The sequence below is a fragment of the Streptomyces sp. NPDC057623 genome (genome assembly GCF_042800355.1).
In the GTDB taxonomy this organism is placed as follows: Bacteria; Actinomycetota; Actinomycetes; order Streptomycetales; family Streptomycetaceae; genus Streptomyces.
Genome location: NZ_JBHVGZ010000010.1, coordinates 1 through 111,818, shown reverse-complemented (window position 1 = coordinate 111,818; position 111,818 = coordinate 1). Strand labels below are relative to the sequence as shown.

General features: G+C 72.4%; 98 protein-coding genes and 6 pseudogenes. 53 read left to right on the top strand and 51 right to left on the bottom strand.

Translation table 11 applies throughout. The annotated features are described in order from the left end of the window. Positions 1–47: 47 nt before the first annotated feature. Positions 48–428 (bottom strand): winged helix-turn-helix transcriptional regulator, encoded by a 381-nt coding sequence (locus ACFU95_RS13615; protein WP_383826318.1) that lies wholly within the window; start codon positions 426–428, stop codon positions 48–50. A 144-nt stretch (positions 429–572) separates the two neighbouring features. Here ACFU95_RS13615 and ACFU95_RS13610 point away from each other — a divergent pair, with 144 nt between their 5' ends. Both ACFU95_RS13610 and ACFU95_RS13605 read left to right on the top strand, forming a co-directional pair. Next, on the top strand, positions 573–980 hold the full coding sequence (locus tag ACFU95_RS13610) for a RidA family protein (RefSeq protein WP_383826315.1): 408 nt from the start codon (positions 573–575) through the stop codon (positions 978–980). Between the two features lie 152 nt (positions 981–1,132). Then, positions 1,133–2,251, top strand: a complete 1,119-nt coding sequence (locus tag ACFU95_RS13605; protein WP_383826313.1) for an XdhC family protein — start codon at positions 1,133–1,135, stop codon at positions 2,249–2,251. 25 nt (positions 2,252–2,276) lie between these two features. Here ACFU95_RS13605 and ACFU95_RS13600 read toward each other — a convergent pair. Further along, positions 2,277–2,774 (bottom strand): annotated as a pseudogene (locus tag ACFU95_RS13600) (metallophosphoesterase family protein); the annotation flags it as partial. A 184-nt stretch (positions 2,775–2,958) separates the two neighbouring features. Between ACFU95_RS13600 and ACFU95_RS13595 the strand changes: the two are divergent. Then, complete coding sequence (locus ACFU95_RS13595) at positions 2,959–4,899, top strand: glycosyltransferase (protein ID WP_383826310.1); 1,941 nt, start codon at positions 2,959–2,961, stop codon at positions 4,897–4,899. Between the two features lie 4 nt (positions 4,900–4,903). Continuing rightward, positions 4,904–5,515, top strand: coding sequence for a dTDP-4-dehydrorhamnose 3,5-epimerase (gene rfbC / locus ACFU95_RS13590; protein ID WP_383826308.1), 612 nt, complete (start codon positions 4,904–4,906; stop codon positions 5,513–5,515). Between the two features lie 22 nt (positions 5,516–5,537). On the opposite strand, the gene ACFU95_RS13585 is transcribed toward rfbC, so the two are convergent. The 5 genes from ACFU95_RS13585 to ACFU95_RS13565 all read right to left on the bottom strand — a co-directional run bounded on the left by ACFU95_RS13585 (position 5,538) and on the right by ACFU95_RS13565 (position 11,816). Then, positions 5,538–6,344 carry a class I SAM-dependent methyltransferase gene (locus ACFU95_RS13585; RefSeq protein ID WP_383826305.1) on the bottom strand — a complete coding sequence of 269 codons (807 nt, stop codon included), beginning with the start codon at positions 6,342–6,344 and terminating at the stop codon, positions 5,538–5,540. Next, positions 6,331–7,212 (bottom strand): dTDP-4-dehydrorhamnose reductase, encoded by an 882-nt coding sequence (gene rfbD / locus ACFU95_RS13580; RefSeq protein WP_383826302.1) that lies wholly within the window; start codon positions 7,210–7,212, stop codon positions 6,331–6,333. The genes ACFU95_RS13585 and rfbD overlap by 14 nt, the downstream gene beginning before the upstream one ends. Then, the gene (gene rfbB, locus ACFU95_RS13575; RefSeq protein ID WP_383826300.1) at positions 7,209–8,198 is read right to left on the bottom strand and encodes a dTDP-glucose 4,6-dehydratase; all 990 of its coding nucleotides are present in this window, start codon (positions 8,196–8,198) and stop codon (positions 7,209–7,211) included. Before rfbB ends, rfbD begins: the two co-directional genes overlap by 4 nt. Further along, on the bottom strand, positions 8,195–9,262 hold the full coding sequence (locus ACFU95_RS13570) for a glucose-1-phosphate thymidylyltransferase (protein ID WP_383826298.1): 1,068 nt from the start codon (positions 9,260–9,262) through the stop codon (positions 8,195–8,197). Before ACFU95_RS13570 ends, rfbB begins: the two co-directional genes overlap by 4 nt. Positions 9,263–9,356: 94 nt before the next feature. Then, positions 9,357–11,816: a SpoIIE family protein phosphatase gene (locus ACFU95_RS13565; RefSeq protein ID WP_383826295.1), complete on the bottom strand. Its 2,460-nt coding sequence runs from the start codon at positions 11,814–11,816 to the stop codon at positions 9,357–9,359. A 187-nt stretch (positions 11,817–12,003) separates the two neighbouring features. Here ACFU95_RS13565 and lanKC point away from each other — a divergent pair, with 187 nt between their 5' ends. From lanKC to ACFU95_RS13545, 4 genes are all read left to right on the top strand, one after another. After that, positions 12,004–14,688: a class III lanthionine synthetase LanKC gene (gene lanKC, locus ACFU95_RS13560; RefSeq protein ID WP_383826293.1), complete on the top strand. Its 2,685-nt coding sequence runs from the start codon at positions 12,004–12,006 to the stop codon at positions 14,686–14,688. Between the two features lie 47 nt (positions 14,689–14,735). Then, positions 14,736–14,846 (top strand): SapB/AmfS family lanthipeptide, encoded by a 111-nt coding sequence (locus ACFU95_RS13555; RefSeq protein ID WP_048578973.1) that lies wholly within the window; start codon positions 14,736–14,738, stop codon positions 14,844–14,846. A 97-nt stretch (positions 14,847–14,943) separates the two neighbouring features. Then, complete coding sequence (locus tag ACFU95_RS13550; protein ID WP_383826288.1) at positions 14,944–16,677, top strand: ABC transporter ATP-binding protein; 1,734 nt, start codon at positions 14,944–14,946, stop codon at positions 16,675–16,677. Then, positions 16,674–18,629 (top strand): ATP-binding cassette domain-containing protein, encoded by a 1,956-nt coding sequence (locus tag ACFU95_RS13545; RefSeq protein ID WP_383826285.1) that lies wholly within the window; start codon positions 16,674–16,676, stop codon positions 18,627–18,629. The genes ACFU95_RS13550 and ACFU95_RS13545 overlap by 4 nt, the downstream gene beginning before the upstream one ends. Here ACFU95_RS13545 and ACFU95_RS13540 read toward each other — a convergent pair. Further along, positions 18,552–19,112, bottom strand: a pseudogene (locus tag ACFU95_RS13540) (LuxR C-terminal-related transcriptional regulator); the annotation flags it as partial. The gene ACFU95_RS13545 and the pseudogene ACFU95_RS13540 overlap by 78 nt on opposite strands. Before the next feature lie 278 nt (positions 19,113–19,390). On the opposite strand from ACFU95_RS13540, the gene ACFU95_RS13535 reads away from it, so the two are divergent. Continuing rightward, entirely contained in the window at positions 19,391–21,541 is a 2,151-nt protein-coding gene (locus ACFU95_RS13535) for a SpoIIE family protein phosphatase (RefSeq protein ID WP_383826283.1), read from the top strand. A 97-nt stretch (positions 21,542–21,638) separates the two neighbouring features. On the opposite strand, the gene ACFU95_RS13530 is transcribed toward ACFU95_RS13535, so the two are convergent. Beyond that, complete coding sequence (locus tag ACFU95_RS13530) at positions 21,639–23,024, bottom strand: S1 family peptidase (protein ID WP_383826280.1); 1,386 nt, start codon at positions 23,022–23,024, stop codon at positions 21,639–21,641. 188 nt (positions 23,025–23,212) lie between these two features. Here ACFU95_RS13530 and ACFU95_RS13525 point away from each other — a divergent pair, with 188 nt between their 5' ends. The 5 genes from ACFU95_RS13525 (at position 23,213) to ACFU95_RS13505 (ending at position 30,305) form a co-directional block, all read left to right on the top strand. Continuing rightward, entirely contained in the window at positions 23,213–23,626 is a 414-nt protein-coding gene (locus ACFU95_RS13525) for a PaaI family thioesterase (protein WP_383826277.1), read from the top strand. A gap of 476 nt (positions 23,627–24,102) precedes the next feature. Beyond that, a complete protein-coding gene (locus ACFU95_RS13520; RefSeq protein ID WP_030052098.1) occupies positions 24,103–24,318 on the top strand; it encodes a hypothetical protein in 216 nt (71 codons plus the stop codon). A 140-nt stretch (positions 24,319–24,458) separates the two neighbouring features. Beyond that, a complete protein-coding gene (locus tag ACFU95_RS13515) occupies positions 24,459–25,265 on the top strand; it encodes an HlyD family efflux transporter periplasmic adaptor subunit (RefSeq protein ID WP_383826274.1) in 807 nt (268 codons plus the stop codon). Then, a complete protein-coding gene (locus ACFU95_RS13510) occupies positions 25,262–27,487 on the top strand; it encodes an NHLP family bacteriocin export ABC transporter peptidase/permease/ATPase subunit (RefSeq protein ID WP_383826272.1) in 2,226 nt (741 codons plus the stop codon). The genes ACFU95_RS13515 and ACFU95_RS13510 overlap by 4 nt, the downstream gene beginning before the upstream one ends. A gap of 1 nt (position 27,488) precedes the next feature. Further along, positions 27,489–30,305 (top strand): NHLP bacteriocin export ABC transporter permease/ATPase subunit, encoded by a 2,817-nt coding sequence (locus ACFU95_RS13505; RefSeq protein ID WP_383826269.1) that lies wholly within the window; start codon positions 27,489–27,491, stop codon positions 30,303–30,305. A gap of 4 nt (positions 30,306–30,309) precedes the next feature. On the opposite strand, the gene ACFU95_RS13500 is transcribed toward ACFU95_RS13505, so the two are convergent. Both ACFU95_RS13500 and ACFU95_RS13495 read right to left on the bottom strand, forming a co-directional pair. After that, positions 30,310–30,840 carry an SRPBCC family protein gene (locus ACFU95_RS13500; RefSeq protein WP_383826267.1) on the bottom strand — a complete coding sequence of 177 codons (531 nt, stop codon included), beginning with the start codon at positions 30,838–30,840 and terminating at the stop codon, positions 30,310–30,312. Positions 30,841–30,845: 5 nt separating this feature from the next. Then, complete coding sequence (locus ACFU95_RS13495) at positions 30,846–31,187, bottom strand: ArsR/SmtB family transcription factor (RefSeq protein ID WP_383826264.1); 342 nt, start codon at positions 31,185–31,187, stop codon at positions 30,846–30,848. Positions 31,188–31,353: 166 nt separating this feature from the next. On the opposite strand from ACFU95_RS13495, the gene ACFU95_RS13490 reads away from it, so the two are divergent. The 6 genes from ACFU95_RS13490 to ACFU95_RS13465 all read left to right on the top strand — a co-directional run bounded on the left by ACFU95_RS13490 (position 31,354) and on the right by ACFU95_RS13465 (position 36,598). After that, the gene (locus ACFU95_RS13490; RefSeq protein WP_383826261.1) at positions 31,354–32,859 is read left to right on the top strand and encodes an MFS transporter; all 1,506 of its coding nucleotides are present in this window, start codon (positions 31,354–31,356) and stop codon (positions 32,857–32,859) included. A gap of 159 nt (positions 32,860–33,018) precedes the next feature. After that, a complete protein-coding gene (locus tag ACFU95_RS13485; RefSeq protein WP_383826258.1) occupies positions 33,019–34,026 on the top strand; it encodes a Ppx/GppA family phosphatase in 1,008 nt (335 codons plus the stop codon). A gap of 117 nt (positions 34,027–34,143) precedes the next feature. Next, positions 34,144–35,175, top strand: a complete 1,032-nt coding sequence (locus ACFU95_RS13480; RefSeq protein WP_383826255.1) for an iron-containing redox enzyme family protein — start codon at positions 34,144–34,146, stop codon at positions 35,173–35,175. Positions 35,176–35,196: 21 nt separating this feature from the next. Next, the gene (locus ACFU95_RS13475; RefSeq protein ID WP_383826252.1) at positions 35,197–35,850 is read left to right on the top strand and encodes a HemK2/MTQ2 family protein methyltransferase; all 654 of its coding nucleotides are present in this window, start codon (positions 35,197–35,199) and stop codon (positions 35,848–35,850) included. Continuing rightward, entirely contained in the window at positions 35,831–36,037 is a 207-nt protein-coding gene (locus tag ACFU95_RS13470) for a CDGSH iron-sulfur domain-containing protein (protein WP_383826250.1), read from the top strand. Before ACFU95_RS13475 ends, ACFU95_RS13470 begins: the two co-directional genes overlap by 20 nt. 147 nt (positions 36,038–36,184) lie before the next feature. Next, positions 36,185–36,598, top strand: coding sequence for an STAS domain-containing protein (locus tag ACFU95_RS13465; protein ID WP_383826247.1), 414 nt, complete (start codon positions 36,185–36,187; stop codon positions 36,596–36,598). Positions 36,599–36,814: 216 nt separating this feature from the next. Here ACFU95_RS13465 and ACFU95_RS13460 read toward each other — a convergent pair whose 3' ends face one another. Continuing rightward, the gene (locus ACFU95_RS13460; protein ID WP_383826245.1) at positions 36,815–37,249 is read right to left on the bottom strand and encodes a protease inhibitor; all 435 of its coding nucleotides are present in this window, start codon (positions 37,247–37,249) and stop codon (positions 36,815–36,817) included. A gap of 325 nt (positions 37,250–37,574) precedes the next feature. Here ACFU95_RS13460 and ACFU95_RS13455 point away from each other — a divergent pair, with 325 nt between their 5' ends. From ACFU95_RS13455 to ACFU95_RS13440, 4 genes are all read left to right on the top strand, one after another. Then, entirely contained in the window at positions 37,575–38,126 is a 552-nt protein-coding gene (locus tag ACFU95_RS13455) for a hypothetical protein (protein ID WP_383826242.1), read from the top strand. Between the two features lie 195 nt (positions 38,127–38,321). Continuing rightward, positions 38,322–39,923, top strand: a complete 1,602-nt coding sequence (locus ACFU95_RS13450) for a purine-cytosine permease family protein (protein ID WP_383826240.1) — start codon at positions 38,322–38,324, stop codon at positions 39,921–39,923. Between the two features lie 129 nt (positions 39,924–40,052). Next, positions 40,053–41,222 (top strand): lactate 2-monooxygenase, encoded by a 1,170-nt coding sequence (locus ACFU95_RS13445; protein WP_383826237.1) that lies wholly within the window; start codon positions 40,053–40,055, stop codon positions 41,220–41,222. Beyond that, complete coding sequence (locus ACFU95_RS13440) at positions 41,219–42,271, top strand: 2-hydroxyacid dehydrogenase (RefSeq protein WP_383826234.1); 1,053 nt, start codon at positions 41,219–41,221, stop codon at positions 42,269–42,271. Before ACFU95_RS13445 ends, ACFU95_RS13440 begins: the two co-directional genes overlap by 4 nt. Positions 42,272–42,279: 8 nt before the next feature. Here ACFU95_RS13440 and ACFU95_RS13435 read toward each other — a convergent pair whose 3' ends face one another. The 3 genes from ACFU95_RS13435 to ACFU95_RS13425 all read right to left on the bottom strand — a co-directional run bounded on the left by ACFU95_RS13435 (position 42,280) and on the right by ACFU95_RS13425 (position 45,063). Beyond that, complete coding sequence (locus ACFU95_RS13435; RefSeq protein ID WP_383826231.1) at positions 42,280–43,908, bottom strand: RICIN domain-containing protein; 1,629 nt, start codon at positions 43,906–43,908, stop codon at positions 42,280–42,282. Positions 43,909–44,436: 528 nt separating this feature from the next. Continuing rightward, complete coding sequence (locus ACFU95_RS13430) at positions 44,437–44,814, bottom strand: toxin Doc (RefSeq protein ID WP_383826228.1); 378 nt, start codon at positions 44,812–44,814, stop codon at positions 44,437–44,439. Between the two features lie 3 nt (positions 44,815–44,817). Further along, positions 44,818–45,063, bottom strand: coding sequence for a hypothetical protein (locus ACFU95_RS13425; RefSeq protein WP_048578995.1), 246 nt, complete (start codon positions 45,061–45,063; stop codon positions 44,818–44,820). Between the two features lie 219 nt (positions 45,064–45,282). Between ACFU95_RS13425 and sigJ the strand changes: the two genes are divergently transcribed. Both sigJ and ACFU95_RS13415 read left to right on the top strand, forming a co-directional pair. Further along, positions 45,283–46,209 carry an RNA polymerase sigma factor SigJ gene (sigJ, locus tag ACFU95_RS13420; RefSeq protein ID WP_383826226.1) on the top strand — a complete coding sequence of 309 codons (927 nt, stop codon included), beginning with the start codon at positions 45,283–45,285 and terminating at the stop codon, positions 46,207–46,209. After that, positions 46,206–47,726 carry a cytochrome bc complex cytochrome b subunit gene (locus ACFU95_RS13415; protein WP_383826223.1) on the top strand — a complete coding sequence of 507 codons (1,521 nt, stop codon included), beginning with the start codon at positions 46,206–46,208 and terminating at the stop codon, positions 47,724–47,726. Before sigJ ends, ACFU95_RS13415 begins: the two co-directional genes overlap by 4 nt. Here the strand turns inward: ACFU95_RS13415 and ACFU95_RS13410 are convergent. Further along, positions 47,671–49,905 (bottom strand): glycoside hydrolase family 9 protein, encoded by a 2,235-nt coding sequence (locus ACFU95_RS13410; RefSeq protein WP_383826221.1) that lies wholly within the window; start codon positions 49,903–49,905, stop codon positions 47,671–47,673. The genes ACFU95_RS13415 and ACFU95_RS13410 overlap by 56 nt on opposite strands. Before the next feature lie 233 nt (positions 49,906–50,138). Continuing rightward, a complete protein-coding gene (locus ACFU95_RS13405; RefSeq protein WP_383826218.1) occupies positions 50,139–53,246 on the bottom strand; it encodes a glycoside hydrolase family 2 TIM barrel-domain containing protein in 3,108 nt (1,035 codons plus the stop codon). 190 nt (positions 53,247–53,436) lie between these two features. Here ACFU95_RS13405 and ACFU95_RS13400 point away from each other — a divergent pair, with 190 nt between their 5' ends. Both ACFU95_RS13400 and ACFU95_RS13395 read left to right on the top strand, forming a co-directional pair. After that, entirely contained in the window at positions 53,437–55,815 is a 2,379-nt protein-coding gene (locus ACFU95_RS13400) for a SpoIIE family protein phosphatase (protein ID WP_383826215.1), read from the top strand. 34 nt (positions 55,816–55,849) lie between these two features. Next, entirely contained in the window at positions 55,850–56,470 is a 621-nt protein-coding gene (locus ACFU95_RS13395) for a DUF4232 domain-containing protein (protein WP_383826212.1), read from the top strand. A 9-nt stretch (positions 56,471–56,479) separates the two neighbouring features. On the opposite strand, the gene ACFU95_RS13390 is transcribed toward ACFU95_RS13395, so the two are convergent. Then, positions 56,480–58,618 (bottom strand): ricin-type beta-trefoil lectin domain protein, encoded by a 2,139-nt coding sequence (locus tag ACFU95_RS13390; RefSeq protein ID WP_383826209.1) that lies wholly within the window; start codon positions 58,616–58,618, stop codon positions 56,480–56,482. A gap of 346 nt (positions 58,619–58,964) precedes the next feature. Continuing rightward, complete coding sequence (locus ACFU95_RS13385; RefSeq protein ID WP_383826207.1) at positions 58,965–59,885, bottom strand: helix-turn-helix domain-containing protein; 921 nt, start codon at positions 59,883–59,885, stop codon at positions 58,965–58,967. A 90-nt stretch (positions 59,886–59,975) separates the two neighbouring features. Between ACFU95_RS13385 and ACFU95_RS13380 the strand changes: the two genes are divergently transcribed. Continuing rightward, a complete protein-coding gene (locus ACFU95_RS13380; protein ID WP_383826548.1) occupies positions 59,976–60,782 on the top strand; it encodes a phytanoyl-CoA dioxygenase family protein in 807 nt (268 codons plus the stop codon). Positions 60,783–60,834: 52 nt separating this feature from the next. Here the strand turns inward: ACFU95_RS13380 and ACFU95_RS13375 are convergent, their stop codons facing one another. From ACFU95_RS13375 to ACFU95_RS13365, 3 genes are all read right to left on the bottom strand, one after another. Then, positions 60,835–61,803, bottom strand: a complete 969-nt coding sequence (locus ACFU95_RS13375) for an aldo/keto reductase (RefSeq protein WP_383826204.1) — start codon at positions 61,801–61,803, stop codon at positions 60,835–60,837. A gap of 73 nt (positions 61,804–61,876) precedes the next feature. Continuing rightward, the gene (locus ACFU95_RS13370; protein WP_383826201.1) at positions 61,877–62,407 is read right to left on the bottom strand and encodes a flavoprotein; all 531 of its coding nucleotides are present in this window, start codon (positions 62,405–62,407) and stop codon (positions 61,877–61,879) included. A 31-nt stretch (positions 62,408–62,438) separates the two neighbouring features. Further along, entirely contained in the window at positions 62,439–62,897 is a 459-nt protein-coding gene (locus tag ACFU95_RS13365; protein WP_383826199.1) for a DUF1348 family protein, read from the bottom strand. Between the two features lie 109 nt (positions 62,898–63,006). Between ACFU95_RS13365 and ACFU95_RS13360 the strand changes: the two genes are divergently transcribed. Then, on the top strand, positions 63,007–63,561 hold the full coding sequence (locus tag ACFU95_RS13360) for a TetR/AcrR family transcriptional regulator (RefSeq protein WP_383826196.1): 555 nt from the start codon (positions 63,007–63,009) through the stop codon (positions 63,559–63,561). 95 nt (positions 63,562–63,656) lie between these two features. Here the strand turns inward: ACFU95_RS13360 and ACFU95_RS13355 are convergent, their stop codons facing one another. After that, a complete protein-coding gene (locus ACFU95_RS13355; protein ID WP_383826545.1) occupies positions 63,657–63,857 on the bottom strand; it encodes a ferredoxin in 201 nt (66 codons plus the stop codon). Positions 63,858–63,899: 42 nt separating this feature from the next. Next, entirely contained in the window at positions 63,900–65,108 is a 1,209-nt protein-coding gene (locus ACFU95_RS13350; RefSeq protein WP_383826193.1) for a cytochrome P450, read from the bottom strand. Positions 65,109–65,416: 308 nt separating this feature from the next. Between ACFU95_RS13350 and ACFU95_RS13345 the strand changes: the two genes are divergently transcribed. Beyond that, entirely contained in the window at positions 65,417–66,046 is a 630-nt protein-coding gene (locus ACFU95_RS13345; protein ID WP_383826190.1) for a LysE family transporter, read from the top strand. Between the two features lie 82 nt (positions 66,047–66,128). Then, positions 66,129–66,578: a nitroreductase family deazaflavin-dependent oxidoreductase gene (locus ACFU95_RS13340; protein ID WP_383826188.1), complete on the top strand. Its 450-nt coding sequence runs from the start codon at positions 66,129–66,131 to the stop codon at positions 66,576–66,578. A gap of 54 nt (positions 66,579–66,632) precedes the next feature. On the opposite strand, the pseudogene ACFU95_RS13335 reads toward ACFU95_RS13340, so the two are convergent. Further along, positions 66,633–67,590, bottom strand: a pseudogene (locus ACFU95_RS13335) (cation diffusion facilitator family transporter). Between the two features lie 212 nt (positions 67,591–67,802). Between ACFU95_RS13335 and ACFU95_RS13330 the strand changes: the two are divergent. Together ACFU95_RS13330 and ACFU95_RS13325 are read left to right on the top strand one after the other, a co-directional pair. Further along, a complete protein-coding gene (locus ACFU95_RS13330; RefSeq protein ID WP_383826185.1) occupies positions 67,803–68,816 on the top strand; it encodes a glutathione S-transferase family protein in 1,014 nt (337 codons plus the stop codon). Between the two features lie 22 nt (positions 68,817–68,838). Then, positions 68,839–69,150 (top strand): DUF4235 domain-containing protein, encoded by a 312-nt coding sequence (locus ACFU95_RS13325; RefSeq protein ID WP_383826183.1) that lies wholly within the window; start codon positions 68,839–68,841, stop codon positions 69,148–69,150. Positions 69,151–69,178: 28 nt separating this feature from the next. Here ACFU95_RS13325 and ACFU95_RS13320 read toward each other — a convergent pair whose 3' ends face one another. The 3 genes from ACFU95_RS13320 to ACFU95_RS13310 form a co-directional block, all read right to left on the bottom strand. Further along, positions 69,179–69,571, bottom strand: coding sequence for a VOC family protein (locus ACFU95_RS13320; protein ID WP_383826182.1), 393 nt, complete (start codon positions 69,569–69,571; stop codon positions 69,179–69,181). Between the two features lie 79 nt (positions 69,572–69,650). Beyond that, positions 69,651–70,115, bottom strand: a complete 465-nt coding sequence (locus tag ACFU95_RS13315) for a pyridoxamine 5'-phosphate oxidase family protein (protein WP_383826179.1) — start codon at positions 70,113–70,115, stop codon at positions 69,651–69,653. Then, entirely contained in the window at positions 70,112–70,903 is a 792-nt protein-coding gene (locus ACFU95_RS13310) for a TetR/AcrR family transcriptional regulator (RefSeq protein ID WP_383826176.1), read from the bottom strand. The genes ACFU95_RS13315 and ACFU95_RS13310 overlap by 4 nt, the downstream gene beginning before the upstream one ends. A 139-nt stretch (positions 70,904–71,042) precedes the next feature. Here ACFU95_RS13310 and ACFU95_RS13305 point away from each other — a divergent pair, with 139 nt between their 5' ends. Then, positions 71,043–72,545, top strand: coding sequence for an APC family permease (locus ACFU95_RS13305; RefSeq protein ID WP_383826173.1), 1,503 nt, complete (start codon positions 71,043–71,045; stop codon positions 72,543–72,545). 21 nt (positions 72,546–72,566) lie between these two features. Further along, a complete protein-coding gene (locus ACFU95_RS13300) occupies positions 72,567–74,201 on the top strand; it encodes an amidohydrolase (protein WP_383826170.1) in 1,635 nt (544 codons plus the stop codon). Between the two features lie 23 nt (positions 74,202–74,224). On the opposite strand, the gene ACFU95_RS13295 is transcribed toward ACFU95_RS13300, so the two are convergent. Further along, positions 74,225–75,193 carry a GlxA family transcriptional regulator gene (locus ACFU95_RS13295; RefSeq protein ID WP_383826167.1) on the bottom strand — a complete coding sequence of 323 codons (969 nt, stop codon included), beginning with the start codon at positions 75,191–75,193 and terminating at the stop codon, positions 74,225–74,227. A 71-nt stretch (positions 75,194–75,264) separates the two neighbouring features. Between ACFU95_RS13295 and ACFU95_RS13290 the strand changes: the two genes are divergently transcribed. Next, entirely contained in the window at positions 75,265–76,215 is a 951-nt protein-coding gene (locus ACFU95_RS13290) for an NADP-dependent oxidoreductase (RefSeq protein WP_383826164.1), read from the top strand. Positions 76,216–76,236: 21 nt separating this feature from the next. On the opposite strand, the gene ACFU95_RS13285 is transcribed toward ACFU95_RS13290, so the two are convergent. Continuing rightward, entirely contained in the window at positions 76,237–77,343 is a 1,107-nt protein-coding gene (locus ACFU95_RS13285; RefSeq protein ID WP_383826162.1) for an NAD(P)-dependent alcohol dehydrogenase, read from the bottom strand. A gap of 25 nt (positions 77,344–77,368) precedes the next feature. Continuing rightward, a complete protein-coding gene (locus ACFU95_RS13280) occupies positions 77,369–78,820 on the bottom strand; it encodes an aldehyde dehydrogenase family protein (protein ID WP_383826160.1) in 1,452 nt (483 codons plus the stop codon). Positions 78,821–78,923: 103 nt separating this feature from the next. Between ACFU95_RS13280 and ACFU95_RS13275 the strand changes: the two genes are divergently transcribed. Then, positions 78,924–79,361 carry a MarR family winged helix-turn-helix transcriptional regulator gene (locus ACFU95_RS13275; RefSeq protein WP_383826157.1) on the top strand — a complete coding sequence of 146 codons (438 nt, stop codon included), beginning with the start codon at positions 78,924–78,926 and terminating at the stop codon, positions 79,359–79,361. A gap of 164 nt (positions 79,362–79,525) precedes the next feature. Beyond that, on the top strand, positions 79,526–79,906 hold the full coding sequence (locus ACFU95_RS13270; RefSeq protein WP_383826154.1) for an anti-sigma factor antagonist: 381 nt from the start codon (positions 79,526–79,528) through the stop codon (positions 79,904–79,906). Positions 79,907–79,939: 33 nt separating this feature from the next. On the opposite strand, the gene ACFU95_RS13265 is transcribed toward ACFU95_RS13270, so the two are convergent. Next, positions 79,940–80,893 (bottom strand): ribose-phosphate diphosphokinase, encoded by a 954-nt coding sequence (locus tag ACFU95_RS13265; protein ID WP_383826152.1) that lies wholly within the window; start codon positions 80,891–80,893, stop codon positions 79,940–79,942. A gap of 179 nt (positions 80,894–81,072) precedes the next feature. Between ACFU95_RS13265 and ACFU95_RS13260 the strand changes: the two genes are divergently transcribed. After that, positions 81,073–81,735, top strand: a complete 663-nt coding sequence (locus tag ACFU95_RS13260; RefSeq protein ID WP_383826150.1) for a DUF4230 domain-containing protein — start codon at positions 81,073–81,075, stop codon at positions 81,733–81,735. Positions 81,736–81,756: 21 nt separating this feature from the next. Here ACFU95_RS13260 and ACFU95_RS13255 read toward each other — a convergent pair whose 3' ends face one another. From ACFU95_RS13255 to ACFU95_RS13230, 6 genes are read right to left on the bottom strand one after another with little or no spacing between them, the layout of a single operon-like run. Next, on the bottom strand, positions 81,757–83,517 hold the full coding sequence (locus tag ACFU95_RS13255) for a complex I subunit 5 family protein (protein ID WP_383826149.1): 1,761 nt from the start codon (positions 83,515–83,517) through the stop codon (positions 81,757–81,759). Beyond that, the gene (locus tag ACFU95_RS13250; RefSeq protein WP_383826146.1) at positions 83,517–83,864 is read right to left on the bottom strand and encodes a sodium:proton antiporter; all 348 of its coding nucleotides are present in this window, start codon (positions 83,862–83,864) and stop codon (positions 83,517–83,519) included. Before ACFU95_RS13250 ends, ACFU95_RS13255 begins: the two co-directional genes overlap by 1 nt. Before the next feature lie 10 nt (positions 83,865–83,874). Continuing rightward, the gene (locus ACFU95_RS13245) at positions 83,875–84,615 is read right to left on the bottom strand and encodes an MnhB domain-containing protein (protein ID WP_383826542.1); all 741 of its coding nucleotides are present in this window, start codon (positions 84,613–84,615) and stop codon (positions 83,875–83,877) included. Further along, positions 84,612–84,863: a Na(+)/H(+) antiporter subunit B gene (locus ACFU95_RS13240; RefSeq protein ID WP_383826144.1), complete on the bottom strand. Its 252-nt coding sequence runs from the start codon at positions 84,861–84,863 to the stop codon at positions 84,612–84,614. Before ACFU95_RS13240 ends, ACFU95_RS13245 begins: the two co-directional genes overlap by 4 nt. After that, positions 84,856–85,308 carry a monovalent cation/H+ antiporter complex subunit F gene (locus tag ACFU95_RS13235; RefSeq protein ID WP_383826142.1) on the bottom strand — a complete coding sequence of 151 codons (453 nt, stop codon included), beginning with the start codon at positions 85,306–85,308 and terminating at the stop codon, positions 84,856–84,858. Before ACFU95_RS13235 ends, ACFU95_RS13240 begins: the two co-directional genes overlap by 8 nt. Beyond that, positions 85,305–85,487, bottom strand: coding sequence for a hypothetical protein (locus ACFU95_RS13230; protein ID WP_383826139.1), 183 nt, complete (start codon positions 85,485–85,487; stop codon positions 85,305–85,307). Before ACFU95_RS13230 ends, ACFU95_RS13235 begins: the two co-directional genes overlap by 4 nt. Before the next feature lie 505 nt (positions 85,488–85,992). On the opposite strand from ACFU95_RS13230, the gene ACFU95_RS13225 reads away from it, so the two are divergent. Next, the gene (locus ACFU95_RS13225; protein ID WP_383826539.1) at positions 85,993–86,454 is read left to right on the top strand and encodes a VanZ family protein; all 462 of its coding nucleotides are present in this window, start codon (positions 85,993–85,995) and stop codon (positions 86,452–86,454) included. Here ACFU95_RS13225 and ACFU95_RS13220 read toward each other — a convergent pair. Next, the gene (locus ACFU95_RS13220) at positions 86,451–87,227 is read right to left on the bottom strand and encodes a sulfite exporter TauE/SafE family protein (protein WP_383826136.1); all 777 of its coding nucleotides are present in this window, start codon (positions 87,225–87,227) and stop codon (positions 86,451–86,453) included. The genes ACFU95_RS13225 and ACFU95_RS13220 overlap by 4 nt on opposite strands. Before the next feature lie 93 nt (positions 87,228–87,320). Between ACFU95_RS13220 and ACFU95_RS13215 the strand changes: the two are divergent. Beyond that, positions 87,321–87,607: pseudogene (locus ACFU95_RS13215) on the top strand (family 16 glycosylhydrolase); the annotation flags it as partial. Positions 87,608–87,693: 86 nt separating this feature from the next. Here the strand turns inward: ACFU95_RS13215 and ACFU95_RS13210 are convergent. Next, positions 87,694–87,930: a hypothetical protein gene (locus ACFU95_RS13210; protein WP_383826134.1), complete on the bottom strand. Its 237-nt coding sequence runs from the start codon at positions 87,928–87,930 to the stop codon at positions 87,694–87,696. A gap of 166 nt (positions 87,931–88,096) precedes the next feature. Between ACFU95_RS13210 and ACFU95_RS13205 the strand changes: the two genes are divergently transcribed. From ACFU95_RS13205 to ACFU95_RS13185, 5 genes and pseudogenes are all read left to right on the top strand, one after another. Further along, positions 88,097–89,143: a PHP domain-containing protein gene (locus ACFU95_RS13205; protein WP_383826131.1), complete on the top strand. Its 1,047-nt coding sequence runs from the start codon at positions 88,097–88,099 to the stop codon at positions 89,141–89,143. A 54-nt stretch (positions 89,144–89,197) separates the two neighbouring features. Then, positions 89,198–89,866 (top strand): HAD family hydrolase, encoded by a 669-nt coding sequence (locus tag ACFU95_RS13200; protein ID WP_383826129.1) that lies wholly within the window; start codon positions 89,198–89,200, stop codon positions 89,864–89,866. 50 nt (positions 89,867–89,916) lie between these two features. Beyond that, a pseudogene (locus ACFU95_RS13195) lies at positions 89,917–91,083 on the top strand (aromatic acid exporter family protein). A 291-nt stretch (positions 91,084–91,374) separates the two neighbouring features. Continuing rightward, positions 91,375–92,337: an SDR family NAD(P)-dependent oxidoreductase gene (locus ACFU95_RS13190; RefSeq protein WP_383826126.1), complete on the top strand. Its 963-nt coding sequence runs from the start codon at positions 91,375–91,377 to the stop codon at positions 92,335–92,337. An 81-nt stretch (positions 92,338–92,418) separates the two neighbouring features. Beyond that, positions 92,419–93,447, top strand: coding sequence for an SDR family oxidoreductase (locus tag ACFU95_RS13185; RefSeq protein ID WP_383826123.1), 1,029 nt, complete (start codon positions 92,419–92,421; stop codon positions 93,445–93,447). Here ACFU95_RS13185 and ACFU95_RS13180 read toward each other — a convergent pair whose 3' ends face one another. The 4 genes from ACFU95_RS13180 to ACFU95_RS13165 form a co-directional block, all read right to left on the bottom strand. Further along, entirely contained in the window at positions 93,448–93,687 is a 240-nt protein-coding gene (locus ACFU95_RS13180; RefSeq protein ID WP_383826121.1) for a hypothetical protein, read from the bottom strand. It lies immediately after the preceding gene. A 67-nt stretch (positions 93,688–93,754) separates the two neighbouring features. Next, entirely contained in the window at positions 93,755–95,044 is a 1,290-nt protein-coding gene (locus ACFU95_RS13175; RefSeq protein WP_383826118.1) for an ROK family protein, read from the bottom strand. A gap of 70 nt (positions 95,045–95,114) precedes the next feature. Then, on the bottom strand, positions 95,115–96,077 hold the full coding sequence (locus ACFU95_RS13170) for a phosphotransferase family protein (RefSeq protein ID WP_383826115.1): 963 nt from the start codon (positions 96,075–96,077) through the stop codon (positions 95,115–95,117). A 34-nt stretch (positions 96,078–96,111) separates the two neighbouring features. Then, positions 96,112–99,288, bottom strand: a complete 3,177-nt coding sequence (locus ACFU95_RS13165; protein ID WP_383826112.1) for a cytochrome P450 — start codon at positions 99,286–99,288, stop codon at positions 96,112–96,114. A gap of 189 nt (positions 99,289–99,477) precedes the next feature. Between ACFU95_RS13165 and ACFU95_RS13160 the strand changes: the two genes are divergently transcribed. Next, complete coding sequence (locus tag ACFU95_RS13160) at positions 99,478–100,074, top strand: PAS domain S-box protein (protein WP_383826536.1); 597 nt, start codon at positions 99,478–99,480, stop codon at positions 100,072–100,074. On the opposite strand, the gene ACFU95_RS13155 is transcribed toward ACFU95_RS13160, so the two are convergent. Then, entirely contained in the window at positions 100,005–100,928 is a 924-nt protein-coding gene (locus ACFU95_RS13155; RefSeq protein ID WP_383826109.1) for a DUF3626 domain-containing protein, read from the bottom strand. The genes ACFU95_RS13160 and ACFU95_RS13155 overlap by 70 nt on opposite strands. A gap of 85 nt (positions 100,929–101,013) precedes the next feature. Here ACFU95_RS13155 and ACFU95_RS13150 point away from each other — a divergent pair, with 85 nt between their 5' ends. After that, a complete protein-coding gene (locus ACFU95_RS13150) occupies positions 101,014–101,508 on the top strand; it encodes an FBP domain-containing protein (RefSeq protein ID WP_383826106.1) in 495 nt (164 codons plus the stop codon). 219 nt (positions 101,509–101,727) lie between these two features. Here ACFU95_RS13150 and ACFU95_RS13145 read toward each other — a convergent pair. Continuing rightward, positions 101,728–101,934 (bottom strand): annotated as a pseudogene (locus tag ACFU95_RS13145) (erythromycin esterase family protein); the annotation flags it as partial. Between the two features lie 476 nt (positions 101,935–102,410). On the opposite strand from ACFU95_RS13145, the gene ACFU95_RS13140 reads away from it, so the two are divergent. The 3 genes from ACFU95_RS13140 (at position 102,411) to ACFU95_RS13130 (ending at position 106,119) form a co-directional block, all read left to right on the top strand. Next, the gene (locus ACFU95_RS13140) at positions 102,411–103,664 is read left to right on the top strand and encodes an aromatic acid exporter family protein (protein ID WP_383826103.1); all 1,254 of its coding nucleotides are present in this window, start codon (positions 102,411–102,413) and stop codon (positions 103,662–103,664) included. A 49-nt stretch (positions 103,665–103,713) separates the two neighbouring features. Continuing rightward, the gene (locus tag ACFU95_RS13135; protein ID WP_383826100.1) at positions 103,714–104,772 is read left to right on the top strand and encodes a hypothetical protein; all 1,059 of its coding nucleotides are present in this window, start codon (positions 103,714–103,716) and stop codon (positions 104,770–104,772) included. 126 nt (positions 104,773–104,898) lie between these two features. After that, positions 104,899–106,119: a lactonase family protein gene (locus tag ACFU95_RS13130; RefSeq protein WP_383826097.1), complete on the top strand. Its 1,221-nt coding sequence runs from the start codon at positions 104,899–104,901 to the stop codon at positions 106,117–106,119. Here the strand turns inward: ACFU95_RS13130 and ACFU95_RS13125 are convergent. Together ACFU95_RS13125 and ACFU95_RS13120 are read right to left on the bottom strand one after the other, a co-directional pair. After that, complete coding sequence (locus ACFU95_RS13125) at positions 106,087–106,812, bottom strand: DUF2470 domain-containing protein (RefSeq protein ID WP_383826094.1); 726 nt, start codon at positions 106,810–106,812, stop codon at positions 106,087–106,089. The two genes, ACFU95_RS13130 and ACFU95_RS13125, sit on opposite strands and share 33 nt — an antisense overlap. Before the next feature lie 95 nt (positions 106,813–106,907). Further along, positions 106,908–107,516 (bottom strand): TetR/AcrR family transcriptional regulator, encoded by a 609-nt coding sequence (locus ACFU95_RS13120; protein ID WP_383826090.1) that lies wholly within the window; start codon positions 107,514–107,516, stop codon positions 106,908–106,910. A 108-nt stretch (positions 107,517–107,624) separates the two neighbouring features. Between ACFU95_RS13120 and ACFU95_RS13115 the strand changes: the two genes are divergently transcribed. Beyond that, on the top strand, positions 107,625–109,154 hold the full coding sequence (locus ACFU95_RS13115; RefSeq protein ID WP_383826088.1) for a cytochrome P450: 1,530 nt from the start codon (positions 107,625–107,627) through the stop codon (positions 109,152–109,154). Here the strand turns inward: ACFU95_RS13115 and ACFU95_RS13110 are convergent. From ACFU95_RS13110 to ACFU95_RS13100, 3 genes are all read right to left on the bottom strand, one after another. Beyond that, positions 109,116–109,946, bottom strand: coding sequence for a pentapeptide repeat-containing protein (locus ACFU95_RS13110; protein ID WP_383826086.1), 831 nt, complete (start codon positions 109,944–109,946; stop codon positions 109,116–109,118). The genes ACFU95_RS13115 and ACFU95_RS13110 overlap by 39 nt on opposite strands. Before the next feature lie 71 nt (positions 109,947–110,017). Continuing rightward, a complete protein-coding gene (locus ACFU95_RS13105) occupies positions 110,018–110,914 on the bottom strand; it encodes a sigma-70 family RNA polymerase sigma factor (protein WP_383826083.1) in 897 nt (298 codons plus the stop codon). Positions 110,915–110,964: 50 nt separating this feature from the next. Beyond that, positions 110,965–111,714, bottom strand: coding sequence for a PIG-L deacetylase family protein (locus tag ACFU95_RS13100; protein WP_383826080.1), 750 nt, complete (start codon positions 111,712–111,714; stop codon positions 110,965–110,967). Between the last annotated feature and the right edge of the window lie 104 nt (positions 111,715–111,818).

Below are 111,818 nucleotides of genomic sequence, written 5' to 3'. Positions count from 1 at the left end.
CTCACGCTTCCGCGTGGCGTCTACTCGGAAGAGGTGACGAGATCCGGTCAGGCGCCGAACCGGCGGCGGGCGACCTCGATGTCGCCGAGGTACCGGTGGGTCCAGTCGCACATGCCGGCGATCGTGACGCGCAGGGCCCGGCCGGGCTCGGTGAGCGTGTACTCGACCCGTGGCGGCACGGTCGGGTGGACCGTCCGCTCGACCAGGCCGTAGCGCTCCAGCATGCGCAGGTTCTGGGTGAGCATCTTGTGGCTGATGCCCTCCACCCCGTTCCGCAACTCGCCGAACCGCAGGGTGCGCTCACCGAGGCACTCGATGATCAGGAGCGCCCACTTGTTCGCGAGGTCGGAGAAGATCTCCCGCGCCAGCGAATCCGCACGGGTCAGGTCGGCGTCTTCGGGCGAGCCCGTGAACTGCTTGGTCACCATCTGGTTCCTCAGTCACCGAAAAGTACGTTCTTCCACGTCAGGGCTCACTCTCCTACGGTGACCGAGTAACCACAAGTGGCGCGAGCGCTCCCCTGGTACGCCGTCGGCGAGCCAGGCGGGGCCTCCTGGAGAGGAGCCGACAGCATGGCCATCACCTTGGTGAACCCCACCGGACTGCCGCAGGTCGACGCCTACCGGCAGGTGTCGGTCGCGACGGGGTCGAAGCTCGTCTTCGTCGCCGGACAGGTCGCCTGGGACGCGGACGGGGTGACGATCGGCGAGGGCGACCTGGCCGCGCAGGTCGAGCGGTGCTACCTCAACGTCGGCACCGCTCTGGCCGAGGTCGGGGCCTCCTTCGACGACGTGGCGAAACTGACGGTGCACGTCGTCGACTGGACCCCCGACAAGATGCCGCGGCTCCTGGAGGGGATCGCCCGCGCGGCGGCGAAGCTGGGGGTGACCGCGGCGCCTCCGGCCACACTGCTGGGGGTCGCGGCACTCGACCTACCCGATCATCTCGTCGAGGTCGAGGCCACCGCCGTGCTCGACTGAACAGGGCGGCAGGGCGGCCGTCGGCGCACATGACGTCCGCCGCCCACAAGGTCGATACTGCTGGAAGCGACCATTCGCCTCGCTTGCCCTGACCCGGCCGACCTCCTGGTCAGAGGCCCATCGGTCGAGATCACGAGGAGGTACCCACGGCCATGCGTGACATCCTCCCGGTGATCGGCCCCTGGCACACGGCCCGGCTGCCGTTCGGTCTCGCCACGGTGGTCGCCACCAGCCGCAGCGCCCCGCGCGAGGCGGGGGCCGCGATGGCGGTGGGCCCGGACGACGAGGTCGTGGGCAGTGTGTCCGGCGGCTGCGTCGAGGGGGCCGTGTTCGAGCTCGCGCGGGAGGTCGTGGCGAGCGGCGAGGCGCGGCTGGAGACCTTCGGGTACAGCGACGAGGACGCGTTCGCGGTCGGGCTCAGCTGCGGTGGCGAGATCACTGTGCTGGTGCGTCCCGTGACGGCCGACTCGGACCCCTCCTTCGGTGCGGTCGCGCAGTCGGTCGCGGCGGGTCGTCCGGTCACCGTGGCGACGGTGACCGACGGGCCCGCACCGCGCGGGGCGACGCTCGCCGTGTGGCCCGACCGGGTGACCGGCACGCTCGGCGCCACCGGCCTGGACGTGGCGGTCACGGCCGACGCACGCGGCGAACTCGCCCTCGGCGCCACGGGGCTGCGGCACTACGGCCCGCACGGCGAACGCCGCGAGGACGCGGTCACCGTCTTCCTGCACTCCTTCGCGCCGCCGCCGCGCATGCTGGTGTTCGGCGCGATCGACTACGCGGCCGCGGTCGCCCGCATCGGCGACTTCCTCGGCTACCGGGTGACGGTGTGCGACGCCCGCCCGGTCTTCGCCACCCCCAAACGCTTTCCGGAGGGCGTCGAGGTCGTCGTGGACTGGCCGCACCGCTACCTGAGTGGCACCGACACCGACGAACGCACCGTGATCTGCGTGCTCACCCACGACCCGAAGTTCGACGTACCCCTCCTCCAGGAGGCACTGCGCCGGCCGGCGGCGTACATCGGGGCGATGGGCAGCCGCCGAACGCACGACGACCGGACGCGGCGGCTGGCCGAAGCAGGGCTCGGCGAGGGCGAGTTGGCCCGGCTGCGCTCCCCGGTCGGGCTCGACCTCGGCGCCCGTACGCCCGAGGAGGTCGCCGTGTCCGTCGCCGCCGAGATCGTCGCCCTGCGCTGGGGCGGCAGCGGCGCCCCGCTGACGGCGACCGCCGGCGCCATCCATCCGCGGCGCGAGGCCGGCACCGAGGGGTAGGGGGCGCCGCGGGCGGCGGCCGTCCGCGCGGAGGCAGCCGGTGCAGTTCCACGTCCGTGAGGCGGCCCTCGGTCACGGTCGCGGTCAGGTAGGTGCAGTGGGGCTGCCGGCGGCGGTCGGTCGGGGACCCGGGGTTGAGCAGGCGCAGGCCGGTGGGGGCCGTGGTGTCCCAGGGGATGTGACTGTGGCCGAAGACCAGCACGTCGAGGTCGGGGAACCGGGCCGCGCAGCGCGCCTCGCGGCCCTGGGCGGGCCCGGTCTCGTGGACCACGCCGAAGCGCAGGCCGCCGAGCCCGACGTACGCCACCTCGGGGAGCCGGGCGCGCAGATCCGGTCCGTCGTTGTTGCCGTAGACGCCGACCAGCCGGGCGCAGCGGCTCTCCAACAGGTCCAGCGTGGCCCCGTCGACCCAGTCCCCGGCGTGGAACACCACGTCGGCGCGCGGGAGTTCGGCGAGCAGTTGCTCGGGCAGCGCTTTGGCGCGTTTGGGCAGGTGGGTGTCGGACATCAGCAGCAGGCGCACGCCGTCAGGCTATCGGCGTGGGTGATCTTCCGGCCGTCTCTCCACGCCCGGCAACGGTCGTTGAGCGGTGGACAAAAGGCGTGACAGGGTTAGGATTTGGCCACGAACGCCGAAATCCGACGCAAACGAGCGACGCAAGCGCCCGCCGCGAACGCCCAGCGACCCCTAGGGGGCTCGGAGACCGATGCCGGTCAAGGTCAGCGTGGTCGTCCCCGTGTACAACCCGGGGGTCTATGTCGAGGACTGCATCGCGTCACTGCTGCGGCAGTCGATGGCCCCGGACGAGTACGAAGTGATCTTCGTCGACGACGGTTCCACCGACGACACGCCGGCCCGGCTCGACGCGCTCGCCGCCGCGGAACCCCGGGTGAGCGTGGTCCACCAGGAGAACTCGGGCTGGTCGGGCAAGCCCCGCAACGTCGGCATCGCCGCCGCCGGGGGCGAGTACGTGATGTTCGTGGACCACGACGACCACCTCGGCGACGAGGCCCTGCAACGGATGTACGACTACGGCGTGGCCAACGGCGCCGATGTCGTGGTCGGCAAGATGGCCGGCAAGGGCCGCGCGGTGCCGGTGGAGCTGTTCCGCCGCGACCACCCCCGCGCCACACTCGCCGACGCGCCACTGATCGACAGCCTCACCCCGCACAAGATGTTCCGCCGCGCCTTCCTCGACGACATCGCTCTGCGGTTCCCCGAGGGCCGACGGCGCCTGGAGGACCACGTCTTCGTCACGGAGGCGTATCTGCGCGCGAGCAACGTCTCGGTGCTCAGCGACTACGTCTGCTACTACCACGTCCGCCGGGACGACGCCTCGAACGCCGGATTCCAGCGCTTCGACCCGGGCGGCTATTTCAAGAACCTCCGGGAGGCCCTGGACATCGTCGAGCGGTACACCGAACCGGGCCCGCAGCGCGACCGGCTCTTCCGGCGCTGGCTGCGGGTGGAGATGGTCGAGCGGATGCGCGGACGGCGGCTCCTCGCCCTCCCGGCGGACTATCGCCGGGAACTGTTCGCGGAGATCCACCAGGTCGTCGTCGAGCGCTTCGGGCCCGGCGTCGCGGCCGGGCTCCAGCCGACTCAGCAGGTCGTCGCCGCACTGATCGCCGCCGACCGGTACGACGACGTCGAGGCCTTCGCCGAGTGGGAGACCACCATCGCCCTCACGGCCGCCCCCGAGCACGTGGCGTGGCGGGACGGCGCGCTGCGGGTCGGTTTCACCGCCGAGTACGCCTCCGCCGGCGAGCCGATGGCCTTCGCCGCGGCCACGGCCCGTACGCCGCCCGACGAACCGCCCGAGGACCTGGCCGCGGCCGTCGCCCGGGTGGCCGCCGACACCGTGGCCCTGTTCGGCCGGGCGACCGCGGACCTGCTGGTGCGCGAGCGCGCCGGCGGAGCCCAGTACTTCCAGCCGGTCGAGTGCACCCGGGAGGAGGTGCCGGCCGGCGACGACGGACGCGTCCGGCTGGTGCTGCGCGCGACCGCCACCGTCGACCCCGCCGCCCTCACCGGGGCCGGCCTGTGGGACGTCGTCGTCCGCGTCAGGCTGGGCGGCTGGACCAAGGAGTGCCGCCTCGGCCCCGCCCCGCGGGCGAACCGCCCCGCCCCGTACGCCGCGGTGTCCGGCGGCCACGTGGTCCTGCCGTACTGGACCTCACCGCACGCCCATCTGGCCCTGGACGTCGACCGCGCGACCCGCCGCGTCGGGCTGGACGCCCTCGCGCCGCACGACGTCACGGCCTCGGGCGACCGGCTGCGCGCGCCGCTCCCCCTGCACGTCCCCGCCGAGGGCGCCGAGGTGTCGCTCCGTCTCACCTCGTCCGGCACCACGCATGACGTGCCGGCCGCCCTGTCCCCGTACGGGTCCGGGGCACTGCTGGAGGCCGTGCTGCCCCTCGGCGCGCTGCGGGGAGCGCTCTGGCGGGTGGCGCTCGGCACGCCGGGGCCGCGTCACCTCGCCCTGCCGTTCGCGCTGCGCGCGGGCGCGGGCGGAGTGCGCGTGGTGCGCGCTCCCCGCCCCAGCCGGCTACGACGGCTGGCCCGCGGGGCGCGGCGCAGGCTCGGCACGGCCCTGGGGCGAACGGCGGCCCGGCTGCGGGCCCGGGCCCGGAGCGGGAGGAGGTGACGGCATGCGCGCGCTCGGCATCGAGGGAGCCTGGGCGCTGGAGCCCGAGGTCTTCCCGGACGACCGGGGCGGTTTCCACGAGTGGTACCGCGGGGCGGCGTTCCGCGAGGCCACCGGCTACGACCTGTCCCTGGCGCAGGCCAACTGCTCGGTCTCGCGCTGGGGAGTACTGCGGGGTGTGCACTTCTCGGACGTGCCGCCAGGGCAGGCCAAGTACCTGACGTGTCTGCGCGGCGCCGTCCTCGACGTGGTGGTCGACCTGCGCGTCGGCTCCCCCGGCTTCGGGCGCTGGGAGGCGCTCCGCCTCGACGACGACAACCGGAACGCGCTGTTCCTCGCGGAGGGCCTCGGGCACGCCTTCATGGCGCTCACCGACGACGCCACCGTGGTCTACCTGTGCTCGACGGGGTACGCCCCCGAGCGCGAGCACGGCGTCCACCCGCTCGACCCCGAGCTGGCCATCGCCTGGCCCGAGGGCGTCCCACCGGTCCTGTCCGCCAAGGACACACATGCGCCGACGCTGGCGGAGGCGCGGGATGCCGGGCTACTGCCGTCGTACGAGACCTGCAAGGCCCACTACGCCCGGCTGCGCACGGGACGTTCGGATCAGGGCTGACGAACGACAACGCGTCGCGGCACTACGAACGGCTGCCGGCCACACCCTCCACCGCCTGCCGCAGTGGCTCCCAACCCCGCGCCCGCCCCAGCCCCAGCGAGCGAGCCCGCCCCAGCCCGCGCCAGAAGCCCGCCCGGAGCAGCACCTCGGGGGCCACCACCCCCGTCCGGTCCAGGATCGCCTCGGGGACCTTCTGCGGATCGGGAACGTCGTACTCGGCGACGATCTCGTCGTACCGGTCCCGCAACACCCTGGTGCGGGGATCGGCCCCGAAGACGACGAGCTGCCCCGTGGGCCGGGTGTCTACGAGCACGGTCACCAGGTCGGGACGATGGCGTCCGAGGATCTCGGCGATCTTGTACACGTCACCGGTCCAGGCACCGGTGTGCCGGTCGCGGGCCGCCTCGTCGGCGTTGCGCGGCAGCATGTCGTCGAAGACGATCACGCTGGTCCAGTCGGAGTGCCGCTCGATGTTCATGAAGTCCCGCAGCGCGTACTCGAACAGGTGCATGCCGTCGATGAACGACAGGTCGAGGACGGGCCGCCGCCAGGAGCCGAGCGGGCTGCGGCCCCGGCGCAGATTGCGCAGCGGGTGGCGGCCGCCCTTGAGATGGACGAGCGGGTTGTCGCGGGCGAAGAAGTCGTCGCTGGTGGCCTTGACCAGGTGGACGTCGCAGCGGATCTCCGTGACGACCTTGAAGGCGGGGTCGACGGCGATGGTGGGGACGCGGGAGAGCCTCAGGCTGCGGCCGTCGTTGACGCCGATCTCCAGGTAGTTGCGGTTGCCGCTGACCTTGTGCAGTTCGCGCAGGAACTCATGGCGTTTCACGCAGTGCCTCCTTGCGGATCCGGGGCAGTGCCTCGTGCAGGGCGGTGCGCCAGTCACGCGGTCGCGGGAGGCCCAGCCGCTGCCGACGGCCGTGCGCGAGGACGCTGTAGGCGGGGCGTGGGGCGGGCCGCGGGAACGCCTCGCCGGTGACGGGGCGCACCCGGTCGGGGTCGGCGCCGAGGTGCGTGAACACCTCGCGGGCCAGGTCGTACCAGCTGGCCTCACCGGCGTTGGTGGCGTGGAAGACGCCGGTGGCGTCGCGCCCGACGCGCGGGCCGAGGTCGGCGATCGTCGCGGCGACGTCGGCGCTCCAGGTGGGCTGGCCGCGCTGGTCGTCGACGACGTCGACGGTGTCCCGGCGGGCCTCCAGCTCGATCATCGTCCGGACGAAACTGCGGCCGTGGACACCGTAGAGCCAGGCGGTGCGCACGACGGCGCTCGCCGCCGGCAGTTCGTCCAGTACGGCCCGCTCACCGGCGAGTTTGGTGCGGCCGTAGGCGGTGCGCGGGGCGGTGGGGTGGTTCTCGGGGTAGGGGGCCCGGGCGTCGCCGGCGAAGACGTAGTCGGTGGAGACCTGGATCAGGCGGGCCTCGTACGCGGCGCAGATGTGGGCCAGCAGGCCCGGCCCGTCGCCGTTGACGCGCAGGGCCCGGCCCTCGTCCTTCTCGGCGTCGTCGACGGCCGTGTACGCGGCGCAGTTGACGACCAGGTCGGGGTGGTAGGCGGCGAAGGCGCGGTCGACGGCGTCGGGACTCGTGACGTCGAGGGCGGTGTGGGCGAGGCCGGCCACCTGCTCGCCGCGCGCGCAGAGTTCCTCGACCATGTCGTGGCCGAGCATGCCGCCCGCCCCGGTGACCAGCCACCTCATGCGTGCTCCCCGTCGACGCGCCGCTTGAGGGGTTCCCACCAGGAGCGGTGGTCGCGGTACCAGGCGACGGTGGCGGCGAGGCCGGACGCGAAGTCGTGGCGGGGCCGGTAGCCGAGTTCGGTGCGGGCCCTCGTCCAGTCGAGGCTGTAGCGCAGGTCGTGGCCCTTGCGGTCCTCGACGTGCCGGACCCTGTCCCAGTCGGCGCCGCATGCCTTCAGCAGCAGGGCGGTGAGGTCCCTGTTGGTCAGCTCGGTGCCGCCGCCGATGTTGTAGACCTGGCCGGGGCGGCCCTGGGTGCGGACGAGGTCGACACCGTGGCAGTGGTCGTCGACGTGCAGCCAGTCGCGGACGTTGAGGCCCTCGCCGTAGAGGGGGACCTGCTCCCGGTCGAGGAGGTTGGTGATGAACAACGGGACGACCTTCTCGGGGAACTGGTGGGGGCCGTAGTTGTTGGAGCAGCGGGTGACGCGGACGTCCAGGCCGTGGGTGCGGTGGTGGGCGAGGGCGAGCAGGTCGGAGGAGGCTTTGGAGGCGGAGTAGGGCGAGCTGGGGCGCAGGGGGTCCTCCTCGGTGGCCGAGCCGGTCTCGACGGAGCCGTAGACCTCGTCCGTCGAGATGTGCACGAAGGGGGCGACGCGGTGGCGCAGGGCCGCGTCGAGCAGGGTCTGGGTGCCGAGCACGTTGGTGAGCACGAAGTCGCCGGCGCCGGTGATCGAACGGTCCACATGGGACTCGGCGGCGAAGTGCACCACCTGGTCGGCCTCGGCCATCAGCTTCTCGACCAGTTCGGCGTCGCGGATGTCGCCCTGCACGAACTCCAGCCGGGGATGGTCGAGTTCGAGGTTGTCGAGGGTGCCGGCGTAGGTGAGCTTGTCCAGCACCGTGACGCGCGGCGCCTCGGGAGCGCCGGGGGCGTCGCGGGCGAGCAGCTTGCGCACGTAGGTCGAGCCGATGAAGCCGGCGGCGCCGGTGACGAGAAGGTTCATGTGTGGATCTGCACCTTGCTGTGGTCTCCGAGGACGAGGCGGTGGGCGCTGGGGACACTGGGCGCGGGCGTGACCTCGACGTGCCGCCCGATGAGCGAGGACTCGATCCGGCCCACCCCGTCGATCGAGGAGTCCCGCAGCACGATGGAGAACTCCAACTCGCTGTCGGTGATACGGCAGTTCTCCGCGATGGAGGTGAAGGGGCCGACGTAGGAGTCCTCGACGAGGGTGCCGGTGCCGACGACGGCGGGGCCGACGATGCGCGAGTTGACGATGCGCGCTCCCTCCTCGACGACCACGCGTCCGACGGTCTGCGAGGCCTCGTCGACGTCGCCGTCGATGCGGCGGGCGAGGCCCTCCAGGACGGTCCGGTTGACCTCCAGCATGTCGGCGACGTTCCCGGTGTCCTTCCAGTAGCCCTTGATGACCGTGCAGCGCACCTCGGCGCGGGCGTCGATCAGGTGCTGGAGGGCGTGGGTGATCTCCAACTCGCCGCGCCAGGACGGCGTGACGGCGCGGACCGCGTCGTGGATCACCGGCGTGAACAGGTAGACGCCGACCAGGGCGAGGTCGCTCTTGGGGTGCTCGGGTTTCTCCTCCAGGCCGATGACCTGGCCCGCGTCGTCGAGTTCGGCGACGCCGAAGGAGCGCGGGTCCTGGACGCGGGTGAGCAGGATCTGGGCGTCGGGGCGGTTGCGGCGGAACTCCTCGACGAGGCCGGCGATTCCGCCGACGATGAAGTTGTCGCCGAGGTACATCACGAAGTCGTCGTCGCCCAGGTAGTCACGGGCGACGAGCACGGCGTGGGCCAGACCCAGCGGGCGTTCCTGGGGTATGTAGGTGATCTCCAGGCCGAACTTGGAACCGTCGCCGACGGCGTCCTGGATCTCCGCCGCGGTGTCCCCGACGATCACTCCGACCTCGGTGATGCCGGCCGCGGCGATGGATTCCAGCCCGTAGAAGAGCACGGCCTTGTTGGCCACCGGGACGAGCTGTTTGGCCGAGGTGTGCGTGATCGGCCTCAAGCGCGTACCGGCGCCGCCGGACAGCACGAGAGCCTTCATCGGTTCACCTTAGCCCCGATTCCGCCGATTTGACGGTTCCGGGACGGCCTCGTTCGTCACGGCCGTGGCGGCGGCCGTCGACCGTTGTCCGGTCTCAGCCGCCGAGCGCGATCTCGCACCACACCTGTTTTCCGCCACTGACCGGGACCGTTCCCCACTCCGCCGCCATGGCCTCGACGAGGAGGATCCCCCGGCCGCCGGTGGCCTCCCAGCCGATGCCGGCCGGCTTGACCGGGGTGCGGGGCGAGGAGTCGGCGACCGCCACGCGCAACCGACGGTTGACGAGGGTGAGGTCGAGGCGGACCCGGCCGTCGGTGTGCACGAGGGCGTTGGTGACGAGTTCGGAGACGACGAGCAGTACGGCGTCCCGGTCCGGCGGCGGCACGCCCCAGGTGCGCAGGGTGCGCCGGGTGAACCGGCGGGCGTGGCCGACGGCCTGGGGGACGCGCCACACCGTCCAGCTCTCCCGGAGCGGGCGTACGGCCATGCCGTCGTAGCGCATCAGCAGCAGGGCGATGTCGTCACTGCGGCGTGCGCCCACGAGCAACGCGTCGGCGACGAGGCCGAGGTGGGCCGGGTCGGAGCGGGTGAGATCGCGGGCGAGCCGGTCCATGCCGGTGTCGATGTCGGCGTCGGCGGACTCGACGAGGCCGTCGGTGGTGAGGGCGACCACGGTGCCGGGGCGGAGCCCGAGCGGGCTCATCGGGAAGTCGGCCTGGCGCAGTACGCCGAGCGGCGGGCCGCCCTCGGCCTCGGCGATCTCGGTGGTTCCGTCCGGGTGCCGCAGCACCGGCGGGAGATGGCCGGCGCGCACGCACCAGGCGGAGCCCTCCTCCAGGTCGACGTCGACGTAGGCGCAGGTGGCGAAGAGGTCGGTCTCCATGTCCATGAGGAGGCGGTTGGCGTGGTGGACCACCACGTCCGGCGGGTGTCCCTCGGCGGCGTAGGCGCGCAGCGCGGTGCGCATCTGGCCCATGAGGGTGGCGGCGGCCGCGCTGTGGCCCTGGACGTCGCCGATGACGAGGGCCACATGGTTGTCGGGCAGCGGGATCACGTCGTACCAGTCGCCGCCGACCTCCAGACCCGCCGTGGTGGGCAGATAGCGTGCGACGGCCTCCGCGCCGGGCAGCCGGGGCAGGCGGCGCGGCAGCAGCTGGCGCTGGAGCATGCCGACGAGTTCGTGCTCGGCGTCGAAGGCGTGGGCGCGTGACAGGGCCTGGCCTGCGAGGCCCGCGGACGCGGTGAGCAGGGCGCGTTCGTCGGGACCGAAGTCGTGCGGGGCGTCCCAGCCGATCAGACAGGCACCGGCCATGCGGCCCCCGGCGGGCAGCGGCAGGACGGCCAGGCCGCCGGGGCCGACGTCGGCGAGGGCCGGTTCCAGCGGGGCGCCCGCGGGCCAGATCTGGGCGCGGCCCTCGCGCAGGGCGGCGGCGAGGGTGGGCATGGCGCGCACGGGCGCGTCGGGCCATTCGGTACGCCACTCCAGGCGCCACAGCTGCGGCCAGGACTCGGGGTCGGGCGGGTCGAGGACGGTGACGACGAGGCGGTCGTTCTCCAGCTCGGCGAGCGCCATGCGGTCGGCGCGCAGCGGCCCCCGCAGGGCGGTGACCACGGCGTGGCTGACGTCGCGGACGGTGCCTGCGGTGGCCAGCGCGGCGGCGAGCCGCTGGACGCGGGCCACGTCGGTGACCTCGGCGCGCAGGGTGGCGGCGTCGGCGACGGTGCCGACGAGGCGGGCGGGCAGGCCCTCGCCGCCGGGCAGGAGGCGGCCGCGCAGCCTGAGCCACCTGGGCGGGCCGGCCGGCCGCACGACCCGGAACTCCAGTTCGCGCTCGCCGAGCGACATGTGACCGGCCTCGACGACGGACATCAGCGACGGCAGGTCCTCCGGGACGGTCAGGCTCAGCAGGGTCTCGACCTTGCCGTCGAACGCGTCCGGGCCGAGGCCGAACAGCGCCAGGATGTCGTCGCCGACCTCGACCCGGCCGGTGTCCATGGCGAGGCTGAACGCGTTCGCCCGCAGCTCGCCCCCTTCGGCCGGGGCGGGCAGGGCGGGGAGGGCCACGGCCTCGGCGACCAGCTCCAGGCACGCGCGATCGTCGGCGTCGAAGCCGCCGGGGCGCTCGCTCACGGCCAGCAGGCAGCCACCGCCGCCCTCGTCGCCGGGGGTGGGCAGGGCCGCCACGAAGAAGTCCCGGGCCGGTGCTCGGCGGGACTCCGCGCCGGCGGCCAGTTCCGCCGGGCCGAGCCACACCGGGTTTCCGGTGCGCAGGGCGCCGGCCGCGGCGGACCGGCCGGCGCGGGGGTAGCTGTCGCGCAGCCCGTAGAGCGTCCTCGGCACACCGGCGGACTCGACCAGGCACAGCAAATCCTCGTCCTCGCCCGGCGCGTACACGGCGGCGAGTGCCGCGCCGCTGAAGACGAGTGCCTGTTCCAGCACCCGGCGCAGTCGCTGCGGCGACTGCGGGTCGGCGAGGACCGTCCTCAGGGCAACTTCGGCACGCAGCCTTCTCGTTCCGCGTTCCGCGGCGCCCTCACCGACCACGTCCGCCATTACAGCGCTTATGAGACACCCGCGCAGCCCCTGTGAGCGTTCCGTGGAGCGAAGGGGCCCGATGCTCGAAACGCACCGAACATGACTTGACGCATGCGTTCCGCACGGTGATCTCGTGACAGCCGTGACTGTCCGTAGCCGCAGCATCGCTGGAAGTCTCGGTGCCGGGCCAGCGGAGGGGGGACGAATGGACAAGCGCTACGAGGTGTACGCGCTCGCCGACCCGCACTTCTACGAGACACCGGACCGGCTGTCCGCCGACCGGCACGGAACCGGGCGGCTGTACGAGGCGGCACGGCGCGAGATCCCCGAGGGCTGGACGTCGGCGCGGATCGGCGACTGGCTGACGCTGACGCCGGTCGGCCCGGACGGCGCCCCCCTGCCGGGCCCGGCCCAGGGCTGGAAGATCCATGCCTCGGCCACCCTGGCGAACGCGGGGAAGATCGCGCGGATCGTGTGGGACTACTGCGTGCCGCGGGGCATCGCGTTCAAGTTCGTTCCCGGCCCGCACCTGCTGCACCTGCGCAACGCCAAGTACGCGGGCCGCGACTCCAGCGGCAAGTTCGTCACCGTCTACCCGGCCGACGAGGAGCAGCTCCACCTGGTGCTGCGCGAGCTGGGCCGGCTGCTGGAAGGGTTCGAGGGGCCGTACATCCTCACCGATCTGCGCTGGGAGGAAGGGCCGCTGTACGTCCGGTACGGCGCGTTCGCCCGCCTCTTCGTCGTCGACGAGCGCGGTTCGCTGGTGCCGGCGGTGCGGGACGGTGCGGGGCAGTTGGTGCCGGACCTGCGGGCGCCGTCCTTCCAGGTGCCCGAGTGGGTGACGCTGCCCGCCTTCCTCGCGCCGCAGCTGGCGGCCCGCAACGCCACGACGGTCGGCGAACTGCCGTACCGCATAGAGAAGGCACTGCACTTCTCCAACGGCGGCGGGGTGTACGCGGGCACCGACACCCGGGACGGCCGCAAGGTCGTCCTGAAGGAGGGCCGGCCGCACGCGGGCCTCGCCGCCGACGGCGCGGACGCCGTGGCCCGGCTGGAGCGGGAGCGGTACGCCCTGGAGCGGCTGGCGGGCACCGGCGTGGTGCCCGAGGTGCGCGACCGGTTCCAGCTCGGCGACCACAGCTTCCTGGTCATGGACTTCGTGGAGGGACGCCCTCTCAACTCCTTCTTCGCCGAACGGCATCCGCTGATCGGCCCGGACCCCGATCCGGGTGCCGTGGCCGACTACACGGCCTGGGCGCTGCGGATCCACCGGGCGGTCGAGCGTGCGGTGGAGGCGGTGCACGCGCGCGGGATCGTCTTCAACGACCTGCACGTCTTCAACGTCATGGTCGCCCCCGACGACGAGTCGGTGGTCCTGCTCGACTTCGAGGCGGCGGCCCCGGTCGGGGAGAACGGCCGTCAGGTCGTCGCCCACCCCGGCTTCCTGGCCCCGGCCGACCGCAGGGGCGCGGACGTGGACCGCTACGCGCTGGCCTGTCTGCGGCTGGCGATGTTCCTGCCCATCACCTCGCTGTTCGTGGTGGACCGCGACAAGGCGGCGCACCTGGCGGACGTGATCGCCGGTCAGTTCCCGGACGTGCCGCGGCGGTTCCTGGACGAGGCGGTCGCCGAGATCTGCCGGGACGTGCCCGGGCCCGGTCCTGACGGGGCGGCGCGTGAAGTGGCTGACGCGGGTGGGACCACGGGGTCCCGCACTTCCACGGCCCGCCCGCTCCCCGCGTCGTTCGTCGAGCCCGGCGACTGGCCCTACAGCCGCGACTCGATGGTCAAGGCGCTGCTCGCCTCGGCCACTCCGGAGCGCGAGGACCGGCTCTTTCCCGGCGACGTCGCGCAGTTCTCCGACGGCGGCGGGCTGGGCCTGGCGCACGGCGCGGCCGGCGTGCTGTACGCCCTCGCCGCGACCGGCGCCGAGCGCTACGACGAGGGCGAGCGCTGGCTGCTCGACCGCACCGGCCCGCCACCGATCGGCTCCCCGCTGGGCCTGTACGACGGACTGGCGGGCGTGGCCCACGTCCTGGACCTGCTCGGGCACCGGCAGCGCGCCCTGGACCTGGTCGACACGATCCTGAACGAGAGGTGGCAGCGCCTCTCCTCCGACCTGCGCGGCGGGCTCGCCGGACTGGGTCTGGTCCTCGGCGCCCTCGCGGACGCCACGGGCGAGCCCGAGCTGCGCGAGCGAGCGGCGCAGGCCGCGGACATCCTCGTACGGCGCCTCGCGGCACCGGCCCCGTCCGGGCCCCGGCCGCGCGCCGGGCTGATGAGGGGAGCGAGCGGTCCGGCGCTGTTCCTGCTGCGCCAGTACGAACGGACCGGCGACCGCGGGCTGCTGGACGCGGCCGGTGCGGCGCTGCGTCAGGACCTGGCGTGCTGCGTCGAGCAGAAGGGCGGCTCGCTGGAGGTCGACGAGGGCTGGCGGACCATGCCGTATCTGGGGGACGGAAGTGTCGGGGTGGGGATGGTCCTCGACGACTACCTCGCGCACGCGAATGACGGCACCGGCGCCTTCGAGCAGGCCCGCTCCGGCATCCTCACCGCCGCCACCTCCCGCTTCTACGCTCAGCCCGGCCTCTTCCAGGGACGTGCCGGGATGATCCTCCACCTCAGCCGCACGACGGCACCGGGCGCGGACGCGGACCGGCTGGCCGGGCAGATCGCCGGGCTCGGCTGGTACGCGATGTCCTACCAGGGCCAACTGGCCTTCCCCGGGCACCAGATGATGCGTCTCTCCATGGACCTGGGCACCGGAACGGCCGGCTGCCTGCTCGCGCTCGGAGCGGCCCTCGCCGCCGACGCGGGCGGCGCGGCCCCGGCCCATCTGCCCTTCCTCCCGCCGCCACCGCGGCCCCGAGAACGCGGCTCCGCAATCTGACGGAGCCGTGGCACAACCCCGTCCCCACGGAATGAGAGGACAACGAGATGGCACTGCTCGACCTGCAGACGATGGAGACCGAGGAGTACACCGGCGGCGGGAGCGTGGCGAGCCTGTTGCTGTGCGCCAGCCAGGCGAGCATCACGCTCTGTCTCTGACAGATCTGATGAGCTCGCGGCCCCGGCCGGTCTCCCTCCCGCACGGGAGGGGCCGCCCGGGGCCCTTGCCCGGACGAGGGAGCGAGGCCGCAGCCGTATGACGACTCCGACTTCTGCCGCCGCCCCGTCCCGGGCGCTGCTGCGTAAGGCCACCCGGCACAGCGGTACCCGTACCGCGGCCCTGTGCCTGGTGAGCACGGCCGCGACCGGGGCCGGGCTGCTGCTGCCCGCCGCGCTCGGCCGCACCCTGGACCTCCTGCTGGCGCGGGCCCCGGCGACGGGCTGGGTGCTGTGCTGCGCCGGGCTCGTCCTGTCGCTCGCCCTGCTCGACGGCTGCCAGAGCGTCCTCGCCGGCACGGTCGACGCCCGGACCACGGCCTGGCTGCGGCGCCGGCTGATCCGGCACGTTCTGGCGGTGGGCCCCGCGGTCACCGCCCGCTTCGGGGCCGGCGACCTGGTCGCGCGGCTCGTCGGCAACGCCGCGCAGGCCGGCACGGCGCCGGGCGCCCGTGCCGCGCTGCTCGCCGCGTTCGCCGGGCCGGTCGGGGGCGTCGTCGCCCTGGCCCTGATCGACGTATGGCTCGCGGTCGTGTTCCTCGCCGGGGCGCCGGTACTGGCCGCCCTGCTACGGGCCTTCGCCCGCGACACCTCCCGGTGCGAGACGCGCTACCAGCAAGAACAGGGCAGGATCGCGGCCGCGCTCGCCGAGGCCGTCGACGGCCACCGCACCATCCGGGCGGCCGGTACGGCGGACCGGGAGACGGCGCGGATCCTGCGGCCGCTGCCCGAACTCTCCCGCGCCGGGCACCGCATGTGGCAGGTGCAGGGCCGGGCCTCGGCCCAGGCGGTCGCCGTGGCCCCGCTGCTCCAGCTGGGCGTCGTCGCCGTCGCGGGTGTCCTGCTCGCCCGACACCGGCTGTCCGTCGGCGAGTTGCTCGCCGCGTCCCGCTACGCGGTGCTGGCGACCGGCGTCGGCATGCTGGTCGCCCACCTCGCGGGCGTGGCCCGGGCCCGGGCGGCGGCGGGACGGCTCGGTGAGGTCGCGGCCGAGCCGGCCCCGGCCCATGGCGGCCGCCGACTTCCGCCGGGCCCCGGCCGGCTGGAGCTGCGCGGCGTGACGGCCCGGCGCGGGGGGCACACCGTGCTGTCCGGGATCGACCTGGTCGTCCCCGGCGGGACCACCCTCGCCGTCGTGGGCCGCTCCGGCGCGGGCAAGTCACTGCTCGCCGCGATCGCCGGGCGGCTGACCGACCCGGACGACGGCGAGGTCCTGCTCGACGGCGTCCCGCTGAGCGAGCTGACCCACGACGACCTGCGCCGGGCGGTCGCCTACGCCTTCGAGCGCCCCGTCCTGCTGGGCGGCACCGTCGAGGAAGCGATCGCGCTCGGTCTGCCGCCCCTCTCCCGCACGCACCTGCGGGAGGCGGCCCGCACCGCCGACGCGGACGATTTCGTGCGCCGTCTGCCGCACGGCTACGCCACCGCCCTGGCCGACGCCCCGCGCTCCGGCGGCGAGTCCCAACGGCTCGGACTGGCCCGGGCGTTCGCCCGGCGCGGCCGCCTGCTGATCCTCGACGACGCGCTGTCCAGCCTCGACACGGTGACCGAGGCCCGCGTCACCGAGGCCCTGGCCGGCGGCGGCTCGTCGGCCACCCGCCTCCTGGTCGCGCACCGGGCGGCCACGGCGGCCCGCGCCGACGCGGTGGCCTGGCTGGACGGCGGGCGGGTGCGGGCGTTGGGGCGGCACGAGGAGCTGTGGGGGACGGCGGCGTACCGGGAGGCGTTCACGGGAACGGCCTCGACGGCCTCGGCGGAAGAGGCGTGCCCATGAGCGGCCGGACCGGCACGACCGGCGGGCTCTACCCGCGCGGGCTGCGCTTCCTGCGGTCCCGGTGGCGGGTTCTGGTGCGGCTCGGCGTCTGGTCCGTGCTGGAGACGGGGCAGAGCTTCCTCATCGGATACGCCCCGGCCCGCGCCCTGGACGACGGGTTCCTCCAGGGCCGGACGGAGGTCGGGCTCGGCTGGCTCGGCGTCGCCGGGCTCGGTGTCGTCCTCGGCGCGTACGGCACGGCCCGGGTGTACGCGGCGGTCGCGGCGCTGGTCGAACCGCTCCGCGACCGGCTCGTGACGCGGGTGGTCGAGCGTGGGGTCCGGGAGGCGGACCGGGGGGCGCTGTCCGGGCTCACCCAGCAGGTGGAGATCGCGCGGGACACCTTCGCGGGGCTGGTGATGGTGTCGCGGTCGTTCGTGTTCACCGCGGTGGGCGCGCTGGTCGGCCTGTTCTCGCTCGCGCCGCTGCTGCTACTCGTCGTGCTGCCTCCCCTGGCCGCGGGGGTGGGCCTGTTCGCGGCGACGCTGCGCCCGCTGGCCCGCCGGCAGGAGGTGTTCCTCACGGCCGACGAGGCCCTGGCCGACCGCCTCGGCGCCGTCTGCCCGGGGCTGCGGGACATCACGGCGTCCGGCGCCGAGGAGCGCACGGCCGCCGCCGCCGGGGACCTGGTGGACGCCGAACTGCGGGCCGCCCGCGCCCTCGCCCGCTTCGGCGTGCTGCGCGTTGCCGCTCTCGCCCTGGGCGGCCGGATCCCGGTCGTGCTGCTCCTCGCCACGGCGCCCTGGCTCCTGCGCCAGGGCGTCACCACCGGCGCCCTCCTCGGCGCCCTGGCCTACGTCACGCAGTCCCTGCTCCCCGCCCTGCACAACCTGGTCCACGGCCTGGGCACCAGCGGTTCCCGCCTGGCGGTGGTGCTACGGCGGCTGGCGCCGGAAGGGGCAGACGGTGATCCGGCAGCGCTTCGAAGGGACACGGGGCAGCCGAGGCACACGCGGCGCCGCCGCGCGGGCGCGACCGGCCACGACGGGCTCGCGGACGATCGACGGCAGGGCGCGGCACTGCCGGCGCAGCGCGGCGCGCTCACCCTCACCTCCGTCACCTTCGCCTACGGCCCCACCGCGGCCCCCGTGATCGAGGACCTCGACCTCACCCTCCCGTCCGGCGCCCACCTGGCCGTCGTCGGACCGAGCGGCATCGGGAAGTCCACCCTGACGGCACTGGTGGCCGGGCTGCTGGAGCCCCGGTCCGGCACGATCCGGGTACACGGAAACGCGGCGCCCACGCCACAGGCGCTCGCGAGCCGGGTCCTCATCCCACAAGAGGCGTACGTGTTCAGCGGCAGCCTCGCCGAGAACCTCGCCCATCTGCGACCGGACCCCGTCCCCGAGGCGGAGTTGCTCGCGGCCGCCGAGGCGGTGGGACTGGCCCCGCTGCTCGAAGCGCTGGGCGGGCCGCGGGGCCGGGTGGACCCCGCGGCGCTGTCCGCGGGCGAGCGGCAGCTGATCGCGCTGACCCGGGCCCACCTTTCGCTCGCGCCGCTCGCGCTGCTCGACGAGGCGACCTGTCACCTCGATCCCGGGGCCGAGGCGCGCGCGGAGCACGCCTTCGCGGCCCGCCCCGGCGGCACCCTGGTCGTCGTCGCCCACCGCATCAGCTCGGCCCGCCGCGCCGACCGGGTGCTGATGCTGGACGGCCGCGCCACGGCGTACGGAACCCATGACGAGCTCGTCCGGTGCTCGGCGCGCTATCGCGCACTCGTCGGCGGCTGGACTCCCCTGCCGCGGAGGCCGTCAGAGCCAGCCCTCGCCCTGGGAGATCCGGATGGCGTCGATGCGGTTGCGGGCCCCGGTCTTGCGGGTGATGGCCGCCATGTAGTTGCGCACGGTCCCGTGGGACAGGTGCAGGCTCCCGGCGATCTCCGCGACGGAGGCTCCCTCCGCCGCGAGGGATAACACGCTGAGCTCCCGCCGGGTCAGCGGCATCTCGGCGGCCTTCAGGAAGGCGAAGCCCAGCGAGTCGTCGACGAAACGTTCCCCCTCGGCGACGCGCCGGATGCCGCGCACCAGACGGTCCGGCGAGCCCTCCTTGTCCACGTAGCCGAGCGCCCCCGCCTCCAGGGCACGCTTCAGCAGCCCCGGCCGGTTCACACTGGCCAGCACCAACAGGTGCGGCGGCGTCCGGCCCGCCTCCCGCACGCGCAGCTCGGCGAGCGGCGGGATGCCGTACGCGTCCGAGCACTCCAGGTCCACCGCGCACACGTCCGGTCGCACGGAGCGCACGCGGGCGGGCGCCCTGCGCCAGGGGGCGTCGTACACCTCCAGGTCGGGTGCTCGGCTCAGCCACTCCGCCAGCACCGATCGCACCAGACACGCGTCGTGCACCACAAGGACCCGGATCACTGCTGCCCCCTCCAGCCCGCCGTTCGCCACGTTCATGGTCTTGAACGCGTGCCCCATTGTTGGCGTCCGTGACCGTCTGCGGGCGCGAAGATCCGGCCATCAGGGTGCGCGGGGGCGCACGCGAGGCGCTTGTACGCCGGGGTCGCGCATCGACTGTGGGGGAATGGGCTCGCGATCGGGGGGTACGCGCGCCGCCCGCACGGCGCGGGCGCGGGCGTGAGGCAGGCCCTGTCCCGGTGCCGCTCGCCGTGCGCGACAGGCCCTCAGGAGGGAGATTTGAAGCCCTGGACCTTGCGCGCGGCCCGGCGGAGGAGGTGGTCGGCTTGTCCGACGGGCAGACGTCCGCGCAGGCGCCGGCCGCCACGCGGACTCGGGTCGGCCGGCCGCTGCTGTCGCTGGCTCTGGCCTCGATGATGGACGAGGTCAACGCGCATTCGGGGGCCGTGTACCTGCTGGCCAACGACGAACCCGTGCTGGAGATGGCGGTCATGGCGGGGCTGCCCCGGGCCTTCGCGGCGCCGTGGGAGCGGGTCGGGCTGAGCGCGCCGATCCCGGTCGCCGAGGCGGTGCGTGAGCGGCGGCTCGTCTGGGTCAGGGGCGAGGAGGACATGGCGGCCCGGTACCCGCGGATCGCCGTCGTCCTGCCCTACCCGTTCGCCCTGGCCGCGCTGCCCGTGGCCACCGAGTCCAACGCCTACGGCGCGATCTTCGTGACCTGGCCCGGCGCACACCCCCCGGAGCTGTCGGACCGGGAGCGGGACCATCTGAGCGCCGCCTGCCGACGGCTCGCGGTACGGCTGGAACGTGCCAGGGAGGAGAGCCGCCCACCGCTGCCGGAGCCGGACCTCATCGCCGGGCCGGCCTTCAGCGGTGCGGCCGGCACGCTCGGCACGGTGGAGGCGGCGCGGATGGTGTCGCGGCTGCCGTACGGGCTGTGCTCGCTCGATCTGCACGGCCGGATCAGCTTCGCCAATCCCGCGGCGGCCGAGCTGCTCGGTGTCCCGGTGACCCGGCTGCTCGGCAACCAGCTGTGGGCGTCGGTGCCCTGGCTCAACGACCCCGTGTACGAGGACCGCTACCGGGCGGCGCTGATGAGCCAGCAGACCACCTCCTTCGTGGCGCTGCGCCCGCCCGGGGACTGGCTGTCGTTCCGGATGTACCCGAGCACGACCGGGCTGAGCGTGCGGATCAGCAGGGCCCGCGCGGTGGCGGAGATGCGGCGCGACGGACCGCAGCCGGGCGACGCTCCGGGCCGGCTGGTGACCATCTCCCAGGTGCTCAGCCTGGCCGGGGCGCTCACCGAGGCGGCGGGTGTGCAGGACGTGGTGCAGCTGGTCGCCGACGAGATCGTCCCGGCCGTCGGCAGCCAGGCGCTGGTCGTCCTGGGATCACGGGCGGGCCGGCTGCACGTGCTCGGGCACCGCGGATACCCGGACCCGCGGATCGTGGAACGGTTCGACGGACTGCCGCTGGCCGAACCGACCCCCGGCGGGCACGTCCTGAGCACGGGGGTGCCCGCGTTCTTCGACTCCCAGCAGCAGCTGGAGCGCCTGTATCCGGCGCGGGGCGCGACTCCCGACGGCTTCGCGGCCTGGGCGTATCTGCCGCTGATCGCCTCCGGCCGGCCGGTCGGCACCTGTGTCCTCGCCTACGCCGAACCGCATCCGTTCCCGGCGGACGAACGAGCGGTCCTGACCAGCCTCGGCGGGCTGATCGCGCAGGCCCTGGAGCGGGCCCAGCTCTACGACGCCAAACACCAGTTGGCGCACGGCCTCCAGGCCGCCCTGCTCCCCCACTCCCTGCCGCCGCTGGCCGGCGTCGAGGCGGCCGCGCGCTATCTGCCCGCCACCCAGGGGATGGACATCGGCGGCGACTTCTACGACCTGGTGCCGACGGAGCAGGGCCTGACGGCGGCGGTGATCGGGGACGTACAGGGGCACAACGTCACCGCGGCCGGCCTGATGGGCCAGCTCCGGACCGCCGTACGGGCGTACACGACCGTGGGCCAGGCACCGGAGGACGTCATGCGCAGCACCAACCGGCTGCTGCTCGACCTCGGCTCGGACCTGTTCGCCAGTTGTCTGTATCTACGGCTCGATCCGGCACACGGGCGAGCGGTGATGGCCCGTGCCGGGCATCCGCCGCCGCTGCTGAGACGGCCGGACGGACGGGTGCGGGTGCTCGATCTCGCGGGTGGGCCGCTGCTGGGCATCGACGGGTCGCCCGTCTATCCGACGACGGAGGTCGACCTCACGCCCGGCTGCGTACTGGTCCTCTACACGGACGGGCTGATCGAATCACCCGGCGTCGACATCGAGGACGCGCTCGCCGAACTCGGCCAGCTGCTCGCCGAGGCGGGCGAACGCCCCTTGGACGAGCTGGCCGATCTGCTCGTCCAGCACAGCGCGGCGCGGCGGGAGCGGGTCGACGACGTGGCGCTGTTGCTGCTGCGGGCGCGGGACTGACGGCCCGGACGCGAAGCGGTCCGGCCCTCCCGCCGGAGGGCCGGACCACGTTCTCGTCCGTCCGGATCACTCGGATCCGTCAGTCGGTGTCAGGGCGTCAGTTCCCGACGCCGTTGCCGACGATCTCACCGAGGCCGTTGCCCGTGCCGTCGGCGTTGCCGTTGCCGACCTCTTCACCGGCACCGGCTTCCTGACCGGCCCCGGCGTCCTGACCGGCACCGGCCTCTTCGCCCGCACCGGCCTCTTCGCCCGCACCGGCCTCTTCACCGGCGCCCGCCTCTTCACCGGCGCCCGCTTCCTCACCGGCACCGGCTTCCTCACCGGCGCCGGCCTCGTCACCCGCACCGGCCTCCTCGCCGGCACCCGCGGCACCGCCGAGGGTCGCGCCGACCGCCTCCAGTGCGGTGGTCACGGGCTGGAAGAAGGTCTCGCCGCCGACCGTGCAGTCACCGCTGCCGCCGGAGGTGAGGCCGATCGCCAGGCCGTCCTGGGTGAACAGGGAGCCGCCGCTGTCGCCGGGCTCGGCACAGACGTCGGTCTGGATGAGGCCGGTGACCGTGCCCTCGGGGTAGTTCACGGTGGCGTCGAGGCCGAGGACCTGACCGTCGCTCAGCCCGGTGGTGCTGCCCATCCGGAAGACCTGGAGGCCCACCTCGGCATCGGCCGCCTGGCTGATCGCCAGGGTCTGGTCGCCTAGGTTCACCTCGCTCGGTGCCTCGGTCGCCGGGTCGTCGTACTTGACCAGCGCGAAGTCGCCGTCGCCGGGGAAGGTGGCCTGGTCGACGGTGGCGATCGGCTGACCGCCCTCGGCGTCCGACCACTGCTCGGCCGCCACCCCGCAGTGACCGGCGGTCAGGAAGGCGGGGGTTCCGTCGCCCGCGGTGACGTTGAAGCCCGCGGAGCAGCGTGAGCCGCCGGCGAAGATGGCGTCGCCGCCGGAGAGGAACGTCTTGAAGGTGCCGGCCGACTTCTTGATGGTCGCCATGCCGGAGCCGAGGCTCTGGACGGTCGACTCCAGCTGGTCCCAGTTGTCGCCGGTGACGGTGGAGTCGGCGGTGACGAGGATCTTGTTCGTTCTGGGGTCGACGGCCCAGGCGGTGCCGGCGATGGTCGCCTCGGACTTCAGGGTCTGCGCGCCGGACGCGAGCTCGGACAGGCTGTTCTCGACCTCGCGGACCTTCGCGCCGGCCTTCTTCGCCTGGACGATCACGTTGTTGTTGTCGCCGGGGACGACGTTGACAACGAGCTGCTGGCTCTCGGAGTCGTAGTAGGACCCGGCGAAGGCGTCGCCGAGCAGGCCCGCGAGCTGCGAGGCGAGGTCCGAGGCGTCCGCCGACTTCAGGGTCCTGGGGGCCGCGGCCTCGTCCGACGCGCCGTCCTGCGACGCGTTGGCGTTCGGCAACAGAATCGCGGCCGCTCCGAGCGCCACCACGCTGCCCGCGGCTATCGCGGCCTTGCGCTTCGGGATTCGCTTGTGACTCAAACTTCTCGACCTCCTGGGGGACGGGGTCTGTGCCGCCGTCTCAGCGGCAGCTGTTCGGGGCGCCTGGTTGGCAGTGGGTACGCACGGGTCGCTCGGGGCGTTCAATTCCGTTTGCGCGCGCCCCAGTCGAAACACCGAATCGGCCAAGGACCGCGCCTGGCGTTGCGGCGGCGGGAACAATCCCCCATATGACGATGACCTCCGCCGAAGCCGACAAGATCCTCTCCGCCAACTTCGCCCCCTGGGTGCTCGCCCTGGACCTGTCCGTCGAGGCGGTGGAGAACCGGCGCGTGATCCTGCGAATGCCCTGGTCGGACCGGCTGGCCCGGGAGGGCGGGGCCCTGTCGGGGCAGGCCCTGATGGCGGCCGCCGACACCGCCACCGTGATCGCCGTGTCCGCGGCGCGCGGGGCCTACGGGCCGATGACGACGGTGCAGCAGTCGACGTCGTTCCAGCGCGCGGTGATCGGTTCGGATGTCCTGATCGAGGCGGTCGTCACCAAACTGGGCCGCCGTATGGCGTTCGCCGACATCGCGATGACCGATGAGGGTTCGGGCGACATCGCGGCCCGCGCGAGCACGGTGTACGCGCTTCTGGGCTGACACGATCCGCCACCGATCAGTAACGGTCGGTTGAGAATTCCGAACGGAATCCAGGCTTCAGGGAATCTGCACATTCAATACTCAACGAAGTCACCGTGCGCCGGGCTTCTGCACAAGGGAGCTACCGAGGGTCACCCCCTTGAGGCGGGAGTGTCGCATTCGCCACCGCATCGTCCGAAGGCCCGTCGAGCGGATGCAACAGCCCGCCCGAGCCGATGCTGTGACGCATGTGAAGAAGTCGCCCCCAAGACGTGCGCACATCTGCACGGGTCGCTGCCGCCCGGACCAAAGTGCCCTGGTGAGACAGGAGTTTGATTGGAAGCGCGCAGCCGCAGCGTGCTTTGATCCATCGCACCGCAGGGGCCGTGAACGGCTTTCGGAAACGGGTGCCGGGTACCTGCGGTCGCGGCCGTCATCTGTCCCCAGAGGGGGCCGCTCCCCCTTGTGAAATACCCATTAGGAAGGGAAGTTCCATCATGAACTCCACCCCCCAGGTTGCGACCGTCGAGATCTCCGACGCCGAGCTCGACAACGTCTCCGGCGGCCTCCAGGTCAACGCCGTGAACGGTGCCCTCGACGCTGTCAACGGCATCGCCCCGGTTTCCGGCCTGGTCGACACGGTCGTCGGCACCGTGGAGGGTGTCACCGGCCTGAACACCGCCCCGGTCTCGGGCCTGGTCGCCGGTCTCTGATCGCGCCTTCATACCGCTGAGTCCCGGAGCCGTTCCCCGGCTCCGGGGCTTTCGGGTGTCGTGAACCGAACGGCACCATCCGCACCACGGCCGGACCACGCGAGCCGGCCTCCCGTCATCCTCAGGTGAGGGAAAATCCCGTGCAGTTCCGCCAACAGGCCCTCGCCAAGCTCCAGTCACCGGAGGAGCTCGACCTTCCGGTGCGTTTCGCCCGCCCGCAGGGCTGGCTGGTGCTCTCCGTGACCGTGGTCGTCATGGCCGCCGCCTCCGTGTGGGCGGTGACCGGTTCGGTCGCCTCCACGGTCGGCGCGCCCGCCGTCCTCACCCACGGCCAGGGCAGCTACATCCTGCAGAGCCCCGTCGCCGGCCAGGTCACCGCGGTCCTCGCCGAGCAGGGCCAGCGGCTCCCGGCGAACTCCCCCGTCCTGAAGGTCCGTACCGCCAAGGGCGACACGGTCGTCCGTACGGTCGCCGCGGGCCGGGTCACCGCGCTCGCCGCCACCATCGGGCAGATCATCTCCACCGGCGCGAACGTCGCCGCCGTGGAGAAGGTCGCGCATGCCAAGGACGCGCTCTACGCGACGGTGTACGTGCCCGCCGAGAACGCGGCCTCCATCCCCGACAAGGCCGCCGTGGACCTCACTGTCTCCTCCGTGCCCACCCAGGAGTACGGCGTCCTGCGCGGCCGGGTGAAGTCGGTGGACCGCTCCGCTCAGTCGGCGCAGCAGATCGCCGCGTTCCTCGGGGACAACCAGCTGGGCGAGCAGTTCACCAAGGACGGCAGGCCGGTCGCCGTGCTGGTCGAGCTGGACCGGAAGTCCAGCACGAAGAGCGGCTACAAGTGGTCGTCCACGGACGGACCGCCGTTCTCCCTCACCTCGATGACCATGGCCGACGCCTCGATCGAGCTGGCCGACGAACGTCCCGTCGATTGGCTGCTGCCGTGAGCACCGCGCAGGAGACCCGCAGCGGCAGGCGCCGCTCCGCCCCGCCGAAGCGGCCCGTGCCCAAGGGCAGGTCGAAGACCGTCCGCACGCCCACCGTGCTCCAGATGGAGGCCGTGGAGTGCGGCGCCGCCTCCCTCGCGATGGTGCTCGGCCACTACGGCCGCCATGTCCCGCTGGAGGAGCTGCGCATCGCGTGCGGCGTCTCCCGCGACGGCTCGCGCGCCAGCAACCTGCTCAAGGCGGCCCGCAGCTACGGTCTGACGGCCAAGGGCATGCAGATGGACACGGCCGCCCTCGCCGAGGTGAAGACCCCGGCCGTCCTGTTCTGGGAGTTCAACCACTACGTCGTCTACGACGGCATGGGCCGCCGCTTCGGCCGCCGGGGCGTGTACATCAACGACCCCGCCAAGGGCCGCCGCTTCGTGCCCATGGAGGACTTCGACGGCAGCTTCACCGGGGTCGTCCTGGTGATGGAGCCCGGCGAGGACTTCAGCAAGGGCGGGCGCAAGCCGGGCGTGCTCGGCGCGATGCCGGCCCGGCTGCGCGGCACCGCGGGCACCATGCCCGCCGCCGTCCTGGCGAGCCTGCTCCTGGTGGTGGTCGGCGCGGCGGTGCCCGCGCTGAGCCGCACCTACATCGACATGTTCCTCATCGGCGGCCAGACCTCCCTGCTGGGCGTGCTGTTCGCGGCCATGGGGACCTGTGTCGCGCTCACCCTCGTGCTGACCTGGCTGCAACAGGCGAACCTGCTGCGCGGCCGCATCATCTCCTCCACCCTCTCCAGCGCCCGCTTCCTGCGGCATCTGCTGCGGCTGCCGGTGACGTTCTTCTCCCAGCGCAGCCCGGCCGACCTGGTGCAGCGTCTCCAGTCGAACGACGCGGTGTCCGAGACGCTGGCCCGCGACCTCGCCGCGGCGGGCGTGGACGCGGTGGTCGTCGTCCTCTACGCGCTCCTCCTCTATACGTACGACCCCCAGCTCACCTTCGTCGGCATCGGCGTCGCCCTGCTGAACGTCGTCGCCATGCGTGTCGTCATCCGGCTGCGGGCCACCCGTACGGCGAAGCTGCGCGCGGACAGCGCCCGCCTGACCAACACCTCCTACACCGGCCTCCAGCTGATCGAGACGATGAAGGCGACCGGCGGCGAGGACGGCTACTTCCGCAAGTGGGCCGGACAGCACGCCACCACGCTGGAGGAGCAGCAGCGGCTCGGGGTGCCGAGCGCCTGGCTGGGCGTGGTCGCCCCCACGCTCGCCACGCTCAACAGCGCGCTCATCCTCTGGATCGGCGGCATGCGCGCGGTCGAGGGCGGCATATCCGTCGGTCTGCTGGTCGCCTTCCAGGCCCTGGTCACCCGCTTCACCGCCCCGATCACCCGCCTGAACGGCGTCGCGGGCCGCATCCAGGACTTCGCCGCCGACGTGGCCCGGCTGAAGGACGTGGAGAACTTCGAGGCGGACCCGCTCTACGGCCGCCCCGGCACCGGAGAGTCGACGCGCCGGCTGCACGGCCACGTCGAGCTCCAGAACATCACCTTCGGCTACAGCCCCCTCGACAAGCCGCTGCTGACGGGCTTCGACCTGACGGTGGGCCCCGGCCAGCAGGTGGCCCTGGTCGGCGGCTCCGGCAGCGGGAAGTCGACGGTCTCCCGGCTGATCTCGGGTCTGTACGCCCCCTGGGAGGGCGTCATCCGCATCGACGACCAGCGCATCGAGGACATCCCGCGCGGCGCGCTCGCGGCCTCCGTCTCCTTCGTCGACCAGGAGGTGTTCCTCTTCGAGGGCACGATCCGCGACAACGTGGCGCTGTGGGACCCCTCCATCCCCGACGAGGCGGTGGTGGACGCGCTGCGCGACGCGGCGCTGTACGACGTCGTCATGCGCCGCCCGGGCGGCATCCAGAGCAGGGTGGAGCAGGACGGCCGCAACTTCTCCGGCGGGCAGCGCCAGCGCCTGGAGATCGCGCGGGCGCTGGTGCGCCGCCCCAGCATCCTGGTCCTCGACGAGGTGACCAGCGCGCTGGACGCCGAGACCGAACAGATCGTGATGGACAACCTGCGCAAGCGCGGCTGCGCCTGTGTGGTGATCGCGCACCGGCTCAGCACCGTGCGCGACAGCGACGAGATCGTCGTGCTCCAGCACGGCACGATCGTCGAACGCGGGCGGCACGAGGAGCTGGTGGCGCGCGGTGGCGCGTACGCGGCACTGGTCAAGGAGCGATGAGATGACCTCCGTCCACGAGGGTGACCTCGTTCTCGACGCGCTCGGGCAGATGGGCACGCGCATCGACTGCGCCGGCTTCAACCGCCTCGACCTCGAAGGCCCGCAGGTGCTGTGGCTGGTCGCGTCCGGCGCCGTGGACCTGTTCGCGGTCGACGCCGGGCAGCAGGGCCACTGGCACCATCTCGGCCGGCTGGAGGCGGGCTCGCTGCTGCTTGGCCCGGTCGCCGGACCCCAGCACACGCTGGTGGCCCGCCCGCTCAGGGACTGCGTGGTACACCGCATAGGGCTGCGCGAGCTGTACCAGCCGGCCAACACCCAGACCTGGTCCTACGACGAGTACGGCAACCCGCAGTACGTCCCGCCGCAGACCAGCCCCCTGGAGTACGCCCTCGCGCTCGGCGTCGGCCGCAGCCTGACCATCCTCTTCCAGGCACCGATGGCCACCGAGCGCGCCGCCGAAGTGACCGACGACGACGTCTTCTGGATGCAGGTGCCGCCGGGCAGCGTGCAGTACGGCCAGCTGTACGGCGCGGAGGCGGCCGCCGACCTGCTGATGGACCCGGCGGTCTGGCAGTCCATGGTGGACCAGCAGTACCGCCTGCTGACCACGCTGGACCGCTGGATCGAGCAGCTGGAACGCACCCACGAGACGCGCACCGCGGAGGGCATCAGGGCCGGCGAGGCGGTGCGCGCCCAGGCCGACCAGACGCTGCTGGCGTCCATCGGCAAGCGTGGCGACAAACGCACGACGGCCGCCGACGCGGACGCCAGCTACGCGGCGTGCAAGCTGGTCGCCGAGGCGGCCGGGATCACGCTGGCCGAGCCCGCGCAGAGCGGCACCGAGAGCGACCGGCTCGACCCGGTCGAGCGGGTGGCCATCGCGTCGCGCGTGCGCACCCGGGCCGTACGACTGGACGGGCGTTGGTGGCGGGACAACATAGGGCCGCTGGTGGGCCACCGGGCACTGTCGGGCGCGCCGGTGGCGCTGCTGTGGCGGCGTGGCGGCTATGTCGCCGTCCATCCGGCGACCGGCCGTGAGACACCGATCGAGAAGGCCAACGCGGAGGAGTTCGAGCCGCGTGCGGTGATGTTCTACCGGCCGCTGCCCGACCGTGTGCTGAGCCCGCTGCGGCTGCTGCGGTTCAGCATGCGGGGCACGGGCGGCGATCTGACGAATCTGCTGATCAGCGGGCTGGTCACCGTGGCCATCGGCGCGCTGGTGCCGATCGCGACCGGCAAGATACTCGGCGAGTTCGTGCCGAAGGCCCAGACCGGGCTGATCGTGCAGTTCTGTCTGGCCGTGATGATCAGCAGTGTCGTGGCCGCGGCGTTCATGCTGCTGCAGAACCTGACGATCCTGCGCCTGGAAGGCCGTATCGAGGCGACGCTCCAACCGGCCCTGTGGGACCGGCTGCTGCGGCTGCCCACGAAGTTCTTCACGGAGCGTTCGACCGGCGAGCTGGCGAGCCAGGCCATGGGGATCAGCGCGATCCGCCGGCTGATGGCCGGAGTCGGCCCGGTCGTCGCGTCGTCGGTGACGGTGGGCGCGATGAACCTGGCGCTGCTGTTCTGGTACAGCGTGCCGATGGCGCTGGCGGCGATCGGCATGCTCGTCGTCATCGCGGCCGTGTTCCTGGGGCTGGGCCTGTGGCAGGTGCGCTGGCAGCGGCGGCTGGTGGTGCTCGGCAACAAGCTGAACAACCAGGCGTTCCAGACGCTGCGCGGTCTGCCGAAGCTGCGGGTCGCGGCGGCCGAGAACTACGCGTACGCGGCCTGGGCGGCGCAGTTCGCGCGCAGCCGTGAGCTCCAGCAGCGGGTGGGGCGCATCAAGAACCTCACCACGGTGATGGGCGCCGTGTACCTGCCGGTGTGCACGCTGCTGATGTTCATGCTGCTGGCGGGTCCGGCGCGCGGGACGATGTCGGCGGCCGCGTTCCTCACCTTCAACACCTCCGTGACGATGCTGCTGACCTCGGTCACCCAGCTGACGGGCTCGTTCGTGTCGGCGGTGGCCGCGCTGCCGCTGTTCGAGGAGATCAAGCCGGTGCTTGAGGCCACGCCGGAGGTGCGCACGGCGAGCACCCGGCCGGGCCCGCTGACCGGTTCGATCGAGGCGCGCCGGCTGTCCTTCCGGTACTCCGACGACGGCCCCCTGGTCCTCGACGACGTGTCCTTCGACGTGCGGTCGGGCGAGTTCGTGGCGATCGTCGGCCCCAGCGGCTGCGGCAAGTCGACGCTGCTCAGACTGCTGATCGGCTTCGACAAGCCGGTCTCGGGCAGTGTGCTGTACGACGGCCAGGACCTGTCGGCGCTGGACCAGTCGGCCGTGCGGCGGCAGTGCGGCGTGGTGCTCCAGCACGCCCAGCCGTTCACCGGCTCGATCCTCGACGTCATCTGCGGCACGGAGCCGTACACGCCGGAGGAGGCGATGGCGGCGGCCGAGATGGCGGGGCTCGCCGAGGACATCAAGCGGATGCCGATGGGGCTGCACACCATCGTCTCGGGCAGCGGCGCGATCTCCGGCGGGCAGCGGCAGCGGCTGATGATCGCCCAGGCGCTGATCCGCCGCCCGCGCATCCTCTTCTTCGACGAGGCGACCAGCGCCCTCGACAACGAGACGCAGCGCACGGTCATCGAGTCGACCAAGGCCCTCAACGCCACCCGCATCGTCATCGCGCACCGGCTGTCCACGGTGCTGGACGCCGACCGCGTGATCGTGATGGAGGACGGCAAGGTCGCCCAGCAGGGTCCGCCCGCGCAGCTGCTCGCGGACACGAACGGGCGGCTGCACGAGCTGGTGCGCCGCCAGATGGCGTGAACCGTCAGGAGTCCACGCCCGGGATCGGGGCGCCGGAGGGGAATCCGGCGGCGACATAGCCGTCGTAGAGCCCCTTCCAGGGCGCCCCGGCCCCGGCGTGCGGCCCTTCGAGACGCTCCCCGCGCGCGTGCGCGTCGAGGGCGGTCAGGCAGACCTCCCAGCCGGCGCTGTTGCGGGCGGCGGTGTTCTCGGCGACGAGGACGTTGGTGAGGGTGAAGCGGGTGCGGCCCTCGTCCAGGGCCTCCAGGTCGAAGTGGAGCTCGTCCCCGCCCCACTCGAAGGACAGGTGGCGGGGCTCGTCGACGGCGATCACGCGGCCCGTGGAGTCCTCCATGTTCGGGTCGCCGCCGAACCTGATCGTGCCGCCGGGGCGCAGCTCGATCTCGGCGCGGGACGGGAACCAGTGGGCGAGTTCGTCGACGTCGGTGACGAATCGCCAGACCCGCTCGACGGGGTGGTCGTAGGTACGGCTGAAGCGGACGGCCGGGCGGCCGTCGTCCAGGGTCAGACAGGTGCCGGTGAGGTCGGCGGTCATGGGGATCAGTCCTTCGTGACGGGTTCCTCGGGATCGTCCGACGCCTCGTCGAGTCGGCGGCCCAGCTTGTCCAGACTTCTGTTCCAGAGCCTGCGGTAGGGCGCCAGCCAGGCGTCGAGCTCGGCGATGGGCGCGCCTTCCAGGGCGTAGACGCGGCGCTGCGCGTCCTGCCGGACCCGTACCAGGCCCGCCTCCCTCAGCACCTTGAGGTGCTTGGAGGTGCTCGGCTGACTCAGCCCGCATGCCTCCACGATCTCCCCGACGGGCCGGGGCCGCTCCAGGAGCAGCGCGACGATGGCCCGTCGGTGCGGATCGGCGAGGGCGGTCCAGAGCGAGGTGTCGGCCATCCAGCCAGTATGCCCCACTGGTTATATAGCTGCCAAGGAATACGAGCCGTGCCTGTTTCGAAACGTTGCCGTTTCGCTTCAGAGGGTCTAGTCTCCTGAAAGTGAACGAAACCGTTTCGTTTACCTGCGCGTTACCTTCACTCGGCTTCCCTGGAGTTGAATCCCGATGCCCCACAGGACACTGACGGACAGCGCCCCTGAGGGCGCCGTCGAGGCGCCGTCGGCGGCGGCCTCGGCGAGGCGGTGGTGGATCCTCGCGATCATCGCCGTCGCACAGCTGATGGTCGTGCTGGACGCCACGATCGTGAACATCGCCCTGCCCTCGGCCCAGGCCGACCTCGGCTTCTCCGACGGCAGCCGGCAGTGGATCGTGACGGCCTACGCGCTGGCGTTCGCGTCCCTGCTGCTGCTCGGCGGCCGGATAGCGGACCTCTTCGGCCGCAAGCCCGCCTTCCTGGTCGGCGTCGTCGGCTTCGCGGGCGCGTCCGTGCTGGGCGGCGCCGCGACCGGCTTCGAGATGCTGGTCATCGCGCGTGCCCTGCAAGGCGCCTTCGGCGCACTGCTCGCACCCGCCGCGCTCTCGCTGCTCAACACGACGTTCACCGACGCCCGTGAACGGGCCAAGGCGTTCAGCGTCTACGGCGCCATCGCCGGTGCCGGTGGCGCGGTGGGCCTGCTGCTCGGCGGTGTGCTGACCGACGCCCTTGACTGGCGCTGGACGCTGTACGTCAACGTGCCCATCGCGGCCCTCGCCTTCGTGGGAGGCTGGCTGCTGCTGAGCAACCACCGCGACGCCGTGAACTCCAAGCTGGACGTGCCGGGCACGATCCTGGTCGCCGGCGGACTGTTCGCCGTGGTCTACGGCTTCTCCAACGCCGAGACGCACGACTGGGGTTCGCCCGAGACCTGGGGCTTCCTGCTGGCCGGCGGCGTACTGCTGGCGGCGTTCGCCTGGTGGCAGACCCGGGCCGCGCACCCGCTGCTGCCGCTGCGGATCCTGCTCGACCGGGACCGCGCCGCGTCCTTCCTCACCGTGCTGATCACCGGCGCCGGAATGTTCGGCGTGTTCCTCTTCCTCACCTACTACCTCCAGATCAACCTGGGCTTCAGCCCGACGAAGACAGGGGTCGCGTTCCTGCCGATGGTCGCGGCGCTGATGGTGATGGCGCAGATCGGCACCACGGTCCTGGTGCCGCGGCCGGGCCCCAAGGTCGTCCTTCCGCTGGGCTTCGCGATCGCCACCGCCGGCATGGCCTGGCTGACCGGAATCGGCGTCGGCTCGGACTACACGACCGCGGTGCTGCCGCAGCTGGTCATCGTCGGCGTGGGCCTCGGCATGGTCATGCCGCCCGCCATGCAACTGGCCACCGGCGGGGTGGCGGCCGAGGACGCGGGGGTCGCCTCGGCGACGGTCAACGCGATGCAGCAGGTGGGCGGTTCGATCGGTACGGCGCTGCTCAACACGCTCGCCGCGAGCGCCGCGACCGACTACCTCGCGGGCCGCGACGCCACCAGCAAGCTGGTGCAGGCCCAGGCGACGATCGAGAGCTACACCACCGCCTTCTGGTGGTCGGCCGGCTTCTTCGCCGCCGGTGCCCTGATCGCCTTCGCGCTCTTCCGGCGCGGGGTGCCGCAGCAGGACGCGTCCGCCGCGCCGGTCGTCCACATGTGACCGTCCCGACCGCCTGACCGCCCGGGTCCGAGGGGCCGCCGTCCACAGGGAGACGGCGGCCCCTCCTCGTGGGTTCGAGTACGGCGCTCGCGTCATAAGTGGCGGCGCACAGGGGCTGTTCGGCGTTGCTCCGACGGCGAAACGGGTACTCCCGCACGTATGCGAATCAGCGTGGTGGATGTGGGGTCGAACACCGTCCGGTTGGTCGTGGCCGACGCGGCGGACGGGGTACCGCTGCCGGTGCACACCGCCAAGTGGCGGCTGCGGCTGTCGGAACAGGTCAGACCCGGGGAGGCCGTCCCCGAGGAGGCCGTCGAACGGCTGGTGCACGCGGTCGCGGCGGCGGACCGGACCGCGCTCCGGTGGGGCGCGACCGCTCCCCTGGCCTTCGCGACCGCCGTGGTGCGCGCCGCCCCGAACCGCCGGGACGTACTGCGCGCCGTGCGGACGGGGACGGGAGTGCCCCTGTGCACGCTGCCGGGCGAGGTGGAGGCCGAGCTGACGTTTCTCGGGGCGCGACGGTGGATGGGCTGGCGGTCGGGACCGCTCGCGCTGCTCGACATCGGCGGCGGCTCGCTCGAAGTGGCCTTCGGACGCGGCCGGTTGCCCGACTTCGTGGCGTCGCTGCCGCTCGGCGCGGCACGGCTGACCCATGAGTTCTTCGACGGCGAGGACCCGCCGACGAGCGCGCGGGTCCGCGCCCTGCGCCGCAAGGTCCGCCACCAGCTCCGGGACGTCGCGGCCCGGATCCGCTGGGAGGGACCGCACACGGCGGCGGCCACCTCGCGGACGTTCCAGCAGCTGGGCCGGCTGTGCGGGGCCGCGGCCGGGCGTCACGGGCCGTTCGTGGAGCGGCAGTTGGCCCGCTCGGACCTGCGCGAGGCCGTCGGCCGCCTCTCCGGGCTGACCGCCACCGAACGCGCCCTGCTCCCCGGCATCTCCGCGCCGCGCGCCGTACAGAGCCTGGCCGGCGCGGTGGTGGCACACACCTCGATGAAGCTGACCGGACTGCGCACGGTCACGATCTGCCCGTGGGCGATCCGCGAAGGGATCATGCTGCGGCACATCGAGGACGGTGCCGACTGGTGGGTGGAGGTATCGCGCCTGGAGGAGCAGATCACGCCGCCCGAGCCGGTGCCGCTGAGGATCGCGCCGGCGTCCAGCTGAGCGCCTCTTTGCCGGGGCGCCGGCCGCGTACCGCCGGTCGGCCATGCCCCGGCCGGTCCGGTGCGAGCACCGCGCATGCGGGCGGGTGCACCGGCGCCCCACGGGTACTCGGCAGCCATGGCACACGACCTCCGCAGGGCGGACGACGGTGAAGGACCCCCGCTGCCGTCCGCTCGGGGCCCCGTCTCCGCCGCCGTCGAGGCGTATCTGCGGGATACGGGCGCACCGCCCCGCAGCGAGGACATCGCGAGCGCGCCCGTCTACGGTGACGATCTCCAGCTGGCCCTCTACCTCTGCTACGAACTGCACTACCGCGGATTCGCGGGGGTGCCCGACGCCCGTGAGTGGGACCCGGACCTGCTGCGCGTCCGCGCGGCGCTGGAGCACCGCTTCCTCAGCGCCCTGCACGCGGACGTGCCCGCCCCCGACAGCGTCGACGACGCGCTGGCCGGCCTCCTCGTCGAACCCGTCGACGGCAGCGGCGTCAGCCACCACCTGTCCGCCGAGGGCGAGTTGTGGCAGGTGCGCGAGTACGCCGCCCAGCGCTCCCTGTACCACCTCAAGGAGGCGGACCCGCACGCATGGGTACTGCCCCGGCTGTGGGGCCGGGCCAAGTCCGGCATGGCGGCGGTGGAGTTCGACGAGTACGGCGGCGGCCGCCCCGAACGCGTCCACGCGCGCCTCTTCGCCGACCTGATGACGGACCTCGGCCTGGACACGGCGTACGGGCACTATCTCGACGTGGGGACCGCTCAGGCCCTGGCCACGGTCAACCTGATGTCCCTGTTCGGACTGCACCGGGCGCTGCGCGGAGCGCTCGTCGGCCATTTCGCGGCGGTGGAGATCACCTCGTCGCCGGCCTCCCGACGGCTGGCCGAGGCGATGCGCCGCACGGGCGCCGGGCCCGCCGCCGAGCACTTCTACGACGAGCATGTCGAGGCGGACGCGGTGCACGAGCAGGTCGTACGGCACGACGTCATCGGTGGTCTGCTCGCCGAGGAGCCGCATCTCGCTCCCGACGTAGCCTTCGGTATCGACGTCACCGGATATCTGGAGGACCGCTTCGCCGACCGGCTGCTGGGCGCCTGGCGCGCGGGACGGACGTCGCTCCACACGCCGTCACGGCCCGAAACGCCCCTTACTTCCTGAATACGCGGGTACCCGGGGCCGGTGAGAGCACTGGTGCCACCGGGCGTGTACGCCCCTCAGGAAGACACCGACCTGCTGGTCGGGGCCCTGCGTGACGAACCGCTGCCCGACGGCGCGGACGTCCTCGACGTGGGCACAGGGTCGGGCGCGCTGGCGATCGAGGCCGCGCGGCGGGGGACACGGGTGACCGCGGTGGACGTGTCATGGCGGGCGGTGTGCACGGCACGGCTGAACGCCCGGCTGGCCCGGCTCCCCGTCCGTATCCGGCACGGCAACCTCTTCGCCCCGGTGCGGGGGCAGTCGTTCGACCTCATCCTGGCCAATCCGCCGTATGTACCCGCGCCCGGCTCGGACCAGGCGCCGCGCGGCGCGGCCCGGTCCTGGGACGCGGGCCGGGACGGCCGGCTCGTCCTCGACCGGATCTGCCGGGAGGCCCCCGCCCTGCTGCGCCCCGGCGGTGTCCTCTTGGTCGTGCACTCGGCGCTCAGCTGTCCCGACCGGACGCTGACCCATCTGCGCGGGTCGGGGCTGAAGGCATCCGTGACAAGGCGTCGCGTGATCCCGTTCGGGCCCGTGCTGCGGTCGCGGGAGGGATGGCTGCGGGAGCGCAGTTTGATGGCAACCCCTGATCAGAGGGAAGAGCTGGTGGTCGTCCGTGCCGAAGTCCCCGTCTGACGAGCCGCGCCGGATGAAGGTCCAGCGCCAGGGTCCCCTCCTGGTGGAGGGGCCGGTCGAGGTGGAGCTGGAGGACGGCACGGTCGTCGTCTCCGACCGCTTCCGCGTCGCCCTGTGCACCTGCCGTCGCAGCCGTCGCTACCCCTGGTGCGACACCAGCCATCGCGACCGGGCCAGGGATCGGTGAGCCGACCGGACGCAGAGTCAACTGTTACCGGCGGAATTCACCACGTCGAGTGAACCAGATCTTGCGCACGGCACCGCAGGGATGCTCACGCCCGCCTCCGGGTAAAAACCCTGATCAAATGCGCCCCTTCGCCGAGGTGGAGCGGACATGACGCCGGACGCCGACGACCGCACCCCCCGTCCGACCGAGAGCGTGACCCCGGACCCTTCCCGGTTCGTGCCGCCCCCGGCGAACGCCCATGCCCGCACCCGCAGATGCGGCCCGTTCACGGTGGTCGAGGTCATGGGCGAGGTCGATCTGGCGACGGCGGCGTCGGTCGCCGAGCACCTGGACGCGGCGACGGGGCGGCCGGAGTCGGATGTGCTGGTCGATCTGCGGCGGGTCGAGTTCTTCGACTGCTCGGGGCTGCGCGTCCTGTGCCGGGCCGAGACCCGCGCCCGGGAGCGCGGCGGACGCCTGCGGGTCGTGTCCGCCGCCCCGCGGTTGCGGCGGCTGTTGCTCGGGGCAGGTCTGCTGGACCGCTTCCCGCCCTTGCCCGGGATCCCCGGGGAAGGCGGATGATCCCGCCCGAGCCGTCCGCGGCGTGACCGTGCCCGCGCCCGTGCCCGTGGCACTTTGGGATCCGAAGGATCCCGGAGCGTTCCGAGGTGCCGGCCAGGCGGCCCCACTCCGCCCGGCCGGCCCCCGGTGCGAGATCGCGGGAGGCCCCTCGGCACGGCTCGCACTCCCCATCCGCGAGCCTGCGCCGAACTGCACGGGGACCTCGCGATCCCGGTCTTAGAACGCGAAGAGGCTCACGCTGTAGGAGCCCTTCACGCACTCGTTTGCGAAGGTGCGCTCATAGGAGACGCGTTGGCCCTGCCAGACCCCTTCGACCGTGACGATCACGGGGTCGTACTGCTTGGTGCACAGCACGCCGTCTCTACTCCTCAGGGCGTCGAAGTTCCCGCCCACGCCACGCAGTTCGACGCACGCGGAGGAGGCGTCGGGATGGGTACCGGAGGGCGTCGGGGCGCAGCTCAGGGTGACGGCACGCACCGGGGTCGTGACGGTGGCGTTGTCGCCGTGGGCCAGGGTGAGCACCAGCGCCGAGGGGGCGTAGAGCGAGCGGGGGGCGGCGTCCGGGGCGGCGAGGGCGGATCCGGTCAGGGGTCCGCAGACGGCGGTGGCCGTGAGAGCGAGGGTCGCTGCCCAGCGCGCGGTGTTCCGCATTGTGTGCATCCTTCCGCTTGATTCGGGGGTGTGTCGACTCCGACGCGATCGATGCCGGAGCGACGAGCGGGAGTCTGCCGAGTCCGCCGCCGAAACTCACATCGACACCGCGTGTTTCAGTAACCTTGCGTATTGAATCAGTGGCGTGAAGTAACGGAGTCCGAGCGTTCCAACACCGGAAGTTGGCGGTTCTTGATCGTTTCAAGGTGCCGAGTGGCCGGATTACGCACGCTCATTAATAGGCCTGAAACATTCCGGTTGAACCCTCGGCTGACACGCCCGGACCCCCCTTGTGTTCATGAACGAGCGGAGTAATCGTCATTACATGATTACCAGCGAGCAACGAGAGAAGCTGCGCGGCTGGTTCGCCGGCCGCCTGCCCGACGACCTCTTCGAGGAGCTGACCGAGGTGACGGTCGACCGCGAGGAGATCACCGTGATCGGCCGCATCCCCGCACCCCACCTGGCCGAGGGCGCCCCGGCCGCCGAGCGGGACGCGGCCGTGGAGGGCCGGATCCAGGAGTTCCGGGAGCGCACCCGGGACACCCGGATCGAAGTGGCCCGTGACGCCGAACACCGGTTCCGCCGCAAGGTCTCCTGGGGCGTGGAGTGCGGCGGGGAGCGCGCCCTCTTCACACATGTGGCGGCGCCCGTGATGACCCGGCTGCGCCAGCCCGAGCGTCAGGTCCTCGACACCCTGATCGCCGGCGGGGTCGCCCGCAGCCGCAGCGAGGCCCTCGCCTGGTGCGTCCGGCTGGTCCAGCGGCACACCGACGACTGGCTCACCGAGCTGCGCGAGTCCCTGGAGAACGTGCGGCGGGTGCGGGCACAGGGGCCGGACACGGAGCCGGAGGAGGCACCCGGGGACAGCGAGTGATGGAGGTTTCATCCACTCACGGCACCGAAGATGGATGAACCGTCCTCTGGTGCGGATCTTGTGCCACGCCGTACGGTCTGCTGATCCCCGAGAGGACGGCATCCGCGCTGCCCGCACACCCAGCGGCAGACGCCGGCCGTCGGCCCCGCCGCGCCACCACGCGCTCCACCGCCCCGCCCACGCCGGAGCCTCCCTGTGTCCCCACAGTCCCCGCAGCCCGAACCCTCCTCCCCCGCCCCCTCCTTGACCGAGGTCGAGAGCCACGGCGTCGACCGCATCCCCGACGCCGAGCGCAGCGCGACCCCGCTGGACCTGTTCCGGCTGGCCTTCGGGGGCGCCAACACCTTCTCCACCTGCGTCCTGGGCGCCTTCCCGATCCTGTTCGGCCTCTCCTTCTGGCAGGGACTCGCCGCCACGCTCCTCGGAGTCGTCGCCGGCGCGCTGATCCTGTGCCCCATGGCGGTGTTCGGGCCGGTCAACGGCACCAACAACGCCGTCTCGTCCTCCGCGCACCTCGGCGTGCACGGCCGCGTGGTCGGCTCGTTCCTCTCTCTGCTGACGGCCGTCGCGTTCTTCTCCATCTCGGTGTGGAGCTCCGGGGACGCCCTGGTCGGCGGCGCGCACCGGCTCTTCGGCCTGAGCCGCGGCAACCTGTCGTACGTCGTCGCGTACGCCCTGTTCGCCGGACTGGTCCTCGCGGTGTGCGTGTACGGCTTCCGCTTCATGCTCTTCGTCAACAAGCTCGCCGTGCCCTCGGCGAGCGTGCTCTTCCTGGTCGGCCTGGTCGCCTTCGCCGGCGACTTCGACCCCTCCTACGCGGGTGTCTTCACGGACTCCGCGGACGCGGCGACCCGGTCGCTGTTCTGGCCGTCGTTCATCGGCGCGGCCCTGATCGTGCTCTCCAACCCCGTCTCGTTCGGGGCGTTCCTCGGCGACTGGTCGCGCTACATCCCGGCGAGCACCCCGCGTCGCAGGGTGGTCGGCGCCGCCTTCCTGTCGCAGCTCGCCACGCTGCTGCCGTTCGTCTTCGGCCTGGGGACCGCGAGCATCATCGCCACGAAGGTTCCGGAGTACGTCGATCCGGCGGCACCCGACTTCGTGGGCGGGCTGCTGGCGATCTCGCCCGGCTGGTACTTCCTGCCGGTGTGTCTGCTGGCGCTGATCGGCGGCATGGCGACGGGCACGACCGCGTTGTACGGGACCGGGCTCGACTTCTCCTCGGTGTTCCCGCGGCTGTCGCGGGTGCGGGCCACGCTGCTGGTCGGCGCGTTGTCGATCGCCTTCATCTTCATCGGGCGGTTCGGGCTGGACCTGGTGCGGTCGATCTCGACCTTCGCCACCATGATCATCACCTGCACCACGCCGTGGATGGTCGTGATGATGCTGGGCTACTGGACCCGACGCGGCTGGTACGACCCCGACGCCCTCCAGGTCTTCAACCGCCGTCAGCGCGGCGGCCGTTACTGGTTCGCGCACGGCTGGAACTGGCGGGGCATGACCGCCTGGTGGGTGGCGGCGGTGATCGGCGTGCTGTTCACCAACATCCCGGGCCAGTTCGTCGGCCCGCTGGGCGATCTCGCGAGCGGGGTGGACATCGGCCTTCCGTTGTCGCTGGCCGTCGCCGCCGTCCTGTTCCTGACGCTGCTGCGGCTGTTCCCCGAGCCGCGCGCGGTCTACGGCCCCGAGGGAGCGCGGCTGGCCCGTACCGCCGATCTTCCCGTGCCGCCGATCACGGGTCCGGGGGCCGCGGGCGACGAGGAAGCGCTGTCGCACCCGTCGACCACGTCGCGGGCCTGACCGATCTGCCGAACTCCTCGAGAGCGAGCCCCTTCCCGCCCTTCCCGACCCGGGCCATCCCGTCCTGCCTACTGGTCGGTATGGTCGGCGTACTGCGCGTTCTCAGCGACGAGAGGCGGGATGTGGGACATGGCGAAGCACTGGGCGGACTTCCAGTACGAGATCTATCTGAACGGGATGACGGGGGCCGTGCCCCGGCTGCCCACTGATCTGACCCGGCTGGAGGAACTGACCGAGCGGCGCCTCGGGCCCGGTCCCGTCGGCTATGTGGCGGGCAGCGCGGGCGACGGCAGCACCGCCCACGCCAACCGGACCGCTCTGCGGCGGCGCCGGATCGTCCCCCGGATGCTGCGAGACGTGCACGCACGGGATCTGTCCGTCCAGGTACTGGGCCGCGCCCTGCCCGCTCCGCTGGCGTTGGCGCCGGTCGGAGTGCTGTCGATCATGCACCCGGACGCCGAGAGCGCGGCCGCCCGGGCCGCCGCCGCGCAGGGCGTGCCGTTCATCCTCTCCTCGGCGTCCAGCACCCCCATGGAGCAGGTCGCGCAGGCGATGGGCGACGCCGAGCGCTGGTTCCAGCTGTACTGGCCGAAGGACCCGGAGGTGGCCCGGAGCTTCCTGAACCGGGCGAAGGCGGCCGGGTTCACCGCACTCGTCGTCACTCTGGACACGCCGATGCTGGCCTGGCGGCCACGCGATCTCGACCAGGCGTATCTGCCGTTCCTGCACGGCGTGGGCACCGCCAACTACTTCTCCGACCCGGCCTTCCAGGCGGGCCTGGCCAAGCCCGTGCTGGAGGATCCGAACGCGGCCGTCATGCACTTCGTCGGGATGTTCTCGGACCCCGCCAAGACCTGGCCTGACCTGGCGTTCCTGCGGGAGAACTGGGACGGCCCGATCGTGCTCAAGGGCGTCCTTCATCCGGACGACGCCCGCGAGGCCGCCGACGCCGGGATGGACGGGGTCGTCGTCTCCAACCACGGTGGCCGTCAGGTGGCCGGGTCCGTCGGGGCGGCCGACGCCCTGCCCCGGGTCGTGGCGGCGGTCGGCGACCGGCTGACGGTGCTGTTCGACAGCGGCGTTCGCACCGGCGACGACATCTTCAAGGCCCTCGCGCTCGGCGCGCGGGCGGTGCTCGTCGGACGGCCCTACGCCTACGGGCTCGGCCTCGACGGACAGGCCGGCGTCGAGCACGTCATCCGCTGTCTGCTCGCCGAACTCGACCTCACCCTCGCCCTCTCCGGGCACGCCACCCCCGCCACGATCGGCCCCGCCGACCTCATCGAGGAATCCGCATGACCGCCACGAAGAACGTCCTCGCCGTCATCTCCCCGCATGTGGGAGGCCGTGGCATCGGGGCCGGCCTCGCCACGCTCTTCCCCGAGGGCGCGCGGGTCACCGTCGTCGAGGCGGCCGACGAGGACCCGGCCGCCCTGCGCGCCGCGCACGTCGTCATCACCGGGCTCGCCCCGGTCACCGCCGAACACCTCGCCGCCGCCCCGGAGTTGGAGCTGGTGCAGTGCGCCAGCCACGGCTTCGACTACGTCGACGTGGACGTGGCACGCCGGCGCGGAGTGCGGGTGTGCAACATCGGCTCCAGCGGTGCCGAGGCGCAGAACGTGGCCGAGCAGACCTTCGCCCTCATGCTCGCGCTGGCCAAGCAGCTCGTCCCCGCCCACGCCGCGCTCGTCGAGGGCGACTGGGCGCTCCCCCGGCTCCAGCACTCACTGACCGAACTGTCCGGCAAGACGATCGGCATCGTGGGCCTGGGCCAGATCGGACAGCAGGTCGCCCGTCGCGCGGTCGCGTTCGACATGAGCGTGGTGTACGCCGGACGACGCCGGCTCCCGCCCGAGAATGAGGCCGAACTCGGCGACGCCCGCCACGTCCCGCTCGACGAACTCCTGCGCACCGCCGACTACGTCTGCCTGCACACCCCGCTCACCGACGAGACCCGGAACCTGCTGAACGCCGAGCGGCTGGCACTCCTCAAGCCGACGGCGTTCGTGATCAACACCGCGCGAGGCGCCCTGATCGACCAGGAGGCCCTCGCGGACGCGCTGGAGAAGGGCGCCGTGGCCGGGGCTGGACTCGACGTCTTCGACCCCGAACCCCCCACCCCCGCTCTGCGCCTGCCGCGCGCCCCGAACGTGGTGCTCTCCCCCCACATCGGCGGTGTCACCCGCGAGACCCTCGTCCGCATCGCCCTCGCCGCCGTCCAGAACGTGACGCACTTCCTGGCGGGCGGGACACCCCGGGACATCGTGAACCAGTCGCTTCAGCACCGTGCGGCTTCGCCGGGCGGGCGCGGCCGGCCGCAACGGCGCCGCGGCCGACCGACGCCCTGACCGCGGCGCTACCCCCACTCCCCTCCAGCAGGCGGAGCGCCCCGAACCGCCCGCGCGCCCGGCGTCTCCACCTCCGCGCTCGACAGTGACCCGGGGCTCGCCGAGGTCGCCGGATCGGTCAGCCAGCGCTGTGCTTCCGAGCCGTCCCGGACCTTGACGACGATGTCGGCGTCCTCGGCGGCGGCGGCCGGCGCGAGGGCGAGCCACTCGTCCCAGCGGGGCAGTAACTCGCCCCGCACGGTGAGGTCGTAGCGCACGTCGTCGGCCCTCTTGGAGTCGTCGTCGGCGCACTTGCCGAGGATCACCACGCCGGCGTCAGCGTGGGAGTCCAGGCACAGGTCGGGGTCCGCCACGCTGCGCAGCAGGCCGTCCTTCTTGTACGACCACTGCTGGGTGTCGTCGTCGGAGCACTCGGCCAGTTCGGTCCCGGCCCCGGCCTTCGGCTCGCCCCGGATGTCGAGGCAGAGGTCGACCTCGGCGTTGCGGAACCTGGTCTGGCGCGGTGCGTTGGGGAGTTGGGCCGTGCCGGGCGGTGAGGTGGACACCGCGGGGGGCGACTGGGACCCGGTGTTGCCGCCGGTGGCGGAGGCGGCCGGGTCGACCCCGTCGTCGTCCGACAGCAGGCCCGCCGCGAGCATGATCGCGATCAGCCCGGCCGAGGCCACGCCCACTCCCGTGAGCAGCGTCCGGGAGGAGCGCGGGCCACCGGGCGACCGGCGGATCTGCGCGGGGATCCGCGACAGCAGGTGCCGCCGTCCGGCGCCGTGCCGGGCGGAGCCGCGCGCGCGGGATCCGGCGGACCGCGTACGGCCGGGTCTGGTGTCGAGATAGCGGCGCGCACCCCAGCCGAGCACCGCCTCGGCGATGAGTACGCCCAACCCGCCCTCGAAATGACTCAGTTGTTCGGCTGCGTTACGGCAGTAGCGGCACTGGGTCAGATGCTGCTGGACATCCGGCAGCAAGGCCCCGCCGCGGCGAATCGGAACGTCGAGGAGGCGGTTGTAGAACCGGCAATCCTTCGTCGGCGCGAGTTCCCGATGGGCATGTACACAACCTTCGCGGAATTTATCACGCGCCTGTTCGAGGGCGGCCGCGGCAGTGACGGTATCCATGCCCAACAGACCGGCGGGCACGCTTAGCGGCTCGGCCTCGACCTCGGTATGCCAGAGCAGACAGCGGGCAAGTCCCGGAAGCGCCTGGAATGACCGATCGGCGAGCCTGCGATTTTCGGGCGTCATGGACTTCGCGGTACGCATACCGCGGCCGCCCGCGGGTTTCCCCAACTCCGGCAGAACGCCCGCTATTCGGTCGTCGGCCGCCCACTGCCGGACCCCGTCCCGGACGGCCACGAGCAGCCGGGGACGCAGCGCGGCAGCCGGTTCGCCCAGCGCCAGACGGTCGAGGACCTGATGGAAGGCGGCGGCGGTGGCCATGTCGGCAGCGGTCGCCGAGGAGGCGAGGCAGATCTCCGCGTACGCGTGGACCGGCTGCCAGTGCCGCGCCATGAGCAGTGCGACGGACGGAGCGGCCTCGCCGTCCGGACGGCCCCGCAGCCGGGCGGCGAGACTTTCGTCGGATTCCTCCGGAACCCCGCCGGGCGGGGGGTAAGGAGGGCGAGGGGGGTGGGGGGTGGGCACTGAACGGATTCCTTCCCACGCGCAAGACACAGAAGTTCCGATCACCGAAAAGGGACCGGGCGACTTGGTGTGTACCTCTTCGGCACGAGCGCGGGGAGCGGGAATTCACCAACACCCATCCGACCCGGTTCCCCCCGGAACGCATGAGCCCCGGCCTTTTCCACCCCCCACGGGTAGTTCACCCTTGCACAGCACACGGATGGCCAACAAGACACTTGGGCAACATCCGCACCTTTGAAAGAAAGTCAGATACGGCCGCAACTCGCCACACCCGCGCGAGCTTTCACCATTCCATGCGCCCCGTGTGAAACTCACGCACACACCGGGTCGCCACGCACGCTGCCCGGCGCGCCCGCCCGCGTAGTCCACTGGTACCGGCCCTCTCGGAAGGCCCCGCGCGGGAACGGCGGCTCTCCCGCGCGTCATGGGCCGCCGACCCCGTTCCTCCCGCCCTCGGTCGGCGGCCCCCGGGCGGGCGGAACGGGGACCGCCACGGGGGCGCGGCCCGCACCATCGGGCGGGCAGGGCTCAGATCTGCCAGGAACGCAGCCGGTCGGCCGCGCCGTACACGTCGGTCCTGCCGGAGATCAGGTCACGCGCGAGGTCGACGAGGGCGCCGTAGGGCGGGTCGATACCGACGTCGCTGACGAACATGTAGGCCACCGCGGACGCGCAGGCGAACCGGGCATTGGCCGAGGGAAGCGGCTTGAGCAGGGCGAGGGTGTGCAGCAGCGCGGCGGCCCGCCAGGCCGGGTCGGAGTCGACGCCCAGGCGGGGCGGATCCACGCGATGGCGGGCGACGGCGGCGACCAACGCGGAGAAGTCGTTGATCGTGGGCTGGTCCGGCAGGACCTCTTCGTGACGCTGGAGCAGCCAGGGCACGTCGATATGGATGACGGGTGCCATCGGTCAGGCAGCCCGCCCCTCGCCCTTGGCCGACGGTTCGTCGTCGGGAAAGGCCGCCGCGAACTCGTCGGCATGCGAGGCGAAGAACCGGCGGAACGCCTCGGCGCCCTCCTGCAAGGCCCGGTGCCGGGCTATGTCGGCCGCTGCGGCCTCGCGCACGAGCGCCTTCATCGACGTACCGCGTTCCTTGGCGATCTGCCGCAGGTCCTCAAGCTCGCGGTCGCTGAACTCCACGTTGAGAGCTGGCATGCCTCTCACGGTACCGCTCGGGTACTTGCTCGTAAATACGCGCAGGTCAAGTGTGACGTACGTCGGTACCAGGCGGCCGCGGAACCCTGCGCGGCACGCCGTCGCTCGCTGTCGCAGGCCCTTCACCACCGAGACGTGGGTCACATTCAACCCTGGGATGTCACATTCCGGCCCCCCGCGGACCTCGCAGTAGTGAGCGCGCACTGGGAGGCCACCGCAATGTCCGACACCCCCGTACCCGTCACCGACGACGCGACCGGCGTCTTCGTCGGGCATCGCGAGCTGATGTTCGGCGTCGTCTACAACATGCTCGGCAGCGTCGCCGACACCGAGGACGTCCTCCAGGACACCTGGCTGTCGTGGACGGCGCGCAACGCGGGCGCACCGCTCGACGGGGTCGACAACCCGCGGGCGTATCTGGTGCGGATCGCCGTGAACCACGCGCTGACGCGGCGGGCCGCGATCAGTCGCCGGCGGGAGACGTACGTCGGCCCGTGGCTGCCCGAGCCGCTGGTCGCGGTCGACGAGGACACCGGCGCCGAGGACCCCGCCCTGCGCACCGAGTCCGTGTCGCTGGCGATGCTGGTCGTCCTGGAGTCGCTGTCGCCGCTGGAGCGCGCGGTGTTCGTGCTGCACGAGGTGTTCGGGTACGCGCACCCGGAGATCGCGGAGATCATCGACCGCAGCCCGGCGGCCGTACGGCAGCTGGCGCATCGCGCACGGGGGCATGTGCACGCGCGGCGGCCGCTGTACGAGGCACATCCGCGGGTGCGACGGGAGGCGACCGAACGGTTCGTGCGGGCCGCGGTGGGCGGGGACATCGCCGCGCTGATGGAGGTCCTCGCACCGGACGTCACGGTGTGGACGGACGCCGGCGGCAAGCGGAAACCGGCGGCGCTGCGTCCCGTGCACGGCCGGGACAAGGCGGTCCGGTTCTTCGGCGCGTACGCGAGGAAGGGCGGCGGGGGCCACCTGGAGCTGCGCCACCGGCGGGTCAACGGCGACGACGCGGTGGTGCTGTTCCAGGGTGGGGAGCCGTACGCCGTCCTGGTCCTGGATCTCACGCCGGACGGTGAGCGGGTGTGCGGTGTGTACGTCGTCAGCAACCCGGACAAGCTGACGCACCTGCGCCGGGAGGAGGCGTGAGCGCCCGGGAGCTGCCCGGCCGGGGTGAGCGGGTCGCGGACTGGTTCGACGGGCGTCTCGGCATCCATTCCCTCGGCCGGAAGTACCTGCGCAAGGTCTTCCCGGACCACTGGTCCTTCCTGCTCGGCGAGATCTGCCTGTACAGCTTCGTCGTGCTGATCCTGACCGGCGTGTACCTCACCCTCTTCTTCCACCCCTCCATGAACGAGGTGACGTACCACGGCGGTTACCTGCCCCTCAACGGCGTCCGCATGTCCGAGGCGTACGCCTCCACGCTGGACATCAGCTTCGACGTGCGCGGCGGGCTGCTGATGCGGCAGCTGCACCACTGGGCGGCGCTGGTCTTCGTCGCCGGGATGCTCACGCACATGATGCGGCACTTCTTCACGGGGTCGTTCCGCAGGCCCCGGGAGATCAACTGGCTGTTCGGCTGGTCCCTGCTGTTCCTCGGCCTGTTCGAGGGCCTCTTCGGCTACTCCCTGCCGGACGACCTGCTGTCGGGGACGGGCCTGCGGTTCGTGAACGGTGCGCTGCTGTCGGTGCCGATCGTCGGGACGTATCTGTCGATGTTCCTGTTCGGCGGGGAGTTCCCGGGCCATGACATCGTGGCCCGGTTCTACTCCCTGCACGTCCTGGTGATCCCCGGCATCATGGCGGCGCTGGTCGTGGCGCACCTCCTGCTGGTCGTGTACCACAAGCACACCCAGTTCGCGGGCCCCGGCCGCACCGAACGCAACGTCGTCGGCGCCCCCTTCATGCCCGTCTACCTGGCGAAGGCGGGCGGCTTCTTCTTCCTGGTCTTCGGCACGCTCGCGTTCATGGCGGCGGTGGCTTCGGTCAACCCGGTCTGGTCCTACGGCCCTTACCGCGCCGACCAGGTCTCCACCGGCGCCCAGCCCGACTGGTACCTGGGCTTCGCCGAGGGGCTGGTCCGCGTCATGCCGGGCTGGGAGATCACCCTGTGGGGCCACACCCTGGTCCTCGGGGTGCTGATCCCCATCGTGGTCTTCCCTCTGCTGCTGGTGTTCATCGGCGTGTACCCGTTCCTGGAGGCCCGGTTCACCCAGGACAAGGGCGAGCGTCATCTGCTGGACCGCCCGCGCGACCGGCCGGTGCGCACCGCGATCGGCGCGGCCTGGATCGCCCTGTACCTGGTGCTGCTGGCGGGCGGCGGCAACGACATCGTGGCGACCCGGCTGCATCTGTCGATCAACACCGTGACCTGGACGGTCCGCGTCGCGGTGTTCGTCGTCCCGGTGGTGGTGTTCGTGGTGACCCGCCGGATCTGTCTCGGGCTCCAGCTCCGGGACAGGGAACTGGTGCTGCACGGCCGTGAGACCGGCGTGATCAAGCGGCTGCCGCACGGTGAGTACGTCGAGGTGCACCAGCCGCTCGATCAGGCGCGGCTCCACACGCTCACCGCGCACGAGCGGCCCGGGGAGCTGGTGGAGCACGCGAAGGTCAGCCTTGATCCGCCACGAAGGACGCCATCCGGGTCAGGGCCGAGTTCCAGTTGATCGTGTGCTCGTTGGTCGACCAGGACTGGATGTCGTCGATGTAGCAGAACTGACCGACGCAGCCCTGCAGTCTGCTCTGTGCGTAGGGGTCCTGGATGCTTGAGTTGGGCCCGCCCGCGAGCGTGCCGGCCGGCGGGTTCGGCTGGCTGGGGTCGAGCTGATGGGCGTACCAACGGGCATGCTGGTTACGGGAGTCGACCTCACCGTAGCCGGTCACGTACGAGATGTTCAGCGCGTTGCGCCCGAGCAGGTAGTCCATGCTCTGCACCGCGCCGTCACGGTACTTCGAGGCGCCCGAGATGTCGTACGCGGTGGCGATGACGACGGCGTTGTGCAGGATCTGGTGGTTGGAGCCCCAGTCGTAGAGGTTGCCCTCGGGGGCGTACGGCATCCCGTACGGCTGTGACCTCAGCGTGGCCAGGTAGCGGTCCGCGCCCTTGATCACGGACTGGCGCACCTTGTCCCGGCCGGGCAGCCCGCTCGGCACGGTCGCCAGGTCGAGCCGGGCCGCGGCCGCCGTCCTGGCCCAGTCGTAGCCGAGGGCGCCGAAGATGTCCGCGGTGTGGACCGGCGAGCCGAGGACGTGGTCCGCGAACTCCTTCTCGCCCGTGCTGAGATACAGCTCCGCCGCCGCCCAGTAGAACTCGTCGGTGACGTTGTTGTCGGCGTAGGTGCCGCCGCCGATGCCGTCGCTCTCGGAGGCGTAACGGTCGGGGTGCGCGAGCGCCGCCGACCACGCCGTGCGGGCGGCACGCAGCGCCTTCGCCGCGAACCCCTCGTCGTACGGCTTGTACAGGCGCGCCGCCTGCGCGGCCGTCGCCGCCAGGTTCAGGGTCGCCGCGGTGGACGGCGGGTGCAGTTCGCGCTTCTGCGGATCGTCGCTCGGCAGCAGCGGCAGGCCGGTCCACTGTTCGTCGTGGATCTTGTGGTGCGCCATGCCGGCCAGCGGCTGCCCCGCCGGCACCTGCATCTTCAGCAGGAACTCCAGCTCCCAGCGGACCTCGTCCAGGATGTCCGGCACCTTGTTGCCGCTCTCCGGGATGGCGAGCGTGCCGTCGCCCAGCTTCTTCGGCTCCCCGGTGCGGGCCAGCAGTTCGCGTTCGTAGGTGCTCAGCAGCTCCCACACGGAGATACCGCCGTTGACGACGTACTTGCCGTGGTCACCCGCGTCGTACCAGCCGCCGGTCACGTCGAGCCTGTAGTCGCAGACACCCGGCTGGCAGGGCACCGCGCCGTCCCCCTGGTTGGGTGCGACGTCGACGTGTCCGGCGGGGCGGGCATAGCCCGGGCGCAGATCGTCGCGGATCGCGAGGCCGCTGCGCTGTGTGTAGTAGTACTTCACGGCGTCCAGGCGCAGCCGCTCGTAGGCGGTCGTCCCGATGTCGAACGGGCGGCTCGTCTCTCCGTCGGCGACCAGCGTGAGACCCTCGCCCTGCTTGCGGTAGGCGCCGAAGTCGAGGGAGTGGACGTTCTGCGCGGAGGACGCGTCGGTGCCGCGCGGCACGGTCCAGCCGTGGGCGACCACGGCGCCGGACGCGTTCTTCAGCTGCCAGGGCAGTTTCCCGGTGGCGTCGGTGACCAGGGTGGCGTTCTTCGGCCCGGCGGGCAGATAGGCGACCTGGTTCACGCGCACCCGCGGCCCGGTGTCGGGCTCGTACACCTCGGGCGGGACACCGCCCAGCAGCGAGGCGTCGTCCAGGCAGAAGCGCCACGGGTCCGCGCTGCCGCCGAGCTGGAAGCCGACCTGCCCCTGCGGGGTGTCGACGGGCGAGGTGAAGGTGTACGCGTACGAGTTCCCGGAGACGCTCAGCTGCGGCGTCACCTCGAAGTAGGTGTCGTACGGCGCCGCCGACAGTCCGACGATCGCCCTCACGACGTGCCCTTCGGGCGTGCCGTTCGCGGTGAAGGAGAACCGGTACGACTCCCCCTTCACCAGGGTGATGTCGTTCTGGCCGACGGCGGCGTCCCAGCGGTTGGTGGTGCCGCCGGGCACGTCGGCGCAGAGCTGTCCTTCGGACAGGCCCGCGGTGACGTTGCTGCTCGCCCACCAGGGGGCGGTGGTGGTGTCGAAGGTGCCGTTCTTGAGCTGCTCGACCTCTTCGGCGCCGGCCGGTACGGCGGTCAGTCCCGCGGCCAGCAGGGCCGTCAGGGTCAGCAGGGTGGCTCTGCGTCGTTTCACGTCTGGGCTCCTCGGGTGAGGGGCGGGTTACGCTCGGGGTGGGAGCGCTCCCAGAGGCGGACGCAGCCATGGTTGTTGGCGACATGACACGGCGTCAACGGGTCCGGACGGGCGGCTTTCGGCTGCGGCGCCGTTGTGGCCGGTCGCGCCCACGCGGCGGAGCCGCACATCGATACAGCCCCGCGCCCCTTTCGGGGCGCGACCGAACGGCCTGTCCCCATCGCGAAGTCGGCTCAGGTAGCGGGTGCCTCCAGCTTGCTGATGCGTATCGCGCCTCGGGACTCCCCCGGGTGGACGCTGGTCAGGGTCAGTCGCAGCCGGGAGCCTCGTACCGCGTCAAAGGTGATGCTGGTCGGCGCGTCGGAGGCGGTGGCCCAATCCACGGACGCGCCCTCCACCGGCACATACCGTCGGCCGTCCCACACCTCCGCCACGACCGACGCGGGCAGCGTGTGCGTGGCGTCCACGGTGAAGGAGACCTCCACCCGGTCCAGGGTTCGTGTCCGCCCGAAGTCCACGGAGACCCAGTCGTCGGGGCGAGCCCCGTCGAAGGCAGGCAGCAGGGCCGTGGCCGCCTTCAGGAAGCCGTTGGACCAGCCGGTGGCCGGGTCGCCGTCGAGCATGGCGGCGGGGAGGGTGTCGGGTCGGCCGGAGTAACTGGCGTCCGCGTGGGGGTAGTCGGCCGGCGCCGGATGGTCCGGATCGAACTCCGCGGCCGGGGTGAGCGCCGCAGAACGGGCAGGAGCCGTCCGCACGGTCACGCTGCCCGTCCGCAGGCCGTCGGCCCGCGCGGTCACCTTCAGAGCACCCGCCTTCGTACCGGACCGTACGATCGCCAGCGCCTTGCCGCAGAAGGCCGTACGGGTACTGGCCTGATAGCGCTCGGCGCTCTCCTCCCGCCCGTTGTCGAGCCCGGCGAGCGAGCCGCCCGTCACCTCGAAGGTGATCAGGTCCTCGGCACCGGGCACCACCACCCCGCGGGCGTCGACGACCTCGGCGGTCACGAAGACCAGTGAACGGCCGTCGGCGGCCAGGGACTTGCGGTCGGCGCTCAGCCGTACGGCCTTCGGCGCACCGGCAGTGCGCAGTACGTCGGTGGCGACCACCTTGCCACCCCGGCGGGCCACCGCCTTCAACTCCCCTGGCGCGTAAGGCACTTTCCAGGTCAGATGAAGCTTGCCCGCGCTGCCGTTCGGGCTGGTGTAGCTGCCGGGATGGGGACCGTCGGTGAAGGTCTTGTCGTCACCGGTCGCCTCGGTGGTCTCCAGGTAGCGGCGGCCGTCGACGGTCTTCTTGGTGTCGAAGGTCCGGGTGCCGAGGGACTTTCCGTTGAGGAACAGCTCGACGGTGTCGACGTTGGAGTAGGCCCATACCTCGACCGTGTCGCCCTGACGGTGGTTCCAGGTCATCGGCAGCAGGTGGACCATCGGCTCGTCGACCCACTGACTCTGGAACAGGTAGTACATGTCCTTCGGGAAGCCGGCCGTGTCGACCGCGCCGAAGAAGGACGCCTTGACCGGGAAGACGTCGTACGGGGTGGGCTCGCCGATGTAGTCGATGCCCGACCACAGGAACTGCCCGGCGAACCACTTACGGTCCCGGTCCTTCTTGTGCCCGTACTCGCCGCTCATGGTCCAGGAGGCGAGGTTGTTGTCGTACGACGAGGTCGCGCGCCTGCCCGGGGTGTGGTTCTCGCCGGTGTTGAGGCGCTCGGGCTCCTGGTAGGCGCCGCGCGTGGACGTCTCGGAGGACGACTCGGACTCGAAGAGGAACAGGTGGGGATAGCGGGCGTGCAGGGCGTCCACCGACTTGGCGGTGTTGTAGTTGAGGCCGAGGCCGTCGAGCTTGGCCAGGATCAGGTCGCCGGGTGAGCCCGGGGCGGGCACGCTGCGGTGGCGGTGGGAGCCGATCACGACCGGGCGGGTGTCGTCGGCGGCCTTGACGGCGGCGATGAGCCGGTCGGCCATGGCGAGTCCGGAGGTCGAGGTGAACTCGGAGACCTCGTTGCCGATCGACCACGCGAGGACGGCGGGCGAGTTGCGGGCCGCCAGCACCATCTCGGTGATGTCCTTGTCGGCCCACTCGTCGAAGAAGCGCCCGTAGTCGTAGCGGGTCTTGGGCGAACGCCAGCAGTCGAAGGCCTCGACCAGCATCACGATGCCCATCTCCTCGCAGACCTGGATCATCTGCGGCGAGGGCGGGTTGTGGGAGGTGCGGAAGGCGTTGACGCCCATCGACTTCATGATGGTCATCTGGCGGCGGATCGCGTCGACGCTGACGGCGGCGCCGAGGGCGCCCAGGTCGTGGTGGAGGTCGACGCCCTTGATCTTGGCGGGGACGCCGTTGAGGTGGAAGCCCTCGTCGGGGTCGAAGCGGAAGGTGCGGAAGCCGAACGTGGTGCGGTAGGTGTCGGCCGTCCTGCCGCCGACGCGCAGTTCGGTCTTCAGGGTGTAGCGGTGGTGCGGCGTCTCGAAGTCCCACACCTTCGGCCTCGGGACGGTGAGTTCATGGGTCTCGGTCGCCCGGTCGGTGACGGGGAGCGTGGAGGCGGTACGGGCGACCGTACGGCCGTCGGGATCGACGATCCGCGAGACGACCTCGACGTCCCCGCCGCCGCCGGCTGCGTTCACCACCGAGGTCCGGACCCGGACGACGCCCCGCTCCTCGGCGATCTCCGGCGTCGTGACGTACGTACCCCAGCGCTCCACGTGCACCGGTTCGGTGACGACGAGGCGGGCTTCGCGGTAGATGCCGCTGCCCGAGTACCAGCGGCTGCTGGGCAGCCGGTTCTGCACCTTGACCGCGAGCACGTTCTCGGTGTCGCCGTCGGTGTGCACGAGATCGGTGAGGTCGAAGGCGAAGCCGGTGTAGCCGTAGGGGTGGCGGCCGGCCTCCTTGCCGTTGCAGTAGACGTACGAGTCCATGTAGACGCCGTCGAACTCCACCGATATCCGCCGGCCCGCGAGGCCCGGCGGCAGGGTGAAGGCGAGGCGGTACCAGCCGAGGCCGCCGGGGAAGAAGCCGGTGCCGCTGGTGGTGCCGTGCTCGGTGGTCGGGGCGAACTCGATGCTCCAGTCGTGCGGCACCGCGACCTCGCGCCAGCCGGAGTCGTCGTGACCGGGCTCGGCGGCATCGGCGTACTGCCCGGTCGGGTCGGTGATGCCGCCCGGGTTCACCAGGGCGAAGCGCCAGCCGTCGCGCAACGCGACCGTGCGGCGGCCGGCCGCGGCTCCGGCCGCCCCGGCGGCTTCCGCGGCCTGTGCCGTCGGGGTGCTCAGCAGCGCTCCGGCCGCCGGGGCGGCCGTGGAGGCGAGCAGTAACGATCTTCGAGTGACTGTCATGGCGACTCTCCCTCATCAGGGCCCAGAAGTACTCACAACTGATCGTGAACAAACAGATTCTGACGGGGAGGGCTGCGGAGCAGTCAAGAGTGCGCCCTGTAGTTCCGGTACGGATGGGTCACCGAAGCACTAGGCTGGACCGCGAGTGTCACGCTTGATCACCGTGAGTGTGCGCGTGGGAGTGGCGAGCATGAGCCCGGAGTATCCGTTCGACGAGGCCGCGACGGCCCGGGCGGTCATCGACGACAGCGGCGTGCTCGTCGAGTGGAACGCCGGCGCCGAGCGGCTGCTGGGCCACCGAGCTGCCGAGGTCGTGGGGCGCCCGGCCATCGATCTGCTGGCCGACGAGCAGGGCAGCCCCGCGCCGTGGGGCGAGCGCTGGCACGGCGTCCTCACGCTGCGCCGCCGCGACGGGGGCACGGTCTCCGTGTGGCTGCTCGCCCATCGTCTGCGGCCCCAGGGTGAAGGGACCTTCCGCTGGCTGGTGGTCACCCCGCTGGAGGGGGACGGCCCGCGGCTGCCCGACGATCCGCTGGACAGCGTCGGGCTCCTCGCGTCGCCCTGCGCCATCGCGATCTATGACGAGCGGCTCCGGCTGCGCCGGATCAACCCGGTCATGGCGGAGGTCCTCCAGCTGTCCGAGGAGCATGTGCGGGGTCTGCGGGCACCGGAACTGACGGGCAGACGGCAGAGCGTCGACATCGAACGGCAGCTCCTGCGCGTGCTCACCACGGGCCGCGGCACCGACGTACGGACCTACGTTCCGGTCGGCGGCGACAGGACGCACGCCTGGCTGGCCCGCATGGCCCCGATCACCGACGGCAGGGGGCGGGTGCGTGGCGTGTCCGTCGCCGCACACGACTTCACCGAGCAGTACGTGGCCCAGGAGCGGCTGCAACTGGTGAACGAGGCGAGCGTCCGCATCGGCACCACCCTCGATGTCACCCGGACGGCCCAGGAACTCGCGGACATCTGTGTCCCCGCGCTCGCCGACTTCGTCAGTGTCGACCTGCTGGACCCCCTGGAGAACGGCGGCGAGGCACTCACCGATCGGCTCACCGCACCGTTCGGCCTGCGCCGGGCCGCCCACCGGTCGGTCAACGACGGCAGCCCCGAAGCCGTGGTCAAGCCGGGGCATGTGGACGTGTATCCCACTCCCTCGCCGCAAGCGGACGCTCTGCTGGCAGGACACACCCTCGTGGCCTCGACCGCGACCGGCGACCTCGCGCAGTGGCTCTCCTGGGACCCCGCACGGGCCCAGCGCATCCAGGAGTACGGCATCCACACCACCATGTCGGTGCCGATCCAGGCCCGCGGCACCACCCTCGGCGTCGCCGTGCTCACCCGGTTCGAGAACCCCGAGCCGTTCACGCCCGACGACGTGCTGCTGGCCGAGGAGATCACGGCCCGAGCGGCCGTCTGTATCGACAACGCCCGCCGCTACTCCCGCGAACGCGAGACCGCCCTCGCCCTCCAGCGCAGCCTGCTGCCCCGGTCCCTGCCGCGCACCGCCGCGCTCGAAGCGGCCTCGCGCTATCTCCCGGCGGCGCGCTCCGACGTGGGCGGCGACTGGTTCGACGTGATCCCGCTGTCCGGGATGCGGGTGGCGATGGTCGTCGGGGACGTCGTCGGGCACGGCATCCAGGCCTCGGCCACCATGGGCCGGCTGCGCACCGCCGTGCGCACCCTGGCCGACATCGACCTGGCGCCCGACGAACTGCTCACCCACCTCGACGACCTGGTCGTCAGGCTGTCCGATGAGGCGGGCACCGACGGCGTCTCCGGAGAGGTCGGCGCCACCTGTCTGTACGCGGTGTACGACCCGGTCTCCCGGCGGTGCACGATGGCCCGGGCCGGACACCCCTCGCCCGTCATGGTGCCGCCCGGCGGCGCCCCGCGGGAGATCGGGCTGCCGGCCGGACCGCCGCTGGGCCTGGGCGGGCTGCCCTTCGAGTCGGCCGAGGTCGAGCTGCGCGAGGGCACGGTGCTCGCTCTCTACACCGACGGGCTGATCGAGACCCGTGAACGCGACGTCGACGCCAGCCACGCGCTCCTGTGCGACGCGCTGTCGGGGTTCTCGGACTCGCTGGACGAGACCTGCGACCGCGTCCTGCACGCCCTGCTCCCGCCGGGCGGCGCCGCGGACGACGTGGCCCTGCTGCTGGCCCGCACCCAGGGGCTGCCGTCCTCCCGGGTCGCGACCTGGGACATCCCGGCGGACCCGGCGCTGGTCGCGCCGATCCGCAAGCAGGTCCTTGAGCAGCTCGGCGTGTGGCGTCTGACCGAGGCGTCGTTCACCGCCGAACTGGTGGTGAGCGAGCTGGTCACGAACGCCATCCGCTACGGCATCCATCCCATCCGGCTCCGGCTGATCCATGACGCGGCGACGCTGATCTGCGAGGTGTCCGACACCAGCCACACGGCACCTCATCTGCGCCGTGCCAAGACCTTCGACGAGGGTGGACGCGGGCTGCTGCTGGTCGCCCAGCTGACCCAGCGCTGGGGCAGCCGGCACACGGCGGACGGCAAGACGATCTGGGCGGAGATCGGACTCCTCGACGAGGAGTGAGTACTCGGCGCGAAAGCGGGGAGTCGTGACAGACATGGGACGTGCACGGACCTTCCACTCCTTACACCGAGCGACTCCCCTCGTGACCGCCGTCGCGCTGCTGGGCCTGCTGGCCGCGTGCGACGACGGCGCCGGCTCCTCGGGCGCCGCACAGCCACCGGCCGCCACGAGCGGCCGCACGACCGGGCCGGGCACCGTCGGCACCGAGAGCCCGGTGACCCAGTCGGGCGCCGCCGCACCGCGCTGCCGTACCTCCGAGCTGCGCGCGTCGATCGGACGCCCCAGTCCGGGGGCCGGACAGCGCAACTTCCCGATCGTGCTGACCAATTCGGCCGACCGCACCTGCACTGTCCGCGGCTACCCGGGTGCGGCCTTCGTCGACGCCTCCGGCAAGCAGCTCGGGCCCGATCCGCAGCGCTCCCCCGACACGCCCACGGCCGTCACGCTGGCCCCGGGCCGGAGCGCCTGGGCCGGGCTGTCCTTCGCCAGCCCGGAGATCAGCGGGGCCCGTACCGCGCTGCCGACGACGCTGCTCGTGACGCCGCCCGACGAGCGGGATCCGCTGAAGGTGACGTGGACGGCCGGTGAGGTGCCGGTGGCCGGGAACGAGTCCGCGGTGCGCCTGACGGTCCTCCAGCCCGGCACCGGCGGCTGAGCCGTCCGGTCAGCGGCGGCCGCCGTATCCATAGCCCCCGTAGCCGCCGTAGCCGTAGCCGCCGCCGTAACCCCCGTAGCCGGAGCCGCCGTTCTGGTCGTCCCAGGAGCAGGAGTACGGGTTGTGGTAGCAGGACGCGTCGGTCGGGGACGGGCTCGTGGCCGTGGGCTGCGGCGTCGGGGTGGCGGACGGTGTCGGCGTGGGCGTCGGCGTCCTCGACGGCTCGGAGGTGGGGGTCGGGGCCGGCGTCTTCACCTCCTCGGCCTTCGTGTCCCAGTTGACCACCTCCAGCTGGGGTTCCGTCTTCGACGTGTCGATGACCCAGTGCTGGGCTTCGGTGTCGTCCTCGCGGCTCTTGAGGACCAGGGCGCCCGAGCCGTCGGTGGCGGCGGGGCTCAGGGCCAGGTCCTGGTCGAAGCGCGGCACCAGGGTGCCCTGGAGGGTGAAGTCGTAGCGGACGTTCTTGGTCTCGGAATCGGCGGCACCCTTGCACGGGGCCAGACGGACCGAGTACCCGAGGTGGGAGTCGAGGCAGAGATCGGGGTTCGCGGCGCTGCGCACCAGCCCGTCGGTCTCGTACGACCACTGCTGGCCGGGCGCCGAGGAGCACTTGGCGAGTTCGGTCTCGGCGTCCTTGACGGCCTTTCCACCGACGACGGCGACGCACAGCCCGGACCCGATGTTGTGCAGCCGCCCCCGCAGCTCCCCCTTCGCGGCCTCGGCGGCGCCCGCCCAGGAGGGGTTGCCGGTGGCGGATCCCGCGTCGGCGTCCGGGTCGGCGTCGGGCGCCTCGGTGGGGCGGCCGTTCGCGGTCGGAGCGGATCCGTCCTCGGATCCGCCGGCCGACCAGATGACCAACGGGAGTACGACGAGGGCGCTGACGGTCGCCACGGCCGCGGTGAGGTTGCGGCGCCGGGTCGCACGGCGGGCGGCCTTGAGGGCCGCGCGGCCGGAGCAGGTGCGGGAGGCGCCGGAGGACGGGGCCGTGGTGGCGTCGGTCTGCCGGGGGGTCCGACGGGTGGCCCGGCGTCCGGCACGGGGGCCCTGCTGCGCGGGTGCGTCGGACGTCGCGGCGGCGAAGGACTCGCCCGCGGGGGCGAACGGCGGCCGGGCGGGCGCGGGCATCTCCGCGCCGGCGGCGAAGGCAGCCGCACCGGGGGCGAAGCCGTCACTGGCGGGGGCGGGAACGGGGGCGTGTCCCGGAGGAGGCGGGACATCGGCCGGAGCGACGAAGTCGGCGGCGTCGGAGAAGAACGACTCGCCGGCGATCGGCACGGCGGATTCCGGCACCGGCGTCGCCATTGCCGGCTCCTCGGCCTGGCGCGCTCTCGCCTCCAGATAGGGTCTCGCACCCCAGCCGAGCACCGCCTCGGCCAGTGCGCCGCCGAGCCCCTGGTTGAAGAAGGTCAGCTGGTCGGCGGTGTCGCTGCAGTGCCCGCAGCGGTCCAGGTGCGCGCGCAGGTCCGGGTCCACGTCGACACCGCCGCGCCGGTAGGTCACGTCCAGCATCCGCAGGTACTGGCGGCACTCGTGCTCGGGGGCGAGTTCGCGGTGGACCTGGAGGCACTCCTCGCGCAACCGCTCGCAGGCCCGGCCCAGTTCGATGCGGGCGGACTCCGCGTCGAGGCCGAGGAGCGCTGCCGGTACGGCCAGCGGCTCGGCCTCGACCTCGGTGTGCCACAGCAGGCAGCGGGCCGTCTGGGGAAGCCGCTGGAAGGCTCCGGAGAGCAGACGGCGGTTCGCCGGGGGCAGCAGTCGCGCGGCGACGCGCTCCGCGCCCTCCGTCTCGGACCGCAACTCGGGGTGGAGCAGCTCGCGCCTGTGGTCGCTGTCCCACTCGGCGGCGATCCGGCGCACGGTGACGAGCAGTTGGGGGCGCCACGCGGCCGTCGGGCCGGTCTGCCGCAGCGTCTCGCCGAAGAGCCGGGTGAAGGACGCGGTGGTGAGCATGCCCGCGGATCGGGCGTCGGCGGTGCACAGCCGTGCGTAGGCGAAGCCCGCCTCCCAGTGCCGGTCGAGGAGTTCACCGACGGGGTGCAGCGCCGGTGACACCCCCGTCCACTTCTTCAGTTCGGCGCTCAGTTGAGCGTCCGTCACATCGAAGAGTCGGGCGTCGCCAGGCGAATTCGACGGGCCTGCGTCATGCACGACGGCATTCCTCCGGAGGGCATTCGGCATTAAAGGTCCATACCTACGGGTATGCTCCGGGCGCGGCTCTTGTGAAGCCTGGGGCACTGGGGAGCGAGGCACACCTTTTCACAGGTCAGGGACAGAGAACAAGCGATTCCAGTTCTTGTGCATTGCGTGCGCGGCGGTCGCTATTTGACGACTGGTCAATAGCCGCTCCATGGCGATTACGGCAAATCAGCGGGGCGCATTGGAAATGGTATTCACTCAGCCCCCGGCGAGATCGAGCGCAAACCATTGAACGGCCGATCTCCGACTTTCATGCCTGGTCATACGGACGTACGGACCTTCACCGCGCCTTCACAAGTCATGCGCCAACCATTGGATCGCGCCCCCGGTACGCCCCCGGCGGCGTCCCGTACCGTTCACGGAACACGCGGTTGAAGTGAAAAGGACTCACGAACCCTGAGGCGGCCGCCACCCGTTCCACGGAGAGGTCGGTGCTCTCCAGCAGCCTGGCGGCGTGCCGCAGACGTGCCTCGCGCAGCGCGCGCATCGGTGACTGGCCGAGCTGCCGGGTGAAGAGGTGGGCGAACCGGGAGGGCGAGAGGGCGACCTGCTCGGCGAGCGAGCGCACGGTGTGCGGTGCGGCCGGGTCGGCGGCGATCAGCGCCTCCGCCCGGCGCACCCGGTCGTCGACGCCGGGCGGGGACGGCTGGACCCGCGCGGTGCCCGCGGTGAGCAGGACAACCTCCTCCAGTGAGCACAGGGCGAGTTCGCGGGCCGCGGTGCCATGGGCGACGGCGACCGACTCGTCCCCCGGAGCCGTCACGGGCGGCGCCTCCGTGCCCGTCCAGCGGGCGTCGGCGAGCATCCGGCGAAACGCCTCCTCGACGCGGCCGTGCACCGAGTCCGGCGTCGGCGTGACCACGTACATCCCCTCGCCGGCGTCGTACGGGCGCAGCCAGGACCGCCACGAGGGCCGGGCCTGGCAGTGCACCCACCAGAACTGCCAGTGCCGCGCCCCCGGTTCGACTCCGTAGCCGTGTGCGACGCCCGGCGCGAGCACCACCAGGTCGCCCGCCCCGGCCCGCGCCTCGGTGCTCCCGTGCCACAGCCGGCCCCGTCCGCCGGTCGTCCAGGTGAACAGCCAGCTGTCCGCGCCGCGCGGCCGGCTGATGCCGTAGGTCGGCGGCTGGTCGAAGTGGCCGACCACCACCAGGCCGGGCGGTGGGGCGGGAACACCGGGCGCGGCAGTCTCAGGCAATCGGTCAGCGTTCACAGTCATCCTCCTGGGACGTGCGTCGGCCTAGCGTGGTCGGGCGAGGACACCTGACCGAGGAGTGGACACATGACAGCCGACACGACAGCCACGGACATGGATGCCACCGGCGCCCCCATCCTGCCCGAGAACGGGCTCAGCCAGTTCCGCGAGGACGGGTTCACCGTCGCTCACGGACTGTTCGGGTACGACGAGATCGACCGGTTGCGCGATCGGTTCGCGGCGCTGCACGCGGCCGGACCCGTGCCCGGGCACTTCGAGCCGCGCCCGTCGGACAGTGACCCGCTGGCGGCGTATCCGAGGGTGATGCAGCCGCACGAGATCGACGAGCTGTCCCTGCGGGTGCTGCTGGACTCCCGGCTGCGCGGCGTGCTGGAGGTGCTGCTCGGGGAGGAGGTGCTGGCCGCGCAGAGCATGTTCTACTTCAAGCCGCCCGGGGCCCGGGGGCAGGCGCTGCACCAGGACAACTTCTATCTGCGGGTCGAGCCGGGCACCTGTGTCGCGGCGTGGATCGCCTGCGATGTGATCGACCGGGACAACGGCGGACTCGAAGTCGTCCCCGGCACCCACGCGATGGACCTGTTCTGCCCGGAGCTCGCGGACGCCGAGGTGTCCTTCGCGCGGGAGTACGTCGCGCCTCCGGCGGGGTTGGCCGCCGTTGCCGTCGACATGGAGCCGGGGGATGTCCTGTTCTTCAACGGGAGCCTGGTGCACGGGTCGCAGCCGAACCGCACCGAGGATCGGTTTCGGCGGTCGTTCATCGGTCACTATGTCGGGCAGTCGACCGAGCGGATCGGGCAGTACTACCGGACGATGACGATGAGCGGTGATCGTGTGCGGTTGGCCGAGAGTGAAGGGGCGGGGCCGTGCGGTACCGAGTTCGCGGCGGCCGGGCCCCACTAGTGGTCGGCCGCGGGCGCCTCGTGGTGGATCGCGCCCGCGGCGGAGCCGCCCTTCAGTGCCCGATGACCGGATGGGTCACATAGGGCTCCTTGAGCTCCTCCAACTCCTTCTCGGTGAGCGTGAGTTCGACCGCAGCGGCCGCGTCCTCGATGTGCCGCGGCTTGGCGGCGCCGATGATCGGGGCCGCCACCGTGTCCTGCTGGAGCAGCCAGGCGAGGGCGACCTGGGCGCGCGGGACGCCGCGTTCCCCGGCGACGCGGGTGACGGCCTCGACGACCACGCGGTCGTTGTCGACGTAGAGACGGCTGCCGAAGTCGTCGGTGGTGCTGCGGTCGGTGACCGTACCCCAGTCCCGGGTGAGCCGGCCGCGCGCCAGCGGACTCCACGGCAGCACGCCGACGCCCTGGTCCGCGCAGAGCGGGAGCATCTCGCGCTCCTCCTCCCGGTAGAGGAGGTTGTAGTGGTTCTGCATCGAGACGAACCTGGTCCAGCCGTTCCGCTCGGCCGTGTACTGCATCTTGGCGAACTGCCACGCGTACATCGAACTCGCCCCGAGGTAGCGCACCTTGCCCGCCTTGACCAGGTCGTGCAGGGCCTCCATCGTCTCCTCGACCGGGGTGTGCGGGTCGAAGCGGTGGATCTGGTAGAGGTCGACGTAGTCGGTGCCGAGGCGGGCGAGGCTGTGGTCGATCTCCGTCATGATCGCCTTGCGGGAGAGTCCGGCGCCGTTGGGACCGGGCCGCATCCGGCCGTGCGCCTTCGTCGCGAGCACGATCTCGTCCCGGCGGGCGAAGTCGCGCAGCGCCCTGCCGACGATCTCCTCGCTGGTGCCGTCGGAGTAGACGTTGGCGGTGTCGAAGAAGTTGATCCCGGCGTCCAGCGCCTGCCGGATCAGCGGTCGTGAGGCCTCCTCGTCGAGGGTCCACTCGTGCGTGCCGCGGTCGGGGAGCCCGTAGGTCATGCAGCCCAGACAGATCCGCGACACGTCCAGGCCCGCCGAACCGAGCTTCACGTACTGCATCGTTGCTGCTCCTGCCTTCCGGGTGGGGTACCTGGGGAGCGTACGTCGTCGGGTGCGGGCGAGGCCGGATCCGTCACCGCTCCAGCAGGTCCAGCGCGCGCTCCCAGCCGAAGTCCGGCCGGCCGCCGTCCTCGCCCGCCGCTCCGGTGTACGGCTCCCCGAGGCGCACGCCCATCCCGCGCAGCCGGATCAGGCTGTCCCGGTAGGCGGGATGGGCGGCCAGCGCGTCGGCCACACAGGGCAGGACGGCGATGGGGACGCCGAGGCCGTACGCCTCGCAGAGGGTGCCCAGGGCGAGGGTGTCGGCGATGCCCGCGGCCCACTTGTTGATCGTGTTGAAGGTGGCCGGGGCCACGACGACGGCGTCCGGCGGCGGGAAGGGGCGGGGATCGGCGGGCGTGCGCCAGGCCGAGCGGATCGGGCGGCCGGTGAGGGCCTCGACGGCGGCGGTGTCGAAGAAGCCGTTCAGGGCGGCCGGGGTCGCGATGACGCCGACCTCCCGGTCCCGCTCCTGCGCGGCCGTGATCAGCTTGCTGACGTCCGCGGCGATGCCGGCGGCGCAGACGACGACGTAGAGGAAGGGCTTGCGGGCCGGTCGGGTCACCGGGGAACCCTACTCAACGGGTTCGCCCGGTCTACCGGACCGGGAAGGACAGCCCGCGCTCGTTCTCCGGGCGGGACCCGAAGACGCGGCGCTCCTTCTCCTCGATCGGCACGTCGTTGATGCTCGCCTCGCGCCGGGTCATCAGTCCGTGCGCGTCGAACTCCCACAGCTCGTTGCCGTACGACCGCCACCACTGCCCGTCGGCGTCCCGGCACTCGTACTGGAAGCGGACCGCGATGCGGTCGCCGTCGAAGGCCCACAGGTCCTTGCGCAGCGCGTACTCCTGCTCGCGCGCCCACTTGGCGGTGAGGAACTCGACGATCTCGGCGCGGCCGGTGACGAAGGTGTCGCGGTTGCGCCACACCGAGTCCTCCGAGTACGCCGCCGCCACCTTGTGCGGGTCACGGGTGTTCCAGGCGTCCTCGGCGGCCCGCACCTTCTGTGCGGCGCTCTCGCGGGTGAACGGCGGCAGGGGCGGGCGGTCGGTCATGTCATCCTCCGGGGCCGGAACGGCAGTGCGAGCGAGCGGAGAACGTGCGTTCTCCGCTTGGCTGATACCGTAGGAGAACGCTCGTTCTCACGTCAAGGAGGGGTCGCACATGGACAGCGCAACCGCCCGGGAGCAGGCACTGGACGCCGCGGAGAAGCTGTTCTACGGGCGCGGCATCCAGTCCGTCGGCATGGACGACATCCGGGGCGCGTCCGGCGTGTCACTGAAGCGGCTCTATCAGCTCTTCCCGGCGAAGGAGCAGCTGGTCGTGGCGTATCTGGAGCGGCGCGACGTGCGCTGGCGCGGCCGGCTCGCCGCGTACGCGGAGCGGCAGACGGACCCCGGGCGCCGGATCCTCGCCGTCTTCGACTGGCTGGAGGAGTGGTTCGGCGAGGAGGACTACCGCGGGTGCGCCTGGATCAACTCGTACGGCGAGCTGGGTGCCCGCTCGGAGCCGGTGGCCGACCAGGTCCGGGCGCACAAGCAGGCGTTCCGCGACTACCTCGCCTCACTGGTGACCGCGGCCGGGCTCCCCGACGCGCTGACCGGACCGCTGTTCCTGCTGGCCGAGGGCGCGATGGTGACGGCGGGCATAAGCGGCGGCACGGGAGCGGCGGCCGAGGCCCGGGACGCGGCGCGGTCGCTGGTGGCGGCGCGCCGATAAGGGGCTCTGGGACGGCGCTCCGGGACGGGCCGGGCGGGCCCGGCATCGGATGCGGGCCCGCCCGGCGCTGGGATGGTCGGGGAGGGTGTCCGGCGTCAACTCCCCGTTTCCGACACGGTGATGGCGCTGACCGGGCAGGCCCGGACGGCCTCCCGCACCATCGGGTCGCCGCCGCCGTCCTCGCGGCCGGGCAGCAGGGCGCTGAAGCCGTCGTCGTCCTGGGTGAAGACGGACGGGGCGACCAGGGCGCACTGGCCGGCGCCGACGCAGAGGTCGTGGTCGATGGCGATGGGCATTTCGTCTGATTCGCGCGTTTCGTTGTGCATGACCGGAGCCTCTTACCAGCTCACGGGGAGTTCCAGCATCCCCTGGATCGTGTCGCCGGGTTTGCAGGGGATTTCCTCCGCAGGGACGGCAAGGCGCAGGGTCGGCAGGCGGTCGAAGAGGGTGTGCAGGGCGATCTCCATCTCGGCGCGGGCCAGGTTCTGGCCGAGGCACTGGTGGATGCCGAAGCCGAAGCCGACGTGATGGCGGGCCGAGCGGCGCCAGTCGAGCGTGTCGGGATCGGAGTAGAGGGACTCGTCGCGGTTGATGACCGAGGTCGCGAAGACCACGCCCTCGCCCGCCCGGATCGTCCCGCCGTCCGTCTCGATGTCCTCGACGGCGACCCGCAGCAGGCCGTCGGCGATGGACAGCATCCGCATCAGCTCCTCGACCGCGGCCGGCAGCAGCGACGGGGCGGCGCGCAACTCGGCCAGCCGGTCCGGGTGCTGGAGGAGGGTGTAGGTGCCCAGGGAGATCATGTTGGCGGTCGTCTCGTGGCCGGCCACCAGCAGGATGGTCGCGAGAGCGATGACCTCCTCCTGGTCCAGTTCGCCCGCGCGCAGTTGCTGGTGGACGAGCTCGTCCAGGACGCCGTCGCCGGGCTCCGGCCGCTTGCGCTTGCGGTCGATCAACTCGGCGAAGTACGCCTCCAACCGGTCGCGGGCGTCCATGGTGTCCTCGGCCGTGGGGCCGCGCAGCAGGCGCCGCGACTGCTCCTCGAAGAAGTCGTGGTCGGCGTAGGGGACACCCAGCAGGGCACAGATGACCATCGAGGGAACGGGCAGGGCGAAGTCGTTCACCAGCTCGGCGGGTGCTCCCCGGGCGATCATCGCGTCCAGCCGTTCGTCCACGATCCGCTGGATCTCCGGACGCATCTCGACGGCACGGCGCAGCGTGAAGCTGGGAACCATCATCCGCCGCTGGACCCGGTGTTCGGGGTCGTCGACGCTCAGCAGCGCGCCTTTGCGGTTGCGGAGCCCCGCGAACCGTGCGGTGGTCGCGGGGAAGTCGGACCGGGTGCGGTCGGAGGACAACCGCGCGTCGGCCAGCAGGGTGCGGGCCAGAGCGTGTCCGGTGACCAGCCAGACCGGGCGGCCGTCGTAGAGGGAGATCCGGGCCAGCGGGCGCGCGTCGCGCAGGGGGTCGTAGGCCTCGGGCGGGTGGTAGGGGCAGGTCCGGCTCTGGGGGAAGACGACGGTGTGCGGTTCCGTCATGTCCGTCATGGAAGACCTCACAGACGAAGAGTGCGTCGTGCCGATCTTCATTAGATGCCTCAGGCACCTAGAGGACGACGTCAAGTTCGGCCAGATCAGGCGCACGGACAATCTGGCCGGGGATCGTCGCACAGAGCTTCGGCCGCGGGGAGGCGCGCCCGGCGCCCCGGAGAAATTCGCTTGTCGGCACACCGCCGCCACCCCCAGAATCCGGCCATGTCTATGACCATCGCCTTCCTGCCGCTGACCGACACCGTTCGCCCGGTGGCGCGCCAGCAGCAGCCCGGCCGGCCGTGGAGGCCCACGCTTCCCACGTCGTGACCGCCGCGCTCGTCGCGGGGCTGCTCGCGGGCTACGGCATCGCCGTCCCGGTCGGCGCGGTCGCCACCTACCTCGTCTCCCTCACCGCCCGGACCTCGCTGCGGACGGGGGTCTGCGCCGCGCTGGGCGTCGCGACCGCCGACGGTCTCTACGCGCTCGTGGCCACCGTCGGCGGCTCCGCGCTCGCCACCGCGCTGCGTCCGGTGCTGGTGCCGCTGCGCTGGGCCTCCGCCCTGGTGCTGGCGCTTCTCGCGGTACGGGGCGCGCTCAGCGCCGTACGCCACTACCGCGACCACCGGCAGGCCGCCCGCTCCGCTCCCGCCGCCTCTCCCCCGAGCCCGGCACGCGCCTACCTGGCGCTGCTCGGCATCACTCTGCTCAACCCCACCACCGTGATCTACTTCGTGGCCCTCGTCCTCGGCACGCGCACGACGGACGCGGTGGCGCCCCTGGAGCAGGGCGTTTTCGTCCTGGCCGCGTTCGCCGCGTCGGCGAGCTGGCAGGTGCTGCTCGCCGGGGGCGGGGCGCTGCTCGGGCGGGTGCTGACGGGATGCCGGGGGCGGTTGGTGACGGCGCTGGTGTCGAGCGGCGTGATCCTGGCGCTGGCCGTGGGGATGCCGGTGTAGCCGCGGCAGGATGATTTCCGCCCGTTCCGTTGTTGAAGCGGTGCGTCAGTCAGCATCAGGACACGACGATGGGACCGAGGCCATGCCTCTCGACGGCGAGTACGAGCCCAGCCCGACCAAGTGGGTGCGCGACCAGGTGGAGTTGTACGAGGGCTCCGGCGGCACTCAGGGGACGACTCTCCAGAACACGGGGAGGCCGGTGATCCTGCTCACGACGCGGGGTGCCAGGAGCGGCAAGATCCGCAAGACGCCGTTGATGCGCGTGGAGCACGGGGGGCGCTATGCCGCCGTGGCCTCGCTGGGCGGGGCGCCCAAGCACCCGGTCTGGTACCACAACGTCAAGGGCGATCCCCATGTGGAGCTCCAGGACGGGCCGGTGAAGCGGGACATGCGGGCCCGCGAGATCACCGGCGCGGAGAAGGACGAGTGGTGGGAGCGGGCGGTGGCGGCGTATCCGCCGTACGCCGACTACCAGAAGAAGACGGATCGGGTGATCCCGGTCTTCGTGCTGGAGCCGTTCGACGGGGACTGAGAATTTTTTTCTTCTCCAGGACGCATGAACCCCCGTGCGCCGGGCACACGTGCGTCAGGCCCCGCCGCGTTCCCCCGTCGCGGCGGGGCTTCCCGCTGCCTCGCGTGCGGAGTGTTCGGTCACGTCGAGGAAGATCTGATCCGCCTCGGCCACGGTCCGGGCGATGGACCGCTTGATGCGGACGGCGACCTCCTCCACCTGCTCGCTGTCGAAGCCGGGCATCAGATCGACGCGAGCCGCCACCAGGGCCGTCTCGAGGCCGGTCTTCATCGTGGCGCAGTCGACATGCGGCTGCCGCCGCGTGGCGCTTCCACGCTGTCGATCTCGGGTTGGGCTTCGAGCAGCGCCCGGATCCGGGCGGCCGCCTCGGGGTCGGCGGCCTCCCCGATCAGCTGGTCGCGGGCCTCTCGGCCCAGCCGGTAGGCGACGTGGACGAGCAGCGCGCCGATCGCGAGTGACGCCGACGCCTCCCAGACGACCTGCCCGGTGACCATGTGCAGCACCATGCCGGCGAAGGCGAGGGTCACGCCGAGCACCGCCGTGCCGTCCTCGGCGACGACCGTGCGCAGGGCCGGGTCGCGCAGCCCCTTGGCGACGCCGCCCTGCCCGCGCACCTGGTACAGCGCCCGCACCAGCGACAGGCCCTCGGCGACGAAGGCGACACCGAGCACGACCAGGCCGGCCACATAGCCGCCGAACTTCTCCCCGGAGCCGCCGCGCAGCGCCTCGATGCCCTGGAAGAAGGAGAAGCATCCGCCCATCACGAAGATCCCGACGGCCGCGAGCAGCGACCAGAAGAAGCGCTCCTTGCCGTAGCCGAAGGGATGGCGGGCGTCGGCGGGGCGGCGACTGCGGCGCAGGGCGGCCAGCAGGAAGACCTCGTTCATGCTGTCCGCCACGGAGTGCGCGGCCTCCGACAGCAGCGCGGGCTGGGGGTGCCCCCTCTGGGGAGGGCGACGACTCCGCCGGCCGCCTTGGCGACCGCGATGACGAGATTGGCGGTGAGTGCCACCAGGACGGTGACGCGGGTCCTGTGGTCGGCCTGGGGTGGGCTGGTGGTGCTGCTCGTTTTCCCCCGACTGCCCCGGTCGATCCGGCTCACACCGTGCGGTCGGCGGAAAACGGGGGACTCGGTGGGATCAGGAACCGGAGCGAACCCGGGCACGAGCGAGCGCGGGGCGCAAAGACGTACGCCGGAGATGTCCGGCGGAGAGGAGTCGGGTCATGAGCGGCGGGGGCAACACCGCCTACGGGAGGAAGTCGTTCCAACGGTCCAAGGCCCACTTCGCGGACCGGATCACCGCGGACGGCCGGGACGGCTGGCCGGTGGAGGCCGGCCGCTACCGTCTGGTGGTCAGCCGTGCCTGTCCGTGGGCGAGCAGGGCGGTGGTGTCCCGTCGGCTGCTCGGTCTGGAGGACGCCCTGCCCCTCGCGATCGCCGACCCGCTCCAGGACGACCGCAGCTGGCGCTTCACGCTGGACCCCGGCGACCGCGATCCGGTGCTCGGCATCCGCTTCCTCAGCGAGGCGTACGACCGCAGGGAGGCCGACTACCCGGGCGGTGTCAGCGTGCCCGCGATCGTGGACGTGCCCAGCGGCAGGCTCGTCACCAACGACTACCAGCGGATCACGCTCGACCTCGCCACCGAGTGGACGGCGCTGCACCGCGAGGGGGCGCCCGACCTCTACCCCGGTCCGCTGCGGGACGAGATCGACGCCGTGCTGGCGGACGTCTTCGAGGACGTCAACAACGGGGTGTACCGGGCGGGCTTCGCCACCGGCCAGGAGGAGTACGAGGCGGCGTGCACGCGTCTCTTCCGGCGGTTGGAGCTGCTGGCCGGGCGACTGGCCGGGCAGCGCTATCTGGTCGGCGACACGATCACCGAGGCGGACATCCGGCTGTTCACCACCCTGGTCCGCTTCGACGCCGTCTATCACGGCCATTTCAAGTGCAACCGCTGGAAGTTGACGGAACATCAGGTGCTGTGGGCGTACGCCCGCGACCTCTACCAGACGCCCGGGTTCGGTGACACCGTCGACTTCGACCACATCAAACGGCACTACTACCAGGTGCACAGCGGCATCAACCCGACCGGCATCGTGCCCCTCGGGCCGGACCTGTCGGGCTGGCCGACCCCGCACCACCGTGACGAGCTGGGCGGCAGGCCGTTCGGCGACGGGACGCCGCCCGGGCCGGTTCCGGATGCCGAGCGGGTCCCGGCGCACGGACGGCCCTGACCGACGAAGGAGGCACAGGCACATGGCCAAGAAGAACAAGCAGAAGAAGGCGAAGCTCCCCCTCGCCTACAAGCCGTTGGGATTCGCCCTCGGCTGGGCGAGCGGCGCGCTGGCGGGGCTCGCCTTCCGCAAGACCTGGATGGCGATACGGCACGAGGAGGACGCCCCCGACGCCCTGGACCAGGACCGCGGCTGGGGGGAGATCCTGCTGGCGGCCGCGGTCCAGGGCGCCCTCTTCGCGATGGCGCGCAGCCTGGCGGACCGCACCGGCGCCAAGGCGATCGAGCGCTCGACGGGGGTGTGGCCGGTCAGCGAGAAGGGCGGCCGGGACTGAGCCGCCGCCCCTGCGGCACCGGCGGGGTTCAGCCCTGCTTCGGTGCCGTGGGGGCCATGCGGTGCAGGGTGAAGGAGTGGCCGGCCGGGTCGGCGTAGCCGCGTTCCTCGTAGGGGCCGGCCGCGTCCTTGGTCTCCAGGGCGCGGCCGCCCAGCCCGACGATCCTGCGCTCCGCCTCGTCCAGGTCCTGAACCACGAAGTCCAGGTGGGCCTGGAGGGAGTTCTCGGGGCGCGGCCAGCTCGGCGGCGTCGCGTTCATGTCGCGCCGGAACGCCAGCCGGGTGCCGTCGGCGCCCCTGATCTCCACGCGGTTGGCGGTCGCGTCGGTCTGCTCGCCGTCCAGCAGTTCCGTGTAGAACACGGCGAGTTTCTCCGGCTCGGCACAGTCGAGCACCACGAAACCCGCTGTCACCAGTGGCATGACTCCTCCGAAGGGTCAGGGGCGCGAGACGGTCCTGCCCCGCCGCCCTGTCCCTGACGGGTGTCCCGGCCAGGGCGTTTCAGTCCGCCACCAGCCACTCCCCGTCCTTCATCAGCTCCCGCCCGGCGATCTCGTCAGCCTCACGCCAGGCCTGCACCCGCTGCGGACGGACGCGGAAGTACAGGTAGGGCGTGGCGAGTCGGCGGGGGTCGAAGCCGATTTCGGCCGCGAACCGGTCGGCCTCCTCCTCGGGGAGCTGAGCGGGGGCGATCGCCTCGACCGAGCCCTCGATCATGACGACGTCACGGGTCGGCCCGATGCCCAGGCGCGCCCGGCCGGTCAGCCTCAGGTTCCGGCCCGTCGGGCTGTCGGCCGGCGTGGCCAGCAGCAGGGTCGAACCGTCCCAGAGGAAGGACAGCGGGACGAGATACGGGATGCCCCCGTCGACCTCGGCCGTGGCGACCCACACGTCCTCGTCGTGCTCCAGTCGGTCCAGGGTGTCCTGCTTGCGCTGCTTGGCGGGGCGTGCGGGCGGGCGGGTCATCTGCGGACTGCCTCCTGTCGCGGCAACTGTCGACGGACGTGCCCAGTGTGCCGGTCGGGGCCGCGCCCGGTCCCGGGTTCGCGCTCCCGGCTTTCCGCGAGCCGCGCCGCCGCCGCGCTCAGCAGCAGGTCCAGGACGGCCGGATAGGAACTGCGCGCCATGTCCGCCACGAGATGGCGGGCCGTCGCGGCGATGTGCGGGTGGGTGTCGGCGGACAGGCGCGCGTACGTCGCCCGCCAGACGGCCGCCTCCGCCTCCCGCGCGGCCTTCGGCATCGCCGCGCTCGCCGAGTCGAGGGCGCCGTGGGCGAGGGCCTGGTCCACGAAGGCGTGGTAGATCCGCACGGCCTCGGTGTCGGGGAAACCCGCCTCGCGCAGCACGCCGAGAATGGTCTCGACGGCCTGGATCTCGTACACCCGTCCGGTCACCCGGTACGAGCTGAGCACGGCCGCCCGGGGGTGCGCTAGGGCCCCGGCGTGCATACGCAGGCCGAGATCCCGCAGGTCGGCGCGCCAGTCGCCGGTGGGGCGCCAGGTGCGCAGGGTACAGCCGATGAGTTCGTCGGCGATGGCGAGCATCAGGTCGTCGGTGTGCCGGAAGTAGCGGTAGAGCGAGCTGGGGTCGGCGCCGAGCGCGCGGCCGAGGCGGCGCACCGAGAGCGCGTCGGTGCCGTGTTCCTCGATGAGCCTGAGGGCCGTCTCGACGATCAGTGCCTCGGACAGGACGACGCCCTGCTTGGTGGGGCGCCTGCGCCGGCGGGCGGCGGGCGGGACGACACGCTCGCTCATGGACTGCCTCCCATGGACTGCCTCCCTCGGTCCGGTGCCCCGCACCTTATGACAACACCGTTGACCTGTTAACCCTCCGGACAGTTTCATGTGCCGTCATCGGGGCCGTCCAGGCCCCCGGTGCGAGCGGAGACAGGCCATGTCCGACCAGCCCCTGAGCGTCGATCCGGCGGCGCAGCCCGCGCTGCGCAAGTCCCTCGGTGTCCTGGACGGCATCGCCATCGCCGCGTCCAGCACGGCCGCGACCACGAGCATCGGCATCGGTCTCGGGGTCACGGCGGGGGTGGTCGGCCTGCATCTGCCGGCGATCATGCTGCTGGCGTTCCTGCCGGTCCTGGGTATCGCGGGCGCCTACTCCCGGCTCAACAAGGTCGAGCCCAACGCGGGCAACGGATACGTGTGGGTGGGCCGTTCGCTCACGCCGTGGCTGGGCTTCATGGTGGGCTGGGTGAACATCGTCGCCGTGGTGGCGTTCCTCGCGTACACCACGGCCGTCACCGGCTCGGCCCTGCTCCAACTCGCCGGTGACGCGGGGCTGCACCGGGTGGGCGGCCTGGCGCTGGACCCGGGCTCGACCGCGCAGACGACGGCGGTCGGCATCCTGGTCCTGGTCGCGGTCACGCTGACCGCCGTGACCGGGATCCGCACCGCCGCGCGCCTCCAGGCCGGGCTGCTGGTCTTCGAGTACGTCGTCCTGCTGGGCTTTTGCGGGTACGGCATCGTCACCGGGCCGCACGACTTCAGCCTGAGCTGGTTCGACCCGTTCGCGATCCCGTCGGCGACGGCGCTCGCGCAGGGCCTGCTGCTGTCGGTGTTCTGCTACTGGGGCTTCGAGTCGGCGTTCAGCGTGAACGAGGAGGTCCGCGACCCGCGCGACGCCTCCCGGGCCGGGATCATCACCCTGTGCACCATGCTGGGGCTGTTCCTGCTCGGTTCGATCGCCTTCCAACGCGTCCTGTCGGAGCAGGAGTTGGCCGGACACGGCGCCGAGGGTCTGGCCTTCTTCGGTGAGCGGCTGGCGTCCCAGCCGTGGGCGGCGCTCCCGCTGGTCGCCCTGATGTTCTCGGCGGTCGCCTCGCTCCAGGCCGGGGTGATCCCGACGGCCCGGGCGATGTTCGCGATGAGCCGCGACCGTACGCTCGGGCCGGTCTGGTCCAAGGTCAGCCCCCGGTACGGGACTCCGGCCGCCGGCACCGTGCTCATCGGCGTACTGGCGGCGTTCGTCGCGGCGCTCGCGCTGGCCATCCCCCGCCTCGCCGACATGATCATGGCGACGGTGAGCGCCGTGGGCATCGTGGTCGCGCTCTCCTACGCCCTCACGGCCATCGCGGCCGCGGTGCGCTTCCGCTCGCTGCTGCGCGAGGACTGGCGGGAGGGCATACGGGCGGTGGTGTTCCCCGCGCTGAGCGCGGCGGCCCTGCTCGGCCTCGGCGGCTACCTGGGCTGGTCGTTCTACACGTCCGCCGACCACTTCGAGGTCAGCGCGGACAACGGTTGGTTCCTGCTGGCCACCCCGCTGGCGATGATCGCGTCGGGCTTCGTGGCCGCCGTGTGGGCCAAGTGGGTGCGCAGGTCACCGTACTTCCGCACCGGCAGGGGCACCGACGCCGACGCACCCCAGCTCCTCGCCACGTCCCGATAACCCCCTACCAGGAAACGGAACATGCACGCAGATCTGCTCTTCACAGGCGGCCCCGTCCTCACTCCCGAGGGCCGCACCGCGACGGCCGTGGCCGTCACCGGCGACCGCGTCACGGCCGTAGGGCGGGAGGAGGTGCATGATCTCGCCGGTCCGCGGACGGAGGTGGTGGACCTCGCCGGGCGGCTGCTGCTGCCCGGGTTCCAGGACGCGCACGTCCATCCGGTCCCGGCCGGGCTGGAGCTCTCCCAGTGCGATCTGACCGGGGCGAGGACGGCCGACGAGACCCTCGCGGCGGTGCGGGCGTACGCCGACGCGCACCCCGAGCGGGAGTGGATCACGGGCGGCGGCTGGTCGATGGAGGCCTTCGAGGGCGGTACGCCGACGAAGGAACTGCTGGACGCGGTGGCGCCGGACCGGCCGGTCTATCTGCCCAACCGCGACCATCACGGCGCCTGGGTGAACAGCCGTGCCCTCGCGCTCGCTGGCATCACCCGCGACACGCCCGACCCGGCCGACGGGCGGATCGACCGGGACGCCTCGGGTGAGCCGAGCGGGACCTTGCAGGAGGGGGCGATGCAGCTGGTGGGGCGGCTCACCCCGGCGGCGACACCGGCCGACCGGGTGGCGGCCCTGCTGCACGCCCAGCGGCATCTGCACGCGCTCGGCATCACCGCCTGGCAGGACGCGCTGGTCGGGGACTTCCTCGGCATGGACGACCCGTCGCAGGCGTATCTGGCCGCCGCGCGGGACGGCTCGCTCACCGCCCGTGTCGTCGGCGCGCTGTGGTGGGACCGCGAGCGGGGCGCCGAGCAGATTCCCGAACTGGTCGAGCGGCGGGCCGCGTTGAGTCACGGGCGGTTCCGCGCGGGCAGCGTGAAGCTGATGCTGGACGGCGTCGCCGAGACCGGAACGGCGGCGCTGCTGGATCCCTACCTCGACAAGTGCGGCTGCGCCACGGCCAACCGGGGCACCAGCTTCATCGACGCCGGGCAACTACCCAAGTACGTCACCGAGTTGGACGCGCTCGGCTTCCAGTGCCACTTCCACGCCCTGGGCGACCGGGCCGTACGCGACGCGCTGGACGCGGTCGAGGCCGCGCGCGCCGCGAACGGGCCGAGCGACACGCGGCCCCACCTGGCCCATCTCCAGGTCGTCCAGCCCGCCGACGTGCCGCGCTTCTCCCGGCTGGGGGCGACGGCGAACATCCAGCCGCTGTGGGCCGCGCACGAACCGCAGATGGACGAGCTGACCATTCCGTTCCTGGGGCCCGAACGGGCCGCGTGGCAGTACCCGTTCGGCGCGCTGCTGCGTTCCGGCGCCCGGCTCGCGGCGGGCAGCGACTGGCCGGTGAGCAGCCCCGATCCGCTCCAGGGGATCCATGTGGCGGTCAACCGTGTGACCCCGGACGGCGACGGCGCTCCGGTGTTCCTGCCCGGCGAACGCATCACACTCGCCGAGGCGTTGACCGCCTACACGGCGGGCTCGGCGTATGTGAACCACCTCGACGACACGGGCGAGGTGCGCGCCGGGGCGCTCGCGGATCTCGTGGTCCTGGACCGCGATCCGTTCGACGGGCCGGTGGAGGCGATCGCCGAGGCGCGGGTGTCCCTCACCTACGTCGGGGGCGCGCGCGTGTACGCGGCCGCGCGGGCGTGAGAAGTCCGCGGATCACCGGCCGGTCACCGCGCGGCCGCCTGGAACGTACGGCGGTACGCCTGTGGTGACACCCCGATCGCGGCGTGCAGATGCTGGCGCAGGGAGGCTCCCGTGGCGAAGCCGACCTGGCCGGCGATCCGGTCCACCGACAGATCGCTGGACTCCAGCAGATGCCGGGCGCGGGCGACGCGCTGCTGGATCAGCCAGCGGCCGGGGCTGAGGCCGACCTCGTCGTGGAAGCGGCGGGCGAAGGTGCGCAGGCTCATCCGGGCGTGGGCGGCGAGGTCGGCCAGCGTGAGGGGTTCGTCGAGGCGGTCCAGGGCCCAGGCGCGGGTGGCGGCGGTGCTCGCGGCACCGCTCTCCGGCACCGGCTGCTCGATGTACTGGGCCTGGCCGCCGTCCCGGAACGGCGGCACGACACAGCGCCGGGCCACCGCGTTGGCCAGCTCGTGGCCGTGGTCGACGCGGACGATGTGCAGGCAGACGTCGACTCCGGAGGCCGCGCCGGCCGAGGTGAGCATCCTGCCGTCGTGGACGAAGAGGACGTCCGGGTCCAGGTCGACCCGCGGGTAGCGGCGCCGGAACGCCTCGGTCGACTGCCAGTGCGTGGTGGCCCTGCGGCCGTCCAGGAGCCCGGCCGCGGCGAGGACGAAGGCGGCGGTGCAGATCGACACGATCCGCGCGTCCGGGCGGATCAGCGCGAGCGCGGCGGCGACCTCAGGGGGCAGCTCCGCGGGGATGTGCGGGGGCGAGATGGAGGCGACCACCACGGTGTCGGCGGTGGCGAGGATCTTTGGGCCGTACTGGACGCCGATCGTGAAGTCCGCGTTGCTCTGCACCGGCCGGCCGTCGACGCTGCAGGTCAGCACCTCGTACCGGCCGTCGGCCGCGCCGAAGATCCGGCTGGGGATGCCCAGCTCGAAGGGATAGACGCCGTCCAGGGCCAGTACCACAACCCGTTGCACCTGTCGTTCACCTCGTCCACCACGCATGGCACGATCCTATCGAAGGTTGGCCATCGTGCCATTTTCCTGCGCTGCGGGCCCCGGCAGGCTGGTTGACCATGAGCACTGTGAACACGATGCGAGCCATCAGCCAGGACGTCCTCGGCGGTCCCGAGGTTTTGAAGGAAGTGGAACTGGAGCGCCCCACGCCGCGCCCGAACGAGGTGCTGGTCCGGGTACGGGCCGCCGGCGTCAACCCGACCGACTGGAAGCACCGCGCGAGCGGCGGTTTCCTGGGCGAGCCGCCCTTCGTCCTGGGCTGGGACGTCTCCGGCGTGGTCGAGGCGGTCGGCATCGGCGTCGCCCGGTTCCAGCCCGGCGACGAGGTCTTCGGGATGCTGTCCTACCCGTTCGGCCATGGCTCGCACGCCGAGTACGTCACCGCGCCGGCCCGCACCTTCGCGCACAAGCCGGCCTCGATCGACCACACCCAGGCGGGCGCGCTTCCGCTGGTGTCCCTCACCGCCTGGCAGGCCCTGGTGGAGTACGCCGACGTGCGGCCGGGACAGCGGGTGCTGGTCCACGCGGCCGCCGGCGGGGTCGGGCATGTGGCCGTGCAGATCGCGAAGGCACGGGGCGCGTATGTGATCGGCACCGCGAGCGCGGGCAAGCACGAGTTCCTGCGGGGCCTCGGCGCGGACGAGGTGATCGACTACCGGGAGACGGACTTCACCGAGGCCGTCAAGGACGTCGATGTCGTGCTGGACACGCTCGGCGGCGAGATCTCCACGCGCTCGCTCCGCGTGCTGAGGCCCGGCGGCCTCGTCGTGTCGATCCTTCCGGTGGGTTCGGACGACTTCGACACGGAGGCCGAGCGGCTCGGCGTCCGGGCGCTGCGGATGCTGGTCGACGCCTCGCACAGCGGTATGAAGGCGATCGCGGAGCTGGTGGAGGCGGGGAAGCTGCGCCCCGCGATCGCCGGCACCTTCCCGTTGGCCGATGCCGCCGAGGCACACAGGCTCGGCGACACCGGCCGGACCACGGGGAAGCTGGTCCTCACGGTCGGCTGAGGTCGACCGGGTCGACCGGGGTCAGAAGGTCAGCACGGGCTTGATCGCCTTGCCCGCGCCCATGTCCCGCACCGCCTGGTCGATCTCCGTGAAGGGGTAGGTGCTGATCAGGCGGTGCAGCGGGAGCCGCCCTTCCTTCACCAGCCGGACCAGGGCGGGGATGAAGTCCTGCGTCTCGGCGTCGCCGAGGGTGAGGCCGACGACCTGCTTGCCGCCGAGCAACCCGTTGACGTCCAGGGCGACTTCGGTACCGAAGGGCGGGGCGCCCACGACGACCAGGGTGCCGCGGGCGGCGAGCGCGTCGACGCCCTGGCGCAGGACGCCGACGTTGCCCGTGGTCTCGACGACGCCGTCGGCGCCCTGTCCGCCGGTGATCCCGGCGAGCGCCTCGCCGAGGTCGGCCTCGGCCGCGTTGACGGTGTGGGTGGCGCCCAGCTCCTTTGCCAGGGCCAGGCGTTCGCCGACCCGGTCGACGGCGATGATGTGGGTGGCGGGGGTCAGGGCGGCGGCCATGACGGCCGACAGGCCGACCGCTCCGGCGCCGAGGACGACGACCGTGCTGCCGGTGACCGGCTTCAGTACGTTCCAGACGGCGCCGACCCCGGTCTGCACACCGCAGCCCAGCGGGGCGATCGAGGTGAGCGGCACCTCCGGGTCGACCTTCACCAGGCTGCGCTCGTCCACCAGCGCCCGCTCGGCGAAGGAGGACTGCCCGAAGAAGTGACCGCCGAGGTCCTCGCCGTCCCGGCTGATCGTGCCGGTGCCGTCGGCCCGGCGGCCGCCGATGAGGTTCAGCGGCAGCCAGGTCGCGCAGTACGCCGGGTGCCCGCCGCGGCAGTTGCGGCAGTCACCGCAGGAGGTGAAGGACAGCACGACGTGGTCGCCCGGGGCGACGCCGGTCACGGCGGGGCCGACGGCCTCGACGACGCCCGCGCCCTCGTGGCCGAGGACGCCGGGCAGGGGGAAGGGCAGTCCGCCGCTCGCCACGCCGAGGTCCGTGTGACACAGGCCGGTCGCCACCATGCGGACGACGGCCTCGTGCGGTCCGGGCTCGGCGAGCTCGACGTCGGAGAGGGTGAAGGGCGCTCCGCCGGACTCGACGACGGCGGCGCGGGTGGGGATGGACATCGCGGGAACTCCTTGACGGGGGCGCTCAGTCGAGCGAGACGACGACGGACTTGGTCGTGGTGTAGGCGTCGAGCGCCTCGGGACCGTACTCGCGGCCGAAGCCGGAGTCCTTGACGCCGCCGAAGGGGACCGCGGGGTCGAGCATCGCCCAGTCGTTGACCCAGACGATGCCGGCGGCCAGCCGGTCGGCGACGCGGTGGGCTCGGGCCAGGTTGCCGGTCTGGACACCCGAGGCCAGTCCGTACGGCGTGGAGTTGGCGAGCTCGACGGCCTCGTCCTCGGAGTCGAAGGGCTGGACGGTGAGGACCGGGCCGAAGATCTCCTCCTGGATGACGCGGGAGTCGTTCGGCAGGTCGGCGATGACGGTGGGCTTGTAGTAGTAGCCGCCGTCCAGGTCGAGCCGCTCGCCGCCGCAGACGATGCGGCCGCCTTCCTTGCGGGCCAGGTCGACGTACTCCTCGACCTTGCGCAGGTGCCGCTCCCCCGCCATCGGGCCGATCACAGTCTCGGGCTTGCGCGGGTCGCCGAGCGGCACGCCGGGCACCGCGTCGCCGAGGATGCCGAGCAGGGTGCTGTAGACGGGGCGCGCCACCAGCAGCCGCGGGCCGCCCATGCAGAACTGCCCGGTGTTGAAGACGAAGCCCTTGATGATCGCGCCGACCGCCTTCTCCAGGTCGGCGTCCTCGAAGACGACGTGGGCCGCGTTGCCGCCGAGCTCCATCGTGACGGGCTTGAGCGACTCGCCGGCGATGCCCGCGACCTTCCTGCCGACCCCGGTCGAGCCGGTGAAGGCGACCTTGTCCACCCCGGCGTTCCGCAGCAGCGCCTCGCCGGCCGCGGGGCCGCCGGTGACGACGTTGACCACACCGTCGGGGACACCTGCCCGCTTGAAGAGGTCGGCCATGTAGAGGGCGCTGAGCGGGGTCTCCTCGGCCGGCTTGTGCACGATCGTGTTGCCTGCCGCGAGCGCCGGGGCGATCTTCGAGCCCGCCAGGATCAGCGGGAAGTTGTACGGCGTGATCGCCGCGACCACGCCGAGCGGCCGGCGCCGGACGTAGGCGAGGGCGTTCATGGGGGTGTCGCGGACCGAGCCGTCCAGGGAGTGGGCGAGGGCGGCGAAGTGCTCGTAGTCGTTGGCCGCGTTGGTCACGTCGACGGCATGGGCGAGCGTGATCGGCTTGCCCACGTCACGGCTCTCCAGTTCGGCGAGGGTGTCCGCGTTCTCCCTGATCAGTTCGGCGACCCGGTGCAGTACCCGGCCCCGCTCGCGGCCGCTCAGCCCGGACCAGGCGCCGTCGTCGAAGGCGTCCCGCGCGGCGCGCACGGCCGCGTCCACGTCGGCGGTACCGGCGTCCGCGACGGTGGTGAGGACCGCACCACGCGACGGGTCGACCACCTCGGTGCGGGAGCCGTCGGCGGCCTCGCGCCACTGGCCCCCGATGAACAACCGACCCGGTTCGATCTCGTAGGTGGTCATCGCCACTCCCCAGCTCCATCGCCAAGTTTTCAACCAACAGGATTCCTGTTGGTCCGCAGTCTCTTTACAGACAGGTTTCCTGTCAATGCTCTAGGCTGAACTCATGCTCGGCACCCAGGCAACCAAGGCAGCTCCGTCGCTTCTCTACATGGTGAAGCAGGTGGAGCTGGTCGTGCGCTCCCACCTCGATGAGCTGGTCAAGCCGTCCGGGATCACCGCACTGCAGTACACGGCGCTCACCGTCCTGGAGCGGCACGACGGCCTGTCGGCGGCCCAGCTGGCCCGCGACTCGTTCGTGACGGCCCAGTCGATCGCCGATCTCGTACGGTCGCTGGAGAGCCGCGGACTGGTGCGCCGGGAGCGCAATCCACGCAACCGCCGGGAGCTGCTGATCCTGCTGACGGACACCGCCCGCGAGCTGCTGGCGCGCCACGCGGGGCCGGTACGGGAGCTGGAGGAGCGGATGGTGCGGGACCTCACGGCACACCAGGCCGAGCAGTTTCGCCAGGCGCTTTCCCGGGCCTGGCACGCACTGTCGTAGCCACGACCCGCCCATCTCACGCATCCCCCGCGAAGCCTCTGTCGCAATTCGAAGACATATGTCAATCGAACATGCTCAAATTCGCTCGTTCGAGGGTAACTTGCAGTGCGAGGACTGGATTTGAGCAGCCCGCCGCAAGTGAGCAGGTTGGAGGCGATGTCGTCGTGCAGCAGGATCCTGCGCCGTTCAGCCGGCATCTGCGCGTCCACCGGCACCGGGGTCACACGGTGCTGGAGTTCCGCGGTGAGATCGACATCTCGGCGGCGGTGGAGATAGCCCCGTACCTGGACCGGGTGACGGCCCACCCCGACGCCAGGCTCGTGATCGACCTCAGGCACGTCGAGTTCTTCGACTGCTCCGGACTGCGCCTGCTCTACCGGGCCCGCGGCCGGGTGCTCGACCATGGCGGGCGGTTACACCTGGTCTGCACCCAGCCGCTCACCCTGCGCGTCCTGAAGATCACCGGCCTGTCCCGGCTGCTGCCTCCGCATCCGACGCCGGACGCGGCCCTGAACCAGCCGGAGGCCACGTCCGGCACGCTATGAGGCTCCGGCGAGCCCTCCTTCGCCGAACCCCGTCTATTCGGTCCCCGGCGCGTCGAACAGGGCACTGACGGACTCCCCGTTGTGAATGCGGCGCACGGCCTCGGCGAGCGCCGGCGCGATGGACAGGACGCGCAGCTTCTCGGTGCGCTCCTCCGCGGGGACCGGCACGGTGTTGGTGCACACGATCTCCAGTACGTCGGGCTGCTCGCCGATCCGCTTCAGCGCGCCGGCCGCGAACAGCCCGTGCGTACAGGCGACGCGGATCGAGCGCGGCCCCATCTCCCGCAGCCGGTCCAGGAGTTCGAGGACGGTGCTGCCCTTGGCGATCTCGTCGTCCAGGACGATGACGTCCCGCCCGGTCACCTCGCCGATGACGGAGCTGATGCTGACCCGGTCGTCGGCGAACCGCTGTTTGGCCCCGGCGGCCACCTGGGCGCCGATCATCCGCGCGAACGCGGCGGCCTCCTTGGCGTTTCCGAGGTCGGGCGAGACGACGGTCGTACGGGAGAGGTCGTACTGCCGGAAGTGCGCGGCCAGCTCCCGCAGCGCGTGCAGGTGGTCGACCGGCACCGTGAAGAAGCCGTGCACCTGAGGGGCGTGCAGGGTCATGGCGAGGACGCGGCTCGCACCGGCCGCCACCATGAGGTCGGCGACGAGGCGCCCCCCGAGGGAGATGCGGGGCGCGTCCTTCTTGTCGGAGCGGGCGTAGGAGTAGTGCGGCATGACGACGGTGATCCGGCGGGCGGACGCCCCGCGGGCGGCGTCGCACATCAGCAGCAGTTCGACGAGGTGTTCCTGGACGGGCCGGACCAGGGGCTGGATCAGGTAGACGTCCCGTTCGCGGCAGTTGGCCTGGAGCTGCACCTCCAGGCAGTCGTTGGCGAACCGGCTGACCCGGGTGGGGCTGAGCGGCACCCCCAGGTGAGCGCAGACCTCCGCCGCCAGTTCGGGATGGGCACTACCGCTGAACACGGCGATCTCTCGCACGATCCGCTCCTCGCATGATCATTCCGGGTGGCGCACTCATGCTACTGACGTCAGCAGAAACGTTGCGGCTCACACTGTTTCCCTCAGCGGCCCGGTCAGCGGGGGGGCAATCGGTCAACAGACAGGTCTGGCAAGGGATTTGGGGGTACTTGGTTGAAGAGGGAAGGAGGAACGTCGCCATGACGACTTCCGTCAAGCGTGTCAGCAAGCGCATGCCCGGCTGGGCGAAGGTGGTGAGCGCCCTGATCCTGGTGCTCGTCGTCTTCTTCGCCGGGATCCGGCTCAGCGTGATCCCCGGCCTCAAGGACCTGTTCGGCACCGAGACCAACGACCGTTCGGGTCCGGCACTGCTCCAGTCCATCCAGGACATGAGCCGCTACGACGCCGCCTCCGGCAACTTCCAGATCGTCGTGGATCTGGAGAAGGACGCCAAGTTCCTGCCCGACGCGATCCGCGGCACCCGCACGCTGTACGTCGGCGCGGGCACCGTGGACGCCTATGTCGACCTCGGCAAGGTCGGCGAGGACGACGTCACGGTCAACGACGACCGTACGTCCGCCACGCTCCGCCTGCCGCACGCCGCCCTGGGCAAACCGGCCCTGGACCCGGACCGCTCCTACGCCGTCTCCAAGGAGCGCGGTCTCCTCGACCGCCTCGGCGATCTCTTCTCGGACAACCCGAACAGCGAACAGGCCGTGCAGCAGCTGGCGGTCCGGCACATCGGCGACGCGGCCAAGGAGAGCCGGCTGACGGCACGCGCCGAGACCAACACCACCGACATGCTCGAAGGCCTGCTGCACTCCCTCGGCTTCAAGGAGGTGAAGGTGACGTACGGGACCTGACGCTCCGGGACCCCGGCGAAGCTACGACAGCAGCCCCGGCAGGGCCGGCGCGCCGAGCAGCGTGGCGCCCACCAGCACCCAGGCCACGTAGTCCCCGACGTGCCCGGACTGAAGGCGCCGCAGCGGACGTGCCCCCGCCGGGGCGGCCAACAGCCCCGGACGGGTGACGGCCGTGGCCGCGAGACCCAGGGCCAGCGCGGTCGAGGTGAGATCCAGGAGCACACCGGCCGGGCTCCAGTGCGGTGCGGGCACCACGGCACCGCCGGACCCGGCCTCGTTGACGGCGTGGGCCACGACCTCGCCGAAGCCGGGGGCCACGCCGACGGCGAGCGCGCCCGCGAGCAGCACGGCGGGGACAGCGGTCATGGTGTCGGGGACCCGGCGGAGCCGGTGCCGGGTCTCGGGGCGCTCACCGGCGCCGGTCGTCTCGTAGTCGGTGCCGTCCTCGGGTGCCGGGCCGAGCCCGAGGAACACGCGTGCGGCCACCCGCAGTACGGCCCCGGCGGTGACCGCGCTCGCTGCGACGTACAGCACGACGAGCGGGCCGCCCACGGCCTCCTCCGTGACCGCCTTCCCGAACCCCGTGCCGAAGGGCGGGAGTCCGGCGAGTGCGAGGCCGGACACGGCGAACAGTACGGCGACGCCCCGCAGTTCGCGGGCCCGGCCGTGCAGCGCGTGCTCGTCGACCGTGCCGTACCGGTCGAGGAGGATGCCCGTGCAGGCGAACAGGGCTGCCTTCACGCCGGCGTGCCCGAGGACGTACAGCGCGACCCCGTCGTCGGCCTGCGGGGTCAGTACGCCGACACCGATCAGGAACAGCCCGGTGTGGGCGACCGTCGAGTAGGCCAGCAGCCGTTTGATGTGCCGCTGGTACCAGCACATGACCGCGCCGAGCACCGCTGTCACCGCGCCGAGCGCGAGGAGTACCCGCTCCAGGTCGGCGGCCGGGATGCCGCCGGGCCCGGCGAAGACGGTCCCGTACACGCGCCAGACGCCGTACACGCCGAGTTCGACCATGACGCCCGACAGCAGCATGCAGACGGGCGTGGGCGCGACGGCGTGGGCGTCCGGGAGCCAGAAGTGGAAGGGCACGGCGGCGGCCTTGACCAGCAGGCCGGTGAGGACGAGGACGAAGGCGGCGAGGACCAGCGCGTCCGGCGGCCCGTGCGCGTCGAGGCCACGGCCGATCTGCGTCATGGTGAGCTCGCCGGTGCGGGCGTAGAGGAGCCCGATGCCCATCAGCATGGCGTACGCGCCCAGGGAGGTGACGACCCCGAAGGTCAGCGCGCCCTGTACGGCCTTGGCCTCCTCGACCCGGGTGCCGGTCAGCGCGTAGGCGACGACGCTCATCAGCTCGAACCACACGAACGCGTTGAACAAGTCGCCCGCGATCGCGAATCCGCACATGCCGGCCTGGCAGAGCAGTATCAGCGCGGGGAACGAACCGGCGTGCCGGCGCGGGGGTTCCTCGAAGTAGTGCCAGGAGTACGCCAGGGCCGCGAGGGTCAGCAGGGAGGCGAGGGCCGCCATGCCGAGCCCGGCCGCGTCCCCGACCAGGACGATGCCGACGCTGCGGCCGTCGACCGGGGTCCAGCCGCCGACCCATTCGACCATCGGCGGCGAGGAGTTCAGCGACAGCACGATCGCGAGCCCGGCCGTGCCCGCCGAGACGGCGCGGCCCACCGACTCGGCGAGGACGCGGGGCACCCGGCGGCCACCGGCGACCAGGAGCGCGGCCCCGAGCAGCGGTACGGCGACGAGCAGCGGCAGCAGGTCGTTCATCAGCCGCGCAGCTCGGTCAGTTCGTCGGGGTCGACCGTGCCGTGCCGCTTGGAGACCTGGATGACGAGCGCGAGCAGCAGGGCGGTGACGGTGGCGCCGACGACGACGTCCGTCAGGGCGAGTGCCTGGACGACGGGGTCGACGACGGGGCGTGAGCCGGGCTCGATGTCGGAGAAGACGGGCGCGGTGGCGTCGTCGCGGTAGCCGACGGCCAGCAGCAGGACATAGGTGGCGGACTGGCAGACGGACAGACAGCCGACGGCGTGGATCAGATTGCGGCTGCTGGCGAGGCCGTAGCAGCCGACCAGGAAGATCCATACGGCGACGAGGTACGGCAGGACGTCCATCACGGCGCTCTCACTTCCCGCTCTCCTCCTCGATCTCGACGGCCTGGTCCAGGAAGCGGGCGAGCAGCACGACGGCCGCGCAGGCGACCTCCATGCCGATGGCCGCGTTCAGCAGCGGCACGGTGCCGCCGGAGGACAGGGTGTTGAACGTGCCGTACGGCAGCAGGGTGTTGGCCAGGAAGGCCGTACCGCCGATGAGACCCGCGAGGCCGGTGACGACGTAGGCCGCGGCCGACACGGCGTCGCCGACCTCGTACAGACCGACCGGGCGGACGCGTTCCAGGGCGCGGTAGTCGGCGCCGAGGTAGAACAGGTGCAGGGCGGTCGCGGCGACGACGCCGCCCTGGAAGCCGCCCCCGGGGCTGAGCTGGCCGTGCGCGATGACGTACAGGCCGGTGGCCAGGGCGATCGGCAGGACGATCAGGGCGTAGCGGCGTACGGGCGGGGCCACGTCGGCGGGTTCGGGGCGGGCGCGGTGCTCGTCGCGGGTCTGCCGCAGCAGGACGACACAGCCGACGACGGCCGCGAACAGGATGGTCATCTCGCCGAGGGTGTCGAAGGCGCGTTGGTCGAAGTTGACGGAGGCGAGGGTGTTGGCGGTGTGCCGGGCGAGGGACTCACGGACCGCGCGGTCGCCGTACGGATGGCTTGCGCCGCCGAAGTCCGGCAGCCGCAGGCAGGCGGCGACGAGGAGCACGGCGAGGCCGGCGCCGCCGACGAGGACGAGCCCGAGCCGGGTGCGCGGGCTTATCGCTCACGCCCCTTGCGCCGCTTGACCTTGCGGACCGCGAGGAGCAGCAGCAGCGGGGTGAGTGCGCCGCCGACGGCCAGCTGCGACAGTGCGACGTCCGGTGCCTGCACCGCGGTGAACAGCACGGCGAGGACGACTCCGAGCACGGCCAGGACGAGGGCCTGGCGCACGGGGTCGCGGACCAGTACGGCCGCGGTCGCGGAGCCGGCGACCAGCAGCAGCGCGACGACGATGACCGCGTCAGCCACCGCGTACCCCCGCGATGCCGCCGGACAGCGCGCGGGAGGCGATGACGTTCCCGCCGATCAGCAGGGCGCCGACGAGGAGGAGCTTCGCCATCGCCCGGCCCGGCCCGACCGCCACGCACAGGGTCAGCACCACGGCCGCGGCGAGTGTCGCGGCGACCCAGGTGACGCCCCGGGCGCGGGGCGGGTCGTCGGCGATTTCGTCGGTCAGCAGGCGGGCGAAGACGAGGGTGCCGACGGGGCCGAGCAGGGCGAGGACGAGGGCCAGGTCGACATACGACGGGCGGTCGTATCCCTGGGCGAGCAGAAGCAGTCCGGGGCAGGCCAGCGCGGTGGACAGGTTCTGGGCCACGGCCCGGCGGCGCAGCGGTCCGGTGGCGACGCCCCAGAGGGTGGCGCCCAGTCCCGCGCCGAGTACGACGGTCGCCGCGAGGAGCCAGCCGTTCATCGTCCGGCCACCGCCCGGCGGGCGGCGACGGCCGCGAGCGCGGCCACACCGGCGACGCCCGCACCGACGGCGAGCTCCAGCGCGTCCACGGCGCTGATGAGGACCAGCCACAGCATGGCGAGCGCGGCCCACCAGGCCAGGAACTCGGCTGTGGCGAGCAGCGTCGGACGCCGGTCCATGCTGCGCCACCTCCATGGGTCAGATGTCCGTTTCTTCCGTTCCGCGTCATCCAAACACCGCCTCGGGCGACAGGAGTGGCGGCGCGCGGGCCTCCGCCCGGAGTGCCCCGACGGCGTGAAGGGAAACCGCGGCCCGGCCGGGAGCGGGCGGCACATGGTGGGTATCTCGACGCGGTACCGGGGTAATCGGCTTAGCACGAAGGGAAGTTGAAGACTGGAGGACCGCATGGGCCGTGGAACCTCACGTTCGCGCGCCGCGTTGCACCCTGGCACTCCCAAGTCCGCAGGCGCCGCCAAGACGTCGGGGGGTGGCAGGTCGGCGGGCGGAGGCAAGTCGGCCACCCGCTGGACGTCCGCCGCCCGCTGGACGTCCGCCACCGGCTGGACGTCCCGCCGCACCGCCAAGTCCGGGGGCGGTCCGAAGTCCCGGGGCGGCGGCAAGTCCGGGCGCGCGGCCAAGTCCGGGGGCGGGACCGGGCACGCCTCGCGCCCCGGGCGGCATCCCCTGCGCTTCCTCGCCCGCCTTCTGGCGATGGTGTGCGCCTTCGCGTTCATGGTCGCCTTCGCCGTGGTCCTGGCGAAGCTCACCCTGCAGCCCTCCCCCGCGTCGGAGGCCCTGACGCACACCAACCTGCGGCCGGGCCGCTCGCTACGGGCCTATCTGGACCAGCCCGAACTGCGCGACGCCGTGCGGCAGATCGGAGGCAATCTGCTGCTGGGCGTGCCGTTCGGCATCCTGGTTCCCGTCGTCGCCCCGAAGACGCGCGGCGTCCTGCGGGTGCTCCTGCTGACGGCGACCGTCATGCTCCTCGTCGAGTTCGCCCAGGGCGCCATGGTCACGGGGCGCGCCTTCGACATCGACGACGTCATCCTCAACACCACCGGGGCCCTCATCGGATACCTCCTGCTGGGACGGCGGCTGAGCCGCGCGGTGCACGCCCGTGGGCCGCGCCCCGAGAAGACCTAGCGCAGGACCAACTGGACGATGGCCACCGTGCCGACGACCACGATGAACGCGCGCAGCACGGCAGGGCGCAGCCGACGGCCCGCCGTGGCCCCGAGATGGCCGCCGACCGCGGACCCGACCGCGAGGAGGGCCACGGCCGTCCAGTCGAAGTCCGCGACGACGAGGAAGAAGAGGGCGGCGACGGAGTTGACCACGGCGACGAGCACGTTCTTGACCGCGGTGAGGCGTTGCAGGCCGTCGTCGAGGAGCATGCCCATCAGGGCGACGTAGATGATGCCCTGGGCGGCGGAGAAGTAGCCGCCGTACACGCTGGCCAGGGTCAGTCCGACGAGCAGCAGGGGGCCGCCGTCGGGGCGCACGGACCTTCCCTTCCGCGCCCGGCGACCGCGCAGTCTCCTGCTGATCAGCGGCTGGAGGGCGACCAGGACGAGGGCGAGGCCCACCAGGACCGGCACGATCCGCTCGAACGCCGAGGCGGGCAGGGCGAGGAGCAGCGCGGCGCCGGTCAGCCCGCCGAGCAGGGCGCCGGCGCTCCACTTCAGGATGCGGCGGCGCTGGCCCCGCAGTTCCGCGCGGTACCCGATGGCTCCGCTGATCGAGCCCGGGATCAGACCGAGCGCGTTGGAGACGGTGGCGGTGACGGGCGGCAGGCCCGTGGCGAGCAGGACCGGAAACGAGATCAGCGTCCCCGATCCGACGGCGGCGTTGACGGCTCCGGCGGCCGTGCCGGCGCCCAGGATCGCGAGCAGTTCACCGATGTGTGCGGCGTTCATGGCGAGCAGCCTAGGAATACAACAGTTCGGTGGCGGGCGAAGGATGGTGGACGAAGGATGGTGTCGGCCGTGCAGGAGCGCGGCCCGCGTCCCGGCCCGGCCCTCCTCGTCGGGTCCGCCGCGGTCGACTCGTCGAAGTGGCAGATCGAGACCGGCGACAACGTCATGCCAGGGCCATCCGGTGATCACGGCCCGCCGCGAGAACCCCGCCAACTACCAGTGCTGGTACGGCACTTGTCAGTACGCCTCGGCCCGGCTGAACACCGCCGGGAAGTTCAACGCCCAGTACGGCATGTCGAGGCCCGGCTGAAGGTGCCGCGCGGCAGGGCATGTGGCCCGCTTTCTGGATGCTCGGCACGCCGGTCAACTGGCCGGAAAGTGCGTGGACGTGGCCGGGGCGAGCTCCGCCGACGGCACACCAGAGATGGGCCGTCAGAAATGGGCGGTCGGCCGACCCGGACAGGCCCTAGTGGTGGTGCCAGGTGAACTTGTCTCCGCCGACCCAGCGGACCACCTCCGGGTCGTCCAGGTCGTGCACCGTGATACCGAAGGCGGCGGCGTACTCCAGGACGTCGGTGACGGTCTTCGCCTGACCGACGACCATGCCGTCGATCTCCATGATGCGGAACGGAGGCGTACCCGGCTGAACCCCGAGCACCATGATCCGCGGGTGTGACATGTGCGGGCTCGCGATTTCGGTCATGCATAGAGCGTAGAGCGCAACCCGCGTCAACGGTTCCTTCAAGCCGTCGTCCGGCAGCCGCCGACGTCCGGCAGCCGCCGACGTCCGGCAGCCGTGGTGCCCGCCGATTCGCCCGCCCGTCGTGCGGTCCCGGTGCGCCTGGGGAACTCTGGAGGAGGAGGTGGCGATGGACCCCGTCGAGGCCCTGGAGCGGATCGCCTTCCTGCTGGAGCGGGCCCTGGCGCCGACCTACCGCGTCCGCGCGTTCCGCACGGCGGCCGGCGTGCTGGCCGGGCTGCCCGCGGACGAGGTGCGCGAGCGGGCGGAGGCCGGGTCGCTGGAGTCGCTCAAGGGCGTCGGCCCGAAGACGGCCCAGGTGGTCCGCGAGGCACTGGCCGGTGCGACACCGGGCTATCTGGAGAAGCTGGAGGGCGAGGCCGAGGGGTCCGACGGGCCCGGCACCCGGGCCGGCGGGCGGCTGCGGGCACTGCTGCGCGGCGACTGTCATCTGCACTCCGACTGGTCGGACGGCGGCAGCCCGATCGAGGCGATGGGCCGGACCGCGGCGGAGCTCGGCCATGAGTGGGCGGCGCTCACCGACCACTCGCCGCGACTGACCGTGGCCCGTGGCCTCTCGCCCGAGCGACTGCTCCGGCAGCTGGACGTGGTGGCGGAGCTGAACGAGACCTGGGCGCCGTTCCGGCTGCTCACCGGCATAGAGTGCGACATCCTGGAGGACGGCTCGCTGGACCAGGAACCGGAGCTGCTGGACCGTCTGGACGTCGTGGTGGTCTCCGTGCACTCCAAGCTGCGCATGGACGCCCGCGCGATGACCCGGCGCATGGTGACCGCCGTACGCGATCCGCACGCGGACGTGCTGGGGCACTGCACGGGCAGGCTGGTGACCGGGCGGGGGCGGCCCGAGTCGGAGTTCGACGCGGACGAGGTGTTCACCGCGTGCGCCGAGTCGGGCACGGCGGTGGAGATCAACAGCCGTCCGGAGCGGCTGGACCCGCCGCGCCGGCTGCTGCGCCGGGCCGTCGACGCGGGCGTGCTGTTCTCCGTCGACACCGACGCGCACGCGCCCGGCCAGCTGGACTGGCAGATCCTCGGCTGCGCCCGCGCGCAGGAGTGCGGGGTGCCGGCCGAGCGGGTGGTGACCACCTGGGGCATGGAGGAACTGCTGGCGTGGACCCACGAGGGCCGTACGCCGGCCCGAGTGGCGGGCGTCTGACGTGGTACTCGTGCGGAGGCAGCGGGAACGGTCCGCGCGAGGAAGGGGCGGCACATGGAACGGGCGGCCGTGTTCGACGTCGACGGCACCCTCGTCGACACCAACCACCTCCATGTGACGACCTGGTGGGAGGCCTTCCGGCAGGCGGGCCACCGGGTGCCCATGCACGCCGTCCACCGGGCCGTCGGCCTGGGCTCCACCGATCTGATCGCCCACCTCCTCGGGGACGACCGGGACAAGGACCGGGACGCCGAGCTGAGCGCCGCCCACAAGGCCCTGTACGGCCAGTTCTTCGACCGGCTGCCCCCGCTGCGCGACGCGGACCGGCTGCTGCGGCATCTCCACCACGACGGCTGGCGCGTCGTCCTCGCGACCTCGGCCGGGGGCGCGGAGCTGTCCGCGCTGCGCCGGGCGATCTCGGCGGACGAGGCGATCGACGCCACCGCGAGCGCCGACGACGTCGAGGAGGGCAAGCCCGCTCCGGAGCCCGTCGAGCACGCCCTGGAACTGGCCGGGGTGCCCGCCGAGCGCGCGGTCTTCATCGGCGACACCGTGTGGGACATGCGGGCCGGCACCCTGGCCGGGGTGCGCTGTGTGGGCGTCCTGTGCGGCGGCATCCCCCGCGCCGATCTGCTGGACGCGGGCGCGCAGGCGGTCTACGAGGATCCGGCCCACCTGCTGGCGACCCTGGCGGAAAGCCCGCTGGCCGACGTTCTCGCGTGACGGACGGGGTGCGAGGGCCCGCGTACCGGGGCACCCGGGCGGCGGAATCGATACGACAGCGAGAGCTCGGGGGTGCCCGCGTGATCGACACGCTACGGCGGGAGGCGCGCTACGTCGTCGGGGCTGCCGGGGCCGCCTGGCGCGGTCCGGGCCGGGAGCGGGACCTGGTCGTGCAGTCCCTCAAGGCGGCGGGCGCGGCCCTGCTCGCCTGGCTCGTGGGGAGCGTGTGGCTGGGTGATCCGATGGCCCTGATGGCGTCCTGGGCCGCCCTGCTCCTGGTGCAGGCCACCGTGTACAGCTCGCTGCTCCAGGCGGCGCAGCAGTTCGCGGCGATCTGTGCCGGGACCGTGCTGGCGTCGGCCGCGCCGGCGGCCACCGGGAGCACCCTGGGCGCGCCGGCCCTGTCGGTCCCCGTGCTGATGCTGCTGGCCAACTGGCCGCGCTTCGGTGACCAGGGCGTCTTCGGCGCGACCACCGCGCTGTTCACCCTGGCCACGGGCGCCGCCGGGGCGTCCGCCGTCGGGCCGGGTCGGGCAGGCCGCCCTCGGCGCGGTGATCGGGGTGGCCGTCAACGCGCTCGTGCTGCCGCCGGTCCATCTGCGGGACGTACGGGAGAACCTCGCGGCGCCGGCCCGGGAGGCGGGGGACCTGCTGCACACCGTGGCCGCGGATCTGCGGGACACCGAGTGGAACGCGCAGAGCGCGGCCGGCTGGTCGATTGCCGCCGCGCGTCTGGAGCACCGGCTGGAGACACTGCGCTCCGCGCGGCGCTGGAGCCGGGAGAGCCTGCGGCTGACCTCCGGACCGCTGCGCGGGGTCCGCAGGTCGGCCGCGCCGGCGCCGCCGGAGGCGGAGGACGAGCGCTGGAGCCGGGTCACCGGGCACATCAGGGCCCTGACCCGGACCCTGGTCGTCGCGGCCGACGAGGACCGCACGCCGCTGCCACCCCACGGGCCGGCCCTGCACGCGTACGCCCGGCTGCTGGAACTGATCGGCGACGCGTGTCACGCGGAGAGCCGCCGTCTGCGGGGAACGGGCGATGTCTCCGGACCGGACGACGAGGTCGAGGCCGCGATGGCCCGGCTGCACCTGGAGCTGGAGGACGGGCTGCGGGAGCACGCCGGGCAGGGGCGGCCCGGACGACGGTCCTCGGGACCCTGCTGCTCCAGGCCGAGAACGTGTGGAGCGAGACCGTTCCGGCAGGTCAGCGCGGGTGACGCAGATCACCTGGAATCGCCCTACGGACCGGAACACCTCAGGGTAGTTGCCCGTTGAACAACACGTGGGTGTGGATGGGACAGTGTCCCCGGGCCTCACCTTTTGCCCACAGGGACGATCGTTCGGCTGAAGCCCTGTGGAGCCTTTCGCCGAGAGGCGACCGCCATCCGCACCCACCTCTGACCGCCCCGACCGAGATTCCCCCGTCCGGTCGGGGCTTTCTCCTGTCCGGGCGCGCGCTGACGGGTCGGCTTGACTTCGAGAGCACTCCAATTCGTAGCGTTCCCGGCATGAGCACTGCACAGCACAAGATCGGCTCCGGTTTCGGGGCGACCAGCACCGCCGACGACGTCCTGCACGGCATCGACCTGACCGGGAAGCTCGCACTCGTGACCGGCGGCTACTCGGGCCTCGGCCTGGAGACCACCCAGGCCCTCACCGCGGCGGGCGCCCGGGTCGTCGTCCCCGCCCGCCGCCGGGCCGCCGCCGAGGAGGCGCTGGCCGGCCTCACCGGCGTCGAGGTGGACGAGCTGGACCTCGGTGACCTGCGGAGCGTGCGCGGCTTCGCCGAGCGGTTCCTCGACTCGGCACGCACGATCGACATCGTGATCGACAACGCCGGGATCATGGCCTGCCCGCAGACCCGGGTGGGACCCGGCTGGGAGGCCCAGTTCGCGACCAACCACCTCGGTCACTTCGCCCTGGTCAACCGCCTGTGGCCGGCGATCGAACCCGGAGGCGCCCGCGTCGTGTCGGTGTCCTCGCGCGCCCACCACTTCTCCGGCATGCGCTGGGACGACGTCCACTGGCGGAACGGCTACGACAAGTGGGAGGCGTACGGGCAGGCGAAGACGGCGAACGTCCTGTTCGCCGTCCACCTCGACAAGCTCGGCGCCGACCGCGGCGTACGGGCCTTCTCGCTCCACCCCGGCGGCATCCTCACCCCGTTGCAGCGCCACCTCCCCAAGCAGGAGATGGTGGAGCGCGGCTGGATCGACGAGCAGGGCAACCCGCTCAACCCCGAGGGCTTCAAGTCCCCCGCGCAGGGCGCCGCCACACAGGTGTGGGCCGCGACCTCGCCGCAGCTGGACGGCATGGGCGGCGTCTACCTGGAGGACTGCGACATCGCCGGGCCCGCGGCCGACGGCGACGAGCGCGGCGGCGTCAAGGACTGGGCGGTCGACCCGGAGCAGGCGGCGCGGCTGTGGACGCTGTCGGCGGAGCTGACGGGCGTGAACGCGTTCGCCGTGTAGCGCGCCGGGCCCGGAGCGTGCGGGCGCCCCGAAGCGGGGTACTCGGACGCTCCCGTCCCCGCTCTTCGGGAGGAGCCGCAGGTGAGCAGCACAGCGGCCCGCAGGATCGTTGTCACCGGTGCCACGGGCAATGTCGGTACGAGTGTGGTGCGGCTTCTCTCGCAGGACCCGGAGGTCGGCTCCGTCCTGGGGCTGGCCCGCAGGATTCCCGACTGGTCGCCCCCGAAGACGCGGTGGGCGGCGGTCGACCTGGCGTCCGGGCAGGCGGACCCGAGGACCCTGTTCGAGGGCGCTGACGCAGTCATCCATCTGGCCTGGGCGTTCCAGCCCACGCACGATCCGGCGAGGACCTGGCGGACCAATGTGCTGGGCGGGATCCGGGTCTTCGAGGCCGCGGCGGCGGCAAGGGTGCCGACGCTGGTGCACGCGTCGTCGGTCGGCGCGTACTCGCCGGGACCCAAGGAGCAGGCCGTGGACGAGTCGTGGCCGACGCACGGCTGGCCCGACGCCGCGTACTGCCGGGAGAAGGCTTATCTGGAGCGCGCGCTGGACTCCTTCGACCGTGCCCACCCCCGGATGCGGGTGGTGCGGATGCGGCCCGCCTTCCTGTTCAAGCGGGAGTCGGCGAGCGAGCAGCGCCGGATCTTCGGCGGACGCTTCCTGCCAGGACCCCTGGCCCGACCCGAGCTGCTGCCGTTCCTGCCCGACATCCCGGGTCTGCGCGTCCAGGCCCTGCACACGGACGACGCGGCCACGGCGTATCGGCTCGCGGTGCGGTCCGACGTGCGCGGCGCGTTCAACCTGGCGGCCGAGCCCGCGGTGGACGCGGGTCTGCTGGGTGAGCTGCTCGGTGCCCGCCCGGTCCGCCTCCCGCGCCCGGCGGCCCGCTCGGCGATCGCCGCCGCGTGGGGGCTGCATCTGCTGCCCGCCTCACCGCATCTCTTCGACGCGGTCCTCAGGCTGCCGTTGATGGACTGCACACGGGCCCGTACGGAACTGGGCTGGCAGCCGGAGCATACGGCGACCGAGGTGCTGGAGGAGTTCCTGAAGGGCCTCCAGCACGGTGCGGGAGCGCCGACCGAGCCGCTGCGCGGCCGCAAGGTCGGTTGATCACCCGGACGGCTCCTCGGGTGCCGGATGCTCCGGGTGGACCGCGCCCGACGGCTGCGCACCCTGACGGCCCGTACCCGCCTCGTCCGTGTCGGGTACGTCGTCCGCCTCACCGGCGTCGTCCGCGGGCTCGACCGGCACCTCCCACGGGTCCTCTCCCCCGTTCGCCTGCTGGTCCGGCAGATCCCGCGGTACCGGCTCGCCCGTGTGTCCCGGCGCCTCGTGACGGTCGTCGGCCATGGTGCACCTCCTTCGCGTCGTCCAAGGTCAGGGCACCGCGAGTACCGCCCCCGCGGCCGGTGAAACCTCAGTGCGGCACCCGCTGCACGGGGGTCGTGCGCGAGGCGGGCCGCGGCCCCTCGGGCGCCGGTTCGGCGGGGCGGCCGCCGCGGGCGAAGAAGTCGGCGAGCGGCAGGATCGCAGCACCCACGGTGACCGCGTCCGGGCCGAGCCGGCCCAGGTCGATGGTGACCCTCTGGGCCGGATGCCGCAGGGCGTACGAGGCCGCGTGCCGGCGGACGGCGGGCAGGAAGCGGGTGCCGAGCCGGAGGCCCGCCCAGCCGCCGATCAGGATGCGCTCGGGCTGGAAGAGGTTGATCAGGTCGGACAGCCCCGCGCCCACGTACTCGGCCGTCTCCGCCAGGACCGCGAGCGCCACCGGGTCGGCCGCGCCGCCCTCGGGCGGATACGCGCCGGCCAGCATCGCCGCCAGCGCGCTCTCCTCGTCGGCGCCCTCCGGGACGCTCCCGCCCTCCTCGTGCCAGCGCGCGAGCAGCGCTTCGGCGCCCGCGTACGCCTCCAGGCAGCCGAGGGCACCGCAGCGGCAGCGGCGCCCCCTGACCCGTACCGTCAGATGCCCCCACTCGACGGCCCGCCCGTGCTCCACCTCGGGGGTGACGAGGCAGGCGCCGACACCGGAGCCGAAGAGCACGACGAGCGCGTTGCGGGCGCCTCGTCCGCCGCCGAACCACATCTCGGCCTGGCCGAGGGTCCTGGCGCCGTTGTCGATGAAGTACGGGACGGTGTCCGGGAGCGGGGATCCGGCACGCAGGAGCTGTTCCAGCGGTACGGCGTCCCAGCCGATGGTCTGGCCGTGCACGACGGCACCGGCGCCCGGTGTGTGTTCGACGATGCCGGGAACGCCGATGCCGACGCCGAGGAGTCGGACGGGTCCGGTGCCGGTGCCCGAGAGCACCTCGGCGATGCCGTCGCGCACATGGCCGGCGATGCCGTCGACCTCGTACCGCGCGTGTGTCAACGGCCGTTCCGCGCGGGCGAGTTCGGTGAGGGTCAGGTCGAAGAGGCCGATCCGTACCCGGGTCTCCCCCACGTCGACGCCGATCATGTGACCGCTGCCCGGGGCGACGCGCAACAGAATGCGAGGGCGGCCGCCGTCGGAGTCGACGCTGCCGGCCTCCTCGACCAGGCCGTCGGCGATCAGCTCGGCGACGACGTTGCTGACGGAGCCGGAGCTGAGCCCGGTCGCCGGGCCGAGTTCGAAGCGGCTGAGGGGGCCGTCGAAGTAGAGGCACTGCAGTACGGCCGTACGGTTGCCCCGTCTGAGGTCCCGTACCGTGCGCCCGTTCCGCCCGGCCATGCGGCTCCCTTCCGATTAGCCCTGTTCCCCGCCCTGCGCGAACCGTCCCCATGGTGGACCACCAGGTGGACTACGACGCGAGGTCCTCGATCTCGGTCAGTGCCGCCACCAGCTCGGGAGCGACCGTGTCCTGGACCCAGCGGTGCTGTGCGGCGTCGGCCGCCCGGGGAACCGTCTCGGTGAGCATGATCAGGTAGAGGTAGGAGCGGTAGAGGGCCAGGCGGAGGCGGGCCGGGACGTCGAAGTCGGCGCGGCCGCCGGCCTCCCGGTATCCGGTCAGGAAGGCCGCGTCCCGCTTGATGTCGCCCAGCAGGGCCAGGGAGACGAAGTCGGCCAACGGGTCGCCCCAGAACATCCGCTCGCCGTCGATGAGGCCGCCGATCCGGGCCTCGCCCGACGCCCGGTCCACCAGGATGTTGCCGGGCCACAGGTCGAAGTGGACCAGGCACGGGACGGTGACCTCGTCGAGGGCGTCGTAGCCGGCCCGGAGCGTGTCCGCGACGGCGTCGGCGGGACGCGGCAGCACGGCCCGGTAGTGGCGGGCGTCGTCGAGGACGGCGTCGAGCATCCCGGTGAACGCGGTGCGCCAGTCGGCCACGAGCGGGCCGAGGGCACCGGACGGATAGCCGAAGGCCGCCCCGGTGACCCGGTGCAGACGGGCCACCTGGCGGCCCAGCTCCGTGCGCAGGCGGGCCCGTTCGGCGTCGGTGAGCTCGCCGTTCCAGGGTTCGCCGGGGCAGGCCGTCATCAGCAGCTGGTCCCCGTCGGCGACCACACGCGGCGCGGGCACGTCCGCCTTGGCGGCACTCCGGTAGAACTCCACCTCGGACACCAGCAGCCGCTTCTCGTGGCGCAGGCCCGGCACGGTGGGCGGGGGCGGCACCTTCAGCACATACCGGCGGCCGTCGGTGAGGAGCAGTTCCTCGACCGTGTTGTAGGTGCCTCCCGCGAGCGGGCGGAGGTGGGCGAGGTGCCCCGGCGGTATGCCCGCCGCGTCCAGGGCCTGCCGGGCCCGTTCCCAGGAGTCCACCACCGTGCGCCCACCCCGCCCCTTCGGTTCCCGCCGGTCAGCCGGCCGCGTACACGTCCTCGACGTAACGGCCGTCCGCGATCAGTGCGTCGAGCCACTGCCCGGCCGCCGTGTCGTCGGCGCCCGGCGTGCGCTCCCGGTACAGCGTACGGAACGCCTCCCGCACGCCCGGCGCCATCCGTGAACCGTCGCCGCACACGTACACCCGGGCGCCCGCGTCGAGCAGTTCCCAGACCTCGTCGGCCTCGGCGGCGATGCGGTGCTGGACGAAGGTCACGCCGCCGCTCGGGGCGGCGCTGAAGGCCGGGCGGAGCGAGACGGCCCCGGCGGCCTCGGCGGCGCGCAGTTCCCCGGCGTGCAGGAAGTCGGCGTCCGGCGCGTCGCAGCCGAAGTAGCAGAGGGCCGGGGCGAGTTCGGCGCCGTCCGCGCGGGCCGCCGTACGGTCGGCGATCGCGCCCCGGAACGGGGCGAGCCCGGTGCCCGCGGCCACCATGACGACCGGGGTGCCGGCGTCGATCCGGAAGACCTCCCGGCACGGCTGGACGCGGGCGTACACCGTGTCACCGGGCTCCAGGTCGGTGAGGTGGCCGGAGCCGGTGCCCCGGTAGACGCCCTTGCCGGAGCGGGCGGGGGCTTCCAGCAGGGAGATCATCAGGTCCGCGTGGCCGGGGTCGACGGCCGGCGAGGAGGAGATGGAGTAGTGGCGGGGGCGCAGCGGGGTGAGGATCTCCAGGAGCCGCGGCCAGTCGAGGGCGCCGCGCAGGGCCGGGTGGTCCTCGATCACCTCGACCAGGGTACGCGGATCGCCGCTCAGGTTCGCCAGGGCCGCGCGCTCCGGCGGGCACGGGTTGGCGGCGGCGAGGGCGGAGAGCTGTGCGGCGCTCGGGCGCTCCTGCAACTCGACGTGGAGGGTGAGGAGTTGGCGTACGGTCAGCGGCCGGTCGAGGGCGAGGCCGTCCCGGCGGGGGCGGGTGGGCCGGATGTCCAGGACGGTGTCGAGGTCGGCGCCGAGCGCGGCGGCCGCGCGCTCGACCAGGGCGGGGGCGTTGGCGGGCAGGACGGTGAGGTGGTCGGCGGTGCGGTAGGTGACACCGTCCGGCAGGGCGACGCGGACGAAGCGCTTGCGGCGGGCGTGGCCGGGGGCGGTGAGGTCGTGGGCCTCGGTGACGCGCATGGGGACGAGGCCGTGCCGTTCGGCGAGGGCGTCCAGTGGGCCGCCGGTCAGCGTGCGGACCTCGTACGCCGTGGCCGGCTCGGCCGCGGCCGGGGTGGTGGCGTCCGGGTCGCCGTACCGCTCCAGCAGCGCCGTGCGCAGCCGGGTCGTGAAGTCCCGTACGGCGCCGGTCAGATCGCCGGAGGCGTCGGCGGCGGCGCGGTCGACGAGGCGCGTGGCGCCGAGGTCGCGGAGGCGCTCGTCGAAGCGGGTGGGGACGTGCTGGTAGGTGGCGGCCCAGTTGCGGTCGCCGACGCCGAGGACGGCGTAGGTGACGTCCGTGGCGTCGGAGGCCTCCTCCAGCCGGGCGGCGAAGGCGGTGGCGTCGTCGGTGGGGCGGCCGTTGTAGGAGGCGGCGGTGATCACGACCGGGCGGTCGGTGGGCAGGCCGCCGGCGTAGTCGTCGAGGGGCGCGACCTGTGTCTCGCAGCCGATCGCGGCGGCCTCGTCGGCGAGTTGGGCGGCGAAGTCGCGGCAGGTGCCGTAGTTGCTGCCGTGCAGGAACAGGGCGCCGGTGCCGGGGCGGACCCGGGCGGGCAGTGCGGCCGTGTCGGAGACGGCTTCCGCGGCCGTGGGGGCGGCGCCCGGCAGCGGCGGGTGCACACGGTCGGCGGCGGTGCGCGGAGCCAGGGTGAGCGTGAAGCCCTCGGGCTTGAGGGTGAGGGTCTCCTTGACGGTGAGGCGGTAGCCGGCGTGGTCGTTCAGCCGGTAGCGGTGGACGAGCATCGCCAGCAGCATGGTCGCCTCGTGCAGCGCGAACTGCCGTCCGATGCAGGCGCGTTCACCGGTTCCGAACGGCTTGAAGGCGTGCACCGACCGGGCCTCCTCGGCCTCCGGTGTGAAGCGCGAGGGGTCGAACAGCTCGGGGTTGTCGCCCCAGACGGGCTGCCGGTGCAGCATCGGCGTGAGGACCAGGGCGGCCTGTCCGGCGCGCAGCGGGATGCGGCCGCCGAGCAGGGTGTCCTCGCGGGCCTGCCGGGAGAACACGGCGGCCGTGGGCCACAGCCGCAGCGCCTCGTTGAGGACCTGTCGGGTGTACGCCAGCTTCCCGACCTCGTCGTACGTCGGCTCGGGGTCGGCCTGACCGCCCCACAGCTCGTCGACCTCGCGCCGCACCAGTTCGAGCGCGGTCGGGTGCTTGGCGAGGTAGTACATCGCGAAGGACATCGCGCCGGAGGTGGTCTCGTGGCCGGCGATCAGGAAGGTGATGACCTGGTTGCGGATGTTGGCGGTGTCGAGTGTGGTGCCGTCCGCGGGGTGCTCGGCGGTGAGCATCAGCCCGAGGAGGTCCTCGGCGGCGCTCTGGTCGGTGCCGGTGCGGGCGGCGATGACGTCGTCGACGACCTGGGCGAGATAGGCGGAGTCGTCGCGGAAGGCCGCGTCCGCCGCCGAGTGGTCCCGGCCCGGGACACGGGCGAGCCGGGTCATGCTCCACTCCAGGCAGCGGACCATCGACTCGACGAAGGGGTGCGGCTCGGGCCGCTCGAAGGAGCCGAAGTCGTAGCCGAAGCCGGCGAGCCCGATGGTGTCCAGGGTCATCCGGGTCATGTCGTCGGGGACGTTCACCGGCCGTCCGGCGCGGGCGTCGCGGTCCCAGGAGTCGATGAGCCGGCGGGCCACCTTCAGCATCACCGGGTGGTAGGTGCGCATCGAGCCGAGCGCGAAGGCGGGCATGAGGATGTCGTGCGCCTTGGCCCAGTTGGGCTCGTCGTTGTAGGCGGTGAACAGGCCGTCGGCGGCGAACTCGCGGACGTTCTCCAGGCCCGGCCCGATGTGCTTGGCGAACCGCTGCTCGTCGGCGAGTTCGGCCACGAGGTCCAGGTCGCCGACGAACAGGGTGTTCCGCCCGTGCAGCCGCCGCACGAACACGGGCCCGTGCTCGCGCATCAGGTCCATGGCCTGCTGCACGGGCGTGCCGCCGGGTCCGGTGGCGGTGATGTCGGCGAGGGGGACGCCGGGGAGGGCGTCGGCGGTCTGGGGGTGCAGCGCGGTGGGGGGCATGGCGCGACAACTGCCTTTCGCGATACGGAGGTCCTGCGCTCAAGCGTGCTCGACGGGTCCCGGCCGCCCGCGCCCCGGCACTACATGATTGTGTAGTACAGGGATGGACGTCGCTCTTGCGCCGTGTGACCGGAGGTGCTCGTGGACTGGCTTCACCCGGAGGCCGTGGTGTGGCGCAACCGCGCCCTGATGGTCTTCGACCGCGTCTCGGTGCCGATCGCGGTCTGCGATGTGTACGGCGCCGTCGTGCTGGCCAATCCGGCCATGGCGGCGGAGTGCGGTACGACGCCGGGGCGGCTGCGCGGCCGGGACGTGCTGGAGCTGTTCCGGCCGCAGGAGGCGACCCAGGTGGAGCGGATCGCCGAGGCGCTGCGGCTGCGGCACCGCTCGCGGTACCAGGTGTCGGTGCGCTGGCGGACGCCCGACGGGGCGGAGCGGTACGGCGAGCTGACGGCGGACCCGGTGAGCGACACCGTGGAGGAGACTCCGACGCTGCTGGTGATGCTCCGTGTGCTGGGCGAGCCCGAGGCCCCTGACGTCCCGCCCGTGCGGATCTCGCCGACGGAGGCCCGCGTCCTGGCGCTCCTCGCCGGGGGAGCCACGACGGCGCGGGCCGCGCGGGAGACCGGGCTCACGGTGGACGGCGTGAACTACCACCTGCGGCGCCTGTCGGCACGGTGGGGCGCGGCGAACCGCACGGAGCTGGTGGCTCGGGCCTATGCGCTGGGCGTGCTCGCTCCCGGGGTGTGGCCGCCGACGCCGGCCGCCTCGGACGAACCGGAGTAGGCCGTGCCCGCGCCCTGGGGAGCGCCGAAGCGGGCGAGGGTGTGCCACACCATCTTCAGGTCCTGGAGTTCGTGGCGGCCGGTGCGGGCGGCGTCCCCGATGACGCGCGGGTCGATGCGGCCGCCCTCGGCGATCCGGGCGCCCAGGTCGGCGTACTCCTCACCCCGGTAGTCCGCGTGGCGGCGCAGGTCCGCCGCGGTGAGCCGGTAGCCGGGGTGCCACTCGACGGAGCAGGGCAGCAGGCGGGCCGCGGCCTCGACGGGCGTTCCGCGGTAGCAGGCGTCCAGGACGACGGCCTCGACGTCGCGGGCGAGGACGACTCCGCCGTGGACCTGCGCCTCGATGTAGTCGTTGAGGGCGTCTCGTTCGTCGGCTTCGGCGAGCGTGAGGAGATGCGTGCCGGTGGCCACGCCGAAGTCGGTCGGTTCGGCCGCGCTGTCGGGGTAGCAGAAGGTGGCCCGGGTGAGCGCCGGGCCCGCCAGCCGGAAGTGCGAGGAGCCGAACCGCGGGGCGGCGCCCACCACTTGGCGCCGGAAGTCCAGCGCGCCGTAGACGGGGCGCTCGTGCGCGGTCGCGTCGTCGTAGGCCCCGCCGAAGATCCGGCTCTCCCAGCGCCAGCGGTCACCGCCGGGGTGGGCGGTGAGCCCGCCGTTGCTGGTGCCGGTGACGAACTGTGAGTGGTAGGTGCCGTCTTCGGCCAGCGCGCGCAGGATCGGCACTCCCCGCACCAGCCGGTCCGGATGGAAGTTGAGGGTGATGCGCACGTCGGGGTCGAGAGGCGGCCCCGTGGAAGCGGCCGCGACGTGCCGCAGCGCGGACCGGGCCCGAGGTGACGCGACATCGCCGTAATTCACTGGCTCCCCCTCATCCAGCCTGCCTAACCTAGCCCTGAACCTAGAGCCCCTAGGTTTGCGGAACCGACCATCCAGGAGGCACTCCATGAGGCCACTCACCGACCAGGACGTGCGCAACTCTTTCATCAACTGCTCGAAAGGTGAGGCCAAGCGCCTGCCCCTCCCCCGCGATCTCGCCGAACGCCCGTGGGACGACCTCGACTTCCTGGGCTGGCGGGATCCGGGGGCGCCCGATCGCAGCTATCTGGTGACCGAGCGGGAGGGGCGGCCGGTGGGCGTCACCTTCCGCTTCCCGTCCTCGCAGCGCGGCTTTCTGCACCGCAGCATGTGCTCCCTGTGCCTCACGACCCATCCGGGCGGCGGCGTCTCCCTGATGACCGCGCGCAAGGCGGGCGCCGCGGGCCGCGAGGGCAACTCGGTCGGCGTGTACATGTGCACCGACCTCGCGTGTTCCCTCTACCTCCGCGGCAAGAAGGTCCCGGAGTCCGGGGGACGCTTCGAGGAGAGCCTGACCCTGGAGGAACAGATCGCCCGCACCACGGGCAACCTGTCCGCCTTCCTCGACAGGCTGTACGCCTGACGGGCCCCTACCGGTCCCGCAGCCGCGGGCCGGCGCGCCGACGGACCGCAGGTCGAGCACGTAGTCGCGGTACCCGACCCTCACACGGGCCGCGCCGAGGCTGTCGCGCAGGAACGCGCCCTGGACCCTGGGGTTCTGGGCGGGCTCTTCCGCAGGTAGCCGACGTGGTTCGAAGGCGTACTGCCGGGCGGTCCGGTCGATCACGGTCGCCTGCTGGATCGCCCAGGCGTGCGCCGCACGGTCGGCGGCCGGGGCCGTCCGCGCGAGCAGCCGCAGCGCCTCGCCCGTACGCGCAGCGATGTCGTCGCCCATGAAGCGGACGGGGTCGCCCGGGTGGTGGAGGTTGTACGCGCGCATCCACTGGACGAGCCGCAGATGGTCCGTGTTGTTCCACCACAGGTAGTCCCGCTGGAACTCCTCGCGCATGATGCGCCGGGGATCGCCCCTGCCGTGGAGCACCTAGTCGTCGAGGCGCAGGCCGGTGCTCCAGGGCGCCTCCAGGGCGAAGGTGCGGAATCCCGTCGAGCGCCTCGACGACCGGCCCGGCCGGGGGTGCCGCCGTGGCCGGGATGCCGGTCGTCAGGGCGGCGAGGATGATGAACAGGGTCAGCACTGATCCGGTCCGTTGGCGCTTCATGATCCAAGGCTCGCGCTCGCGGGCGGGCCGGGGCCATCCGGCGGTCCTCCGTCCCCGGGCGCGGACAACCACGGGGTGCCGGCGGGGGTTTTCCCCGGTCCGGGGCCGGTCGGACGCCCAGCCCCGCGTCGCGCGGGTGTCGACGATCACCAGCCCGGCCCCTTGCCGTAGGACGGTCGCTGCGATCAATCTGGGGATCCTTGCGGACCGTTACGTTCCGCAAGCAGGGTGTGGGAAGCGTCGGTGGAAAGGGAACAGCCCGAGGATGCGAGAGGAACGTGCGGGGACACTGTCCCTGGAGCGGCTCGGGAAGCTGCGCCGGGACCCCGTGGTGGTCCAGACGCTGCGATCGGCGGCGGCGGCGACGATCGCCTACGTCATCGCGCTGCGCCTGAGTCCCGAGGCCGCGCCGCTGACCGCGCCCCTGACCGCGCTGCTGGTCGTCCAGGTCACGCTGTACGCCACGCTCACCAACGGCATCCGCCGGGTGAACTCGGTGGTGGCGGGCGTCCTCGTCGCCATCGCCTTCAGCCTGCTGGTCGGTCTGACCTGGTGGAGCCTCGCCCTGTTGATCGTCGCCGCGCTGGGGGTCGGGCATCTCGTACGGGTCAACGAGTACGTGCCCGAGGTGGCGATCAGCGCGATGCTGGTCCTCGGGGTCACGACTGTCGGGGACACCGCGTGGGCGCGGATTCTGGAGACGCTGATCGGCGCGGTGGTCGGGCTCGGCTTCAATCTGCTCCTCGCGCCGCCGGTGTGGGTGGACGAGGCCGGTGAGTCACTGGAGGGACTGGCCCGTCGGCTGCGGCAGTTGATGCTGAGCATCGGCGAGGAGGCCGCCGGGCGTACGCCGTTCGAGCAGGCCGCGGCCCGGCTGCACGAGGCGCGCCGGCTCGACCACGACATCGTCGAGGTGGACGCGGCGCTTCAGCAGGCCGAGGACAGCCTGCGGCTCAATCCGCGCGTGCGCGACAGTCTGCTGCACCGTGTGGTGCTGCGGACCGGGCTGGACACGCTGGAGATCTGCACGGTCGTCCTGAGGGTGCTCGCACGCACGCTGACCGACCTCGCGAAGGAGCGTGAGCCGGAGCCGCTGTTCGCCAAGGAGTCGGGCGCGGTCCTGGAGCAGTTGCTGTCCGAGATCGCCGACGCGGTGGTCAGTTTCTCGGTGCTGGTCACCACGCACGTCAGCAGCAACGCCGACGCGGCGGAGTCCCGCCTCGCCGCCGAGTTGCGCACGGCGGCGGGCACCCGCGACAAGCTGGCCCTGCTGCTGCGCGAGGAGGCCGAGCGCGAGGAGGGGCACTGGCAGTTGCTCGGCGCCGTGCTCACGGAGGTCAACCGCATCCTCGACGAGATGGACACCGAGCACCGCTCGCGTCGGCTCCTGGAGGAGCTGGACCGCGTCTCGCAGGAGCAGCGGGCCCGGATGCCGCGTCTGACCCGGCTGCGCGAACGCATGGGCGTTCAGGAGCAGCTGTGGCGGAACCGTACGGGGTTCGGCGGACGTTCTTCGTGAGGGGAGCGCCGGGACGGGGCCGGCGCCGGGATGCGAGGGAGCGGGGCCGATGGCCGACACGACCGTGCGGATCGACGGAAACACGCTGCGGCTGCCGGGCGGGGCGGCGGTGCGGTTCATCCGTACGCTGCGGCTGCCCGAGACGGGCACCCATCCGCTGCCGCCGGGGCTCGGCGAGTTCCCGGTGCGGCGAGTGGCGGACTACGCGGACACCGTTCCCGAGGCGTGGCGGGCGCGCGGCGGTGTGATGCTGCCGGTGTATCTGCGCGAGGCGATGTGGCTGAGCTTCGCGGGGACGACGGAACCGGCCGCCCTCCAGGTCGGCGTGGGCAAGGTGTGCGCCGTCTCGGGGAAGCCGTGGAGCGACCGGCTCACCCGCAGGCCGCAGAACTACGTCGTACTGCCCCGCCAGCCCTGGCTGGACGGCATCAACTCCGGGAAGGGCACGGTCCGCCAGTTCGTGGCGGTACCGCTCGGGCTGGGCGCGACCGTCGAGGGCCAGGTCACCGGCGAGGAGGTCTGGGGCGGCGTACAGCTCCAGCCGTTCACGCTGCAGGAGCCCCAGCTGGCCAGGTGGCGTGAGGAGGAGCGGCGCCGGGCGGAGGCGGCGCGGGCGATGCCGCAGTACGGCGGCTACGGCGCGGCCATGCCCATGGCGGCGCCGCCCGCCCCGGGTGCGGTCCCGGCGCCCGCGGCCGCTCCGGCGGGCCGGCCGCCCAGGGCCGCCGCCGCGATGGGCCTGGGCGTCGGCGGCTCGATGCGCCAGGAGGTCTACGAGGACGACCGTCCGCTCTCGGACTGGTCCGACCGTCCCGCCGGCCGGGTCTTCGTCCATCTGGTGACGCCTCCGGAGTGGCGCCGCATCACCGGAGAGGCTCCCCCGCCGTCGCCGGTGGACCGGGCCGCGTACACCCGGGCGGGGCTGCCCTGGTTCGACTACTACGACCAGGACGCCGAGGATCTCGCCCCCACCGACACCCTGGAGGCGGTGAGGCCGGTCGGTGACTGGCTCGGCGACGACCACGAGCCCTGGCAGGCGCCCACGCCTGGCCAGGTGACGCCGCTCAAGGACGCGCAGGGCAAGCCGGTGCAGGACGGAGACTGGTAGGCGGCGCGCGGCGCCCGCCAGCCCATTGCACCCTGCGCAACACACGTTGCTCTTCTTGCGCTCCGCGGGTGATCCACGCCAAGGTGGCTGTCGCGACCAGGACGAGCGACGACCTGAGGTGTGGACATGGGCAGTGGTGGGCTGAGCAGGCGCCGATTCGTCGGAACCCTCGCGGGATCCGCCGCGGGTGTGACGCTCCCGGCGGCCACGGCGTGCGACGACGCGCCCGCCCCCGCGGACACGGCCGACACGGCGGCCACCGGGGCGACCACGCCGGGGACGCTTCCGAGCGCCCAGACCGAGAGCCGCGCGCCCTCCGGTCCGCGCCCCCTCTACCTCGGCACGTACACGTCCGTCGAGGGCGGCGGCAAGGGCATCGGGCTCGCCACCTACGACCCGGTCACGGGCCGCGTCACCGGCACCGGGACGATCGCCGACGTCGGCGATCCGTCGTATCTGGCGCTGCACCCGAACCGTCGCACGCTGTACGCGGTCGACGAGCGTGCGGACGGCGCCGTGACCGCCGTCCGTCTCGCCGACCGCGAGATCCTGGGGAGCCGGAGCACCGGCGGGGCCGCGCCCTGCCACCTGTCGGTGCACCCGAGCGGGCGCTGGCTGCTGAGCGCCAACTACGGCACGGGCAGCGTGGCCGTGCACCCGATCGACGCCGCGGGCGCGCTCGGCGAGCGCACCGACCTGGTCACGCACTCCAGTCCGCCGCCCGGCCCCGGCCAGGAAGGCCCGCACGCCCACCAGGCCGTCACCAGCCCTGACGGCGGCCATGTGCTCGCCGTCGACCTGGGCACGGACACGGTGTACAGCTACCGCCTCGACCTGAAGGCCGGCACGCTCACCGAGGTCGCGCGGGCGCGGACGAAGCCGGGTGCGGGCCCGCGTCATCTCACCTTCCACCCGGGCGGCCGGTACGCGTATCTGGCCAACGAGGCCGACAACACCGTCGCGGTCTGCGCGTACGACCCCGGCACGGGTCGGCTCACCATCGGCGAGGAGCAGGAGACGGGCACGGGTTCGGGCACCAGCTATCCGGCGCAGATCGTGGTGACGCCGAACGGCCGTTACGCCTATCTCGCCAACCGGGGCCACAACAGCCTCGCGCGCTACGCGGTGGAGGCGAACGGCGCCCGGCTCAGGCTGCTGGACACGGTGCCGGTGTCCGGGGACTTCCCCCGGCAGATCGCCCTCTCTCCGGACGGCACGCTGCTGTTCGCCGCGAACCAGCGGTCGAGCACCGTGAGCGTCTTCCTCGTCGACGACGAGAGCGGTGAACTGCGGCTCGCGGGCGAGCCGTTCGCGTCACCCGTCGCCGTCTGTGCGCTGCCGCTGTAGTGCGCGCGGGCAGGAGGCGGCACTGGCCTGGGCGAGCAGGACGTGCATGCGCTCGGTGAGCTGGGCGACGTCGTCGGCGGGCCGGTGGAACGGCAGCCGTACGTCGCCGTCGGAGCGGGTGCGCTCGATGCGCAGCGTCAGTCCGTGCCGGTCGACGGCCAGGGGCTGGACACGGACGGCGCCGTGCAGACTGTCGGGCTCGACGAGGCGGGTGAGCCGCTCGACGGCGTCCGGGTGGCAGTCGGCGAGGTGGGTGAGCAGCCGGGCCTCGGCGGTGGCCAGCGGGTCGGGCACGGCGGCGGCGAACTCGTCGAGGTCGACGACCACGGCACCGGACGGCTGCCGCAGCACCACGCGGGTGGCCCGGAAGGCGAGCCTGCCGTCCTCGGGAGTGAACCAGCCCGACATCCAAAGCCGTGTGCGGATCCGCCTGCGGACCGGCACGGGGGCGACGTCGGCGAACTCCAGGACGGCGGACGGCTCTCCGCGGGGCGCGCAGATCGCCGCCGTGACGAGCACACTGTCCTCCGGCACGTCCAGCAGGACGCGGCCGTCGTCGGCCACCGTGTGCGTGCCGACGAGTTCCTCCCGGCAGCTCTCCGCGGTCACCCCGCAGGACCACGCACCGGCGAGTACCGACCGGGCTCGTTCCGCCGCGGAAGGTGCCGCCGTCCAGGTCTGGCTGTCACCCATCCCGTACCTCCTAAGGTAAGCCTTGCCTAACCTATCGAAGATCGAGCCGCACGCCAACCGGCCACGCCGTACCTGTGCGATCTCTTCGCGGGACCTCAGGGAGCGATGACGCCCAGCAGGGCGCGGGCGCACAGGTCGCGCACCTGGTCCCGGGAGAGCTCCGAACCCCGCAGCCACTCCAGGCACACGGCCGTGGTGAAGGCCAGCCAGCCCCGTACCGCGAACCGGACGTCGGGCCGCCCCTCGAAGACCGGGCCGAACTCCGGGTCCACCGCCATCGCCGCCAGGATCTGCTTCTCCTGCGCGGCCAGCGCCCGCTGGTAGACCTTGCGCACGGCCCGGTCGCCGGCCGCGTCGGCGCGATGGAAGGCGCGGTAGCCGTGGGCGTGGGCCTCGACGTACTCCAGATAGGTGTCGAGGCCCGCCGCGAGCTGCTCGCGGACCGGGACCCCGGGCACGGCGGCCGTCATCCGCAGCATGCGCTCGCTCTCCCGCTCGACCACGGCCGCGAAGAAGTCACGCTTGGTCGGAAAGTAGTGGTAGAGCAGCCCGCGCGAGACTCCGGCGATCTCGGCGACCTGCTCGATCCACACCTCGTCGTACGGACTCTCCGAGAACAGCCGCGCCCCCACCGCGAGGAGCTGCTCACGGCGCTCCTCGGTGCTGAGCCGGCGACGCGTGCGCTCACCCTGGTTCGCGGCCATGCCCGCACTTTACTTGACGTGGATTCAATAGCGGGACCAGACTGAGGCGCGTTATTGAACCCACGTACAACGAGCTCAACGTGCCGCTGGATCAAGGGAGATCGCGTCATGGCGGAGGCAACGACCGGTTCCGGGCTCCCGAAGGGATTCCGCGGCGCCGAGCAGGGCTGGCCGGAGCTGGACCGCATCCCGCACCCCCCGTTCCGGGTCCCCCTGCTCGGCGATGTGCTCGGCGCCAGCAGGCGCACACCGCTCCAGGACTCCCTGCGTTACGCCCGGCAGTTGGGGCCCATCTTCCGGCGCAGGGCCTTCAACCGGGAGTTCGTGTTCGTGTGGGGCGCCGGACTCGCGGCCGACATGGCGGACGAGACGCGCTTCGCCAAGCACGTGGGGCTCGGCATAGCCAATCTGCGGCCGGTCGTCGGGGACGGACTGTTCACGGCGTACAACCACGAGCCGAACTGGCAGCTGGCGCACGACGTCCTGGCGCCGGGGTTCAGCCGGGAGGCCATGGCGGGGTACCACCCGATGATGCTGTCCGTGGCCGACCGGCTCATGGACCACTGGGACCGCGCGGTGGCGGCGGGCCGGACGGTGGACGTGCCCGGTGACATGACCAAGCTGACCCTGGAGACCATCGCGCGCACCGGGTTCGGGCACGACTTCGGCTCCTTCGAGCGCGCCCGCCCGCATCCCTTCGTGACGGCGATGGTCGGCACCCTCACCTACGCGCAGCGCCTCAACACCGCGCCCGCGCCGTTCCTGCTCCGGCGGGCCGCGCGGCGCAACAAGGCCGACATCGCCCACCTCAACCGTACGGTCGACGACCTGGTCCGCGCCCGTACCGCGAGCGGCCGCCGGGACGGGGACGGCGACCTGCTGGGCCGGATGCTGGAGACGGCGCACCCGGAGACCGGGGAGCGGCTGTCCCCCGAGAACGTCCGCCGGCAGGTGATCACCTTCCTGGTGGCCGGTCACGAGACCACGTCGGGCGCGCTCTCCTTCGCCCTGCACTACCTCTCCCGCCACCCCGACGTCGCGGAGCGCGCCCGCGCCGAGATCGACCGCGTCTGGGGCGACACGGCGACGCCCGGCTACGACCAGGTGGCGCGGCTTCGCTACGTCCGCCGCATCCTCGACGAGTCACTGCGGCTGTGGCCCACGGCGCCCGCCTTCGCCCGCGAGGCGCGCGAGGACACAGTGCTCGGCGGGATCCATCCGATGCGGCGGGGCGCCTGGGCGCTGGTGCTCACGGCGATGCTGCACCGCGACCCCGAGGTGTGGGGCGCGGACGCCGAGCGGTTCGACCCGGACCGCTTCGACCCGCGGGCCGTACGGACGCGTGCGCCGCACACCTTCAAGCCGTTCGGGACGGGGGCGCGGGCGTGCATCGGGCGCCAGTTCGCGTTGCACGAGGCCACGCTGGTGCTGGGCCTGCTGCTGCGCCGGTACGAGTTCAGGGGCGACCCCGGCTACCGGCTGCGGGTCACGGAGCGGCTGACGCTGATGCCGGAGGGGTTGCGGCTGCGCCTGGAGCGGCGGGCGGCCGGCACCGCGGACCCGGCACCCGTCTCGTCCGCGAACGCCGAGGAAGCGCCGTCAGACCGTCGCTGTCCAGTGCACGGGGCGGGCGACTGAGGCGGGCAGCCGGGTGGCGCCGCTGCCCCGGGCCGCGTTCAGCTGGGGCTGGGTCACGAAGAACGCGCCCGTCAGATCGGCGTCCGTGAGGTCGGTGTCGCGCAGGTCGGCACCGATGAGGTCCGCCCCGCGCAGATCGGCGCCGGTCAGGTCGGCGGCGATGAGGTAGGCACCGCGCAGGTTCGCGCCACGCAGGTCGGCGCCCTTGAGGCGGGCGCCCATCAGGTCCGCGCCCCGGCGGTTCTTCTTGCGCCCGCCGAATCCCGCCCGGGCCAGCTCGCTGGTGCGGAGCAGCAGCGCGTTGACGTCCTGGCGGTGCGCGGCCACGTCCAGCGCGGCGAGCTCCCGCGGGGTCTGCCGGGCGAGCTCCTCGGTCCTGTCCAGGGTCCGGCGCAGATCGGCGTTCAGGGGGCGAGCGGCAGGCAGGGTGAGCGCCTCGCTGAGGTACCAGAGCAGTTCGTGGAGCTGGCGGACGACCGGGAAGACGTCGAACATCTCCCGGGCGTCCGCACGGGAGCCGGTCCGCCAGTCCCGGCCACCGAAGGTGACCTGCGAGACCTTCTGGCCGGCGCCGAAGCAGTCGTAGACGGTGCAGCCGGTGAAACCGGTCTGCCGGAGCCGGTCGTGGATGCCGCACCGGTGGTCGTCGCGGAGGTTGTGGCAGGGCTTGCCCGCCGCCTTGTCGACCGCGAAGTCGGCGGAGGCGGCGAAGGGCAGGGCCACACAGCACAGCCCGAAGCAGCTGGCGCAGTCGGCACGCAGGTCGCCCCGGTCGAACATCTGATCTTGCATACCGTTCAGCATACGGAACCGGGAGCCCACCGACGGGTGTCATGTACACCCGCCAACTTCCTGTGCTCGGCTCAGCCGGCGAGGTCCGCCACGTCGAGGCCGGCCAGCCGCTCGGGGTCGGCGAGGATGTACATCTCGGTGATCCGGCCGTCGACGACGGTGACGCCCATGACCGACTGCGGCCGCCCCTCGGGGGCGTTGAGCACCCCGACCGTGCCGTTGACGGACACGAGCCGCATGTACCGCGCGAACTGCCGGAAGAGCATCGCCTGTTCGGCCACCGGCTTCGCACCGCGCACCACCTTGGACGCCGCCGCGCCTGTGACCAGCGGTCCGGAGTCGACCCGCAGCACGATGCCGGGGTCGAGGACCGCGAGCAGCGCCTCGAAGTCCCCCGCGCGGGAGGCGGCCATGAAGGCGTCGAGGACCTGCCGCTGCCGGCCGGGATCGGGTTCGTTCGACGGGGTGGCACCCTTCACCCGGCGCCGGGCGCGACTGGCGAGCTGCCGGGTGGCGGCCGAGGAGCGCTCCACGATCGGCGCGATGTCGTCGAACGGCACCGCGAACATGTCGTGCAGGACGAACGCGATCCGCTCGGCGGGCTCCAGGGCCTCCAGCACCACGAGCAGCGCCAGACCCACCGCGTCGGCCTGGAGCACCTCCTGCTCCGGGTCGATCGTCGACAGCGGCCTGATCACGGGGTCCGGGACGAAGGTGTCGTCGAGGGGTTCCTCGTGGCGCCGCGTGCGGGAGCGGAGCAGGTCCAGGCAGACCCGGCCGACCACCGTGGTCAGCCAGCCACCGAGGTTCGCGATGTCGGCCGCGTCGCTGCGGTTCAGCTTCAGCCAGGCCTCCTGGACGGCGTCCTCCGCCTCGGCCAGGGAGCCGAGCATGCGGTAGGCCACCGCCCTGAGATGGCCGCGGTGCTCCTCGAAGCGGTCCGCCAGCAGTTCTGTGTCGTTCACCATGCCCCCGTCACCATGCCCCCGTACTCCTTCGTGACTCCTTCGTGCGCAGGTCAGAACTGCCGGCTGAACAGTTCGAACGCCACGGCCGGCTTCCCGCCGAACCGCTCCCCCGTCGCCTCGGCGTTCGCGGTGAGGAAGCGGCGGGCGTACGTCTGCGGGTCCTCGTCCGTCAACACCTCGATGTAGGTGCGGTGTTCGAGCAGCGAGCGCACCCCGCGTTCCAGACCCGCCGACGCGTCCACCGCGTGCGTGGGGGTGCTGGACCCGGCGACGGCGACCCAGCGGACGCCGTCCCACGGCTCCAGGCCCTGCTCGCCGAGCTCGGGGAAGATCCAGCGGTTGCCGGCGTCCCCGGCCGCGTCCAGCGTGGCACGGCCGACCGCCACGTGGTCCGGGGTGTTCCAGGCGACGCCACCCCAGGTGTCCCGGTGGTTGAGCGTGATCACCAGCTCGGGCCGGTGGCGGCGGATCGCGGCGGCGATGTCGCGGCGCAGGGCGATGCCGTACTCGATCACGCCGTCCTGGTGGTCGAGGAACTCCACCGCCGAGACGCCCACCGCGGCGGCGCTCGCCAGCTGCTCGCGCTCCCGCAGCGGGCCGCACTCGTCGGGTTCGAGTGTGTCGATGCCGGCCTCGCCGCGGGTCGCGAGGACGTAGGTGACCTCGCGGCCGCCGTCGGTCCAGGCGGCGATCGCCGCCGAGCAGCCGTACTCGAGGTCGTCCGGGTGCGCGACGACGGCGAGCGCGCGCTTCCAGTCGTCCGGCATGGGCTTGAGCTGAGTGATCGTCGGCTCCGTCATGGGGTCAGCCTAGCCTCGCGCTTTCACGAGGTGGGCTGTCCAAGAGTTGATCAGAAACACGGAAAGTGCCCTTGACCTGCAACGATAGGACTTGCTGAGGGTCC

Coding starts and splice junctions, on each gene's coding strand:
- ACFU95_RS13115 (WP_383826088.1), top strand. CDS start 107,625: ATGGCGGAGGCAACGACCGGTTCCGGGCTCCCGAAGGGATTCCGCGGC.
- ACFU95_RS13190 (WP_383826126.1), top strand. CDS start 91,375: ATGAGCACTGCACAGCACAAGATCGGCTCCGGTTTCGGGGCGACCAGC.
- ACFU95_RS13460 (WP_383826245.1), bottom strand. CDS start 37,249: ATGCGGAACACCGCGCGCTGGGCAGCGACCCTCGCTCTCACGGCCACC.
- ACFU95_RS13250 (WP_383826146.1), bottom strand. CDS start 83,864: ATGGACGTCCTGCCGTACCTCGTCGCCGTATGGATCTTCCTGGTCGGC.
- ACFU95_RS13140 (WP_383826103.1), top strand. CDS start 102,411: ATGCGAGAGGAACGTGCGGGGACACTGTCCCTGGAGCGGCTCGGGAAG.
- ACFU95_RS13400 (WP_383826215.1), top strand. CDS start 53,437: ATGAGCCCGGAGTATCCGTTCGACGAGGCCGCGACGGCCCGGGCGGTC.
- ACFU95_RS13570 (WP_383826298.1), bottom strand. CDS start 9,262: ATGAAGGCTCTCGTGCTGTCCGGCGGCGCCGGTACGCGCTTGAGGCCG.
- ACFU95_RS13395 (WP_383826212.1), top strand. CDS start 55,850: ATGGGACGTGCACGGACCTTCCACTCCTTACACCGAGCGACTCCCCTC.
- ACFU95_RS13160 (WP_383826536.1), top strand. CDS start 99,478: ATGGTCTTCGACCGCGTCTCGGTGCCGATCGCGGTCTGCGATGTGTAC.
- ACFU95_RS13525 (WP_383826277.1), top strand. CDS start 23,213: ATGACGATGACCTCCGCCGAAGCCGACAAGATCCTCTCCGCCAACTTC.
- ACFU95_RS13360 (WP_383826196.1), top strand. CDS start 63,007: ATGGACAGCGCAACCGCCCGGGAGCAGGCACTGGACGCCGCGGAGAAG.
- ACFU95_RS13180 (WP_383826121.1), bottom strand. CDS start 93,687: ATGGCCGACGACCGTCACGAGGCGCCGGGACACACGGGCGAGCCGGTA.
- ACFU95_RS13485 (WP_383826258.1), top strand. CDS start 33,019: ATGCGAATCAGCGTGGTGGATGTGGGGTCGAACACCGTCCGGTTGGTC.
- rfbD (WP_383826302.1), bottom strand. CDS start 7,212: ATGAGGTGGCTGGTCACCGGGGCGGGCGGCATGCTCGGCCACGACATG.
- ACFU95_RS13355 (WP_383826545.1), bottom strand. CDS start 63,857: ATGCCCATCGCCATCGACCACGACCTCTGCGTCGGCGCCGGCCAGTGC.
- ACFU95_RS13130 (WP_383826097.1), top strand. CDS start 104,899: ATGGGCAGTGGTGGGCTGAGCAGGCGCCGATTCGTCGGAACCCTCGCG.
- ACFU95_RS13550 (WP_383826288.1), top strand. CDS start 14,944: ATGACGACTCCGACTTCTGCCGCCGCCCCGTCCCGGGCGCTGCTGCGT.
- ACFU95_RS13340 (WP_383826188.1), top strand. CDS start 66,129: ATGCCTCTCGACGGCGAGTACGAGCCCAGCCCGACCAAGTGGGTGCGC.
- ACFU95_RS13465 (WP_383826247.1), top strand. CDS start 36,185: ATGACGCCGGACGCCGACGACCGCACCCCCCGTCCGACCGAGAGCGTG.
- ACFU95_RS13260 (WP_383826150.1), top strand. CDS start 81,073: ATGACGACTTCCGTCAAGCGTGTCAGCAAGCGCATGCCCGGCTGGGCG.
- ACFU95_RS13565 (WP_383826295.1), bottom strand. CDS start 11,816: ATGGCGGACGTGGTCGGTGAGGGCGCCGCGGAACGCGGAACGAGAAGG.
- ACFU95_RS13505 (WP_383826269.1), top strand. CDS start 27,489: ATGACCTCCGTCCACGAGGGTGACCTCGTTCTCGACGCGCTCGGGCAG.
- sigJ (WP_383826226.1), top strand. CDS start 45,283: ATGTCCGACACCCCCGTACCCGTCACCGACGACGCGACCGGCGTCTTC.
- ACFU95_RS13595 (WP_383826310.1), top strand. CDS start 2,959: ATGCCGGTCAAGGTCAGCGTGGTCGTCCCCGTGTACAACCCGGGGGTC.
- ACFU95_RS13380 (WP_383826548.1), top strand. CDS start 59,976: ATGGATGCCACCGGCGCCCCCATCCTGCCCGAGAACGGGCTCAGCCAG.
- ACFU95_RS13230 (WP_383826139.1), bottom strand. CDS start 85,487: ATGGACCGGCGTCCGACGCTGCTCGCCACAGCCGAGTTCCTGGCCTGG.
- ACFU95_RS13100 (WP_383826080.1), bottom strand. CDS start 111,714: ATGACGGAGCCGACGATCACTCAGCTCAAGCCCATGCCGGACGACTGG.
- ACFU95_RS13125 (WP_383826094.1), bottom strand. CDS start 106,812: ATGGGTGACAGCCAGACCTGGACGGCGGCACCTTCCGCGGCGGAACGA.
- rfbB (WP_383826300.1), bottom strand. CDS start 8,198: ATGAACCTTCTCGTCACCGGCGCCGCCGGCTTCATCGGCTCGACCTAC.
- ACFU95_RS13555 (WP_048578973.1), top strand. CDS start 14,736: ATGGCACTGCTCGACCTGCAGACGATGGAGACCGAGGAGTACACCGGC.
- ACFU95_RS13610 (WP_383826315.1), top strand. CDS start 573: ATGGCCATCACCTTGGTGAACCCCACCGGACTGCCGCAGGTCGACGCC.
- ACFU95_RS13235 (WP_383826142.1), bottom strand. CDS start 85,308: ATGAACGGCTGGCTCCTCGCGGCGACCGTCGTACTCGGCGCGGGACTG.
- ACFU95_RS13280 (WP_383826160.1), bottom strand. CDS start 78,820: ATGACCACCTACGAGATCGAACCGGGTCGGTTGTTCATCGGGGGCCAG.
- ACFU95_RS13110 (WP_383826086.1), bottom strand. CDS start 109,946: ATGCAAGATCAGATGTTCGACCGGGGCGACCTGCGTGCCGACTGCGCC.
- ACFU95_RS13120 (WP_383826090.1), bottom strand. CDS start 107,516: ATGGCCGCGAACCAGGGTGAGCGCACGCGTCGCCGGCTCAGCACCGAG.
- ACFU95_RS13105 (WP_383826083.1), bottom strand. CDS start 110,914: ATGGTGAACGACACAGAACTGCTGGCGGACCGCTTCGAGGAGCACCGC.
- ACFU95_RS13315 (WP_383826179.1), bottom strand. CDS start 70,115: ATGACCCGCCCGCCCGCACGCCCCGCCAAGCAGCGCAAGCAGGACACC.
- ACFU95_RS13430 (WP_383826228.1), bottom strand. CDS start 44,814: ATGGCACCCGTCATCCATATCGACGTGCCCTGGCTGCTCCAGCGTCAC.
- ACFU95_RS13305 (WP_383826173.1), top strand. CDS start 71,043: ATGTCCGACCAGCCCCTGAGCGTCGATCCGGCGGCGCAGCCCGCGCTG.
- ACFU95_RS13310 (WP_383826176.1), bottom strand. CDS start 70,903: ATGAGCGAGCGTGTCGTCCCGCCCGCCGCCCGCCGGCGCAGGCGCCCC.
- ACFU95_RS13615 (WP_383826318.1), bottom strand. CDS start 428: ATGGTGACCAAGCAGTTCACGGGCTCGCCCGAAGACGCCGACCTGACC.
- ACFU95_RS13285 (WP_383826162.1), bottom strand. CDS start 77,343: ATGTCCATCCCCACCCGCGCCGCCGTCGTCGAGTCCGGCGGAGCGCCC.
- ACFU95_RS13200 (WP_383826129.1), top strand. CDS start 89,198: ATGGAACGGGCGGCCGTGTTCGACGTCGACGGCACCCTCGTCGACACC.
- ACFU95_RS13320 (WP_383826182.1), bottom strand. CDS start 69,571: ATGCCACTGGTGACAGCGGGTTTCGTGGTGCTCGACTGTGCCGAGCCG.
- ACFU95_RS13455 (WP_383826242.1), top strand. CDS start 37,575: ATGATTACCAGCGAGCAACGAGAGAAGCTGCGCGGCTGGTTCGCCGGC.
- ACFU95_RS13375 (WP_383826204.1), bottom strand. CDS start 61,803: ATGCAGTACGTGAAGCTCGGTTCGGCGGGCCTGGACGTGTCGCGGATC.
- ACFU95_RS13205 (WP_383826131.1), top strand. CDS start 88,097: ATGGACCCCGTCGAGGCCCTGGAGCGGATCGCCTTCCTGCTGGAGCGG.
- ACFU95_RS13480 (WP_383826255.1), top strand. CDS start 34,144: ATGGCACACGACCTCCGCAGGGCGGACGACGGTGAAGGACCCCCGCTG.
- ACFU95_RS13330 (WP_383826185.1), top strand. CDS start 67,803: ATGAGCGGCGGGGGCAACACCGCCTACGGGAGGAAGTCGTTCCAACGG.
- ACFU95_RS13490 (WP_383826261.1), top strand. CDS start 31,354: ATGCCCCACAGGACACTGACGGACAGCGCCCCTGAGGGCGCCGTCGAG.
- ACFU95_RS13290 (WP_383826164.1), top strand. CDS start 75,265: ATGAGCACTGTGAACACGATGCGAGCCATCAGCCAGGACGTCCTCGGC.
- ACFU95_RS13495 (WP_383826264.1), bottom strand. CDS start 31,187: ATGGCCGACACCTCGCTCTGGACCGCCCTCGCCGATCCGCACCGACGG.
- rfbC (WP_383826308.1), top strand. CDS start 4,904: ATGCGCGCGCTCGGCATCGAGGGAGCCTGGGCGCTGGAGCCCGAGGTC.
- ACFU95_RS13150 (WP_383826106.1), top strand. CDS start 101,014: ATGAGGCCACTCACCGACCAGGACGTGCGCAACTCTTTCATCAACTGC.
- ACFU95_RS13445 (WP_383826237.1), top strand. CDS start 40,053: ATGGCGAAGCACTGGGCGGACTTCCAGTACGAGATCTATCTGAACGGG.
- ACFU95_RS13405 (WP_383826218.1), bottom strand. CDS start 53,246: ATGACAGTCACTCGAAGATCGTTACTGCTCGCCTCCACGGCCGCCCCG.
- ACFU95_RS13385 (WP_383826207.1), bottom strand. CDS start 59,885: ATGACTGTGAACGCTGACCGATTGCCTGAGACTGCCGCGCCCGGTGTT.
- ACFU95_RS13520 (WP_030052098.1), top strand. CDS start 24,103: ATGAACTCCACCCCCCAGGTTGCGACCGTCGAGATCTCCGACGCCGAG.
- ACFU95_RS13295 (WP_383826167.1), bottom strand. CDS start 75,193: ATGCGTGGTGGACGAGGTGAACGACAGGTGCAACGGGTTGTGGTACTG.
- ACFU95_RS13300 (WP_383826170.1), top strand. CDS start 72,567: ATGCACGCAGATCTGCTCTTCACAGGCGGCCCCGTCCTCACTCCCGAG.
- ACFU95_RS13135 (WP_383826100.1), top strand. CDS start 103,714: ATGGCCGACACGACCGTGCGGATCGACGGAAACACGCTGCGGCTGCCG.
- ACFU95_RS13365 (WP_383826199.1), bottom strand. CDS start 62,897: ATGACCGACCGCCCGCCCCTGCCGCCGTTCACCCGCGAGAGCGCCGCA.
- lanKC (WP_383826293.1), top strand. CDS start 12,004: ATGGACAAGCGCTACGAGGTGTACGCGCTCGCCGACCCGCACTTCTAC.
- ACFU95_RS13440 (WP_383826234.1), top strand. CDS start 41,219: ATGACCGCCACGAAGAACGTCCTCGCCGTCATCTCCCCGCATGTGGGA.
- ACFU95_RS13165 (WP_383826112.1), bottom strand. CDS start 99,288: ATGCCCCCCACCGCGCTGCACCCCCAGACCGCCGACGCCCTCCCCGGC.
- ACFU95_RS13605 (WP_383826313.1), top strand. CDS start 1,133: ATGCGTGACATCCTCCCGGTGATCGGCCCCTGGCACACGGCCCGGCTG.
- ACFU95_RS13500 (WP_383826267.1), bottom strand. CDS start 30,840: ATGACCGCCGACCTCACCGGCACCTGTCTGACCCTGGACGACGGCCGC.
- ACFU95_RS13350 (WP_383826193.1), bottom strand. CDS start 65,108: ATGACGGACATGACGGAACCGCACACCGTCGTCTTCCCCCAGAGCCGG.
- ACFU95_RS13175 (WP_383826118.1), bottom strand. CDS start 95,044: ATGGCCGGGCGGAACGGGCGCACGGTACGGGACCTCAGACGGGGCAAC.
- ACFU95_RS13425 (WP_048578995.1), bottom strand. CDS start 45,063: ATGCCAGCTCTCAACGTGGAGTTCAGCGACCGCGAGCTTGAGGACCTG.
- ACFU95_RS13255 (WP_383826149.1), bottom strand. CDS start 83,517: ATGAACGACCTGCTGCCGCTGCTCGTCGCCGTACCGCTGCTCGGGGCC.
- ACFU95_RS13210 (WP_383826134.1), bottom strand. CDS start 87,930: ATGACCGAAATCGCGAGCCCGCACATGTCACACCCGCGGATCATGGTG.
- ACFU95_RS13545 (WP_383826285.1), top strand. CDS start 16,674: ATGAGCGGCCGGACCGGCACGACCGGCGGGCTCTACCCGCGCGGGCTG.
- ACFU95_RS13325 (WP_383826183.1), top strand. CDS start 68,839: ATGGCCAAGAAGAACAAGCAGAAGAAGGCGAAGCTCCCCCTCGCCTAC.
- ACFU95_RS13275 (WP_383826157.1), top strand. CDS start 78,924: ATGCTCGGCACCCAGGCAACCAAGGCAGCTCCGTCGCTTCTCTACATG.
- ACFU95_RS13220 (WP_383826136.1), bottom strand. CDS start 87,227: ATGAACGCCGCACACATCGGTGAACTGCTCGCGATCCTGGGCGCCGGC.